This window comes from Sulfitobacter sp. R86518 (assembly GCF_042466275.1).
GTDB classification, from domain to species: Bacteria; Pseudomonadota; Alphaproteobacteria; order Rhodobacterales; family Rhodobacteraceae; genus Sulfitobacter; species Sulfitobacter pontiacus.
On record NZ_JAXHCA010000005.1, the window covers coordinates 1,528,646 to 1,641,038 of the forward strand.

General features: G+C 60.6%; 114 protein-coding genes, 2 tRNA genes, 1 other RNA gene and 3 pseudogenes (2 of these 120 cut by a window edge). 60 read left to right on the forward strand and 60 right to left on the reverse strand.

The annotated features are described in order from the left end of the window. On the forward strand, positions 1-2,053 hold the 3' portion of the coding sequence (gene mfd / locus SJY36_RS08370; RefSeq protein ID WP_386174240.1) for a transcription-repair coupling factor. Its footprint begins 1,436 nt before the window's first position; 2,053 of the gene's 3,489 nt are visible here — the last part of the coding sequence; the start codon falls outside the window, past its left edge; it ends in the stop codon at positions 2,051-2,053. Between the two features lie 51 nt (positions 2,054-2,104). On the opposite strand, the gene SJY36_RS08375 is transcribed toward mfd, so the two are convergent. The 5 genes from SJY36_RS08375 to mazG all read right to left on the reverse strand — a co-directional run bounded on the left by SJY36_RS08375 (position 2,105) and on the right by mazG (position 6,807). Then, complete coding sequence (locus SJY36_RS08375; protein WP_005853518.1) at positions 2,105-2,926, reverse strand: DUF533 domain-containing protein; 822 nt, start codon at positions 2,924-2,926, stop codon at positions 2,105-2,107. Positions 2,927-3,067: 141 nt separating this feature from the next. After that, positions 3,068-4,480, reverse strand: coding sequence for a YdiU family protein (locus tag SJY36_RS08380; protein ID WP_386174243.1), 1,413 nt, complete (start codon positions 4,478-4,480; stop codon positions 3,068-3,070). 42 nt (positions 4,481-4,522) lie between these two features. Next, on the reverse strand, positions 4,523-4,972 hold the full coding sequence (locus SJY36_RS08385; RefSeq protein ID WP_005853523.1) for an N-acetyltransferase: 450 nt from the start codon (positions 4,970-4,972) through the stop codon (positions 4,523-4,525). Then, the gene (locus SJY36_RS08390) at positions 4,969-5,910 is read right to left on the reverse strand and encodes a nucleoside hydrolase (RefSeq protein ID WP_386174246.1); all 942 of its coding nucleotides are present in this window, start codon (positions 5,908-5,910) and stop codon (positions 4,969-4,971) included. The genes SJY36_RS08385 and SJY36_RS08390 overlap by 4 nt, the downstream gene beginning before the upstream one ends. A gap of 72 nt (positions 5,911-5,982) precedes the next feature. Next, complete coding sequence (gene mazG, locus SJY36_RS08395; protein ID WP_037966320.1) at positions 5,983-6,807, reverse strand: nucleoside triphosphate pyrophosphohydrolase; 825 nt, start codon at positions 6,805-6,807, stop codon at positions 5,983-5,985. A 62-nt stretch (positions 6,808-6,869) separates the two neighbouring features. Between mazG and SJY36_RS08400 the strand changes: the two genes are divergently transcribed. From SJY36_RS08400 to SJY36_RS08410, 3 genes are all read left to right on the forward strand, one after another. Next, complete coding sequence (locus SJY36_RS08400) at positions 6,870-8,039, forward strand: M20 aminoacylase family protein (RefSeq protein ID WP_005853528.1); 1,170 nt, start codon at positions 6,870-6,872, stop codon at positions 8,037-8,039. A 1-nt stretch (position 8,040) separates the two neighbouring features. Then, positions 8,041-9,018 carry an agmatinase gene (gene speB, locus SJY36_RS08405; RefSeq protein ID WP_289079751.1) on the forward strand — a complete coding sequence of 326 codons (978 nt, stop codon included), beginning with the start codon at positions 8,041-8,043 and terminating at the stop codon, positions 9,016-9,018. 72 nt (positions 9,019-9,090) lie between these two features. After that, complete coding sequence (locus SJY36_RS08410) at positions 9,091-9,522, forward strand: DUF1499 domain-containing protein (RefSeq protein ID WP_386174251.1); 432 nt, start codon at positions 9,091-9,093, stop codon at positions 9,520-9,522. Here SJY36_RS08410 and SJY36_RS08415 read toward each other — a convergent pair. Further along, complete coding sequence (locus SJY36_RS08415) at positions 9,463-9,768, reverse strand: hypothetical protein (protein ID WP_386174254.1); 306 nt, start codon at positions 9,766-9,768, stop codon at positions 9,463-9,465. The genes SJY36_RS08410 and SJY36_RS08415 overlap by 60 nt on opposite strands. Before the next feature lie 62 nt (positions 9,769-9,830). Between SJY36_RS08415 and prfA the strand changes: the two genes are divergently transcribed. The 3 genes from prfA (at position 9,831) to SJY36_RS08430 (ending at position 12,625) form a co-directional block, all read left to right on the forward strand. Then, the gene (gene prfA / locus SJY36_RS08420) at positions 9,831-10,886 is read left to right on the forward strand and encodes a peptide chain release factor 1 (protein WP_005853534.1); all 1,056 of its coding nucleotides are present in this window, start codon (positions 9,831-9,833) and stop codon (positions 10,884-10,886) included. After that, positions 10,883-11,725 (forward strand): peptide chain release factor N(5)-glutamine methyltransferase, encoded by an 843-nt coding sequence (gene prmC, locus SJY36_RS08425; RefSeq protein WP_386174258.1) that lies wholly within the window; start codon positions 10,883-10,885, stop codon positions 11,723-11,725. The genes prfA and prmC overlap by 4 nt, the downstream gene beginning before the upstream one ends. Positions 11,726-11,941: 216 nt before the next feature. Beyond that, positions 11,942-12,625 carry a DUF4167 domain-containing protein gene (locus SJY36_RS08430; RefSeq protein WP_386174261.1) on the forward strand — a complete coding sequence of 228 codons (684 nt, stop codon included), beginning with the start codon at positions 11,942-11,944 and terminating at the stop codon, positions 12,623-12,625. 77 nt (positions 12,626-12,702) lie between these two features. Here SJY36_RS08430 and rsmA read toward each other — a convergent pair whose 3' ends face one another. The 6 genes and pseudogenes from rsmA to lptF all read right to left on the reverse strand — a co-directional run bounded on the left by rsmA (position 12,703) and on the right by lptF (position 20,135). Next, positions 12,703-13,545, reverse strand: a complete 843-nt coding sequence (rsmA, locus tag SJY36_RS08435; protein ID WP_386174264.1) for a 16S rRNA (adenine(1518)-N(6)/adenine(1519)-N(6))-dimethyltransferase RsmA — start codon at positions 13,543-13,545, stop codon at positions 12,703-12,705. Between the two features lie 40 nt (positions 13,546-13,585). Then, positions 13,586-14,573: pseudogene (gene pdxA, locus SJY36_RS08440) on the reverse strand (4-hydroxythreonine-4-phosphate dehydrogenase PdxA). Continuing rightward, entirely contained in the window at positions 14,570-15,787 is a 1,218-nt protein-coding gene (locus tag SJY36_RS08445; protein ID WP_386176478.1) for a peptidylprolyl isomerase, read from the reverse strand. The pseudogene pdxA and the gene SJY36_RS08445 overlap by 4 nt, the downstream one beginning before the upstream one ends. Positions 15,788-15,792: 5 nt before the next feature. Beyond that, complete coding sequence (locus tag SJY36_RS08450) at positions 15,793-17,907, reverse strand: LPS-assembly protein LptD (protein ID WP_289091353.1); 2,115 nt, start codon at positions 17,905-17,907, stop codon at positions 15,793-15,795. Continuing rightward, positions 17,889-19,008: pseudogene (gene lptG / locus SJY36_RS08455) on the reverse strand (LPS export ABC transporter permease LptG). The gene SJY36_RS08450 and the pseudogene lptG overlap by 19 nt, the downstream one beginning before the upstream one ends. Next, positions 19,005-20,135: an LPS export ABC transporter permease LptF gene (lptF, locus tag SJY36_RS08460; protein ID WP_386174268.1), complete on the reverse strand. Its 1,131-nt coding sequence runs from the start codon at positions 20,133-20,135 to the stop codon at positions 19,005-19,007. The pseudogene lptG and the gene lptF overlap by 4 nt, the downstream one beginning before the upstream one ends. Positions 20,136-20,274: 139 nt before the next feature. Here lptF and SJY36_RS08465 point away from each other — a divergent pair, with 139 nt between their 5' ends. Both SJY36_RS08465 and SJY36_RS08470 read left to right on the forward strand, forming a co-directional pair. Beyond that, complete coding sequence (locus tag SJY36_RS08465; RefSeq protein ID WP_037966295.1) at positions 20,275-21,747, forward strand: leucyl aminopeptidase; 1,473 nt, start codon at positions 20,275-20,277, stop codon at positions 21,745-21,747. 5 nt (positions 21,748-21,752) lie between these two features. After that, on the forward strand, positions 21,753-22,211 hold the full coding sequence (locus SJY36_RS08470) for a DNA polymerase III subunit chi (protein ID WP_009824619.1): 459 nt from the start codon (positions 21,753-21,755) through the stop codon (positions 22,209-22,211). Between the two features lie 17 nt (positions 22,212-22,228). Here SJY36_RS08470 and SJY36_RS08475 read toward each other — a convergent pair whose 3' ends face one another. The 3 genes and pseudogenes from SJY36_RS08475 to SJY36_RS08485 form a co-directional block, all read right to left on the reverse strand. Beyond that, a complete protein-coding gene (locus SJY36_RS08475; protein WP_009824620.1) occupies positions 22,229-22,813 on the reverse strand; it encodes a TIGR02281 family clan AA aspartic protease in 585 nt (194 codons plus the stop codon). A 51-nt stretch (positions 22,814-22,864) separates the two neighbouring features. Continuing rightward, positions 22,865-23,500: a MarC family protein gene (locus tag SJY36_RS08480; RefSeq protein WP_009824621.1), complete on the reverse strand. Its 636-nt coding sequence runs from the start codon at positions 23,498-23,500 to the stop codon at positions 22,865-22,867. Between the two features lie 53 nt (positions 23,501-23,553). Next, positions 23,554-25,417 (reverse strand): annotated as a pseudogene (locus SJY36_RS08485) (ABC-F family ATP-binding cassette domain-containing protein). A gap of 104 nt (positions 25,418-25,521) precedes the next feature. On the opposite strand from SJY36_RS08485, the gene ndk reads away from it, so the two are divergent. Then, the gene (ndk, locus tag SJY36_RS08490; RefSeq protein WP_005853549.1) at positions 25,522-25,944 is read left to right on the forward strand and encodes a nucleoside-diphosphate kinase; all 423 of its coding nucleotides are present in this window, start codon (positions 25,522-25,524) and stop codon (positions 25,942-25,944) included. Between the two features lie 91 nt (positions 25,945-26,035). On the opposite strand, the gene SJY36_RS08495 is transcribed toward ndk, so the two are convergent. Next, positions 26,036-26,452, reverse strand: coding sequence for a DUF4112 domain-containing protein (locus SJY36_RS08495; protein ID WP_184582077.1), 417 nt, complete (start codon positions 26,450-26,452; stop codon positions 26,036-26,038). A 93-nt stretch (positions 26,453-26,545) separates the two neighbouring features. Further along, positions 26,546-26,872, reverse strand: a complete 327-nt coding sequence (locus SJY36_RS08500; RefSeq protein WP_005853551.1) for a TfoX/Sxy family protein — start codon at positions 26,870-26,872, stop codon at positions 26,546-26,548. A 377-nt stretch (positions 26,873-27,249) separates the two neighbouring features. Here SJY36_RS08500 and SJY36_RS08505 point away from each other — a divergent pair, with 377 nt between their 5' ends. The 5 genes from SJY36_RS08505 to SJY36_RS08525 all read left to right on the forward strand — a co-directional run bounded on the left by SJY36_RS08505 (position 27,250) and on the right by SJY36_RS08525 (position 30,253). Continuing rightward, positions 27,250-27,417, forward strand: coding sequence for an RSP_7527 family protein (locus SJY36_RS08505; RefSeq protein ID WP_235183784.1), 168 nt, complete (start codon positions 27,250-27,252; stop codon positions 27,415-27,417). A gap of 83 nt (positions 27,418-27,500) precedes the next feature. Continuing rightward, the gene (locus SJY36_RS08510; protein ID WP_009824624.1) at positions 27,501-27,719 is read left to right on the forward strand and encodes a DUF1127 domain-containing protein; all 219 of its coding nucleotides are present in this window, start codon (positions 27,501-27,503) and stop codon (positions 27,717-27,719) included. Between the two features lie 321 nt (positions 27,720-28,040). After that, positions 28,041-28,793 carry an amino acid ABC transporter substrate-binding protein gene (locus SJY36_RS08515; RefSeq protein WP_386174272.1) on the forward strand — a complete coding sequence of 251 codons (753 nt, stop codon included), beginning with the start codon at positions 28,041-28,043 and terminating at the stop codon, positions 28,791-28,793. A gap of 6 nt (positions 28,794-28,799) precedes the next feature. After that, positions 28,800-29,474, forward strand: a complete 675-nt coding sequence (locus SJY36_RS08520) for an amino acid ABC transporter permease (RefSeq protein ID WP_005853555.1) — start codon at positions 28,800-28,802, stop codon at positions 29,472-29,474. Continuing rightward, the gene (locus SJY36_RS08525) at positions 29,471-30,253 is read left to right on the forward strand and encodes an amino acid ABC transporter ATP-binding protein (RefSeq protein ID WP_386174274.1); all 783 of its coding nucleotides are present in this window, start codon (positions 29,471-29,473) and stop codon (positions 30,251-30,253) included. Before SJY36_RS08520 ends, SJY36_RS08525 begins: the two co-directional genes overlap by 4 nt. A 3-nt stretch (positions 30,254-30,256) precedes the next feature. Here SJY36_RS08525 and SJY36_RS08530 read toward each other — a convergent pair whose 3' ends face one another. Next, positions 30,257-31,024 (reverse strand): DeoR/GlpR family DNA-binding transcription regulator, encoded by a 768-nt coding sequence (locus tag SJY36_RS08530; protein ID WP_278426334.1) that lies wholly within the window; start codon positions 31,022-31,024, stop codon positions 30,257-30,259. Between the two features lie 169 nt (positions 31,025-31,193). On the opposite strand from SJY36_RS08530, the gene SJY36_RS08535 reads away from it, so the two are divergent. The 6 genes from SJY36_RS08535 to SJY36_RS08560 are packed head-to-tail and all read left to right on the forward strand — an operon-like array spanning position 31,194 to position 36,970. Further along, positions 31,194-32,162, forward strand: a complete 969-nt coding sequence (locus tag SJY36_RS08535; protein WP_132996591.1) for an ABC transporter substrate-binding protein — start codon at positions 31,194-31,196, stop codon at positions 32,160-32,162. Next, on the forward strand, positions 32,162-33,865 hold the full coding sequence (locus SJY36_RS08540) for an ABC transporter permease (protein ID WP_386174278.1): 1,704 nt from the start codon (positions 32,162-32,164) through the stop codon (positions 33,863-33,865). Before SJY36_RS08535 ends, SJY36_RS08540 begins: the two co-directional genes overlap by 1 nt. Further along, positions 33,853-34,896 carry an ABC transporter ATP-binding protein gene (locus SJY36_RS08545; protein ID WP_386174281.1) on the forward strand — a complete coding sequence of 348 codons (1,044 nt, stop codon included), beginning with the start codon at positions 33,853-33,855 and terminating at the stop codon, positions 34,894-34,896. The genes SJY36_RS08540 and SJY36_RS08545 overlap by 13 nt, the downstream gene beginning before the upstream one ends. A gap of 51 nt (positions 34,897-34,947) precedes the next feature. Continuing rightward, positions 34,948-35,964, forward strand: a complete 1,017-nt coding sequence (locus tag SJY36_RS08550) for an MBL fold metallo-hydrolase (RefSeq protein ID WP_009824630.1) — start codon at positions 34,948-34,950, stop codon at positions 35,962-35,964. After that, positions 35,961-36,509 (forward strand): histidine phosphatase family protein, encoded by a 549-nt coding sequence (locus SJY36_RS08555; protein WP_386174285.1) that lies wholly within the window; start codon positions 35,961-35,963, stop codon positions 36,507-36,509. Before SJY36_RS08550 ends, SJY36_RS08555 begins: the two co-directional genes overlap by 4 nt. Then, positions 36,506-36,970: an HAD family acid phosphatase gene (locus SJY36_RS08560; protein ID WP_286759122.1), complete on the forward strand. Its 465-nt coding sequence runs from the start codon at positions 36,506-36,508 to the stop codon at positions 36,968-36,970. Before SJY36_RS08555 ends, SJY36_RS08560 begins: the two co-directional genes overlap by 4 nt. Before the next feature lie 123 nt (positions 36,971-37,093). Here the strand turns inward: SJY36_RS08560 and SJY36_RS08565 are convergent. Continuing rightward, positions 37,094-37,183, reverse strand: a tRNA-Ser gene (locus SJY36_RS08565). A 147-nt stretch (positions 37,184-37,330) separates the two neighbouring features. Between SJY36_RS08565 and SJY36_RS08570 the strand changes: the two genes are divergently transcribed. From SJY36_RS08570 to SJY36_RS08615, 10 genes are all read left to right on the forward strand, one after another. Further along, positions 37,331-38,173: a DUF2059 domain-containing protein gene (locus SJY36_RS08570; protein WP_340243720.1), complete on the forward strand. Its 843-nt coding sequence runs from the start codon at positions 37,331-37,333 to the stop codon at positions 38,171-38,173. Positions 38,174-38,175: 2 nt separating this feature from the next. Next, positions 38,176-38,985 (forward strand): hypothetical protein, encoded by an 810-nt coding sequence (locus SJY36_RS08575; RefSeq protein ID WP_386174290.1) that lies wholly within the window; start codon positions 38,176-38,178, stop codon positions 38,983-38,985. A 223-nt stretch (positions 38,986-39,208) separates the two neighbouring features. After that, positions 39,209-39,922: a 50S ribosomal protein L21 gene (locus SJY36_RS08580; protein WP_005853569.1), complete on the forward strand. Its 714-nt coding sequence runs from the start codon at positions 39,209-39,211 to the stop codon at positions 39,920-39,922. Positions 39,923-39,934: 12 nt separating this feature from the next. Continuing rightward, positions 39,935-40,204, forward strand: a complete 270-nt coding sequence (gene rpmA / locus SJY36_RS08585) for a 50S ribosomal protein L27 (RefSeq protein WP_005853571.1) — start codon at positions 39,935-39,937, stop codon at positions 40,202-40,204. 98 nt (positions 40,205-40,302) lie between these two features. Beyond that, entirely contained in the window at positions 40,303-40,899 is a 597-nt protein-coding gene (locus tag SJY36_RS08590) for a GNAT family N-acetyltransferase (RefSeq protein WP_386174294.1), read from the forward strand. Beyond that, positions 40,896-41,498, forward strand: a complete 603-nt coding sequence (locus tag SJY36_RS08595; RefSeq protein WP_386174297.1) for a LysE family translocator — start codon at positions 40,896-40,898, stop codon at positions 41,496-41,498. The genes SJY36_RS08590 and SJY36_RS08595 overlap by 4 nt, the downstream gene beginning before the upstream one ends. 2 nt (positions 41,499-41,500) lie before the next feature. Beyond that, a complete protein-coding gene (locus tag SJY36_RS08600) occupies positions 41,501-42,037 on the forward strand; it encodes a GNAT family N-acetyltransferase (protein WP_005853576.1) in 537 nt (178 codons plus the stop codon). Between the two features lie 27 nt (positions 42,038-42,064). After that, the gene (gene obgE, locus SJY36_RS08605; RefSeq protein WP_289081094.1) at positions 42,065-43,102 is read left to right on the forward strand and encodes a GTPase ObgE; all 1,038 of its coding nucleotides are present in this window, start codon (positions 42,065-42,067) and stop codon (positions 43,100-43,102) included. Next, the gene (proB, locus tag SJY36_RS08610) at positions 43,090-44,199 is read left to right on the forward strand and encodes a glutamate 5-kinase (RefSeq protein WP_386174300.1); all 1,110 of its coding nucleotides are present in this window, start codon (positions 43,090-43,092) and stop codon (positions 44,197-44,199) included. Before obgE ends, proB begins: the two co-directional genes overlap by 13 nt. 79 nt (positions 44,200-44,278) lie before the next feature. After that, on the forward strand, positions 44,279-45,556 hold the full coding sequence (locus SJY36_RS08615) for a glutamate-5-semialdehyde dehydrogenase (protein WP_386174303.1): 1,278 nt from the start codon (positions 44,279-44,281) through the stop codon (positions 45,554-45,556). On the opposite strand, the gene SJY36_RS08620 is transcribed toward SJY36_RS08615, so the two are convergent. Continuing rightward, entirely contained in the window at positions 45,553-46,155 is a 603-nt protein-coding gene (locus SJY36_RS08620) for a histidine phosphotransferase family protein (RefSeq protein WP_386174305.1), read from the reverse strand. The genes SJY36_RS08615 and SJY36_RS08620 overlap by 4 nt on opposite strands. 81 nt (positions 46,156-46,236) lie before the next feature. Here SJY36_RS08620 and SJY36_RS08625 point away from each other — a divergent pair, with 81 nt between their 5' ends. The 5 genes from SJY36_RS08625 (at position 46,237) to tsf (ending at position 50,215) form a co-directional block, all read left to right on the forward strand. Continuing rightward, positions 46,237-46,440 carry a DUF3553 domain-containing protein gene (locus SJY36_RS08625; RefSeq protein ID WP_005853586.1) on the forward strand — a complete coding sequence of 68 codons (204 nt, stop codon included), beginning with the start codon at positions 46,237-46,239 and terminating at the stop codon, positions 46,438-46,440. 99 nt (positions 46,441-46,539) lie between these two features. Then, complete coding sequence (locus SJY36_RS08630; RefSeq protein ID WP_184582049.1) at positions 46,540-47,304, forward strand: GNAT family N-acetyltransferase; 765 nt, start codon at positions 46,540-46,542, stop codon at positions 47,302-47,304. Then, positions 47,301-48,155: a lysophospholipid acyltransferase family protein gene (locus SJY36_RS08635; protein ID WP_386174309.1), complete on the forward strand. Its 855-nt coding sequence runs from the start codon at positions 47,301-47,303 to the stop codon at positions 48,153-48,155. The genes SJY36_RS08630 and SJY36_RS08635 overlap by 4 nt, the downstream gene beginning before the upstream one ends. 188 nt (positions 48,156-48,343) lie before the next feature. Further along, positions 48,344-49,213 (forward strand): 30S ribosomal protein S2, encoded by an 870-nt coding sequence (gene rpsB, locus SJY36_RS08640; RefSeq protein WP_005853591.1) that lies wholly within the window; start codon positions 48,344-48,346, stop codon positions 49,211-49,213. A gap of 126 nt (positions 49,214-49,339) precedes the next feature. Further along, positions 49,340-50,215 carry a translation elongation factor Ts gene (tsf, locus tag SJY36_RS08645; protein ID WP_386174312.1) on the forward strand — a complete coding sequence of 292 codons (876 nt, stop codon included), beginning with the start codon at positions 49,340-49,342 and terminating at the stop codon, positions 50,213-50,215. Between the two features lie 88 nt (positions 50,216-50,303). Here tsf and aroQ read toward each other — a convergent pair whose 3' ends face one another. Next, positions 50,304-50,741, reverse strand: coding sequence for a type II 3-dehydroquinate dehydratase (gene aroQ, locus SJY36_RS08650; protein ID WP_386174315.1), 438 nt, complete (start codon positions 50,739-50,741; stop codon positions 50,304-50,306). Positions 50,742-50,801: 60 nt separating this feature from the next. Further along, the gene (locus SJY36_RS08655; protein ID WP_386174318.1) at positions 50,802-51,200 is read right to left on the reverse strand and encodes a rhodanese-like domain-containing protein; all 399 of its coding nucleotides are present in this window, start codon (positions 51,198-51,200) and stop codon (positions 50,802-50,804) included. Between the two features lie 286 nt (positions 51,201-51,486). Between SJY36_RS08655 and SJY36_RS08660 the strand changes: the two genes are divergently transcribed. Further along, complete coding sequence (locus tag SJY36_RS08660) at positions 51,487-52,326, forward strand: fumarylacetoacetate hydrolase family protein (RefSeq protein WP_386174321.1); 840 nt, start codon at positions 51,487-51,489, stop codon at positions 52,324-52,326. 5 nt (positions 52,327-52,331) lie between these two features. On the opposite strand, the gene phoB is transcribed toward SJY36_RS08660, so the two are convergent. The 10 genes from phoB to SJY36_RS08710 form a co-directional block, all read right to left on the reverse strand. Further along, complete coding sequence (phoB, locus tag SJY36_RS08665; protein WP_005853599.1) at positions 52,332-53,021, reverse strand: phosphate regulon transcriptional regulator PhoB; 690 nt, start codon at positions 53,019-53,021, stop codon at positions 52,332-52,334. Between the two features lie 4 nt (positions 53,022-53,025). Continuing rightward, on the reverse strand, positions 53,026-53,733 hold the full coding sequence (phoU, locus tag SJY36_RS08670) for a phosphate signaling complex protein PhoU (RefSeq protein WP_009824650.1): 708 nt from the start codon (positions 53,731-53,733) through the stop codon (positions 53,026-53,028). 5 nt (positions 53,734-53,738) lie between these two features. Beyond that, on the reverse strand, positions 53,739-54,536 hold the full coding sequence (gene pstB / locus SJY36_RS08675; RefSeq protein WP_005853603.1) for a phosphate ABC transporter ATP-binding protein PstB: 798 nt from the start codon (positions 54,534-54,536) through the stop codon (positions 53,739-53,741). 17 nt (positions 54,537-54,553) lie between these two features. Beyond that, positions 54,554-55,894 (reverse strand): phosphate ABC transporter permease PstA, encoded by a 1,341-nt coding sequence (gene pstA / locus SJY36_RS08680; protein ID WP_260002520.1) that lies wholly within the window; start codon positions 55,892-55,894, stop codon positions 54,554-54,556. Continuing rightward, positions 55,891-57,390, reverse strand: coding sequence for a phosphate ABC transporter permease subunit PstC (gene pstC / locus SJY36_RS08685; protein WP_050766209.1), 1,500 nt, complete (start codon positions 57,388-57,390; stop codon positions 55,891-55,893). The genes pstA and pstC overlap by 4 nt, the downstream gene beginning before the upstream one ends. 108 nt (positions 57,391-57,498) lie before the next feature. Then, complete coding sequence (locus tag SJY36_RS08690; RefSeq protein WP_005853609.1) at positions 57,499-58,539, reverse strand: substrate-binding domain-containing protein; 1,041 nt, start codon at positions 58,537-58,539, stop codon at positions 57,499-57,501. Between the two features lie 152 nt (positions 58,540-58,691). Continuing rightward, the gene (locus tag SJY36_RS08695; RefSeq protein WP_386174327.1) at positions 58,692-59,735 is read right to left on the reverse strand and encodes a sensor histidine kinase; all 1,044 of its coding nucleotides are present in this window, start codon (positions 59,733-59,735) and stop codon (positions 58,692-58,694) included. A gap of 2 nt (positions 59,736-59,737) precedes the next feature. After that, positions 59,738-60,259 (reverse strand): gamma carbonic anhydrase family protein, encoded by a 522-nt coding sequence (locus SJY36_RS08700; protein ID WP_386174330.1) that lies wholly within the window; start codon positions 60,257-60,259, stop codon positions 59,738-59,740. Next, complete coding sequence (gene gmk, locus SJY36_RS08705) at positions 60,256-60,897, reverse strand: guanylate kinase (RefSeq protein ID WP_005853615.1); 642 nt, start codon at positions 60,895-60,897, stop codon at positions 60,256-60,258. The genes SJY36_RS08700 and gmk overlap by 4 nt, the downstream gene beginning before the upstream one ends. A gap of 3 nt (positions 60,898-60,900) precedes the next feature. Then, positions 60,901-61,791, reverse strand: a complete 891-nt coding sequence (locus SJY36_RS08710; RefSeq protein ID WP_386174333.1) for a YicC/YloC family endoribonuclease — start codon at positions 61,789-61,791, stop codon at positions 60,901-60,903. A 228-nt stretch (positions 61,792-62,019) separates the two neighbouring features. Here SJY36_RS08710 and SJY36_RS08715 point away from each other — a divergent pair, with 228 nt between their 5' ends. Next, positions 62,020-62,700, forward strand: coding sequence for a PAS domain-containing protein (locus tag SJY36_RS08715; RefSeq protein WP_386174336.1), 681 nt, complete (start codon positions 62,020-62,022; stop codon positions 62,698-62,700). Positions 62,701-62,777: 77 nt separating this feature from the next. Here SJY36_RS08715 and SJY36_RS08720 read toward each other — a convergent pair whose 3' ends face one another. Continuing rightward, entirely contained in the window at positions 62,778-64,148 is a 1,371-nt protein-coding gene (locus SJY36_RS08720; protein ID WP_386174339.1) for a class II 3-deoxy-7-phosphoheptulonate synthase, read from the reverse strand. 204 nt (positions 64,149-64,352) lie between these two features. Between SJY36_RS08720 and SJY36_RS08725 the strand changes: the two genes are divergently transcribed. After that, positions 64,353-65,357 carry a GlxA family transcriptional regulator gene (locus tag SJY36_RS08725; protein ID WP_180827738.1) on the forward strand — a complete coding sequence of 335 codons (1,005 nt, stop codon included), beginning with the start codon at positions 64,353-64,355 and terminating at the stop codon, positions 65,355-65,357. Here SJY36_RS08725 and SJY36_RS08730 read toward each other — a convergent pair. Then, positions 65,354-66,463, reverse strand: a complete 1,110-nt coding sequence (locus SJY36_RS08730; RefSeq protein ID WP_386174342.1) for a PQQ-dependent sugar dehydrogenase — start codon at positions 66,461-66,463, stop codon at positions 65,354-65,356. The two genes, SJY36_RS08725 and SJY36_RS08730, sit on opposite strands and share 4 nt — an antisense overlap. 159 nt (positions 66,464-66,622) lie before the next feature. Between SJY36_RS08730 and SJY36_RS08735 the strand changes: the two genes are divergently transcribed. The 7 genes from SJY36_RS08735 (at position 66,623) to SJY36_RS08765 (ending at position 72,840) form a co-directional block, all read left to right on the forward strand. Next, on the forward strand, positions 66,623-67,813 hold the full coding sequence (locus tag SJY36_RS08735; protein ID WP_005853628.1) for an ABC transporter substrate-binding protein: 1,191 nt from the start codon (positions 66,623-66,625) through the stop codon (positions 67,811-67,813). Between the two features lie 90 nt (positions 67,814-67,903). Further along, positions 67,904-68,683 carry an ABC transporter ATP-binding protein gene (locus SJY36_RS08740; protein ID WP_005853630.1) on the forward strand — a complete coding sequence of 260 codons (780 nt, stop codon included), beginning with the start codon at positions 67,904-67,906 and terminating at the stop codon, positions 68,681-68,683. Further along, the gene (locus SJY36_RS08745; RefSeq protein WP_051577590.1) at positions 68,680-69,246 is read left to right on the forward strand and encodes a hypothetical protein; all 567 of its coding nucleotides are present in this window, start codon (positions 68,680-68,682) and stop codon (positions 69,244-69,246) included. Before SJY36_RS08740 ends, SJY36_RS08745 begins: the two co-directional genes overlap by 4 nt. Positions 69,247-69,257: 11 nt before the next feature. Then, on the forward strand, positions 69,258-70,079 hold the full coding sequence (locus tag SJY36_RS08750; protein ID WP_081781256.1) for an ABC transporter ATP-binding protein: 822 nt from the start codon (positions 69,258-69,260) through the stop codon (positions 70,077-70,079). A 21-nt stretch (positions 70,080-70,100) separates the two neighbouring features. Next, positions 70,101-70,529 carry a hypothetical protein gene (locus SJY36_RS08755; RefSeq protein ID WP_168592054.1) on the forward strand — a complete coding sequence of 143 codons (429 nt, stop codon included), beginning with the start codon at positions 70,101-70,103 and terminating at the stop codon, positions 70,527-70,529. Next, on the forward strand, positions 70,529-71,539 hold the full coding sequence (locus SJY36_RS08760; protein ID WP_005853635.1) for a branched-chain amino acid ABC transporter permease: 1,011 nt from the start codon (positions 70,529-70,531) through the stop codon (positions 71,537-71,539). The genes SJY36_RS08755 and SJY36_RS08760 overlap by 1 nt, the downstream gene beginning before the upstream one ends. Next, positions 71,536-72,840, forward strand: coding sequence for a branched-chain amino acid ABC transporter permease (locus tag SJY36_RS08765; RefSeq protein WP_386174347.1), 1,305 nt, complete (start codon positions 71,536-71,538; stop codon positions 72,838-72,840). The genes SJY36_RS08760 and SJY36_RS08765 overlap by 4 nt, the downstream gene beginning before the upstream one ends. Positions 72,841-72,911: 71 nt before the next feature. Here SJY36_RS08765 and SJY36_RS08770 read toward each other — a convergent pair whose 3' ends face one another. Continuing rightward, positions 72,912-74,462: a helicase HerA-like domain-containing protein gene (locus tag SJY36_RS08770; RefSeq protein WP_386174350.1), complete on the reverse strand. Its 1,551-nt coding sequence runs from the start codon at positions 74,460-74,462 to the stop codon at positions 72,912-72,914. Between the two features lie 511 nt (positions 74,463-74,973). Here SJY36_RS08770 and SJY36_RS08775 point away from each other — a divergent pair. Continuing rightward, positions 74,974-75,624: an invasion associated locus B family protein gene (locus SJY36_RS08775; RefSeq protein WP_081781255.1), complete on the forward strand. Its 651-nt coding sequence runs from the start codon at positions 74,974-74,976 to the stop codon at positions 75,622-75,624. 88 nt (positions 75,625-75,712) lie between these two features. On the opposite strand, the gene SJY36_RS08780 is transcribed toward SJY36_RS08775, so the two are convergent. From SJY36_RS08780 to SJY36_RS08795, 4 genes are read right to left on the reverse strand one after another with little or no spacing between them, the layout of a single operon-like run. Beyond that, on the reverse strand, positions 75,713-76,921 hold the full coding sequence (locus SJY36_RS08780; RefSeq protein ID WP_005853643.1) for a beta-ketoacyl synthase: 1,209 nt from the start codon (positions 76,919-76,921) through the stop codon (positions 75,713-75,715). 3 nt (positions 76,922-76,924) lie between these two features. Beyond that, positions 76,925-77,182 carry an acyl carrier protein gene (locus SJY36_RS08785; RefSeq protein WP_009824672.1) on the reverse strand — a complete coding sequence of 86 codons (258 nt, stop codon included), beginning with the start codon at positions 77,180-77,182 and terminating at the stop codon, positions 76,925-76,927. Positions 77,183-77,217: 35 nt separating this feature from the next. After that, positions 77,218-78,315 carry a UDP-3-O-(3-hydroxymyristoyl)glucosamine N-acyltransferase gene (gene lpxD, locus SJY36_RS08790; protein WP_386174354.1) on the reverse strand — a complete coding sequence of 366 codons (1,098 nt, stop codon included), beginning with the start codon at positions 78,313-78,315 and terminating at the stop codon, positions 77,218-77,220. A 27-nt stretch (positions 78,316-78,342) separates the two neighbouring features. After that, complete coding sequence (locus SJY36_RS08795) at positions 78,343-79,929, reverse strand: murein L,D-transpeptidase (protein ID WP_005853649.1); 1,587 nt, start codon at positions 79,927-79,929, stop codon at positions 78,343-78,345. Positions 79,930-80,308: 379 nt separating this feature from the next. Between SJY36_RS08795 and SJY36_RS08800 the strand changes: the two genes are divergently transcribed. Next, positions 80,309-80,854, forward strand: a complete 546-nt coding sequence (locus SJY36_RS08800; RefSeq protein ID WP_005853653.1) for a DUF882 domain-containing protein — start codon at positions 80,309-80,311, stop codon at positions 80,852-80,854. Between the two features lie 82 nt (positions 80,855-80,936). On the opposite strand, the gene SJY36_RS08805 is transcribed toward SJY36_RS08800, so the two are convergent. The 10 genes from SJY36_RS08805 to acuI form a co-directional block, all read right to left on the reverse strand. Then, positions 80,937-81,392: a YqaA family protein gene (locus tag SJY36_RS08805; protein WP_386174357.1), complete on the reverse strand. Its 456-nt coding sequence runs from the start codon at positions 81,390-81,392 to the stop codon at positions 80,937-80,939. A 65-nt stretch (positions 81,393-81,457) separates the two neighbouring features. Continuing rightward, positions 81,458-81,547, reverse strand: a tRNA-Ser gene (locus SJY36_RS08810). An 82-nt stretch (positions 81,548-81,629) separates the two neighbouring features. Further along, on the reverse strand, positions 81,630-82,349 hold the full coding sequence (locus SJY36_RS08815) for an alanyl-tRNA editing protein (protein ID WP_386174360.1): 720 nt from the start codon (positions 82,347-82,349) through the stop codon (positions 81,630-81,632). After that, the gene (locus SJY36_RS08820) at positions 82,346-84,688 is read right to left on the reverse strand and encodes a DUF3772 domain-containing protein (protein ID WP_386174363.1); all 2,343 of its coding nucleotides are present in this window, start codon (positions 84,686-84,688) and stop codon (positions 82,346-82,348) included. Before SJY36_RS08820 ends, SJY36_RS08815 begins: the two co-directional genes overlap by 4 nt. After that, positions 84,685-85,719, reverse strand: a complete 1,035-nt coding sequence (locus SJY36_RS08825) for a cysteine synthase A (RefSeq protein ID WP_386174366.1) — start codon at positions 85,717-85,719, stop codon at positions 84,685-84,687. The genes SJY36_RS08820 and SJY36_RS08825 overlap by 4 nt, the downstream gene beginning before the upstream one ends. 14 nt (positions 85,720-85,733) lie before the next feature. Further along, on the reverse strand, positions 85,734-86,867 hold the full coding sequence (locus tag SJY36_RS08830; protein ID WP_386174370.1) for an NUDIX domain-containing protein: 1,134 nt from the start codon (positions 86,865-86,867) through the stop codon (positions 85,734-85,736). Between the two features lie 4 nt (positions 86,868-86,871). After that, on the reverse strand, positions 86,872-87,312 hold the full coding sequence (locus tag SJY36_RS08835) for a TrgA family protein (protein WP_005853664.1): 441 nt from the start codon (positions 87,310-87,312) through the stop codon (positions 86,872-86,874). 32 nt (positions 87,313-87,344) lie between these two features. Continuing rightward, a complete protein-coding gene (locus tag SJY36_RS08840; protein WP_386174373.1) occupies positions 87,345-88,553 on the reverse strand; it encodes a class I SAM-dependent methyltransferase in 1,209 nt (402 codons plus the stop codon). Positions 88,554-88,630: 77 nt separating this feature from the next. After that, entirely contained in the window at positions 88,631-90,052 is a 1,422-nt protein-coding gene (locus SJY36_RS08845) for a cryptochrome/photolyase family protein (RefSeq protein WP_386174376.1), read from the reverse strand. 134 nt (positions 90,053-90,186) lie between these two features. After that, on the reverse strand, positions 90,187-91,179 hold the full coding sequence (gene acuI, locus SJY36_RS08850; protein WP_386174379.1) for an acryloyl-CoA reductase: 993 nt from the start codon (positions 91,177-91,179) through the stop codon (positions 90,187-90,189). A 189-nt stretch (positions 91,180-91,368) separates the two neighbouring features. Here acuI and SJY36_RS08855 point away from each other — a divergent pair, with 189 nt between their 5' ends. From SJY36_RS08855 to SJY36_RS08895, 9 genes are all read left to right on the forward strand, one after another. After that, the gene (locus SJY36_RS08855) at positions 91,369-92,112 is read left to right on the forward strand and encodes a FadR/GntR family transcriptional regulator (RefSeq protein WP_386174381.1); all 744 of its coding nucleotides are present in this window, start codon (positions 91,369-91,371) and stop codon (positions 92,110-92,112) included. A gap of 30 nt (positions 92,113-92,142) precedes the next feature. Further along, positions 92,143-92,489: a transfer-messenger RNA gene (ssrA, locus tag SJY36_RS08860) on the forward strand. Between the two features lie 262 nt (positions 92,490-92,751). Beyond that, complete coding sequence (locus SJY36_RS08865; RefSeq protein ID WP_386174384.1) at positions 92,752-93,570, forward strand: glycosyltransferase; 819 nt, start codon at positions 92,752-92,754, stop codon at positions 93,568-93,570. Positions 93,571-93,723: 153 nt separating this feature from the next. After that, positions 93,724-94,980, forward strand: coding sequence for a chromate efflux transporter (chrA, locus tag SJY36_RS08870; protein ID WP_386174387.1), 1,257 nt, complete (start codon positions 93,724-93,726; stop codon positions 94,978-94,980). A gap of 72 nt (positions 94,981-95,052) precedes the next feature. Next, positions 95,053-95,523, forward strand: a complete 471-nt coding sequence (locus SJY36_RS08875; RefSeq protein ID WP_005853671.1) for an SspB family protein — start codon at positions 95,053-95,055, stop codon at positions 95,521-95,523. Positions 95,524-95,635: 112 nt separating this feature from the next. After that, the gene (gene fumC / locus SJY36_RS08880) at positions 95,636-97,030 is read left to right on the forward strand and encodes a class II fumarate hydratase (RefSeq protein ID WP_386174389.1); all 1,395 of its coding nucleotides are present in this window, start codon (positions 95,636-95,638) and stop codon (positions 97,028-97,030) included. Beyond that, positions 97,027-97,203: a DUF4169 family protein gene (locus SJY36_RS08885; protein WP_005853675.1), complete on the forward strand. Its 177-nt coding sequence runs from the start codon at positions 97,027-97,029 to the stop codon at positions 97,201-97,203. Before fumC ends, SJY36_RS08885 begins: the two co-directional genes overlap by 4 nt. Next, positions 97,200-97,433 carry a ribbon-helix-helix domain-containing protein gene (locus SJY36_RS08890; protein WP_386174392.1) on the forward strand — a complete coding sequence of 78 codons (234 nt, stop codon included), beginning with the start codon at positions 97,200-97,202 and terminating at the stop codon, positions 97,431-97,433. Before SJY36_RS08885 ends, SJY36_RS08890 begins: the two co-directional genes overlap by 4 nt. A 9-nt stretch (positions 97,434-97,442) precedes the next feature. Further along, positions 97,443-97,676 (forward strand): hypothetical protein, encoded by a 234-nt coding sequence (locus SJY36_RS08895; RefSeq protein WP_009824689.1) that lies wholly within the window; start codon positions 97,443-97,445, stop codon positions 97,674-97,676. Positions 97,677-97,724: 48 nt separating this feature from the next. Here the strand turns inward: SJY36_RS08895 and SJY36_RS08900 are convergent, their stop codons facing one another. The 4 genes from SJY36_RS08900 to SJY36_RS08915 all read right to left on the reverse strand — a co-directional run bounded on the left by SJY36_RS08900 (position 97,725) and on the right by SJY36_RS08915 (position 102,072). Next, on the reverse strand, positions 97,725-98,618 hold the full coding sequence (locus SJY36_RS08900) for a fructose bisphosphate aldolase (RefSeq protein ID WP_009824690.1): 894 nt from the start codon (positions 98,616-98,618) through the stop codon (positions 97,725-97,727). A gap of 69 nt (positions 98,619-98,687) precedes the next feature. Continuing rightward, entirely contained in the window at positions 98,688-100,040 is a 1,353-nt protein-coding gene (locus SJY36_RS08905; RefSeq protein ID WP_386174396.1) for a cytochrome P450, read from the reverse strand. Continuing rightward, the gene (locus SJY36_RS08910; protein ID WP_386174399.1) at positions 100,037-101,263 is read right to left on the reverse strand and encodes a hypothetical protein; all 1,227 of its coding nucleotides are present in this window, start codon (positions 101,261-101,263) and stop codon (positions 100,037-100,039) included. Before SJY36_RS08910 ends, SJY36_RS08905 begins: the two co-directional genes overlap by 4 nt. A 56-nt stretch (positions 101,264-101,319) precedes the next feature. Continuing rightward, positions 101,320-102,072, reverse strand: a complete 753-nt coding sequence (locus SJY36_RS08915; RefSeq protein WP_037945030.1) for a cytochrome c biogenesis CcdA family protein — start codon at positions 102,070-102,072, stop codon at positions 101,320-101,322. A 104-nt stretch (positions 102,073-102,176) separates the two neighbouring features. Between SJY36_RS08915 and SJY36_RS08920 the strand changes: the two genes are divergently transcribed. Beyond that, on the forward strand, positions 102,177-102,404 hold the full coding sequence (locus SJY36_RS08920) for a sulfurtransferase TusA family protein (RefSeq protein ID WP_037945031.1): 228 nt from the start codon (positions 102,177-102,179) through the stop codon (positions 102,402-102,404). A gap of 99 nt (positions 102,405-102,503) precedes the next feature. Here the strand turns inward: SJY36_RS08920 and SJY36_RS08925 are convergent, their stop codons facing one another. Further along, positions 102,504-105,419 carry an Rne/Rng family ribonuclease gene (locus SJY36_RS08925; protein ID WP_386174402.1) on the reverse strand — a complete coding sequence of 972 codons (2,916 nt, stop codon included), beginning with the start codon at positions 105,417-105,419 and terminating at the stop codon, positions 102,504-102,506. Positions 105,420-105,998: 579 nt separating this feature from the next. Here SJY36_RS08925 and SJY36_RS08930 point away from each other — a divergent pair. Next, entirely contained in the window at positions 105,999-106,283 is a 285-nt protein-coding gene (locus tag SJY36_RS08930) for a hypothetical protein (RefSeq protein ID WP_037944345.1), read from the forward strand. A gap of 22 nt (positions 106,284-106,305) precedes the next feature. Here the strand turns inward: SJY36_RS08930 and SJY36_RS08935 are convergent, their stop codons facing one another. From SJY36_RS08935 to purC, 5 genes are read right to left on the reverse strand one after another with little or no spacing between them, the layout of a single operon-like run. Then, positions 106,306-107,640 carry a sigma-54 dependent transcriptional regulator gene (locus SJY36_RS08935; protein WP_009824697.1) on the reverse strand — a complete coding sequence of 445 codons (1,335 nt, stop codon included), beginning with the start codon at positions 107,638-107,640 and terminating at the stop codon, positions 106,306-106,308. Positions 107,641-107,644: 4 nt separating this feature from the next. Then, positions 107,645-109,405 (reverse strand): ATP-binding protein, encoded by a 1,761-nt coding sequence (locus SJY36_RS08940; RefSeq protein WP_005853695.1) that lies wholly within the window; start codon positions 109,403-109,405, stop codon positions 107,645-107,647. A gap of 36 nt (positions 109,406-109,441) precedes the next feature. Beyond that, on the reverse strand, positions 109,442-110,110 hold the full coding sequence (purQ, locus tag SJY36_RS08945; protein ID WP_386174406.1) for a phosphoribosylformylglycinamidine synthase subunit PurQ: 669 nt from the start codon (positions 110,108-110,110) through the stop codon (positions 109,442-109,444). Continuing rightward, positions 110,110-110,340 carry a phosphoribosylformylglycinamidine synthase subunit PurS gene (purS, locus tag SJY36_RS08950; protein WP_009824700.1) on the reverse strand — a complete coding sequence of 77 codons (231 nt, stop codon included), beginning with the start codon at positions 110,338-110,340 and terminating at the stop codon, positions 110,110-110,112. Before purS ends, purQ begins: the two co-directional genes overlap by 1 nt. Before the next feature lie 51 nt (positions 110,341-110,391). After that, the gene (purC, locus tag SJY36_RS08955) at positions 110,392-111,153 is read right to left on the reverse strand and encodes a phosphoribosylaminoimidazolesuccinocarboxamide synthase (RefSeq protein WP_005853701.1); all 762 of its coding nucleotides are present in this window, start codon (positions 111,151-111,153) and stop codon (positions 110,392-110,394) included. A gap of 224 nt (positions 111,154-111,377) precedes the next feature. On the opposite strand from purC, the gene bmt reads away from it, so the two are divergent. Then, a complete protein-coding gene (bmt, locus tag SJY36_RS08960; protein ID WP_005853702.1) occupies positions 111,378-112,391 on the forward strand; it encodes a betaine--homocysteine S-methyltransferase in 1,014 nt (337 codons plus the stop codon). On the opposite strand, the gene SJY36_RS08965 is transcribed toward bmt, so the two are convergent. Continuing rightward, positions 112,388-112,393, reverse strand: partial view of a PA0069 family radical SAM protein gene (locus SJY36_RS08965; protein ID WP_386174411.1) — the 3' portion only. The gene runs 1,080 nt beyond the window's last position; only the last 6 of its 1,086 coding nucleotides appear in the window; the start codon falls outside the window, past its right edge; its stop codon occupies positions 112,388-112,390. The two genes, bmt and SJY36_RS08965, sit on opposite strands and share 4 nt — an antisense overlap.

Genomic DNA, 112,393 nt, shown 5'->3' on the forward strand with positions numbered 1-112,393 from the left:
CGAGACACAATCGCTGAGCCCCGGCGATCTGGTCGTGCATGTGGATCACGGTGTCGGCCGCTATCTGGGGATGGAGGTGGTGACCGCCGCCGGTGCCGCCCATGAATGTCTGCTGCTGGAATACGCCGAAAGCTCGAAGCTCTATCTGCCGGTCGAGAATATCGAACTGCTGTCACGCTATGGCCATGACGAGGGGCTGCTTGACAAGCTGGGCGGTGGCGCGTGGCAGTCCAAGAAAGCCAAGCTCAAGGAACGCATCCGCGAGATGGCCGACAAGCTGATCCGCATCGCCGCCGAACGTGCGCTGCGCAAAGCGCCTGTCATGGATCCGCCCCCCGGCATGTGGGACGCGTTTGCCGCGCGCTTCCCCTATACCGAGACCGACGACCAGTTGAATGCCATCTCGGATGTGCTGGACGATCTGACCAGCGGCAACCCGATGGACCGGCTGGTCTGCGGCGACGTAGGCTTTGGCAAGACCGAGGTCGCCATGCGCGCCGCCTTTGTCGCGGCGATGTCAGGGCTGCAGGTGGCGATTGTTGCGCCGACGACCCTGCTGGCACGTCAACACTATAAATCCTTCGCCGAACGCTTCCGAGGCTTCCCGCTTGAAGTGCGTCAACTGTCGCGTTTTGTCACCGCGAAAGAGTCCACAGCCACCCGCGACGGCATCAATCGCGGCACTGTCGATGTGGTGGTCGGCACCCATGCGCTGCTGGCAAAGACGGTCAAGTTCAAGAACCTCGGCCTGCTGATTATTGATGAAGAACAACACTTTGGCGTGGGTCACAAGGAACGGCTGAAGGCGATGCGCACGGATATTCACGTGCTGACCCTGACCGCCACGCCGATCCCGCGCACCCTGCAGCTTAGCCTGACCGGCGTGCGCGACCTGTCGATCATCGGCACGCCCCCTGTCGACCGTCTGGCGATCCGCACCTATGTCAGCGAATTTGACGCCGTCACCCTGCGCGAGGCGCTGTTGCGCGAACATTATCGCGGTGGGCAGTCCTTCTATGTGGTTCCCCGCATCACCGATCTGCCCGAAATCGAAGCGTTCCTGAAAGAGCAACTACCCGAGCTGACGTATCTTGTTGCCCACGGGCAGATGGCCGCCGGAGAGCTCGACGACCGGATGAACGCCTTTTACGACGGGAAATATGACATCCTGCTGGCCACGACGATTGTGGAATCCGGTCTGGATATCCCGACCGCCAATACGATGATCGTGCACCGTGCCGATATGTTCGGTCTGGCGCAGCTCTACCAGATCAGGGGCAGGGTGGGCCGATCAAAAACCCGCGCCTATGCCTATCTGACAACCAAACCCCGTGCCAAGCTGACGGCCACCGCAGAGAAGCGTTTGCGGGTGTTGGGCAGCCTCGACACGCTTGGCGCAGGCTTTACGCTGGCGTCGCAGGATCTTGATATTCGGGGGGCGGGCAACCTGCTGGGCGAGGAACAATCCGGCCAGATGCGCGACGTGGGGTTCGAGCTTTATCAATCCATGCTGGAAGACGCGATTGCCAAGATCAAGTCGGGCGAGCTGGAAGGCGTGATCGACGACGATGGGCAGTGGGCACCACAGATCAATCTGGGTGTGCCGGTGCTGATCCCCGAGGATTACGTGCCTGATCTGGATGTGCGCCTTGGGCTCTACCGTCGCCTGTCCGAACTGACCACCAAGGTCGAGCTGGAAGGCTTTGCCGCCGAGCTGATCGACCGTTTCGGCAAGCTGCCGAAAGAGGTGAATACGCTGATGCTGGTCGTGCGGATCAAGGCGATGTGCAAACGCGCCGGTATTGCCAAGATGGATGGCGGGCCCAAGGGCGTCACGATCCAGTTCCACAACGACAAATTCGCCTCGCCCGAGGGGTTGGTCACCTTCATTCAGGACCAACGCGGACTGGCAAAGGTCAAAGAGAACAAGATCGTCGTCAAGCGCGACTGGAAAACCGATGCCGACAAGATCAAAGGGGCCTTTGCCATCGCCCGTGATCTGGCAGAGCATGTGATCGCCAAGGAAAAGAAGGCCAAGAAAGCAAAAGCCTGACCCGTTGCCGGATCAGGCTTTCACAACCGTCTGTGGTCAGGCCGCGCCGCTTTAGGTGTAAAGCGACGGCACCCCCATCTGGGCGTGGATCTCGTTCACCGCGGCGGGCTGCATCCCATAGGCGCTGGCCAGCTTGTGCAGATATTGCGCCTCTTCCTGCGTATCCAGATCAATCGCCAGCAGCGACATCGCATAGATTTGCGGGCCCATGCCGTCGGGGGTCTGGGCGACCAGCGCGTCGACATCCACAGGGGCTTCCATCTGGCCTTGCACGAATGCGGCCTCGTCTGCGTCCACGTCGCCCAGATGGTTCAGCAGCTTTTCACGCTCGGACTCATCAAATGTGCCGTCGGATTTCGCGGCCTGGATCATTGCGGCGATCATCAGCGCGGCGGTGGCCTCCTGATCGCGCGAGGGGGTGATTTCGGGGGCAGGGTTGCTATCGAATTGCGAGTTCAGCACCGCGCCAAAGTCTGCCTCTGGCCGTTCGGGGGCTTTTTGGCTGGCACCGCCCAGACTGGACAGCAGACCGCCCGCACCGGCGGCACCGGCAAGCCCACCCAGCAGCCCGCCAAGGCCGCCCGAGCTGCCAGACGTGCTGGTGCCTGTGCCGCCGCCAAGCTGGTTCAGCAAACCGCCCAAGCCGCCGCTGCTGGCACCGGAGGATCCGCCCATCAAACCACCCAGCATATCCTGCAGGTTACCGCCCGAGCCGCCCGTGCTGCCGCCAGTCAGACCGCCCAGCAATCCGCCCAGTCCGCCGCCGCTGCTGGCGCTGCCGGTTGTGGATTTATTCTTGTTCATCATGGCGCTGGCCCCTTTGGCCACAGCCACGCCGATCGCCACTTTGGCCAATGTTTTCATCAAGCTCATTATCGATAATCCTTTTGGGTCAAATCGCCTGCAAGTCTGTTGCAGTTTACTGTGCAAAACAACCAAAAGATCGCGGGGGTTCCCGCTTGTCGACGTGCTTGACGGTGGGACAACGGGTGGCACCTGCCACCCGCTGGCCGCTCAGGTGCCGCAGAAGGTGGCCGGCACGATTTCCTGCGTCGTCGGCGCGCGGTGAAGATCGGCGTCGGTTTCGCGGTACGGGCGGGCAAGCGCTGTCATCAGCCGGTGGAACGGGTCCATATCACCAGCGACGGCGGCGTTGATCATCGCCTCTATCCGGTGGTTGCGCGGGATCACGGCCGGGTTGGCGGCATCCATGACCGATTTAGGGTCAGGCTCGGCCGCGATGCGCTGCTGCCACGCGTCGTGCCAGTTGGCAAAGGCCGCGCGGTCGGTGAATTGGCCGGCGGCATCATCCCCTGACAAAGCGCGGAAAGCATTGGTAAAATCCGCGCCATCCGTTTGCATCAGCGACAACAGGGCGTCGATCAGCGCAGTATCCTCAGCCTTGGGCGTCGTGATCCCGATCTTGGCGGCAAAGCGTCTCAGCCAGGCTTGCTCGATCAACGCGGGCATGGCGTGCACGATCTCTGTCGCCTCGGCCACGCCGCTTTCGGGATCATCAAGCTGCTGCAACAACGAGGTTGCAAGCTGCGCCATATTCCACACGACGATCTGCGGCTGATTGGCATAGGCATAGCGCCCCTGCCGGTCGATGGAACTGAACACACGGTTGGGGTGGAACGTATCCATGAAGGCGCAGGGGCCGTAATCAATCGTCTCGCCCGAGATGGCGCAGTTATCGGTGTTCATCACCCCGTGAATAAAGCCCACAGACATCCACGCCGCGACAAGATCCGCCTGTGCTGCGCAGACCGCGCGCAGCAGGCCCAAGGGCCCGTCCGCCTGCGGGTAGTGCCGCTGGATCGCATAGTCGGTGAGGCGGCGCAGGTTTTCGACCTCGCCCCGATGGGCAAAGACCTGAAACGTCCCCACACGCAGATGGCTTGCGGCGACGCGGGTCAGCACGGCACCGGGCAGGGCGGTTTCGCGAAATACATCCTCGCCACTTTGCACAGCGGCCAAGGCGCGGGTGGTGGGGATGCCAAGGGCGTGCATCGCCTCGGACACCACATATTCGCGCAAGACCGGCCCAAGCCAGGCGCGCCCGTCGCCACCACGGGAATAGGGCGTGCGCCCCGATCCTTTCAGCTGGATATCGCGGCGCTGGCCCTTTGCATCCAGCACCTCGCCCAAGAGGATCGCGCGGCCATCGCCAAGCTGCGGGTTGTAATTCCCGAACTGATGCCCCGCATAAAGCTGCGCCAGCGGGTCGGCACCGACGGGCAGTTCGTTCCCGCTGAAGTTAAAGGCCAGATCCTCGGTCGATCCGTGGGTGATCCCCAGCGTCTTGGCCAGCGGCGCGTTGAAAGCCAGCAGTTTGGGGTCGGCCACCGGCGTAGGCGTGGTGCGGGTGAAAAAGCCATCGGGCAAGGCCGCGTAGCTGTTATCGAAGGGGGCTGATACTGTCATAGGGCAGATATAGGGGCCGCGGCCCCACCTTGCCAGTCCGCGTCAGAATTTGCGCGACATGAACATGTAGTTTTCGCGGGGGCGAAAGCCTGCACGGTGGTAAAGCTTCTGCGCGATCTCGTTGCTACGCTCTACCTCAAGATGGATCGCGCGCAGACCGCCGCCCGCCAGCGCATTCGGGACGGCCAGCAATGCCTCTGTCGCGATGCCACGGCCACGCACGCCGGGTCGCACGTAGATTTCATCGATGATCGCGTCCAGACCGCCGAATTCAACCGACCAGCCGAAGGTGATGATGATATAGCCGATGGGCGCACGGGCAGGGCCAATCAGATAGGCCACCCCATAGGGCGTGCCTTCGAGCAGCGGTGCCAGCCCGTTGCGGCGGTCGTCATCCGTTTGCTCGATCCCCGTCTCGGCGTGAAAGCTGCCCACGAGGGCAACGAGACGGTCCAGATGCTCTGGCTTGGCAAGGGTGAAGGCTGCGCTCATAGACGGGCCAACCGTTCGGTCAGCAGGGCAAAGAAACCATCAGAATCCAGATCGCCCATAAAGGTCGCATTGGGGGCGCGGTCGGTCACGCCCCACCAATCGGCGACGGTCATGCCCATGGTCAGCTCTGACTTTGTCTCGATCTCGACGTTGATGTGGCGGCCTTTGAACAGATCGGGGTTGATCAGATAGGCGGTAACGCAAGGGTCATGCAGCGGCGCGCCGTCAGAGCCGTATTTCTCTTTGTCGAACCGTTCGAAGAAATCGGTCATTTCCGCCACGGCGATGCCCACAGGCGTGCCAAGGGCGCGGAAAGCGTCGTTGCGCGCTTTGGTCACCAGCGCCTTGTGGGTGACGTCCAGCGGCATCACGACGATAGGAGCGCCGGATTTAAACACGACATCAGCGGCTTGCGGGTCGACGTAGATGTTAAACTCCGCCGTTGGGGTGATGTTACCCCCTTCGAAATAGCCGCCGCCCATGAGCACGATCTTGGCGATGCGATCGGCGATATCGGGTGCTTTTTGCAACGCGGTGGCGATATTGGTCAGCGGCCCCAGCGGGCATAGCGTGACGGTTCCCGGTGCGTTATCGCGCAGCGTGTCGATGATGAAATCCACCGCATGGCCTTCGGCCATCGGCATGGTAGGTTCGGGCAGATCGGGGCCGTCCAGCCCGGTCTTGCCGTGCACATGCTCTGCCGTGACCAGCGCGCGGCCCAAGGGGCGGTCGCATCCGGCAAAGACTTTGACATCCCGTTTGCCTGCCAATTCGCACACGATCCGCGCGTTGCGCGAGGTGAGGTCCAACGGCACATTGCCCGCGACGCAGGTGATCCCCAGAACATCAAGCTCTTCGGGGCTGGCCAAAGCGACAAGGATCGCTACGGCGTCATCCTGACCGGGGTCCGTGTCGATAATGATCTTGCGCGGTGTCATGGGCTCTCCTGTCTTGGCTGTGCCAGAGCCTTGCCGCAAGTGCCGCGACTTGTCCAGCAGGCACGGGCGGTCCTAGCTGCGTTCCGCGCGTTTTACATCCTCCCACAAGGCATCCATCTCGGCGAGATCACTATCCGAGGGGGATTTACCTCGTGCGGCCAACCGTGCCTCTACGCCGTTGAAGCGGCGGATGAATTTGGCGTTGGCAGCGCGCAGGGCGGCTTCGGGTTCGACCCCAAGATGCCGGCCCAGATTGGCCATGACGAACATCAGGTCCCCGTATTCCTCGGTCACCTCGGCCTGGGTCAGCGTATCGCGCGCCTCGACCAGTTCGGTCGCTTCCTCGGTGATCTTGGCGATCACATCATCGACCTGCGGCCAATCAAACCCGACACGGGCCGCGCGTTTTTGCAGCTTGTAGGCGCGCAGCAGCGCGGGCAGGCCAACGGCCACGCCGTCAAGCGTTCCCCCCTGGGCCTTGCCCGCGCGTTCTGCCGCCTTGATCTTTTCCCAATCCGCGGTCTGCTGCTCGGCTGATTTATCGCGGCTTTCATCGCCGAAAACATGCGGGTGCCGCGCGACCATCTTGTCCGAGATATTGCGCACCACCGTCTGAAAGCTGAACCGCCCGTCCTCTTCTCCCATGGCCGTGTGATACACGGTCTGGAGCAGCAGATCGCCCAACTCTCCCTCGAGCTCGGGCCAGTCGCGACGCTCGATCGCATCGGCGACTTCATACGCTTCTTCAATGGTATAGGGGGCAATGCTGTCGAAATCCTGTTCGATATCCCAAGGGCATCCGGTTTGCGGGTCACGCAGGCGGCGCATGATTTCCAGCAAGCGTTCGATCCCGGCGTCGCGATCGTGGATCAACGCATCATTTCTTGTCTCGGCCATTGCAGCCCCCATGTGTCTGATGTCAGATGCAACCTGACCAACATCCCCACAGGAGTCCAGTAATGCCCGTCGTGAACCGTATCGCGGATTATGCCCCCCAGATGACAGAATGGCGCAGATATCTGCACACGATCCCGGAACTGGGGAACGACTGCTTCAAGACCGCGGCTTTCGTGGCGGAACGCCTGCGGGACTTCGGCGTGGACGAGCTGCACGAAGGTTTTGCCACCACGGGTATCGTCGCCATTATCAACGGTCAGGCCGAGGGGCCGACCATCGGGTTGCGCGCCGATATGGATGCGCTGCCGATCCCCGAGGAAACCGGGCTGGACTATGCCAGCACCCACGCAGGCAAGATGCACGCCTGCGGGCATGACGGGCATACCACGATGCTGCTGGGGGCGGCGAAATATCTGGCGGAAACGCGCAATTTCGCGGGCCGCGTGGCGCTGATCTTCCAACCCGCTGAAGAAACCGGCGGTGGGGCCGAAGTGATGGTCGAGGAAGGAATCCTTGATCGCTTCGACATCGGTCAGGTCTATGCGCTGCACAATGCGCCCGGCTTTGAGAAAGGGGGGTTTTACACATCCCCCGGCGCGATGATGGCGGCGGTTGATGAATTTCACATCCACATCAAGGGCTTGGGTGGCCATGGTGCCACGCCGCATCTGACCCGCGATCCGGTCGTTGCCGCCTGTGGCATTGCGACAGCATTGCAAACCATCGTCAGCCGCAACCACTATGCGCAGGATGATCTTGTCGTCTCGGTCACGCAGATCCACACGGGCACGACCGACAACGTAATCCCCGAAACGGCCTATATCAACGGCACGGTACGCAGCTTTGACAAAGAGGTGCAGGCCATGGTGATCCGCCGGATGGAGCAGATCGTCGCCGGGCAGGCCGCCAGCTATGATGTCAGCGCGACACTGGAATACGAAAAGGGCTATCCCGCCACGGTGAACACCCCAGAGGAGGCCGGATTTGCCGCCGCCGTTGCTACCGAGATTGCGGGCGAGGACCGCGTGATTGCCGATAATGGCCGCGAGATGGGGGCAGAGGATTTCAGCTATATGCTGGAAAAACGCCCCGGTGCCTATTTGTTCATCGGGCAGGGTGACACCGCAGGGCTGCACCACGCCGCCTATAACTTCGACGATGAGATCGCGCCCGTGGGTGCATCCTTTTTTGCCCGCATCGTCGAGCGGGCCCAACCATTAGGAGCCAAGTAACATGGGTTTGGAAGACGCGAAAAATCAGGTTGATCAAGCCTTTACCCGCGATGATCTAAAAGGGCCGAGCTTCGAGAACGCCTTTGGCGGGGCCACGTCCTTTCTGCGGCGGCGCTATACCAAAGACCTGCGCGGCGTGGACATCGCCGTGACCGGCGTGCCCTTTGATCAGGCCGTGACCAACCGTACCGGCACCCGTCTGGGCCCACGTGCGATCCGCGAAGCGTCTTCCTTACAGCCCTACGATCCGCCCTATGGCTGGGATTTCGACGTACTCAGCGAGTTTGCCATCGCCGACTATGGCGATCTGGCGTTCGACTATGGTCACACAAGCCAGTTTCCCGCCGCTTTAACAAGCCATATCAAAGGGATATTGGACGCAGGTGCAGCAAGTGTGACCCTGGGCGGAGACCACTACATCAGTTTCCCGATCCTCAAGGCCTATGCCGAAAAATACGGTCCTATCAGTCTGTTACAGTTCGATGCGCATTCGGATACATGGCCCGACGATGATATGGACCGGATCGACCACGGCACCATGTTCTACAAGGCGGTGAAATCGGGCATCGTTGATCCGAAAACCTCGGTTCAGGTGGGCATCCGCACGACCAACCCCGATACGCTTGGCGTGACAACCATCGACGCGCGCGAGGTCCACGAGAAGGGGGCGCAGGCAGCCGTTGCCAAAATAAAACAGGTACTTGGCGACCGTCCTTGCTATCTTACATTCGATATCGACGCGCTTGATCCGGCCTTTGCGCCGGGCACAGGCACGCCTGTATGGGGCGGGCTCACGTCGGCGCAGGCGGCGATCATGATGCGGGATCTGGCGGGGATCAACATCGTGGGCGGCGACATCGTTGAAGTCTCTCCGCCTTTTGACACGACCGGTGCGACAGCGATCGCGGGGGCCCATGTGGCGACCGAGATCCTGTGCCTGCTGGGGTGGAATATGCGGCAGACCAAAGCCCGCGCATAACCACCGGCGGTGCAGATTGCGACGGCAGGACGCTCCGCGGGGAGTTTATTTGGCAAAATGAAGGTAAAGATAATGATGGCATTTTTCTGGATCGCACTGGCGATTTTCGTCGCCTTGCAGGCGTACATCCGTCTTGCACCCGCCCCCGCGGCCCGCTGGGAATTGGGCGCGGTCGACAAGGCCCCCGGCGATTATCCGTCGGAGGGGGGCTTTATGGCCGTGCGTGAGGTTGAAGGCGATGGCACGGCGTTCTTGAACCGGTTTGAGGATGCAATGCTGTCGTTGCCCCGAACCCGGCGGATCGACAGCAATGCAGGTCAGGCGCTTTATGTCACACGCTCGGGCTTCTGGGGCTTTCCCGATTACACCAGCGTCGCGGTCACCCCCGTTGACGGGAAGGATCAGAGCCGCGCGGTCGTCTATGGGCGGCTGCGCTTTGGCCGGTCAGATATGGGTGTGAACGGCAAGCGTTTGAAGCGGGTTCTGGCCCAGGCCGGGGTCTAGGCGCTGTGCGAGGCCGGGGCAGGCCTCGTCGATATCGCGCCACATGGGCACATTCAGCGACATCTGGCATTGCGCGGCAAAGCGGCGACCGTTGACATCGAGGCAGATCGTTTGCCCCAGCTCGACCCGCTGGCCGTCGCGGTCGGTGCAATAGCACTCCACCGTTTTGCGCCCCGAGGGCGCAGGGTCCGCCGCAAGCGACGGGGCAAGGCAGATCAGACTGAAAACCAGCGAAATGCGTTTCATAGGGGCATCATAGCACAGGCTGGGTCTTGACCATAGCCGCTTCATCAGCGACATCCAGCGGTATGATCCCCATGGACCGCCTTGCCCAAATCACCCAACGTTTCCAGTTTCTGGAGGCGTCGATGTCTGCTGGCTCTGACGGGGCGGATTTTGCCAAGCTGGCCAAGGAATACGCCGATCTGCGCCCCGTAGTCGAACAGATCGACGCCTATCGCCAGTTGCTGCAAGACATGGACGACGCCCGCGCCATGCTGAAAGACCCCGAGATGGCGGAGCTGGCCGAGGAAGAGCTGCCGCGCCTGAAGGCCGCCTTGCCACAAGCGGAGGCTGATTTGCAGCTCGCGCTGCTGCCGCGGGACGAGGCCGACAAAAAGCCTGCGATGCTGGAGATCCGCCCCGGCACCGGCGGGGATGAGGCAGCACTTTTCGCCGCCGATCTGCTGCGCATGTATCAACGCTATGCCGAGGCGCGGGGCTGGAAGGTCGAGCTGATCGAGCAACAGTTCACCGAGCTTGGCGGCGTCAAAGAGGTCGTGGCCCATATCAAGGGCGAGAATGTCTTTGCCCGTTTGAAATACGAATCCGGTGTGCACCGCGTGCAGCGTGTGCCCTCTACCGAAAGCGGCGGGCGCATCCATACTTCTGCCGCGACTGTCGCGGTTCTGCCAGAGGCAGAGGATGTGGATATTCACATCGACGCCAATGATCTGCGGATCGATACGATGCGCAGTTCAGGGGCGGGCGGGCAACACGTCAACACCACCGATTCTGCCGTGCGCATCACCCACCTGCCGACGGGGCTGGTGGTGACGTCTTCGGAGAAGTCGCAGCACCGCAACCGCGAGATCGCGATGCAGGTGCTGAAAGCGCGGCTTTATGATATGGAGCGTCAGCGGGTGGACAGTGAACGATCGGCCAGCCGTGCGGCGCAGGTGGGGTCGGGGGACCGGTCTGAACGGATCCGGACCTATAACTTCCCGCAAGGGCGCCTGACCGACCACCGGATCAACCTCACCCTCTACCGGCTTGAAGCCGTGATGCAGGGCGATCTGGACGAGATTGTCGATGCGTTGACCGCGGATGCGCAGGCGCAGCTTCTGGCCGAGATGGGGCAGTGACCGCGCCAACCGCCGCGCAAGCCATGGTCGCCGCCACAGCGCGATTGCGCGCAGCGGGCGTGCCTGACCCTGCACGGGATGCGCGGATCTTGCTGGCGCATGCGGCCTCGGTCGATGCGGCGCGGGTGACGTTGATCGCGCCCGAGGAAATCGCGCCGGATATTGCCGAACGCTACGAAAAGCTGATCGCCTTGCGGGCGGTGCGCGTGCCGGTCTCGCATCTCGTGGGGCAGCGGGCGTTCTACGGGCGCGACTTCAAGGTCAGCCGCGATGTGCTGGACCCGCGGCCCGAGACCGAATCCCTTATTGAATTGGCGCTGTCCGAGCCCTTTGAACGGGTGCTTGATCTGGGCACGGGATCGGGCTGTATTCTGGTGACGCTTCTGGCCGAACAGCAAGACGCACGCGGCGTGGGACTTGATCTGTCCGAAGCTGCCTGTCTGCAGGCCAGCGCCAATGCGGTGTTGCACGGGGTGCAGGCGCGCGCGGAGATCACGCAATCGGATTGGTTCAGTGCGGCCGAAGGACGGTTCGATCTGATCGTCTCCAACCCGCCATATCTGGCACAAAGCGAGATGGCGGATGTCTCGCCCGAACTGCGCTTGCATGAACCCGAGATGGCATTGACCGACGGGCAGGACGGGTTGAGTGTGTACCGTATCATCGCGGCGCAGGCGCAGGGATATCTGACGCCCACAGGTCGCGTTCTGGCAGAAATCGGCTGGCAACAGGGTGCCGATGTGAAAGCGATCTTCGAGGCGGCCGGTTGGGGCCGGGTGCGCATCTTGCCCGATCTGGGCGGGCGCGACCGTGTCCTTTGGGCCGATACGCCAGCATAAACACGCCAAAACTTGTCATTTGGGGGTGTTTTTCGCCAATTTCCACTTGCTCCAAATCATTTGCCGTGCTTATTCAAGGATGTTGCAGCGGTGGATGCCTTTTGGGCGGTCCCGCGCGGCGTTAAGCCCAACAGAGCGTAAAGCTAGCTTTTCAGGGACGCGACTGCGTCCGGCAGCTTATTCCGAAGCCCAGCATAACAAGGCTGAACTGATTACATGAAATCTTCCAGATCACGGTCCCGGTCCAAGAATAATCGCAACCGTCAGCCGCAAGGTGGCAACGTCGTTAACCGCGTTTTCGACAGTTCTGGCCCCGAAGGCAAGGTCCGCGGCACGCCGCAGCAGATTATCGAGAAATACAACCAGTTGGCGCGTGATGCCCAGCTGAGCAACGACCGCGTGGCGGCAGAGAACTTCCAGCAGCACGCCGAACATTACCTGCGGATGCTGTCCGAAGCACAACGCGAGATTGACCAGCGTCGCGATCAGCAAGAACGCGAGAACCGCGAACGTCAGGCAGAGCGGGACCGCGAGCGGGTAGAGCGTCAGGAACGCGAAGCCGCTCAAGCCGGTCAGAACACTGCGGATCAACCTGCCACGGAAGCAGACACGGGCGACAAACCCGACGCGCCCCAGCAGGACAACGCCAAGGGCGATGCCCCCAAGCGCCGCCGCAGCCGCAGCAACAACCACAATGATAATGCCCCTAAGTCGGACAGCGCGCCCAAGTCGGATGGCGATGATACGCAAGACGGCAGTGCGGCAGAGGACAATCTGGTCGACACGCCCGAGAACAAGCCCAAGCCCCGACGCGCGCCGCGCCGCAAACCTGCCCCCAAGGCAGAGACGAGCGAACCGGCCAAGGACAACAGTGGCGACCAGCCCGAAGCGGCTGAATAATCGCTTTGACATCGTAACAAAGGCCCCGCGATTGCGGGGCCTTTTGCGTTTCGGACGGTGAGTGTGTTGTGGTGGCCTTAGCCCTTAGCGATTTCGCGGGCCAGCGCGCAGAAACCTTCCAGCGGCACCTGTTCGGCGCGCTCCGTCGGTTTCAATCCGGCCGCACGCAAACGATCCTCTATATCCGGTGCGGTTCCTTTGAGGGCAGAGCGTAGCATTTTGCGCCGCTGATTAAAGGCGGCCGCCACAACGCGGTTCAACACATCAGGGTCCGCCGGAAAGCGGGGTTCGGGCAGGGCCGTCAGATGCACCACAGCGGAGGAGACTTTGGGCGGCGGGGTAAACGCCTCGGGTGGGAGGTTCAGCACGATACGCGCATCGGCCCGCCACTGTGCAAGCAGCGCCAGACGGCCATAGGCCTTGGAGCCGGGCTTGGCCACGATCCGCTCGGCCACTTCGCGCTGGAACATCAACGTCAGGCTTTGCCAGAACGGTGGCCATTCCTGCGGGGTCAGCCACCGCACCAGCAGCTCTGTCCCCACGTTATAGGGCAGGTTCGCCGCGATACGGATCGGTGGGGTCAGATGGGCCAGCGGGTCGATTTCAAGGGCGTCGCCTTCGATCACCGTCAGACGGTCGGGATAGGCCTCGGCGATCTCGGCCAAAGCGGGCAGGCAGCGTTTGTCTTTCTCGATCGCCAGCACGCGGCGCGCGCCTTCGGACAGCAACCCGCGCGTCAATCCCCCGGGGCCCGGCCCGATTTCAAGCACATCATATTCGGTCATATCGCCCGCTTGTCGCGCGATCTTGGCTGTGAGGTTCAGGTCGAGCAGAAAGTTCTGGCCCAGCGATTTGCGCGCCTTCAGGTCATGGGTATTGATCACCTCGCGCAGGGGCGGCAGGTTGTCGATTGTGCTCATTCTTGGACCTGTGAAGCAGAAGGGTTCTGGGGGCGCGGGGTCATGATTGCGCCATGCGATAGGCCATGCGCAGCGCCTCGACCATGCTGGTGGGGTTGGCGATGCCCTGACCCGCGATGTCAAAGGCGGTGCCGTGATCGGGAGAGGTGCGGATGAACGGCAGACCGAGCGTCACATTGACGCCGCGGTCGAAATCCAGCGTCTTGATCGGGATCAGTGCCTGATCGTGATACATGGCAATCGCCGCGTCATAGCGCGCCCGTGCGGCGGCGTGGAACATCGTATCGGCAGGGTGCGGGCCGCTCAGGTCATAGCCTTCGCCCTTCATCCGGGTGACCAGCGCCGTCATCCAATCTGCTTCCTGACGACCCATCGTACCGCCTTCGCCCGCATGGGGGTTCAGACCTGCGATGGCTATTCTAGGTGCCTTGATCCCGAATTGAGAGCGAAGCCCCGCCGCCGTAATCTCTATCACGCGGCGCAGATGGGCAGGGGTCAGCACATTGGGGACCTGATCCAGCGCGATATGGATTGTGGCCGGCACCACCCGCAGTTGGTCAGAGGCGAGCATCATCACCACATCGCTTCCCCCCGCCAGCGCGGCAAGGTATTCGGTGTGGCCCGGATAGGCGAAACCGGCCCCGTCTTTCAGCGCCTTTTTGTGAATGGGCGCAGTGGTCAGCGCAGATGCGGCCCCGCTGCGCACCAGGTCAACACCACGCGCGATCACGTCGATCACCCCCTGCGCATTGGCGGGGTCCGGCTTGCCCGCAACGGCACCGGCGGCAAAGTCGTGGCGCAGCACGGGCAAAGCGTCACTGCCCGCGGCAAGCGCGTCCGACGGGCTGTCGATAATGCAATGGGGAATGTCTTGGGGCAGGTGGCGCGGATCACCGATCCAGGCGAGCGGCACTTCGCCTGCCAGCATCGCCCAGGCCCGTGCGGCGACCTCTGGCCCGATGCCAGAAGGGTTCGCCGCAAGAGATCACAACCGGCTTGTCCGCCAAGCCCGTCTTGGCTTGGGTCATTTGCGAACGATGCGCGCGTCGGCCCGCAATTGCTCCAGCAGCTGTTCGGCATAGCCGGTCAGCCGTTCCTGGCGCAGCGCGTTGGTCACATCCTCGCGCGAGGCGGAGGCATTGGCGGCGGCGGTACGCCCACACATCATCAGCAGCATCAGCGTCTGACCATTGGCGCGGGTCAGCGTGGTCGAAACCTCGCCCGTGTCGAGCTTGGACAGCTCAATCGCCACGTCCTGCGGAATGTCCGAGGGGGCTTTTTTCACACGCTCCAACACTTCGGCGGGCTGGCCTTTCGCGATGCCGTAAAGGTCATCGCAGGTATCGATGCGGCCACGGATCTGCGCCGCCTGAGCCAGCGCGGGTTCTGTGCGGCCACCGGGGATGTAATAGGCTGCGTATTCAATCTCGGAGTAGGTCGGCGCGGCGACGCTGGTTTCCTCGATGTCGCGCAGCTGGAACAGCGCCACGGCGTTGGGGATGGGCAGCGGGTCGGTAACCTCGCCCGGGGCGAGGTTCAGGATCAGCGGCTGCAGGCTTGGCGGCAGGTCGGTTAGGTTCTGCCACGGCAGACGCCCGCCGCGCCCGCGCGATGCGGTCGCGGAATAGCGGCTGGCGTAGTTCGAAAACTCTGCCGTTGATTTGGATTGCGAGATTTGTTCAGCCAGCGCGTTCACCCGTGCAGCTTGCTGGGGCGGGGCGGGAATGATAATCTCGGACACGAGCACGCGCACACCGCTGCCTTGTGTTTCGCCCAAAGCGCGGTTGATTTCAGCGTCGGTGATCTGCACGCGGCTGGCATAGCGGGCACGCACCAGTTCACGCCACCCGACCGAGTTTACAACGAAATCGCGAAACGTCTCGCGCGAGACGCCGGATTGACCAAGGGCCTGGGTAAATTCTTCGGTGCTCAGATCCGCGCGCGAGGCGAATTCTGCAAGGCTGTCTTCGATGCCCTGCGGCGTCAGTTCGATGCCCGCTTCGGCCACGGCCTCGTTGCGCAGGCGTTCGTCGATCAGCGAGGTCAGCGCCCCGTCGCGTGTCGCCCCCGGTGCGTTCAACACCTCGAGAAAGCGCTGGCGCTGCTGGACTTCGAATTCGGTTACAACGGATTCATTCACCTTGGCGACGGGCGCAAAGAGGTTCTGCGCCGAAACGGGGGCGGCGGTCATCAGACCCAGCCCAAGGACGGCGATGCTTCGTGTCAGACGGTTCAGGTTCATCTTACTTATTTCCCACATGATCGCTCATATCTTTCTGTTCCGTTGGAGGCCGAGAAGCCCCGCAGGCCGATGTTAAACCCGATATCGGTAGAGGGCTCAACACTTGTTGAGGAGGTATAGCGGCGGCGCACCGAAAGGTCGACGCTCACACATTCATTATTGTAGGTCAGGCCAAGCCCCGCCGTCGCCGCTGTACTGTTTTGCACGTCATAGCGCACGTCGGCGCTGGCGGACCATTGCTTGTTGATGTCGTAGCTGCCGTCAAGCGACACCTCGGAAATCGCTTCGGTCCGGTCTTCGGCAGTATCCGCCTCAAGCCAGACATAGGTGCCTTCGACGGTGGTTTTGCCAAAGCTCCACCCGCCGCGCAGTTCCGCCTTGGAGATGTCGAAATCGGAGTCGACCAAGGTCCGCGCGGTCAGCGAAAGACCGGCGTTATTCTTGATCTGCCCCGCCAGCAGCACATCAGAGCGCACGCCCGACAGGCCCGACGTATCGGTAAAGGCAGGGTCGCTGATGCTGCGGAACACCTGACCAACCGCGACATAGGTGTCCCAGCCATTGGGGTCAAAGCGCGACCAGTTCACCGCCACCGCTGCCGTTGTGCCGCGTTCGCGCCGGTCGGGGCGCGGAAAGCGCGAGAGTGACAGGATGTTGCCCTGATCGAATTCCACGCGGGTGCTTTCCTCGTTCGGAATGTCGAGCCGGCTGCCATCGGTCCACCCCAGTTGCACCACGGGCGTCAGAACCTGCGACGCACCACCAGCCTCGCGGCGTGCCATCGGGTAGCTTAGACCGACCGCTGCGAAAGGCGCGATGTCGCTGTGGTTCTGCGCAAAAGTATCGTCTTGGGTGATGTCAAAGAAATTGAACGTCGTGCCGACCTGCGCATCGGTGACCAAGCCGGAGCGGTGGGTGAAGCGACGCAGATATTTCAGCGACCCGTTGATCCGCGATACATCGCGGCCAATCACATCCACATCGGAAGATCGCCAATGGCTATGCGCCTCCAGCCCGAACCGCAGTTCGCCCCCCCATGCCTTGGGGAAAAAGCGCCGTTCGAATTCGCCGTCGATCACGACTGTGGGCAGGGTGCTGTTCAACTCTCCGGGGCGCAGGGTTTCGAAGTTGTAAAGGCTGGTACGCACAAAGCTGTCTCGCCGCGCGCGTGAAAGTGTGAGGTCACTACGCAAACGGTCTTCGTCCGAATAGCCGTATTCGGTAAAGTAAGAGCTGTCGCTGACGGCCTCGATCGTGAAGCTCAGCTTGTAGCCGCGCTCAAGCTCAAAGCTGCCTTCACCGAACAGATAGCCGCGGGTCTCATCTGGCAGCTGGTCATCGCGGGTATAGGCCCCGTCAAACTCGATATCACCGTTGGTAAACGCCTGCCGATAGCGGAATTCAAGCGTGCGGGTCGAGGACGACAGATAGGGCGTCAGGGTCAGGTCGCGGCTTTCGCCCAAGGTGATGAAATAGGGCAGCTTCAGCCCCGTGCCCAACAGCGACGTGGTGCGAATGGATGGGGCCAAAAACCCGTCCGCGCGGTCCAGCGTCGGGTCGGGCAGCCGCAAACGGGGCAGGTAGAACACCGGCACCGACCGGATATGAAAAGTCGCATCATCGAAATACAGTTGCTGCGCCACGGTATCATGCACCACGCGGCGCGCGCGGATCTGCCAGAGGGGCAGTTCGCCGTCATTGCAGGTTTTGCATGAGGTCACGGCGGTCTTGTACAGCTGGCTATAGCGCCCCTCGACACGGTCGATCTGGACGGCGGCCATCTGCACCTGCTGGTTCAGCACCATACGTGCGCCGCGCAGCAGACCGTTCTGCAACCCCTGATCCAGCTCTGCCGCATCCGCGAGAATGACGGTGCCATCACCATCGTTCAGCACAATCGGCCCTTCGATCACCAAGGCACCGGTTTCATCATTGTAGCGGATCGCAGAGGCACGGATGCGGGTCGTGCCTTGAAACGCCTCTACGTTGCCTTGGGCGACCAGTTCCCGGTCACGGGTGATGAACAGGTCATCGGCCACCAGAACAGCAGGACGCTCGCTGTCTTGAGCGGCAGCGGGCAGACCAAGGGCGACGAGAAGGGTCAGGAGCAAACGGCGCATGTCAGCCATCCTTCTGAATGAAGTAGAAGACCAAGCGCCAGAAGAATGGACGCGACAGGCGGAGCCCAGGCCGCAAGAAGAACCGGAATTTGCCCGTTCTCCCCCAGAATTTGCGCAAAACTGCGAATAAAATACAAGCCGAACCCCATCAGAACAGAGGCCAGCACCGCGACGCCCGTGCCTCCGAACCTCGTATGGCGCATGGTAAACGCGCTCGCAACCAGAACCATCGCAACCAGAAAGAACGGGCGCGCCAGTTCGGTCTGCAGCCAGACCTTGTGGCGACGCGGGCTGAAGCCTGCCAGTTCAAGCTGCTTGATGTAATCAGGCAGATCATAGATCGAGACGGCACCGGGATCGGTGATGCTGTCGCGGATGCGGTCCAGCGTCAGGGTCGAGGGCAGGGTGAGCGTGTCAAATGTCTCTGCCGCGCCTTCGGCGTTCACGCCCACTTCAAGCGGCCATGACTTCGCATCGGTCAACGTCCAGATACCATCTTCCAGCGCGGCGCTGTCCGCTTCGATCCGCCGTGCGGGACCGCCCTCGGGCGCGTAGCTGAGGAATGTGACATCATAAAGCACCGAGGCGTCCTTGTTTGACCGCCATGCGCGGATCACGGTCTGCCCCTCGTCACTGCCTTGGCGCAGCCACAGCCCTTCGTCGCTGACCGACAGGACAGAAGGTCCCGCCCGCGCGAATGCTGTCGCTGAGTTGAATGTATCGTTTCGCGGTCGCCGCAACGATGGGGTTCAACATGCCCACAGCCATCACGCCAATAATGAACGCCACCCAAATCGGGGCCTGCAACGCGCTGAGCGCTGACCGGCCGGCGGCACGGGTCACCACCAGTTCTGACGAGCGTGCCAGCGACAAAAACAACACCACAGTCGCAAGGATCATGATCAACGGCAGGATCAGGTTCATGGTTTCGGGCGTGTTCAGCAACGTCATCCCGAAGAGCCGCAGCCAGCCGATATCGTAGCTGCTGAACCGGCGCGCCTGATCGACCATATCCACCAACACGAGCAGAGAGAACAGCACAGCGGAAATGAGGATAAACCCCATAATAAAGCGGCGCGCGAAATAGAGATGCAGGATCATGCGACGCCCCTTTGCTTGCCCATCCGTTTGGTCCAGCCCGGATGGGCCGTTTGCCAGATCATCCCGATCACAATCACAGCGCCAATCAGGCTGGGCAGGAACAGCAGCGGCCAGCGGCTGGCATCGTCGCGCACCGTTTCGACCAAAGTGCCGCGCAACCCGTCAATCGCGATGAGCAGACCAAAGGCGATCACGATCTCGCGCCAGACTCCGAAGCGTGAAAACCCTCCGAGCACCAGTGTCGCATAGCCGATCATCGCGGCGATCATGCAAAACGCTGCCGAGGCAAAGCGCGCCGTCAGCTCTTCTGCGATCTCGCCCGCGCTGGATTTGGTGATCGTCTCAAGCTGATCCCACTGGGCAAACATCTCTGCCGTGGTCATGGCGTCGATGGATTGGGTGCGGGGTTTGTCGCTGCTCACCAATGCCGAGATATCGAACGAGAAATCGCGGAACTTGGCGGTCGACAGGCGTTTGCCGGCCATCTCAAGCCGTTGCGCCATGCCATCGACCATGATCAGCGTCGTGCCATCGCCATTGCGGATCAGATAGGCTTCGGACGCGGTATAGATCACGCCTTCGTCGGGGTTGCGCCGGTCCGAGAGAAACACATCGCGCAACACCCCGTCGGCGTCGATCACGCGGGTATAGAACGTGACCTTAGAGGTCGGATGCAGGAATGTGCCTTCGGTCAGCAGCCGTGCGGTGACATTCTGCGAAATCTCGGCCTCGCGTTCAGACAGCTGTCCGTTAGACAGGGGCAACAGCAGATGGGTCAGCACCGACATCATGATCGCGACGCATAGGCCATAGGCGAACACGGGCCGCGCCAGACGCCAAGGGCTGGTGCCCGTCGCCTGCAGCACCGTCAGCTCGGATTCGCTGGTCATCCGGTTGATCACATAGACCGACCCCGCAAAGGTCGCGATCGGCAGGACGGTGGTGATCAGCTTGGGCAGCCCCAGTACGGTAAATTCAAGAAACACCAGCGCCGTCTGGCCGTCGCCAATCAGCCGGTCAAACAGCACCACGGCGCGATTGATCCAGAAAATCGCCACCAGGATCAACGCGAAGAAACTGAACAAAATCAGGAACTGGGACAACATATAGCGGTCGAACTTGGCCAATCTGCATCCCTTGGGTATCAACACGGGTGAACTTTCGCCCGACGATAAAGTAAATTTCCGCCCACGAAAACTGCTATCTGGCCTTAACGGCGCACGCAGGATACGTCTAAGCAAAATTCAGACAAAAGGGGTTCACCTGATGACCGCATTGACGCCAATGACATTTACCGAAACCGATATTGACCAGATCGCGGGTCACACGGGCCGTGTGGCTGTGACTGTGGGCGCGGATGGCAAGCTCAACCCCTCCGCGCGGCGCATCAACAAGCTGACCAAGGGCGCGCTGGAACGTCTGGTGGCCAGCGACAGCTTCACGAAATTGTCAGCGGGCGATGCGGTCAGCCTCGGTTTTCCCACCGGCATGGCGGCCGAGGCCGTGGATGTGGTGCAATTGGCGAATAACGCCGATCAGGAAGCCCTGCGCGCAGCCGGTGCGGCGCTTGCGAAACGGCGCGGCGATGCGGATCTGCTGGTGTTGACGGGCGGCTTGCGCAAAGCGGCCGAGCTTTGCTTTGGACTGGCCATGCGCGACTACACGTTCGAGGATCGCAAAAGCAACGGCAAGCCACGCAAGGGGCAGGTCGTGATCATGAATTCCAAACCCGAAGAGGTCGAAGCCGCTGCGGCGCCCCTGCTGGCGATCGCCGACGGCGCCTTTATGACCCGCGACCTGACGAACGAGCCTGCGAATATCCTGACCACTACCGAATTCGCCGACCGTCTGGCCGAGATGGAGTCAATCGGCCTTGAGGTCGAAGTGCTGGACGAAGCCAAGTTGGAAGAACTAGGGATGCGCACCTTGCTCAGCGTCGGGCAGGGGTCGGCCAGCCCGTCTTACGTCGTGGTGATGAAATGGAACGGCGGCGAGAAAGACGCGGCCCCGCTGGCGTTGGTCGGCAAGGGCGTGGTGTTCGACACCGGCGGCATCAGCCTGAAACCGGGCGCGGGCATGGAAGACATGACCATGGATATGGGCGGCGCGGGCGTTGTCTCGGGCGTGATGCGCAGCCTTGCCCTGCGTAAGGCCAAGGCCAATGTCGTTGGGCTGGTCGGTATCGTAGAGAACATGCCATCCAGCACGGCAACCCGCCCCGGTGACGTGATCAAGACGATGAAGGGCGACACGGTCGAGGTGATCAATACCGACGCCGAAGGCCGTTTGGTGCTTTGTGATGTGCTCTGGTATGCGCAAGAACGGTTCAACCCCGCGGGCGTGATCGATTTGGCCACACTGACGGGCGCGATTATCATCGGCCTGGGTCATGACAATGCGGGCGTTTTCTCGAACGACGATACGCTGTGCAACGCCTTCCTCAAGGCCGCGCAAACCGAGGGCGAAGGCGCGTGGCGGATGCCCCTGGGCGCGGGGTATGACAAGCTGTTGAAAAGCCGCATCGCCGACATGAAAAACATCGGCGGGCGGCCTGCCGGGTCGATCACGGCGGCGCAATTCCTGCAACGGTTCATCAAGGACGGCACGCCGTGGATTCACCTTGATATCGCCGGTGTGGCCTCCGTCAAATCCGAGACAGCGCTGGCGCCCGTCGGGGCCACGGGCTGGGGCGTTGCCGCGTTGAACCGATTGATTTCAAACCTCTACGAGACAGAGTAAATCTGATGGGTGCCGCGTATTTCTACCATCTGACCCAGCGACCGCTGGTCGAAACGCTGACGATGCTTTTGGGCAAGGCCCAAGGCGCGGGCTGGCGTGTGGCGGTACGCGGCACCGATCAATCCTTGCTGGAACAGCTTGACGTCGCCCTGTGGCGCGGGCCCGAGGATGGCTTTCTGCCTCATGGTTTGGCCGGCGGGCCGCATGATGCCGAACAGCCGGTTTTGTTGACCACGGACACCCACGCGCCGAATAACGCAAGCTGCGTGTTCTCGATCCACGGTGCGGCTGTATCGGCACAGGAAGTCGCGGCGCTGGATCGGGTGTGCATCCTGTTCGACGGGCTGGACGACCACGCCTTGAACGTCGCGCGGGACCAGTGGAAATCGCTGAAAGCCGCAGGAGCCTCTGCGCAATACTGGTCCGAGGAATCGGGTCGTTGGGAGAAAAAGGCAGAGACCTGAGGGCGTTACGCCGCGCTCTACCGGGTGAGGATCAACTCTCCGTTGGTGATCTCGATCCGACCCCAGCGTTGCAGATAGCCCATCCCCAGCAAAGATTGCCGCATCTCGCCTTCGTTCACGACCGCGGGTACATCGGTATCGCGCACCCCGCCCAGTTCAACCTCGTCCAGCCGCACATAGGCGGTGCGCACTTCGCCGTTGGCGGTGCTGGCACGGCCAAGATAGTTCAGGCTATCGGGCGAAAGCCCTGCGGCTTCGGCATCGGCGCGGGTCAGCACCATATCCGTCGCGCCGGTGTCCACCACAAAGCGGAGCGGCGTGCCATTGATCGTCGCCGTCAGATAATAATGCCCGTCGCGGGCGCGCGGCAGGGTGACGCTGCCGCTGCTGGCCTCATAGGCTTGGCGCGGGATGTCGCCTTGCCGGTTGATATCCTCCCACAGGCCGTAGCCCGCGGCGACACCGGTAAAGATCATGGCCCAGACCGCGACCTGTTGCAGCGTCTTGTTCCAGCCCTGACGGCTTTGCATAAAGAACCAGCCCGCGACCATCGCCATGAGCACGATCAGATAGATCAAACGTCCTGTTTCAATGTCCGGCATCGTATATCCTTTGGCAATTCTCCAAAGATATGGGGGCAGGGCGCGGAAAAGTCAGCCCGGACCCGGCCCGAAACCAAAGGCGCTGAGCCCGTCGAGCACAAATTGCACCGACAGCGCGGCAAGCAGCATACCCAAAAGCCGCGTGATCACATTGATCCCGACCTTTCCCAAAGCGTTTTCAAGGTAACCGCTGGCCTGCATCGTGATGCCCATGATGATCAGGACGGCGAAAGTGATCGCGACGACGGTCACCAGCCCTTCAAGGCCCGGTTTCTCGCCCGTCAGCAGGATCACCGACGCGATAGAGCCGGGGCCCGCGATCAAGGGAATGGCCAGCGGAAATACCGATGGGTCGTCGTGATCGTCATCCGCCTCGGCATGGCCCTCGCGGCGTTTCGTGCGGCGGTCGAAAAGCATATCAAGCGCGGTTAGAAACAGCAGCACGCCCCCCGCGACACGGAAGGCGGGCATGGAGATGCCGATAAAGCCGAGCACAGCCTCGCCAAAGGCGGCAAAGACCAGCAGCAGCAGCCCCGCGATGACCACAGACCGCCACGCAATCAACCGGCGCTGGCGCGGAGTCATACCGGGGGTCAGAGCCAGAAACATCGGGCCAATCGCAAAGGGGTCAATGATCACGATCATCGTCGCAAACGCGGTGATCATGAATGCCAGATCAAGTGCCATCATAAACCGTCACCGGGGCCAGCCCCGTCCTTATCCCTTGCGCCGCGCTGGCATTACGCCGACGCGGTTTCCAGTTTTTCCAACGCGCCCATCCAGATCGCTTCCGCCCGTTCAAGCGCGGCCATGACTTCGGCGTATTTCTTGTTCCAGACCTCAAGTTCGCCGACTTTGTCCTTTTCGTAAAGGGCAGGGTCCGCGAGCTTTTTCGCAAGCTTGTCGCGCATGTCGTTGATCTTGGTCACCCGCGCCTCGGCCGTGCGCACTTCGGCGCGCAGGGCAAGGATGTCTTCGCGGTTGGCGCGTTTGGGTTTTGGCGCTTCTTTGACCGGTTTGGGGTTTTTGCTGACGGGCTTTTCCACGGTCAACAGCATCTTGCGATAGGCTTCGAGGTCATCCTCATAGGGTTTGACCGTGCCGTTCGACACCAGCCACAGACGGTCCGCAACCATCGACAAAAGGTGCATATCGTGGCTGACAAGGATCACAGCACCCGAATAGCGCGTCAACGCCTCGACCAGCGCTTCGCGCGATTCGATATCAAGGTGGTTGGTCGGCTCATCAAGGATCAGCAGATGCGGAGCGTCCAATGTGGCGAGCAGCAGCGACAGACGCGCCTTTTGTCCCCCCGACAGACGCCCCACTTCGGTATCGGCCTGATCCGGCCCCAGACCGAACCCCGCCAGCTGTGCGCGCAGCTTGGATTGCATCACACCGGGGCGCGCGCTGATCATATGCTGCAGCGGCGTTTCATGGACGATCAATTCATCCACCTGATGCTGTGCAAAGAACCCGATGCGCAGTTTGCTGGAGTTGATCGCCTTGCCCTCGAACAACACCAAACGGTTGGAGAGCAGCTTTGACAGGGTAGATTTACCCTGACCGTTTTTGCCCAACAGCGCGATGCGGTCGTCTTGGTCGATCCGCAGGTTCAGGCGCGACAGGACGGGCTGGCCCTCGGTATAGCCGGTCGATCCGCCTTCGATGCTGATGATGGGCGGCGAAAGCTCATCGGGTTGCGGGAAGGTAAAGACCTTGCGCGCGGCTTCCTCCGGCGGCGTGATGGTCACCATCTTCTCGATGGCCTTCATCCGCGACTGCGCCTGTTTCGCCTTAGAGGCCTTGGCCTTAAAGCGATCAACGAACGCCTGCATATGCGCCTTATGCGCTTGCTGCTTTTTCGCCTGTGCCGTCAGCTGCGCACGCTTTTCGGCCCGCATTTTCGCGAATTGGTCGTAATTACCCTGATAATACGTGAGCTTACGGTCTTCGAGATGCAGGATACCACCGACGGCACGGTTCAACAGACCACGGTCGTGGCTGATGATGATCACCGTATGCGGGTATTTCGATAGGTAGTTTTCCAGCCACAACGCGCCTTCAAGATCAAGGTAGTTGGTCGGTTCGTCCAACAGCAGCAAATCTGGCTGCGCGAACAGAACGCCCGCCAGCGCCACGCGCATCCGCCACCCGCCCGAATAGGCCGAACAGGGCTGCTGCTGATCATGGTCATCAAAGCCGAGCCCCTTGAGGATCGCGGCGGCACGGCCTTCGGCGGACCAGGCGTCGATATCGGCAAGGCGGGTCTGCACCTCGGCGATGCGCGCGGGATCATCCGTTGTCTCTGCCTCGTGCATCAAGGCGGCGCGTTCGACATCGGCGGCCAGCACCGTATCGATCAGCGACACGTCAGAAGGACGGGACCTCTTGGGCGATGCCCCCGATCTTGGCGCGCGAGGGCAGGCTGATGTCGCCCGCGTCCAGCGACAGCTCTCCGCGAATGATTTTGAACAGCGTGGTTTTACCCGCACCGTTTTGCCCGACCAGACCCACTTTGTGGCCTTCGGGGATGACCGCGCTGGCTTCCTCGAACAAGGGACGGCCTTCGACGGAATAGTTGATTTCTGAAATGCTTAACATGGACGCGGTGTGAACCATGTCTGGCCCCGCGTCAATCGCGGCTTTTCACGGGGCATGACCCATGCTAGGGAGCGGCCAAATCAACCCCACCTAGGAGAGCTATCATGGCCCTTGAGCGCACATTCTCGATCATCAAACCAGACGCAACACGCCGCAACCTGACCGGCAAAATCAACGCCAAATTCGAAGAAGCCGGCCTGCGCATCGTCGCACAAAAGCGTATTCACATGACAAAGGCACAAGCCGGCGTTTTCTATGCCGTGCACGCCGAGCGTCCTTTCTATGACGAACTGTGCGAATTCATGGCGTCCGAGCCTGTTGTTGTTCAGGTTCTCGAAGGCGAAGGTGCCATCGCGAAAAACCGTGAAGTGATGGGCGCAACCAACCCAGCAGACGCAGCCGAAGGCACGATCCGCGCAGAATTCGCCGAATCCGTTGGCGAAAACTCCGTTCACGGGTCCGACGCGCCTGAAACAGCCGCCGTCGAAATCGCTTATTTCTTCTCCGGTCTGGAACTGGTTGGCTAAGCCTTCACAGGTTTGGACAGATGAAAAGGGTCGCAGGCAACTGCGGCCCTTTTTTCATGCAACGGGGATCATATAACGGCGGCCGATCTGTTCAGCCCTTCAGGGTCGGATGGTGCGACGACAGCTCACCGTCCACAGGGCTCACGGTTTTCATCGGTGCCGTTTGTTCAAGATGACGGTGCAACAGATCGACGTTGCGGATGTTTGCCTTCCAGCCCACGTCAAAGATGTCACCGATCAGGGGGATCGCACCGATCGCAAGGTCGATGCCCACATTCGCCCCCATACGCGCGAGGACCGAGCGGCTTGCGCCCATGCGATGCGCTTCCTTCAAGATATAGCCGGCCGGTGCCAAAGCCAGAACGTCGCCAACGCCGGGTATCAGGCCAAGGATGCTGTCCCAGCCCAGCCGAATGCCCAGAACAGGCACCCGTAGGGCGCTATCCATCGTACGGGCAAGGCCACGCAGCCGGTCAAGGTCGTGTTGAACATCGGGGGAATGTGGCATGGGGCAGGGTGTCCTGTTGGGGCTACGTTAGCGACCCAACGCCTATGGGCGCAGTGCCGTTCCGCTGCCGCCTTCAGGTTTCGCAGAGACGCGTTACGCCTCGCGCACACCAATCAGGTTCATCATGCGTTCGAATTCAGAGCGTCCGGTATCATGGGCACGGGCCTTGATCGCGTCGAACTTGACCCGCAGGGCTTTCTTCTCTTCCCCCTTGCAGTCGTTCCACGGGCGCCCCTGAAGCCCCATCACCAGAACATAGTACCCGATGAAGTGGGGGCGCTGACCATTTTGCAGCAACCGCTCGTAGGCTGCATCGGCACCAAGATCGCGCAGCTCTTGCGCAGAGTGGATGCCAGCACGGGCGCAGCTTTCCTCGAACGCGGGGCCAAGATTGCGGATGGAAGAAACAGGGTCAGTCATACCGGGCTGTTTATACCGCAGCGTGCCGCCTGTCACTTTCAGATGCTGGCGTAATCCGTAAATATCACCGGCTGGGGTTTTTCCGGCGCGGGTTTGGGTGGGGCGGATTGTTGCTGCTGCGGCGATTGCTTGGTCATGGGTCTTCTCCGGCTTGTGTTGGTCTCTCCGTTTCAGGGGCTACCAACGTTCGGGCGGCCCTTTCGTTCACGGTGAAATCGAAAACTGCCGGTTTAGGGGCCGGATATGGGCGGTTTTGGGGCAAAACTGTGCCATTTAAGCCATGCGTTTTCCGCATATCCACTATGGTTTGCACCTTTGCTGCACCGCGCACATATGACGGTCACGGGCATTGAAGCCCTGAAATGGAAAGCTGGAAAATGAAAACCGAAGCTACATACAAAACCGCCACTCCGGTCGAAGTCGACCGTCTTCTTGCCGAAGCCAACGCGCTGCGCAGTGCCTATATCTCTGCCGCTGTTGCCAAAGCATCGCGCAAGTTTACCGGCCTGTTCCGCACCGCACCCCGCGGCACGGCAGCAGCCTAAACCGCCAGCGCTTCGCTGACGGAACATACCAAACCGAATGCGGTGGATAGGCCGCCGCATAGACGTGAAAGAGAGAATAAGAAATGAGCTATACATCCACATATACCGCCGCACCTGTTGCGGGTCTGATGCCCAAGCTGCGCCAGTCGCTTGATGCATTCCGTGCCTACAGCGCTGACCAACGCGCCAAACGCCAGACCTTCCGCGAGCTGTCGGCGATGAATGACCGGGATCTGGCAGATATCGGTGTTGCACGTGGCGAGATCCGCCATATTGCCTCGCAAGCGGTTGCCCTGCGCTAACCACGACGCCTAAAGCCACAAGAATTTCCCCGCCGCAAAGTCCTCCCACTTTGCGGCGGTTTTATTTTGTCTGATCAGATGCTTATGCGGTGCAATCCGGCGTTGGTGATTCCCCCAATCAGGTGCTGCATCGCTTGATATCTTCCCCCAAAGCCCCTTCCGCCGCTGCGGCCCCCGAAACAGCGTTTCGCGATCAAAGCCCTTGCCAGAATTTTATTCCTGACCAAGGATGAATGACACCACCGCGGACTTGCTTGACGCTGCGCCATTGAAGCGCGGCTGCGTCATGTTACCTCCCCCTTAGACGTAACGGAGAATATCATGATCAAACACGCCACACTTACCGCAATCGCCCTTGCTACCGGCGTCAGTGCTGCTCAGGCAGAGACGCTGAATGTCGGCATGTCGGGCGGGTACTTTCCCTTTACCTTCGTAAAGCTTGACGAGCTTCAAGGGTTCGAGGTCGATTTCATCAACGCCGTCGCCAAGGAAACCGGCGACGAAGTTAACTTTGTCACCATGTCCTTTTCCGGCCTGATCGGCGCGCTGGAATCTGGCCGCATCGACACGATCGCCAACCAGATCACCATCACCCCCGAACGCGAGGCGAAATTCGCCTTTTCGCAGCCCTATGTCTTTGACGGGGCGCAGGTCGTGGTGAAAGAGGGCAACGAAGACACCATCGGCAGTGTCGAGGATCTGAGCGGGAAGACCGTTGCGGTCAACCTCGGCTCCAACTTCGAGGAACTGCTGAACGAGCTGCCGAACGCGGGCGAGATCGACATTCGCACCTATGAAAGCAATATTGCGCAAGACACGGCCCTTGGTCGCGTGGATGCCTTTGTGATGGACCGCGTTTCCTCGGCCCAGCTGATCGCGGAAAGCCCGCTGCCGCTGGCGCTTGCGGGCAAACCCTTTAGCGAAATCCGCAACGCGCTGCCCTTCCGCAATGATGACGAAGGTCAGGCCCTGCGTGACCGGTTCGACGCCGCGATCACCAAGCTGAAAGAAGACGGCACCCTGACCGAGATTTCGGAAAAATGGTTCGGCTCTGACATCATAACAGCCGAGTAACACAAGATGCGGGGACTGGATTTCGAATATATGTGGGGCCTGCTGCCCGTGTTGCTGGGCTATGTCCCGCTGACGCTGTTCATGGCGTTTGTGGGCATGGTCTGCGCATTGGTGCTGGCCTCTGTGCTCGCTGTTGAACGGGTGTTTCGGGTTCCGGTCCTCGACGTTTTTGTGCGGCTGTTCATCAGCTTCTTTCGCGGCACGCCGTTGTTGGTGCAGTTGTTCCTGTTCTACTATGGCCTGCCGCAAGTCCTGAGCTTTCTGGGCAAGATCGACGGCGTCACCGCGACCATCATGGGGCTGACGCTGCATTTCTCGGCCTATATGGCGGAAAGCATCCGCGCCGCCATTCTGGGTGTGGACCGCAGCCAGTGGGAGGCCGCGCAGGCCGTTGGCATGACCCAAGGCCAGATGATGCGCCAGATTATTCTGCCACAGGCCTCGCGGGTCGCGGCACCGACTTTAGTGAACTACTTTATCGATATGATCAAAGGCACCTCGCTGGCCTTTACCCTTGGCGTGACCGAACTGATGGGGGCGACCCAGAAAGAGGCGGCGGGCAGCTTCCTCTACTTCGAAGCCTTTCTCGTCGTCGCCGCAATCTATTGGGTCATGGTAGAGACATTGGCCTTCGCACAGCGTCACCTAGAGGTCTATCTGAACAAGGCACATGCGCGATGACCAATACACAAAGCAATCCAGCGACGGGCAGGGCGATGGGGGACGGGATCACCATATCCGGCGTGACCAAATCCTTTGGCAGCACCGCCGTGCTGAAAGACATCTCGCTTGATATCGCCCAAGGCGAACGGGTGGTGATCATCGGGCCGTCGGGCACGGGGAAGTCCACCTTGCTGCGCTGCCTGAACTTTCTTGATGCGCCTGACGCGGGCATCATCCGCATTGGCGATATGTCTATCGATGCAGCTACGGCGAAGCGCGCCGATATTCTGGCGCTGCGGCGGCGCACGTCCTTCGTGTTCCAGAACTACGCGCTGTTCGCCAACAAGACCGCTCGCGAGAATATCACTCAGGCGCTGATCACCGTTCAGGGCTATAGCAAGGCCGAGGCCAACGCCCGTGCCGATGCGACGCTGCGCGAAACCGGTCTGTTCGAAAAAGCCGACAGCTACCCCGCTGCACTGTCGGGCGGCCAGCAGCAAAGGGTGGGCATCGGCCGCGCGATGGCGCTGGATGCGGATCTGATGCTGTTTGACGAACCGACCTCGGCGCTGGACCCCGAATGGGTGGGAGAGGTGCTCGACCTCATGCGGCGCGTGGCCGAGAAACGACAGACCATGCTGATCGTTACGCACGAGATCCAGTTCGCGCGCGAGATTGCGGATCGGATCGTCTTTATGGACGAGGGACGGATTGTCGAACAGGGCCCACCGGCAGAACTGCTTGATGCGCCCAAAGACCCGCGCACGCAATCCTTCTTACGGCGTGTCACGGGCTAGGGGCTAGACCTTGATCACCGTGCACCCATGGGCGGCGGCGCGGGACAGCAGATCGGGCGACAGCACGGCCCCTGTGACAAGGTAATCATAGGCCCAGATCTCCCCGTGCTGGCAGGCAAGGTCCAAATCCGCCTTGCCCTGATCGGCCACCAGGATCGTTGTCTTGGCGCAGCCCGCAATCGCCTTGCGCGCGAGCACCTCGTCCGAGTTATAGTCCATCACCGCGCCCGACCCTGACAGTCCGCCACAGCTGAACACCGCGTAATCCATGCGGTAACCCGCAAAAAACGCCAGCGCTGCAGCGCCGATCAGATCCAGATCGCGCATCCGTACATTGCCGCCCGCCAGCTCCACCATCACGCCCGCGGCATTCTGCAGGGCGCACACCGCGTGGATGCTATTGGTCGCGACGAATAGGTCTTTGTGCGACGACAGAAACCGCGCGCAATGCTCAACCGTGGTCCCCGTCCCAAGCGCCACCCGTGCGCCATCAGGGATCAGGTTCTTGACCGCCAAGGCGATGCGCTGCTTTTCCTGTCGCGCGATGGTTTCGCGGGGCAGGTAGCCGATATTCTCGCTTTGCTGGCGCAGCTGCACCTTTCCCTTGCGGCGCTGCACCAGCGCCGCGTCATCAAGGTCGCGCAGGTCGGCGCGGATGGTCTGCACCGAAACGTCCAGATGCTGCGATAGTTCGGCGGGGGACAAAGCGTCGTTCTGCGACAGCAGCGCAATGATCCTGTCGCGCCGGTCGGTCAGAGTAGGTCGCGCCATCTATTTTCCTTCGAAAACAACCCAAGGTTAGCCGGACCCTAGAGCGACCCCGTCCACGGCGCAATATAATTAAATCTGTTACGCGAATGTCATGAATCTGTAGCGTAAGGTGGGAATAAGGCGAGCGTGAAATGCTTTCGTACGAAAGCTACCTTTTCAGGAGAGCCCCATGAAAACCATCCTCACCACCACCGCTTTTGCCCTGATGGCCAGCACGGCCCTTGCAGATACAATCACACTTTACACCTCGCAGCCCAATGCAGATGCGCAGCAGACTGTGGACGCCTTCAAAGCCGCCAACCCCGATACCGATGTCGAATGGGTCCGCGACGGCACGACCAAACTGATGGCCCGTCTGCGCGCCGAGATCGAGGCAGGCAACCCGCAGCCCGACGTGCTGCTGATCGCCGACACCGTGACGCTGGAGGGCATGGCCCAAGACGGTCTGCTGACCGCCTACCAATCCCCGGAGGCTGCCAATTATGACAGCGCGCTGTATTCTGCCGACGGCTTCTATCACTCGACCAAGCTAATCACGACAGGCATCGTCTATAACACTGGCGTCGAGACGGCTCCGACATCGTGGAACGACCTGAGCGATGCGGCTCTGAAAGGGCAGGTGGCCATGCCATCCCCGCTGTATTCCGGTGCGGCACTGATCCATCTGGCAACCCTGACCGGCGATGACAGCCTTGGCTGGGGCTATTACGAACGACTGGCGGAAAACGATGCCCGCGCCCAAGGCGGCAACGGCGGCACGTTCAAGGCCGTGGCCTCGGGCGAGAAACCTTATGGCATGGTCGTCGACTTCCTCGCGATCCGCAACAAGGCCGAAGGGTCGCCTGTCGAATTCGTCTTCCCCACCGAAGGCGTATCCTATGTGACCGAGCCTGTGGCGATCATGTCGACCGCCAAGAACGTCGAAGGCGCACAGAAGTTCGTCGATTTCCTGCTCAGCGCGGAAGGTCAGGATGTGGTGCTTGAGATGGGCTATATCCCCGCACGCGACGGCATGGGCGTGCCCGCCGGTTTCCCTGCGCGCGAAGACATCAAACTGATGGATTTCGATCCCGCGACCGCGTTGAAGGACGCCGAAGCCAACAAGGCCAAATTCACAGAGCTGTTTGGCGCCGAGTAATGGGCGTTCTGACAAAAAACGGGGGCAGCCGGTCCGAGGGGTGGCTGCTCTCTACCATTTTGATTGTGGCGATCAGCCTGACCCTTGCGCCGGTGCTGCGCCTGTTTGTCGAAGGCGTGACGGATCAGGGCGCGGTTGGCCTGTCGCTCGCGGGCGAGGTGCTGCGCCAGCCATCGACGCTGAGCGCGCTGAAACATTCGCTGGTGACCGCAGGGTTTGGCACTTTGGTCTCGGTGGTTCTGGGGTCTGCCTTCGCGTTTCTGGTGGCGCTGACCGATCTGCGCGCCAAGGCGGCGCTGGTGTTCTGCCTGATGATCCCGATGATGATCCCGCCCCAGATCACCGCGCTGTCATGGACCCAGATCATGGGGCCGTCGTCTGTGTTGCTCAAGACCTTGGGGCTGGCGCCGCCATTGGGGTCGCCGCAGCCGCTTTATTCGGCGCAAGGCATCATTCTGTTGCTGGGCATCCAGCATATGTCGATTATTTTCCTGACCCTGCGTGCAGGTCTGCGCGCCATCCCGCAAGAGGTGGTAGAGGCGGCGCGCATCAGTGGCGCGCGGGGGCTGCGCACGTGGTGGCAGGTGGTCATGCCCCTGACCCTGCCCAGTTTGGCGGCAGGAACGGCGATCACCTTTGTCACCGCCCTTGGCAACTTTGGCATTCCCGCGATGCTGGGTATTCCGGCGGGCTATGCGACCCTGCCGACACTGGTTTACCAAAAGCTGGCGGGCATGGGCACCGGCGTGCTGGCCGAGGTATCGATCCTCGCCATGTTGATCGGTGCGGTGGCTGTCACGGGCATCCTGACGCAACAATTCTTCCAATCACGCCAACGGGTCTATCTGGTGGGGGCCACCTCGCGCCCCTTGGCGATCCCGCTTGGGGCGGCGCGTCTGCCGGTCGAGGTGTTGCTATGGGCCGTGGTCTGCACGATCCTTGTGCTGCCCATGTTCGGCCTGCTGGCGACGTCGCTGGTGCCTGCCTATGGCGTGCCACTGCGGCTTGACACCGTAACCCTTCAGGCGTGGACCGAGGTCCTGCTGCGCCAGCCGGTCACGACGCGGGCCTTTGCGAACTCCTTTGGTCTGGCGATCGGCGCGGCCGTTGTGCTCATGCTGCTCTGCCTGCCGCTGGCGTGGTTGATGGAGCGGAACCCGACGCGGCTGTCGCGGCTGTTTGATAGCCTGCTGGATCTGCCCTATGCCTTGCCCGGAGTGGTGTTGTCGATTGCGATGATCCTGCTGCTGATCAAGCTCCCGTTCACCGATGCGACGCTGTACGGCACGATCTGGATCATCTTCTTGGCCTATCTGGCGCGGTTCTTTGCGGTGATGTTCCGCCCCGTGCAAGCGAGCCTCAAGCAGTTGGATCCTGCCATGGGCGAAGCCGCGCAATCGGTGGGGGCATCGCTGTTCCAGCGGCTGCGCGATGTGATCGTGCCGCTCTCGGCTCCGGCGGCGGCGGCAGGGGCGATCCTTGTGTTTCTCACCGCGTTTAACGAGCTCACGGTTTCCGCGCTGCTCTGGTCCTCGGGGACCGAGACGTTGGGCGTGGTCATTTTCAATCTGGACGACAGTGGCGAGACCGCAATGGCCAGCGCGCTGGCGATGACCATCGTGTTGGTGGTTATGGCGCTGATGGTGCTGGTGCAGCTGATGTCCCGACGTTTCCCCAAAGGAGTAGTCCCATGGCAGACATAAGCCTGTCCGCGCTTGGCAAATCATTCGCCGGCGCCCCCGCACTGCATGACATCACCACCACGTTCAAGGATGGCGAATTCGTCGCCCTGCTGGGGCCGTCGGGCTGCGGCAAGACCACGCTGCTGCGCCTGCTTGCGGGGTTCGAGATGCCGACGACGGGGCGGATTTCCATCGGCCCGCGCGAGGTCGCGCATGTGGCTGGCAACCGCATGGTCCCGCCCGAGGACCGTAACATCGGTTTCGTGTTCCAGTCCTACGCGCTTTGGCCCCATATGAACGTGCGGCGCAATGTGTCCTATCCGCTGGAGATCCGGCGTTTTTCCAAGGCCGAGATCACCGCGCAGACCGATCAGGCGTTACAGGCGACGGGGCTGACGGACTATGCCGACCGGATGCCCTCCGAACTGTCGGGCGGGCAGCGTCAGCGGGTCGCTTTGGCGCGCTGTCTGGTGTCGCACCCCGATGCGGTGCTGCTGGACGAACCGCTGGCCAACCTTGATGTGGCGCTGCGGGCATCGATGCAGACGGTGTTCACCGATTTCCACAAGCGCACCGGCGCGACGATGGTCTATGTCACCCACGATCAATCAGAGGCGATGGCCATGGCCGACCGGATCGCCGTGATGGACAAGGGCCGCATCCAGCAGTTCGATACGCCCCAAACGCTGTATGAACGCCCCAAAAACCGCTTTGTCGCCGAATTCGTCGGGCGCGGCACGGTGGTGCCCATGCGCGGGGTCGAAAAGAGCGATAGCGCCCTGCACGGCCATGTTCTGGGGACGCGGATCGCCGTGCAAAGCGGGGATGACCTGCCAAGCCATGTCTGCCTGCGCCCCGAAAACCTGACCATCAGCGAAACCGGCGACCTGCGCGCCAAAGTGGCGCGGGTGACCTATCTGGGCGGCAAATACCTTCTGGAAACCGTTGCGGACTGCGGCACGCGTCTGCTGGCTGAAACACGGGCACGGTTTGATGTCGGCATGCAGCTTGGCCTGACGATCACCACCCCATGGGCATTCTCCGAGGATTAAATGCAAAGCGTAAGAGTACTTTCCGGCATCGGGGACAAAGGCCCCGCATGCATGCAATTGAACACGGGCAATCGGCGCTGGCTGCTGGACTGCGGCTTTGGCCCCGAGGCCCACGCCCATTTTGATCCGCGCTGGCTGAAGGGCGCGGATGCGGTCTTTATCACCCACGACCATATCGACCACATCGGCGGGGCGATCTATGCGGTAGAGGCGGGGCTGCCGATCTATGCCACTGCGCAAACCGCCAAGGCGCTGCCCCCTGCCGCCAAGGTCAACCTGCTGCCCGAACAGGGGGTATCTGTGATCGATGGCGTGCAGCTGACCACGGGGCGCAACGGGCACGCCATGGGCGGTGTCTGGATGCATTTCGCCTTGGGCGAGGGGCTGTTCTACTCGGGCGATTGGTCCGAGGAATCCGACTGGTTCCCGCTGGACCTTCCACCACCCGCGGCGACGGCGATCCTGGACTGTTCCTACCAGCTTGACGATGTACCCCAGACCGAAAGATTTGCCGCGCTTGACGCCTTGCTGGACAGGCTTGAGGGGCAGGTGCTTTTGCCAGTGCCGCCATCGGGCAGGGCGGGCGAAATGGCCCTGCACCTGATCCGGCGCTATGGTCACGCCAGCGTCATGCTGGACCCTGAATGTCAGGCGGTGCTGGCGACGGGTCTGCGCAGCGGCACGCTTGGCGTGGATGCGGCCAAGATCGCCCCGCTGCTGGCGCGCGGCCCGCTGGACGAGGCGCGCTTTCTGGTCTGCGACACCCCCAATGCCGATGGCGGTGCCGCCTGGGGCTATGTGCGCGCCTGGCATGAAAGCGGCCGTTTGGGGCGCGACGCGCATGTGGTCTTTACCGGCCATATGACCGCCCATGCTCGCGGGATCTGCAGCGTGCCGGGGGGATATTTCCAACGCTGGAACGTACACCCGCCGCTGCGCGATCAGGTGCGCATGCTGGAACGGCTTGGCGCGAAACGCTTTGCGCCAGCCTTCTGCACACAGCCAGAAGACTATTTGATCGAGGATCTGGGCGTCGAGGTTTTCATGCATGATCCGGTGCGCCTGTGAGGGGGGCCGCGCTTCCGCCCTCGGACTTTTGCCTGATCCGCCACGGGGAGACGACCGCCAATGCGCAAAGCATCATCGCAGGGGTGACCGATGTCGCGCTGACCGCCCATGGCCGCGATCAGGCGCGCGCGCTGGCCCGTCGTCGCTGGCCGCAGCCGGTCACGCTTTTCGCCAGCCCCGCCGCACGGGCGCGAGAAACCTGCAAGCGCGCCTTTCCGCAGCGCGATTTCACCGTGATTTCCGCGTTGCGCGAACGCGATTGGGGGGCGTTCGAGGGGCAGCCGCTGTCGCAGCAACCCATACGCGAAGACACCCCCGAAGGCGGCGAAAGCTGGCCCGCCATGCTTGATCGTGTCGCAGGCGCGATCCACGCGGCCTGTGCCGCCACACCCGCCGGCCACTTGCCGGTGCTGGTCTGCCATTCCGGTATCATCCGCGCCGCGCGCGTGCTGTGGACACCCCATGACGTGGGCCCACGCCCGCCAAACGCCATCCCGATCCTGTTTCAGCGGTCGGGCACATTTCTTGAGGAGAAAGAGCTATGACATCCGCCCCCCTGAAACCTTGCGTGGTATTCGACGTCGACGGCACTCTGGCCGAGTTCGACGCGGCAAAGCTGGGTCATCTGGTGCATGGCGTCGAGAAGCAATGGGATGCGTTCCACATGGCGATGGCCGACGCCCCGCTGATTGCCCCCATCGCCAAACTGATGCGCCGCCTGAAGCAAAGCGGCGAGACGATCGTCATCTGCTCGGGCCGCCCTGACGGTTGGGCGGAACACACGATCGCCTGGCTGCACAAACACGATCTGCCCTTCGACGGCGTTTACCTGCGCGCCAAGGATCAGGACGCCGCAAGCGATCCCGACGTCAAACGCCAAGCGCTGGCGCAAATGCAAGCGGACGGGCTGGCCCCCTGGCTGGTCATCGATGATCGCAGTTCGGTCGTTGACGCATGGCGTGCCGAGGGGCTCGCCTGCCTGCAATGCGCGCCGGGGGATTTTTGACGCGGGCGGGAGCAGCATCACGCCCCTGATCGCGGATTTTGACAGCGCACCGCGCCACAGGGGCGTGCGACCAAGGCGACGGCTTGTCCCGCAAGGGATGGACCTAAACTGTCAGGGGGATAGTGGCGGAGAGACAGGGATTCGAACCCTGGGAACCCGTGAAGGCTCAACGGTTTTCGAGACCGCCCCGTTCGACCACTCCGGCACCTCTCCGCATCGGTGTGGTGCGTCCGTTTAGGATGGATTTTGCGGGGTGGCAAGGGGGGCTAGGCCAGTTTTCGCGGACACGGGGAATTTCATTGCTGACAGATGGATTTCGCCTAAGCTCTTGGGGTGGATCAACTTGAAAGGAATGCCCTGATGCGCCGACTGTCCCGTTTGCCGTTAACTTTATGTTTTGGATTGGCGGTCATGGTGTCGCTGATTGCACCGATGGCGCGGGCCGCCGACAGAGAAAGGGTCGATGCATTTCTGGAAGTCACGGGGTTTGATGTCGCCCTTGAAAGCATCCGGCTGTCTGCTGATTCCGCGCCGGAAATGCTGGGGATTGATGCGGATGCCTTCGGCTCTGAATGGTCGCGTCTGGTGCGCGAGGTATTCGAGACGGATTTGATGCTGGACATGGGTGCCGGTATTCTGGCGCAGGCGCTCAGCGATGATGCGCTGGAACATGCCTCGGATTTCTACGCCAGCGATCTGGGCCGACGCTTGGTGGCCGCTGAAAACGCGTCGCATATGGAGGAAGACGATGCCGCGAAGGCAGAGGCGGGCGATGCGATCCTGAACGGGCTGCGCGGGATCGATTCTCCGCGTGTGGATCTGTTGGCGCGTCTGAACGGGGCGAGCGATGTCGAGGATAGCTCGATCAAGGCGCTGCAAGAGGTGCAGATCCGGTTCCTGATGGCAGCGGCGGGCGCGGGTGTGATCGAATTACAGATGGAAGAGCCCGACCTGCGCGAAGCGATGCGCGCGCAAGAGCCCGAGATGCGCGCCTCTATCAAAGAGAACGCGCTGGCGGGGGCGGCCTATACCTATCAGGCGTTTTCCGATGAAGAAGTGCTGGTCTATGCCAAGGCGCTGGAAGATCCGCAGATGCAGGAGGTCTACGCGCTGATGAACGCCGTGCAGTTCGAGATCATGGCGAACCGGTTTGAAGAGGTCGCACAGCGGCTTGGCACCATGCAACCCAGTCAGGACCTGTAACCATGCGCGCCTTTGTTCTTGCTGCTGGCCTGTGGATGCTGGCGCTGCCGCTTTGGGCCGACGCGCGGTCAACCGTGCTGGTGGATGTCCTGCGTCTTGGCGAGCTGGCCGAGATTTTGCAGCGCGAGGGGTTGGAGAACGCGGAAACGCTTGATCGCGATATGCTGGGCGGGCAGGGTGGCGCGGGGTGGGCGCTGCAGGTGCGTGCCATCTACAACCCCGAACGGATCGTCGAAACCCTGCGCGGGGCATTGGATGCGGGCTTGCAAGGGCAGGCCCGCGAGGATGTCATTGCCTTTTTCGCGCAAGACACGGGCGCAAGGATCATCACGCTCGAGAACGAGGCCCGCGCCGCTATCACCGACCCCGAGGTGGAAGACGCCGCCCGCGCAGGGTTCCATGACCTTGAGGGCAGCGACGACCCACGTCTGGGGCAGATCACAACATTGATCGACAGTGGCGACATGATCGACCGCAATGTCACCGCCGCGATGAATTCCAACTTTCAATTCATGCGCGGGATGGCAGATGGCAACGCGCTGCAGATGACAGAGGCCGAGATGCTGGCCGACGTGGCGCAGCAGCAAGAAGAGATCGCGCAAGACACGCGCGGCTGGCTTTATGGCTATCTGCTGCTGGCGTATTCTCCGCTGGAGGATGCAGAGCTCGACCGCTATATCGCCTTTGCGCAAAGCGATGCGGGGCGCAGCCTGAACACAGCGCTGTTCGAAGGCTTTGGCGCCGCGTACGAAGACGTGTCCTATGCCCTTGGTCGCGCAGTTGCGTTGAACATGGTGGCCGAGGAATTATAGCCAGCCGCACCGCCTTTGCGATAAGTCCCGCGAGGCCCGTGCTGGCCCTTGACATCAGGGGGGCGGTGCATCATACGGCAAGCCTCAACCTAAGGGTGCCCGTTTCGGGTGCCTTTGTTATTTCATGAACATCCCAAAACGGGATGCGCTGTCCGAGGTGGGCCAAAGCCCGACAAACTCCCGAACGGGGACCACAGGATGCGGAAACAGTAAAGGAAGACGCATGTTTGCGGTCATCAAGACAGGCGGCAAGCAGTACAAAGTTCAATCCGGCGATATGCTGCGGGTAGAACGTTTGGCTGCTGACGCGGGCGAAACAGTCCAATTCAACGAAGTTCTCATGCTGGGCGGCGATTCCCCCAAGCTGGGTGCTCCTTTGGTCGCAGGGGCCGGCGTTCAAGCCGAGGTCGTCGATCAGATCAAGGGCGAGAAAGTCATTCACTTCGTCAAGCGCCGCCGGAAGCACTCTTCCAAGCGTACCAAAGGCCACCGTCAAAAGCTGACACTGGTCAAGATCGGTGAGATCCTGTCGTCCGGCGCGGATAAATCCGACGTCAAAGCGGCCATCGGCACCGGTTCCGTCAGCGCTGCTGCCGTGACAGCCATGGAAGAGCGTTATGCGCTGAACAAAACCGATCAGGCCGAAATGGCCAAGCGCGTGAAGAACAACCAGGCCGAAGAGAAATCGGCCAAGCCTGCCAAGGCGAAGAAGGCTAAAGCTGCACCCGCAGCCGAAGGTGCCGACGATCTGAGCAAGATCTCCGGTGTTGGCCCCGTCATCGTTGGCAAGCTGAACGGTGAAGGCATCACAACCTTCGCACAGATCGCTGCTTGGACAGACGCTGACGTCGAAGCTATCGAAGAGAAACTGTCGTTCAAAGGTCGCGTCGGTCGTGAAGACTGGATCGCACAGGCCAAAGAACTCGCAAAAGGCTAAGGAGAGACACCAATGGCACATAAAAAAGCAGGCGGCTCATCCCGTAACGGCCGCGACTCAGCAGGTCGTCGTCTTGGCGTGAAAAAATATGGCGGCGAAGCTGTCATTCCCGGCAACATTCTGGTGCGTCAGCGCGGTACAAAGTACTGGCCCGCTGAAGGCGTTGGCATGGGCAAGGATCACACGATCTTCGCAACCGTTGACGGCAAGGTCCAGTTCCACAAGGGGCTGAAGAACCGTACGTTTATCTCGGTCCTGCCAGCGGCAGAAGCCGCAGAATAAGCCGCACCCGAGAGGTTTGAAAATTTAGGGATCGGCGGAAACGCCGGTCCCTTTTCCATTTTATCGCCCAGTGTTCACCCAGGAAGGGAGGGGCCGTTATGTCACGATCAAACCGCCCCGAGCTGAGCGATGGCACCATCCGTCTGCGCGCGCCCGAACACCGTGACATCGACGCCCGGTTCAAGCTTGGAAACACGCCCGAAATCCACCACATGTTCGGGGCAGAGCTGAACGCCGTGCCGGTGATGACCAAGGCGCTGGCCGAACGTTGGTATGAAACGCAACAGGTTGAACCGCTGGCCTGGGTCATCGAACATCGCGGCAAGATGATCGGTGCGCTGCGCCTGCACAGTCTTCGTCCGTGGGATGCCAGCGCCGATGTCGCGATCGGCATTCTCGCCCCCAAGAAACTGGGCAAGGGGTTGGGGACACGCGCGCTGCATCTGCTTGCGGCCCACGCCTTTGGCCCGCTGGCGCTGCACCGCCTTTCTGCCCGCGTGCTCGACATCAACGAACGCGCTGCGGCCTGTTTCACCAAAGTCGGCTTTGCCGCCGAAGGGCGTGCGCGGCAGTCGTCTTTTCTGGGGGGCGAATGGCACGACAACCTGTTGTTCGGGCTGATCAAACCCGATTACGTTCCGCCCGTCTATGACGCCAAGCCGCGGCAAAAACGCAAGAAGAAGAGCCAGTCATGAGCGTCGCCCTGACATCCTTTATCGTCTTTGCTGCAAGCCAGATCGGCACACCCGGACCGGCGAATATGGCGTTGATGGCCACTGGCGCGCGCTTCGGCTTTCGCGCGGCAGTGCCTTTTGTCGCGGGCGTGGCCCTTGGCAAACAGCTGGTGATCTGGCCAGTGGGTTTCGGGTTGATGCAACTGGCCGACCGCGCGCCGGGGGTTTTCGTCGCGCTGAAATTCGCCTCTGCCGCCTATATCATCTGGCTGGCATGGAAGGTTGCGAACCTGCGGTTGGGGCAGGACGCACGAACCGAGGCCGCGCCGGGCTTTCTGGCCGGGCTGATCGTTCACCCGCTGAACCCCAAGGCCTGGGCGATGATCGTGGGCAGCTTCACGGCCTTCATCGCGCCCGGAACGCCTGCGCTGGCGGCGACGGCCACGGTGGCCGCCGTGCTGCTGGGATGCCAGATCGTGCTGCACCCCTTGTGGACGCTGGCCGGTGCGGGGATCGCGAAGACGGTCGCCGGCAGCGTTTGGGAGAAATATTTGATGTGGACCTTGGCCGCTTTAACGGTGGCCTCTGTCTTGTTCGTGCTGTTCGGAGGAGGGACATAACGATGGAAGATTTAACAGTGTCGCAACAGCAAGTGATTGAAACAGAACGGTTTGATCTGCGCCCTGTGCGCATGTCAGATCGTGGGATGATCGAACATTATGCCAGCGATCCACGGGTGGCGATGCGCACCGCATCCATTCCGCACCCGCTACCGCCCGGCGTGATCGAAAGCTTCATCACCCGCGCCACCAGCACCCCGCGGACAGAGGATGTCTGGGTCATGGACGGGCTGAAAACCGGCGGCTCCGAGGTGATGGGCGTGATTTCCCTCATCCGGATGGACCGCGATCAATCCGAAGTCGGCTATTGGGTCGCCCCTGCGTTCTGGAACACGCATCTCGCGTCCGAGGCGGTACAGGCGCTGGTGCAGGCCAATCCGCTGCGCAACAAAAATATGTTCGCCTCGGTGTTTCGCGACAACCCTGCCTCTGCCAAAGTGTTGACAAATGCGGGCTTCCGCTATCTTGGCAATGCGGAAACCTATTGTCTGGCGCGCGAGACCTGCGTACCAACCTGGACGTATAGCCATAAACTATGACCACACGTGCCCCGAAAGGCCCTTTTGATGAAGTTTCTTGACCTGTGCAAAGTCTATATCCGCTCTGGCGCAGGCGGGGGCGGTTGCGTGTCTTTCCGGCGCGAAAAATACATTGAATACGGTGGTCCCGATGGCGGAGACGGCGGGTCGGGCGGATCGGTCTGGGCCGAAGCCGTCGACGGGCTGAACACGCTGATTGACTTCCGCTACCAGCAGCACTTCTTTGCCAAGAACGGCCAGCCTGGCATGGGCAAGCAGCGCACCGGCAAGGATGGCGATGACATCATCCTGCGCGTCCCCGTGGGCACCGAGATCCTTGATGAGGATCAGGAAACCGTGCTGGCGGATATGACAGAGCTTGGTCAGCGGGTCGAACTGGCGCGGGGCGGCAACGGCGGCTGGGGGAACCTGCATTTTAAATCCGCGACGAACCAGGCACCGCGCCGTGCCAATCCCGGACAGGAAGGCGTGGACCGCACGCTGTGGCTGCGTCTCAAGCTGATCGCGGATGTGGGTCTGCTCGGCCTGCCGAACGCGGGCAAATCGACTTTCCTCGCCGCGACATCGAACGCGCGGCCAAAGATTGCCGATTACCCGTTTACCACACTGCACCCCAATCTGGGCGTTGTGGGGGTGGATAATACCGAATTCGTCGTCGCCGATATCCCCGGCCTGATCGAAGGCGCGTCCGAAGGGCGCGGTCTGGGCGATCTGTTTCTGGGCCATGTCGAACGCTGCGCCGTGCTGCTCCACCTGGTTGATGGCACGTCGAACACCATTGCCGAAGATTACCAGACCATCATCAACGAACTCGAAGCCTACGGCGGCGAGCTGGCGGATAAACCGCGGATCACCGTGCTGAATAAAATTGATGCACTGGATGAAGATGATCGCGTAACCGCCCGCGAGGAATTGGAAAAAGCCTGCGGCGCAGAGGTCATGATGATGTCTGGCGTCGCCCGCGAAGGCGTCACCGAGGTGCTGCGGGCTTTGCGTGGCCAGATTGACGACGACCGGCTGCGTTTCCGCTCCGAAGATGAAGAAGAGGCACCTTGGCAACCCTAAGCGACGGCACCCGTATCGTTGTAAAAATCGGCTCGGCGCTGCTCGTCGATCGGGCCACCGGCCAACTGCGCCGCGATTGGCTGCAAAGTCTCGCGCAGGATGTGGCGTGGCTCAAGGGGCAGGGCAAGGATGTGGTACTGGTGTCTTCGGGCTCCATCGCTTTGGGGCGTGGTGTGCTTGGGCTGCCGCCAACCACGCTTGCGCTGGAACAATCCCAAGCCGCGGCGGCGGTGGGGCAAATCCGTCTCGCCCGCGCCTATGAAGAGGCGCTGGAACCCTACGGGATCACCGCCGCGCAGGTGCTTGTCACCCTGGAAGACAGCGCGGATCGTCGGCGGTATCTCAACAGCCGCGCCACGATGGAACAGCTGTTGTCCATGGGGGCGGTACCCATCGTCAACGAGAATGACACCGTTGCCACGGACGAGATTCGCTTTGGCGACAATGACCGGCTCGCGGCGCAGATCGCCGTGACCGTGGCAGCCGATCGGTTGATCCTGCTGTCGGATGTGGATGGTTTCTATTCTGCCAACCCCAATGACGACCCCGATGCCATCCGCTATGAGGTGATCGACACGATCACCCCAGAGATCGAGGCGCAGGCGGGCGATGCGGGCTCTGGTCTGTCCAAGGGCGGCATGAAGACAAAGCTGATGGCCGCGAAAACCGCGACCGCCGCGGGCTGCGCCATGGCCATCTCCGAAGGATCACCGTTGCGGCCTTTGCTGACCCTCGAAAACGGGGCCAACGCCACCTGGTTCACCGCGCAATCCGACCCCCAAACCGCGCGCAAACAATGGATTACGGCACTCAAACCGCGCGGTAGCGTCACATTGGATGCCGGTGCAGTGGCTGCCATGTCCAAGGGCAAGTCGCTTTTGCCCGCCGGTGTCACCGCTGTTTCCGGTCCCTTCGGGCGCGGCGACTCCGTCGCGCTGCTGGCCCCAGATGGGCGCCCCATCGGGCACGGGCTGACACGCTATACCTCCGCAGAGGCAGAGCTGATCAAAGGTCGTCAATCCTCTGAGATCGAGGCCATTCTGGGCGCGCCGGGGCGTGCTGCTTTGATCCATCGGGACGATCTTGCGCTTTCCTGACATCCAAATGGTTTAAAATCCTCGCCGAAGGCTTTAGGTAGAGGGCAACCCGAAATGACAAAAAAGCAGTAATTAGGTTATGACCTTGGATATGACACAGACAGACGACATTCCCGCGTTGATGGCGGATATTGGCGCGCGCGCCAAAGCCGCCGCCGCGACATTGGGCTTTGCCAGTGCCGACCAAAAGCAGACCGCGCTTGAAAAAGCCGCCGACGCGCTGATGGCCAGCAGCGCCGATATTCTGGACGCGAACGCCAAAGATCTGGAGTTTGGCCGCGACAAGGGTCTCTCTGACGCGATGATGGACCGGCTGTTGCTGGATGATGCGCGCATCAGCGCCATCGCCGACAGCCTGCGCAGCATCGCCGCACAGGATGATCCCGTGGGGCAGGTGCTGACCGAATGGGATCAGCCGACGGGCCTGAACATCCAGCGCGTGCGCACGCCTTTGGGTGTCATCGGCGTGATCTATGAATCGCGCCCGAATGTGACAGCGGATGCCGGTGCGCTTTGCCTCAAGGCGGGCAATGCCGTGATCTTGCGGGGCGGCTCCGAAAGCTTCCATTCCTCGCGCGCGATCCATGCCGCCTTACAAGAGGGGCTCGAAGCCGCTGATCTGCCTGCGGATTTAATCCAGCTGGTGCCCACGCGCGACCGCGCCGCAGTGAGCGAGATGCTGACCATGACCGACACGATTGATGTGATCGTCCCGCGCGGCGGCAAGGGGCTGGTCGGTCTGGTGCAGCGCGAAGCGCGGGTGCCGGTCTTTGCCCACCTCGAAGGCATCGTGCACATCTATATCGATGAAAACGCCGACCCCGAGAAGGTTTTGAAAGTCGTGCTGAACGCCAAGACCCGCCGCACCGGCATTTGCGGGTCGGCTGAATGCCTGCTAATCCATGAAAAAGTGGCGCGGACGATTGGCAAGGGTGTGATCAAGGCGCTGCTGGACGCTGGCGTCGAAGTGCGCGCCGATGGCGCGCTGACCGAGATCGAAGGCACCGTGCCGGCCACGGCGGATGATTGGGGGCACGAATACCTTGATATGATCATCGCGGCGAAAACCGTGGACAGTATCGACGATGCGATCACCCATATCCGCACCTACGGCTCGAACCACACCGATTGCATCATTACCGAAGACGATGCGGCGGCGACCAAATTCATGACGCGGCTGGATTCTGCGATCCTGATGCACAATGCTTCCACCCAATTCGCCGATGGTGGAGTGTTTGGCATGGGTGCCGAAATCGGGATCGCCACCGGCAAAATGCACGCGCGCGGGCCCGTCGGTGCCGAGCAGCTGACCAGCTTCAAGTATCTGGTGCGTGGCGATGGGGCCGTACGCAGCTAAGCCGTGATCCCAAGGGTGATGGTCGTTTCTGTCACGATGGATGTTAACTGTTGCCCGCTGTCTTTCACGATGGCGGGCAACAGCCCGAACTGGACCTGCGAAGCTGTTAGACGCTCTGCCCGGGACTGCCCCGCCAGCACGCCCCAAAGCGCGGCATTGATGCTTAGCCGGTCAGCCGTGCCGGTGATGTCCCATCCCGCGTCGTGGTGATCTATGGTGATCTGCCCACCGTAGGGCATCCCCGTTTCCAGACACAGCAGGCTCAGGAACACCATCCGCAGCGCATTGCGCGGCGCGGCAACGCCGTCGGGCCAGGATACCTGCCATTTGGACTGGGCATATAGATCACGCAGGATACCGCTTGTTTCTTGGGCAGGGACAGGCTGCGCGTCGCCCTCGCCGAAAGCCACGCGAAAGAACCGTAGCCGCGCACTGGCGTTGCGCACGCTTTCATCGATCAGCGCGACTTCGGGGCTCATATTCATGCCCGACATCAAAAGCAGCTCAAGCCCATTGTTGATTGCGCCCACCGGCGATATCAAGTCATGACAGATGCGGCTGCCGATCAAGGCGGCAAGATCAGTGTCGGTTTCTACCATGGGACGCCCCCTAATTAGCTGGCCTAAATTGCTGGCCCTAAATAGCTGCCCCCCACACCGCGCCGCAGAAAGGACGCACGCTTGGAAGACCTGAATGCGATACTGACACCCGGAATGCTTGTACGCCACCCCGCACATCCCGATTGGGGCGTGGGGCAGGTGCAAAGCAATATCAGCGGCAAGGTCACGGTAAACTTCCGCAGCGAGGGCAAGATCGTGGTCGATAGTCATCGGGTGATGCTCACCCCCGTCTTTGATGAAGGCTCTTCGTTAGCAAATCGTTAATTTTTCGCCGAAAACCACCGCGACGTGGGGCAAGCATTGCGCAACGGGCGGCAACTGCCTATTTATCCGCGTGATTGCGACCGGAGACGAAACCAGCCCATGATCATTGCAAAAGCGGCAGAGTTCGAAGTCCGTCTGGCGCGCACCCAAGCGGATCTTCATGCGGCGCAGCGGCTGCGGTATGACGTTTTTGTCACCGAGCTGGGGGCGGGTGGGCCTTTGGTGGATCACGAAAACCGGCTAGAGGTCGATCAATACGACGATTTCGTGGACCATCTGCTGCTTATTGATCGCAAAACCCAGCAAACCGTTGGCGTGTACCGGCTGATCCGCCGCGATATGGCGGATCGGGCAGGCGGGTTCTATTCGGAAAACGAATATGATCTGACCGCGCTCAAATCCTCTGGCCGCGAGATACTCGAGCTGGGGCGGTCCTGTTTGCATCCGTCCTATCGCGGGGGCATCGCGATGCACCAGCTTTGGGCGGGGCTTGCCTCTTATGTGGCGGAACACGGGATAGAGATCCTTTTTGGCGTCGCGAGCTTTCATGGCACCCAGGCCGAGGCATTGGCGCAGCCCTTGTCGCTGCTGCATCACACCTACCTCGCGCCGCCCGATCTGCGGGTCACCGCCTTGCCAAAGGCACGCCAAGAGATGAACCTGATCCCCGCCGACATCTTGAACCGGCGTCAGGCGATGGTGCAGATGCCCAGCCTGATCAAAGCCTATCTGCGGCTTGGCGGATGTGTGGGCGAGGGGGCCTTTATCGACCATGACTTCAACACGACGGATGTGCTTTTGATGCTCGACACCGCCCGGCTTAGCGAGCGGCAGGCCAAGATCTACAGCGGACAGCAAGGATGAGCGCGGCTTGGGACAGCGCCGACCACCCGACACCGGTATCCGTCGGGCCCCTTGGCTGGGTGCTGATGCTGCTGCGTGGGATGACGCTGGCGACGGTGGTTCTTGTGGGGCTGGTGATCCTGCTCGCGATCCGCCTGATAGAGCGCCCGCTATATGGGCAGGGTCGCCCCGTGACCCCGCATATCACCCAGATCGTCTGCAAAACCGCATTCTTGATCATGGGGTTACGCCGCGCGGTTATCGGCACCCCGATGCGCCACAGGGGCGCTGTCGTCGCCAATCACACCAGCTGGCTTGATATCTTCAGCTTGAACGCGGCGCAGCGGATATACTTTGTGTCCAAGTCCGAAGTCGCCAGCTGGCCCGGCATTGGCTGGCTCGCCAAGGCGACCGGCACGTTGTTTATTGAACGCAACCCGAAACACGCGCGCAAACAGACCGAGGTGTTCCAACAGCGCTTGCTCGACAACCACCGGCTGTTGTTCTTCCCCGAAGGCACCAGCACCGATGGCCTGCAGGTCTTGCCGTTCAAAACCACGCTCTTCCAGTCCTTCTTCGCGCCCGAACTGCGCGACGTGATCTGGGTGCAGCCTGTGACCGTGCTCTATACCGCTCCCGATGGGACCGACCCACGGTTTTATGGCTGGTGGGGCGACATGAGCTTTGGCGGCCATCTGCTGCGGACCTTGGCGTCCCTGCGGCAGGGGCAGGTGACAACGATCTATCACACGCCGCTGGCCGTCGCCGATTTCGAGAACCGCAAAGCCCTGGCCCAAGCCTGTGAAGCGCAGGTGCGCGCGGCCCATCCCTCGGCGGGGCTTGCAGCCCCAAACCCCACTGAATTGCGCTGATATAAGGCCCCAATGGCTAAAACATGCGCCTTGGACCTTGCGAAGCGTGAAAATCCGGACTATACGCGCGTCACTTAAACCCGCAGTCGGGGTTGGGCCTTTGAGGGAGAAATCCTTGAACGTCCGCCGGTTGGTCCCATTCCGGGATCGAGACCCCCGACGAGGCAAAACCGGAAAGGTATAAAGACATGGCTCTTCCTGAGTTCTCCATGCGCCAACTGCTTGAAGCAGGCGTACACTTTGGTCACCAAACACAGCGCTGGAACCCACGCATGGGTCCGTTCATCTACGGCGCGCGTAACGGCATCCACATCATGGACCTGACACAGACTGTTCCAATGCTGGACCAGGCGCTGCAAGTCATCCGTGACACCGTCGCCAAAGGCGGCAGCATTCTTTTCGTTGGCACCAAGCGTCAGGCGGCACAGCCGATCGCAGAAGCCGCAGAGAAATGCGCACAATACTACATGAACCACCGTTGGTTGGGCGGCACGCTGACAAACTGGCAGACCGTTTCCAAATCCATCCAGCGTCTGAAGTCCATCGACGAACAGTCCGAGCGTGGCTTCTCCGGCCTGACCAAGAAAGAGCGTCTTGGCATGGAACGTGACCAAGCGAAGCTGGAAGCATCGCTGGGTGGTATCCGTGAAATGGGCGGTCGCCCTGACCTGATCTTCGTCATCGACGTGAAAAAAGAAGCACTGGCCGTGGCCGAAGCGAACAAACTGGGCATCCCGGTAATCGCTGTTGTCGACACCAACTGCTCCCCCGACGGGATCGACTACATCATCCCGGGCAACGACGACGCCGCCCGCGCGATCCACATGTATTGCGATCTGGCCGCACGTGCCGCGCTTGACGGTATGTCCGCGCAGCTGGGTGCCGCAGGTGTTGATATCGGTGCGATGGAAGAAGCGCCCGAAGAAGAAGCCCTGATCGACGGTGGTGTCGAAGTTGGCAACGCTTCGGAAGAAACCGTTTCGAACGACGCAATGGCAAAAGACGCACCTCTGGATATCGAATCCAAGAAGGAAACGCTGGCCGACGCCAAGTCGTAAGCGACGCGAAAGAGACGGGCAGGGGGCATGTTTCCCTCTGCCTGTCACAAAACCATTACATGATTGAGACAGTGGTGCAGGACGCTCTGCCCCTCAATTTATCCCAATTCAAGGAGAACCAAAGCGATGGCAATCACAGCATCCATGGTCAAAGAACTGCGCGACACAACCGGTGCCGGCATGATGGACGCGAAAAAAGCGTTGACTGAAACAGATGGCGACATGGAAGCAGCCGTTGACTGGCTGCGCACCAAGGGTCTGGCGAAAGCAGCCAAGAAATCCGGCCGCACCGCGGCCGAGGGCCTTGTTGCCGTTAAAGTCGAAGGCGGCCACGGTGTTGCTGTCGAAGTGAACTCCGAAACCGACTTCGTTGGCAAAAACGCTGACTTCCAGAAAATGGTGTCCGGTATCGCAGATGTTGCTACCGGTGTGTCCGACGTTGACGCGCTGAACGCGGCTGACATGGGCGGCAAGCCCGTTTCGACCGTGATCACCGACGCCATTGCGAAAATCGGCGAGAACATGTCGGTGCGCCGCATGCAGTCCATCGATGGGGATCAGGTCGTGTCCTATGTGCACAACGCTGTAGCACCCGGCATGGGCAAAATCGGTGTTCTGGTCGCAATGACCGGCGGCAACGAAGAGCTGGGCAAACAGATCGCGATGCACATCGCCGCTGTGAACCCTGCGTCCTTGTCCGAAGCGGATCTGGACCCGGCTGTTGTTGAAAAAGAAAAGCAGGTTCAAATGGACATCGCACGCGAGTTCGGCAAGCCGGAAGCTGTGATCGAGAAAATGATCATTGGCCGTATGCAGAAATACATGTCCGAAGTGACACTGCTGAACCAGGCATTCGTTGTGAACCCTGACCTGACCGTCGGCAAAGCCGCAGAAGAAGCTGGCGCGACCATCACCGGTTTCGTCCGTCTTGAAGTTGGCGAAGGCATCGAAGTCGTTAAAGAAGACTTCGCAGCAGAAGTTGCAAAAGCCGCCAAAGGCTAAGCTGTCACACAGCAGATGAGAGAAAGGGCGAGGGCGCATCGGCACCTTCGCCCTTTTTTATTATAAATCAGTTACTAAGCGATGAATTCTAATCCTTTAGGTGAGCTTTCAGCGCGTCCAAGGCCATCAGATAACCTTGCGCACCAAACCCACAGATCTGACCCAGAGCCACAGGCGCGATGTAAGACCGGTGCCGGAATTCCTCGCGCGCGTGGATGTTGCTCAGGTGCACCTCGACAACCGGCAGCTCGACCGAGGCGATCGCATCCATCAGCGCAATCGACGTATGGGTATAGGCACCGGCATTCAGCACGATCCCGGCATGTTTGCCTTTGGCCGCGTGGATCAGATCGATCAGCGCGCCTTCGTGGTTGGACTGCTCAAACGCCACATCAAACCCGAGCATCTTCGCTTTCTCGCGGCACAGCGCCTCGACATCGGCCAAAGTCGTCTTGCCATAGACCTCGGGCTGGCGCGTGCCCAGCAGGTTCAGGTTCGGACCGTTCAGGATCAGAATGGATGTCATAGAGATGGCCTTGTTGTTGCTGTGTGGTGGCGCAGACGTAGCACAGGCGCCTCGGCGTCGTTAGTCTTTCTTTTCAGGGTATTCGACCGGACCACCGTGCTTTTCCCATGTCGAAAAACCTTCACGCAGATGCGCCGCGTCAAAGCCCATGTCTTGCAGCGTCGCCGTGGTGATCGCCGATCGCCAGCCAGAGGCACAGTGAAAGACAAAGGTTTTGTCCTGACCGAAGATCTCTTTGAAGTACGGGCTGTCAGGGTCGACCCAGAATTCGATCATGCCGCGCGGTGCGTGAAAGCTGCCAGGTATATAGCCGCTGCGCTGGCGTTCACGGATATCGCGCAGGTCAACGACAACAACATCCGGATCCGCCTGCATGGCCATCAGATCAGGCGTTTCGATCTCGCGGATACGCGCACGGGCAGCGGCGACCATATCCGCCGAAGACATCTTGAGCGTCATATTCTTCCTTTCGTTCAGCAGCCGCCAAAGCGCCGATCGCTTACAGTTGCATCGGCTTGGCGCATGTGGATTATGGCACGCAGAACAACGGGGTAAAGCAAGAAGCCGCGCGGATGGGTGAATGAATAAATTGGATGAAGAAGCGACTTTTTATAATACTTTTCAGTGCTTTATGAGGCACTTTAACAGCAAAACATCACCCAAGGCATACCAATTATTTACATAATACTGATTATGAGATTCAGGTTAGGCCCATACGCACCCCTCACAAACACAGGATTAGCTAATGAAACTCTGCCGTATCGAAACCCCTGACGGGATAAAACCTGCGATGATTGACGCAGATGGTGCCGCGCGCGATCTGACGCAGCATCTGACGGATATCGAGCTTGTGACAATGGCACCCGCAGCGCTGGACCAGCTGCGCGATGTGGACGTTTCGGCCTTGCCTGTCATCACGGGCCGGTTTGCCCCTGTGATCAATGACATACGTCGTATTCTGTGTATCGGGCTGAATTACTCCGACCACGCGGCAGAAGCTGGCATGGATGTGCCCGATCACCCGATACTGTTTAGCAAACTCTGCGCGGCCACCGGTGCCAACGACCCGATCATCATCCCCAAGGATTCCGAGAAAACCGATTGGGAAGTTGAACTTGCGGTCGTTATCGGCACCAAGGCGCAGCATGTGTCCGAGGCCGACGCGCTGTCCCATGTGGCGGGTTATGCGACTTTCAACGACGTGTCAGAGCGCGCCTTTCAGATCGAATTCGGCGGTCAGTGGGTCAAGGGCAAGTCCTGCGACAGCTTCGCGCCCATCGGCCCGTATCTGGTGACCGCAGACGAGGTGCCGGACCCGCAGAACCTTGATCTATGGCTTGATGTGAACGGCACCCGTCGCCAGACGGGCAATACCCGCACGATGGTCTTCTCGGTGGCCGAGATTATCTCTTTTCTCAGCCGTTTCATGACCTTGCTGCCCGGAGACGTGATCGCCACCGGCACACCGCCCGGCGTTGGCATGGGCTTTAAGCCGCCGGTGTACCTGCAACCGGGCGACGTCGTTGAACTGGGCATCGAAGGCTTGGCGGATCAACGCCAAGAAGTAATACAATTCAACGGGTAAGCGCCCTACCCTAATGCATAACCTGCACCGCGCACCGTGCGGATCGGGTCATCGCCACCGTGAGATGTCAGCGCCTTGCGCAGCCGCGCGATGTGCACATCCACGGTGCGCGTGTCGACATAGATATCGCGGCCCCAGACGTGATCCAGCAGCTGATCGCGGCTAAACACACGGCCCGGACGCTCTAACAGGGTGACCAGCAGCCGGTATTCTGTCGGGCCCAGTTTCAGCTCGTTCGCGGCGCGGTTCACGCGGTGGCGTTCCGTGTCCAGCGTGATATCGGCATAGCTGAGCGCCGCGCCCGACGATGCCGGGCGCACACGGCGCAATTGGGTGCGCACACGGGCCATGAGCTCGCGCATGGAATAGGGTTTGACCACGTAATCATCCGCCCCCGTCTCTAGCCCGCGCACGGTGTCCACCTCTTCTGACCGTGCCGAGAGCATGATCACGGGGATATTACGCGTATCTTCGCGGGTCTTGAGCTGCCGGCACACCTCGATCCCGCTGAGCAGCGGCATCATCCAATCGAGAATAATCAGGTCCGGCAGCGCCTCTGCCACCAGCAGGATCGCTTCTTCGCCATTCTCGGCCCGCCTTACGTCAAACCCTTCGGATTCAAGGTTATACGCCAGAATTTCGCGCTGTGCGGGTTCGTCTTCCACCAACAGGATCTGGGGCTGCGCCGCCGACATGGTTCTACCCCTTCAGCTTGGTGGAGGTGTTATCCGCCTTTGGGCGGTCCTCGTCCGGATGGGTGCCGGTCACCAGATAGACGACCTGTTCCGCGATCGATGTCACCAGATCGCCCATGCGTTCCACGTTTTTCGCGATGAAATGCAGGTGCATACACGATGTGATGTTGCGCGGGTCTTCCATCATGAAGGTGAGGAATTCACGGAACAGCGCGTTGTACATCTGATCGACGTCTTCATCGCGTGCGATTACGTCCATCGCCAGTTCTGCGTCGCGCTGCACATAGGAATCCAGCGCGTCCTTGAGCATGGATTCAACTGTTTTACACATGCGGCGGATGGCACCGGCGCTATCAGCAACTGCCGGAAGCTGCGCGAGCACTGAATTACGCTTGGCCATGTTTTTCGCATAGTCGCCAATACGTTCCAGGCTGGCGCTGATCTTGATCACGCTCAGGATCAGCCGCAGATCCACGGCTGTGGGCGCGCGCAGGGCGATGATGCGGGCGGCGCGTTCGTTGATCAGCTCTTCGAGCGCGTCAATCGCCTTGTCCCCGCCGCGGACCTGATCGGCCAGCTCTTCGTCGCGGGTTTCCAGCGATTGTGCGGCAAGGCGAATGGCATCTTCGACCATGCCACCCATTTTCATGATCTGTGCCTGAACGCTTTCGAGGTCACGGTCAAAGGCAGAGACAATATGTTGATCTTGCATGATACTTATCCAATCCGGCCAGTGATGTAGCTTTCCGTCCGAGGGTCTTCGGGCGACGTGAAAATCTTGTCGGTCTCGCCGAACTCCACCAGATTGCCAAGGTGGAAGAACGCTGTTTTCTGGCTCACCCGTGCGGCCTGCTGCATGGAGTGTGTGACGATCACGACCGAATAGTCCTGACGCAGCTCGTCGATCAGCTCTTCGACCTGCGCGGTGGCGATCGGGTCAAGTGCGGAACAGGGTTCGTCCATCAGCAGCACTTCGGGTTCGGTCGCAACGGCACGGGCGATGCACAGACGTTGCTGCTGCCCGCCAGAAAGGCCGGTGCCGGGCGCATGCAGACGGTCCTTGACCTCGTTCCAGATGGCACCGCGTTTCAGGGCGCGTTCAACGATATCGTCAAGCTCGGACTTGTTGCGGGCCAGACCGTGGATGCGAGGGCCGTAGGCCACGTTGTCATAGATCGATTTCGGGAACGGGTTCGGCTTCTGGAACACCATGCCGACCTTGGCGCGCAGCTGCACCGGATCGACCGCGCTGTCATAGATGTCTTCGCCGTCGATCAGGATATCGCCCTTGACGGTGCAGATATCAATCGTGTCGTTCATCCGGTTGATACACCGCAGGAAAGTCGATTTCCCGCAGCCCGATGGTCCGATAAAGGCGGTGACGGTTTTGTCTTGGATATCGACAGAGACATCCTTGATCGCGTGGGTGTCCCCGTAGAAAACCTGCACGTTGCGGGCGGCGATTTTTGTTTGGTTCGTTGTCACGTCCGTCTCCGAAATTACGTTGTCTTTCATAGCCTTGCCTTTCATTCTTACCAGCGCCGCTCGAACCGGCGCCGCAGCATTACGGCGATGGCGTTCATGGTGATCAAAAAGACCAGCAAGATGATGATACCGCCCCAGGCGCGTTCATAGAACGCGGGATCGGCGCGTTTGGCCCATTCGTAGATCTGCGCCGGCATGGCGGAGTTCGGATCCATCAGCCCCGATGCGATGCCGTCGGGCGGGTTCGAGGCGATGAAGCCCACCATCCCGATCAGCAGCAGCGGGGCCGTTTCACCAAGCGCCTGCGCCAGACCGATAATCGTGCCAGTGAGGATACCCGGAGCAGCCAAAGGCAGCACGTGGTGGAACACCGATTGCATCTTCGACGCCCCCACCCCCAGTGCCGCGTCACGGATGCTGGGCGGGACAGATTTCAGCGAGGCGCGGGTCGAGATGATGATCGTCGGCAGCGTCATCAGCGTCAGCACCAGCCCGCCCACCAGCGGGGCCGAGTTTGGCAGGTGCATATAGTTGATGAAAACCGCCAGACCCAGAATACCGAAGACAATCGACGGCACCGCGGCGAGGTTAGAAATATTCACCTCGATGATATCGGTCAGCAGGTTCTTGGGGGCGAATTCTTCAAGGTAGATCGACGCGGCGACCCCGATGGGCAGCGCCAGCGCCAGCACCACCAGCATCATAAAGAGCGAGCCAAGCATCGAGACCCCCATGCCCGCCGCCTCGGGTCGGGCATCAGACGCATCGGCACCTGTGATGAAATCGATGTTAAAGCGTTTTTCCAGCGCCCCATCTGCGACAAGGGCGTCCACCAGATCAAGCTGCTCTGCGCTGATGCTTTTGTCGTTGGCGATGCTGTCGCGGGTGACGCGGCCCTTCATATAGCCATCAACGCGGCTGTTGGTCAGGAATTCAAACTCGACCGCGGTGCCGATGAGCTCGGGGTTATCCAGCACAAAGTCACGCAGCTGTGCCGCCGCATCCTTGGACAGGATGCCCGCCATATCCTTGGGCTTTAGGTCCGTGGTAATCCCGGTCTCGGCCACCTTGGCCTCAAGCGCGGCGGCCATCAGCGGCGCGTAGCCGAAGGTCGATACCTTCTTGATCTCGTCCAGATTCCGGTTGCCGTTCTTGTCCAGCTTCTCCTCAAGCAGTTGCACGTTCAGCGTCAGGAACGTCTGCTGAAAGGCCCCTACGCCGCGACCAATGATTGTGGTCAGCAAGATCGCCAGCATCAGCAGGCCCACGGCGATGGCCGCGATACCGTAGGATTTGAAACGGGCCTCTGCACGGTTGCGTTTGACGGTGCGCGCGTCGGGCTTCAGCAGCGAATGGCGCGGCGTTGCGGTGTTGGGCATGTCGGTCATTCGTACTGCTCCCGGTATTTGCGCACGATATAAAGCGCCAGAACGTTCAGCCCCAGGGTCAGCACGAACAGCGTCAGACCAAGGGCAAAGGCGACCAGCGTTTCAGGGCTGGCAAAGTCGGTATCCCCGGTCAGCTGGCTGACGATACGGGTGGTGATGGTGGTCATCGCTTCCAGCGGGTTGCCCGAGATGCGGGCGATGGCCCCTGCCCCCAGAACAACGATCATCGTCTCGCCGATGGCCCGGCTCGCGGCGAGCAGCACAGCCCCCACGATCCCCGGCAAAGCGGCAGGCAACACGACCTGGCGAATGGTTTCGGAATGGGTCGCGCCCAGGCCAAACGACCCGTCGCGCATCGATTGCGGCACAGCGTTGATGATATCGTCGCTCAGCGAAGAAACGAAGGGGATCAGCATGATGCCCATGACCAGCCCCGCCGTCAGGACCGATGTCGCCCCGCTCATCCAGTCGACGCCCAGCAGACCATTCTCGCCGCGGCCAAAGATGTTCACAAGGAACGGCCCCACTGTCAGCAAGGCAAACAGACCGTACACAATGGTCGGGATACCGGCGAGGATCTCCAGCAAAGGCTTGGCGAAAGAGCGTACTTTGTTGTTGGCGTATTCCGACAGGTAGATCGCGGCAAAGAGGCCGATGGGCACGGCCACCAGCAGCGCGATGATCGAGATATAGAGCGTCCCCCAGAGCAGCGGCAGGATCGACAGGTCACTGTCCCCGCGGAAGTTCGGGGCCCATGTGGTGCCCAGAAAGAAATCCTGCCAGGGATGCAGGCGGAAGAAATTCAGCGTCTCGAACAACATCGACAGGACGATACCCACGGTGGTCAGGATCGCCAGCGACGCGGCGAGCACCAGCAACCCCAGCAGAAAACGTTCCACCGTATTGCGCGCGCGAAAATCGGCCCGTGCGGTGCGCATCGCGATGAACAGACCGGCCAGCGCCAAAACAGAGATCACCGCGATCATCAGCCAGCGGCCGGTGTATTCCATTGACCGGTAGCGCTGCGCGGCGGCCAGCACCTCTGGCGTCACGTCAGACCCTAGCGCCACGCCCGTGCCCGCCAGCAGTGCGCGCACATCGGTGCCGGTCACGTCTAGATCACGGGCGCTTTGCGCATCCAGCGCGCCCGATTGCACGGCCGCGTCCAGCCCGTTGGCCACGCGGCGCACGTCGCTCATCACCAGATTGACCGAAGAGCCTTCGTTCACAGCGCTTTGCGGGATCATGTCGATGACCGCGTTCTGGATCAGCATCGGCTGGACCAGCATCCAGATCGCCAGCACAAACAGCGCCGGAATGGCGGTGAGCATGGCGGCATTATAGCCGTAGTAATTCGGAAGGGAGTGCAGCTTGCGCGCATCGCCCGAGACGGACGACATGGCCCGGCTGCGCACCAGACCATAGGCAAGGACTGTTAATATCAAAACAACGGCAACTAAGAGCGTGGTAGATCCCACATTGAAAATATCGCGCATGGTGGCCCCCGGTCGCAGCCTATTTCAGGCTATCATTGTTTGGAAAGTATCAGTCGGCAGCAAAAATCCGGAGGCACCTCGCAGCGCCTCCGGATCGTCAGACAGGGTTTAGGAACCGCTGCCCATTACAGTTTCTTCAGCAACAACCGACTGTGTTTTCGCCAGTTCTGGGTCGGAGACCAGACCGTATTCAGCCAAAGGACCGTCGGGGCCAGCAATCTCGTCTGCCACGAAGAACTCGGCATATTCTTTCAAGCCGGGGATCACGCCGATGTGCGCTTTCTTGACGTAGAAGAACAGCGGGCGGGATACGGGGTAGTCGCCGCTCGAGATGGTTTCAACGGTGGGCTCAACGCCGCTCATGTTGGCGACGGTCAGCTTGTCGGTGTTGTTCTCGTAGAAGGCCAGACCGAAGACGCCGATGCCGTCTTTGTTGCTTTCGATGCGCGCCAGCGTTTCGGTGTAGTCACCGTCGATGTCCACGGACACACCATCGGTGCGCAGCGCGATACATGCTTTTTCAGCGGCTTTCTTGTCGTCGCCATTGGCGGCTTTGAACGCTTCGAAGTCGCCGGTGGCTTCACAGCCTGCCAGGATCACTTTTTCTTCGAAAACTTCACGTGTGCCGTGCTTGGTGCCGGGGATGTAGGCCTGGATTGGCTGCTCGGGGAAGCTGGCGTTCACATCGGACCACATTTTGTTGGGGTTCGCCACGATCTCGCCGTCGACAACGACTTCGGCGGACAGGGCTTTGTACCAGTCTTCGGGGGTGAATTCGAATGTGTTGCCATTGATGTCAGACGCAAACACGATGCCGTCATAGCCGATCTGAACTTCGATGATGTCGGTCACACCGTTCGCGGCGCAGGCTTCGACTTCGGAGCTTTTGATCTGGCGCGAGGCGTTTGCCACGTCGATTGTGTTCTCGCCAACACCTTCACAAAAACGCTTCAGACCCGCCGAGGACCCACCGGATTCAACAACAGGTGTCGGGAAATCGAAGTTTTCGCCAAAGGCTTCGGCAACGATGGACGCATAGGGCAAAACAGTGGAGGAACCGGCAACCTGTACCTGATCACGCGCGGCAGCGGCGGTTGCGGATACGGCGGCAATGGCCAGCGCGGAAGTGGTGAGTTTAACGAGCGACATGATGTCTCCTGTCAGCTTAGATTTGTCTGACCACCCCCATGGTGATCTTGCCGCACCAATAGGCGGGCGACACTGAGCTTTTGTGACAGTCATGTTACAGTTTTATGACACGGACGGAAATTGTAATTTCTTTTTGACCAAAATGCGCCCGATCACGCCACATCCATAGGCAAGATCACCGTGAATCGCGCCCCATCTCCCAGATCAGAGGTGATTTTCAGCCGTCCGCGGTGCCGGTTCAGGATATGTTTTACAATCGCCAGCCCCAGCCCCGTCCCGCCAAGCGCGCGGCTGCGGTGGCTGTCGGCGCGGTAGAAGCGTTCGGTCAGGCGTGGCAGGTGCACAGGGTCGATCCCTGGCCCGTGGTCGCGGATGGTGACCCGCACCGCAGGCCCGCGCAAGGAGGGGTCGCGCAAGGTCGTTTCGACCGAAATTTCAACGTCTTTACCCACGCCACCATATTTGATGCCGTTTTCAATAAGGTTCGTGAACACCTGCAACAGCTGGTCCGTATCCCCCATCAGGGGCAGCGGATCGTCCCCCATAGTCGCGACCAACGTCACATTCGCCTCTACGGCCAAGGGGTTGAGGTTGCGCATGGTCGATTGGAGCACATAGCGCAGATCGACCTTATCCGTCGGGCGCACCCGTTCGTCCAATTCGACGCGGGACAGCGACAGCAGATCGCCCACCAGCCGGTTCATGCGCTCGGCCTCTCCGGTCATGATCCCCAGAAACCGGTCCCGTGCGGGGGCATCGTCACGCGCAGGGCCGCGCAAGGTTTCGATGAACCCCATCATCGCCGTCAGCGGGGTGCGCAGCTCGTGGCTGACGTTGGCGACGAAATCGCGGCGCATCTGGCTGGCGTTGGTGACCTGTGTGATGTCTTGAAAGCTCAGCAAGACGTAATCCATGCCGGTCACCTTTCGGACGTGCACCCGAAAGGTCGTGTCATTGCCGTTGTCGCTGGCCAGATATTGCGCCTCGCGCGGGGTATCATCCTGTTGGCATTGTTCGACCGCATCGACCACCGCAGGCTGGCGCAAGACGTTGATATAATGGCGGTCCAATGCGCCACGGCCCAGCAGGGCTTGGGCCGGCGCATTCATCGCGACGATACGTTCAGCCCGATCAACGGCAAGCGTAGGCAAAGGCAGCGCTGCCAGCAGATCCGGCAGATGCGGGCGCAGCACCATGCTCAGACGGGTTTAAGCTGGCTGGCAAAGCGCCGCGCGTTGTCTTGGTAGTGTTTCGCGCTGGCCGTCAGCCCGGCAATCGCCGCCGCGTCCAGCTCGCGCACGACCTTGCCCGGTGCGCCCATCACAAGCGACCCGTCAGGGATCACCTTGTTTTCAGTGATCAACGCCCCTGCCCCGATCAGGCAATTCTTGCCGATCTTGGCCCCGTTCAGGATCGTCGCCCCCATCCCGACCAGCGAGTTATCCCCGATGGTGCAGCCGTGCAGCATGACTTTGTGACCGATTGTACAGTTCTCCCCCACGATCAGCGGGCAGCCCGGGTCCGTGTGAAAGACGCAGTTTTCCTGCACATTACTGCCCTTGCCCACGAGGATCAGTTCGTTATCGCCGCGCAGCGTACAGCCGAACCAGACAGAGGCATCTGCCTCGAGCGTCACATTCCCAATGACATTGGCATCGGGGGCAACCCATGCATCCGCGTGAACCTGCGGGGTGATATCGGCCAGAGCGTAAAGCGTCATTTCGTGTCCTCGAATTCTGATTGCAGCGCGCGCACATGATCCACCAGTTTCGGCTGCTGCGAAAGGCGCAATCTTTCGGCGGTGATGATCGACTTCAGCTTGGCCTCTGTTTCGGTCAGGTCGTCATTGACCAGCACGTAGTCGTAGCCGTCCCAATGGCTGATCTCGTCCCAGCTTTTCTCCATTCGCAGCGCGATGGTATCGGGGGCGTCCTGACCACGGGTCTCCAGACGCCGCCGCAGCTCTTTGATCGAGGGCGGCAGGATGAAGATCGACAGCACGTGCTGCTTCAGCGTCGAGTTGCTGATCTGCTGCGCGCCCTGCCAATCCACGTCGAACAGCACATCGCGGCCACTGTCGATCGCCTTTTGCACCGGCCCCTTGGGCGAGCCGTAATAGTTGTTGAAGACGCGAGCGTGCTCAAGCATATCGCCATCGTTCACCATGGCGCGGAAATCATCCTCGGCGGTGAAAAAATAGTCCTTGCCGTCTTCCTCGCCGACACGCGGTGCGCGGGTGGTGGCCGAGACAGAGAATTCAAGCGAGGTATCCCAATCGCGCAGCTTGCGGGCCAGCGTCGATTTACCCGCCCCCGAGGGCGAGCTGAGGATGATCAATAGGCCGCGTCGGTCGCTCATGTCTTACTCCACATTTTGCACTTGTTCGCGCATCTGGTCTATCACCGCCTTCAAGGCCAGCCCGATCTGGGTCAGCGCGGTGCTTTGTGCCTTGGCGCACAGTGTATTGGCCTCGCGGTTGAACTCCTGCATCAGGAAATCCAGCTTGCGCCCCACGGCCCCGTCCTGCGCCAGCAAGGCGCGGGCGGCATCCACATGGGCGTGCAGGCGGTCGATCTCTTCCGTGATGTCGGATTTGACGGCGATCAGCGCCAGTTCCTGCGCCAGCCGGTCAGCGTCCACGCCTTCGGCATTGTCCAGCACCCGCGAAAGATTGCGTTGCAACGTCTGTGCCATCTCGTCCTTGCGCGTCTCGGCCAGCGCGGCGGCCTGTGTCGTCAGCTCTGCCACCTGCGTCAGCTGCGCCTCAAGAACCTGCGCCAAGGCAGCCCCTTCGCGGGCGCGCATGTCGTTGAAATCGGCAAGCACCGTGGGGAATTCCGCCAACAGTGTCGCGCAAAGGGCGGCCACATCATCCACCGTCGTCGCCTGTTCAAGAACGCCGCGCATGGTGACGATATCGGTCGCCTTGGAGGGCGCAAGCGAGATACCCGCGTCCATCGCGCGCGCTTCGATCTGGTGCAGCGCGTCCAGCACGACCTCAAGCTGATCCGCGTTCACCGTCAATGCGCCAGAACCATCCTCGCGGGTGATCCTCAGGTTGCAGGTGACATTGCCGCGGGTGATGGCAGCGCCGAGCGTCTTGCGCAGGCCGGCTTCCAGCCCGTCGATCCAGTCGGGCACACGCAGGCGCAGGTCGAGCCCCTTGCCGTTGACCGATCGCAATTCCCACCCCCAACTGTGCGGGCCGGACGCACCACTGGCCGAGGCGAAACCCGTCATTGAACGTATCATGGCATGGTCCTTGTCGATTGCGATTGTTGCGCGCCTTAAAAGGGAAAGTCGCAAATGGGGCAAGTAAAAAGCCATTCTGCCGCACGAGGTCTCCCCTTAACGGTCTGTTAACCAAGTTTGCTGTTATATCTACAAATTACTGCTCATTTGACTAAACTCAGGCAATACATCGCGGCCCCGCTGCCGCCCCCCGTCCTGCTCTTGTCCCGACCGCAATAAGGCTGCCCGATGAAACATCTTCCCCCTCTGGATGACATGCCCCAGACCGGCTCTCGCCGCGTGATGCCGCCGCCGACACCCGCGATGGTTGACGTGCGGGCCTATTGGCAGGGGCTGTGCCGGGGTCAGCCGGTCCCGTTCCGGTCGCAGATCGATCCTGCACAGATCACCTCCGTGCTGGATCGCGCCTTCGTTCTGGAACGCAGACGGTCTGAACTGGCGCGGTTTCGCGTCGCCGGATCGCAGCTGTGCACTGCCATGGGGATGGACCTGCGCGGGATGCCGATGATCTCTCTGTTCGACCCGTCCGAGCGTCGCCGCTGCAGTGATTGGCTGGATCACATTCTGTCACAGCCCGCCACCGGAGAGATGACGCTCACCGCGGGGGATGCGACCGTTCAGGCGCGCATGCTGGTGCTGCCGCTGCGCAGTGACATGGGGCAGATCGACCGGATGCTTGGCTGTCTGGAGATCACATCCAATGGCATCGATCATCCGGGCTTGTATCGGATCGGCGATCTTGCCACGACACCGATCCCGCGCCCGCCACGGGCGGACGTGGCAGAAGGATATGCGCGCGCCCTGTCCCGAAGGTTTCGCCGATCTCGCCGCGCGTTTTGCCGCGCGGCGAGATCGCAACCGGCCAGCCTATCTACGGGTCGTGAAGTAAACGGGGTATCCCCGATGTGACGCACCGCGATGCAGCAAAAGAAAAAGGCCGCGCATGATGATATGCGCGGCCTTTCTTATTGCATGAGCTGTGGCAGTTAGCCGACGGCTTTGACCTGTTGGTTCGCCCGGCGTGCCGACAGTTCCTCTGCCACGAGGAAGGCAAGCTCCAGCGACTGGCTGGCGTTCAAACGCGGGTCACAGGCAGTGTGGTAGCGGTCTGACAGGTCTTCGTCCTGAACGGCGCGGACACCACCAGTACATTCTGTCACATCTTGGCCGGTCATCTCAAAGTGGACACCACCGGGCACGGTGCCCTCGGCCCCATGTACCGCAAAGAATTCACGCACTTCACGCAGCACGGAATCGAAGGGCCGCGTTTTATAGCCGCTTGAGGATTTGATCGTGTTGCCGTGCATGGGGTCACAGGTCCAGACGACATTCGCGCCCTCTTCCTGCACGGTCTTGATCAGACGCGGCAGGTGTTCACCGACATTGCCGGCCCCGAAACGCGCGATCAGGGTCAGGCGACCCTCTTCGTTTTCGGGGTTCAGCTTGTGCATCAACAGCTTGAGGTCATCGCTGGTCATCGTCGGGCCGCACTTCAGACCGATGGGGTTCTGAACGCCGCGGGCAAATTCCACATGCGCGCCATCGGGCTGACGTGTCCGGTCGCCGATCCAGATCATATGACCCGAGCCCGCCAGCCATTTGCCGGTCTGGCTGTCCTGACGGCACAGTGCCTCTTCGTATTCCAGCAGCAGCAATTCGTGGCTTGTATAATATTCCACCGATTGCAGCGTATGCGCCGTCTCGGACGTGACACCAGCCGCCGCCATGAAATCAAGCGTGTCTGAAATGCGGTTCGCGATCTCGCGGTATTTTTCCGCCTTTTCGCTTTCGGTAAAGCCCAAAGTCCAGCCGTGCACCTGATGCACATCGGCATAGCCGCCGGTCGAGAACGCCCGGATCAGGTTCAGGGTCGCGGCGGCCTGTGTGTAGGCGCGCAACATCTTTTTAGGGTCGGGAATACGGGCGTCGGCGGTAAAGGCCAGCTCGTTGATGATGTCACCGCGGTAGCTTGGCAGTTCCACCCCATCCACGGTTTCAGTCGGCGCTGAACGCGGCTTGGCGAACTGACCCGCCATGCGGCCCAGCTTGATCACCGGCACTTTGGCACCGTGGGTCAGCACGATGGCCATCTGCAACATCACCTTGAAGGTGTCGCGGATCATATCGCTGCTGAATTGTTCGAAGCTTTCGGCGCAATCGCCACCCTGAAGCAAGAACGCCTCGCCACGGCCCGCCGCCGCCAGATGCTTTTTCAGCCGCCGCGCTTCACCCGCAAAGACCAACAATGGATAACGGGACAATTCAGCTTCGACCGCGCGCAGCGCGTCCTGATCAGGATAGTCGGGCATCTGGATCCGCGGTTTGTCGCGCCAGCTTGATTTTGTCCAATCGGTCATCATTTTTCTCCGAAGTCCGCAGCGCCCGAAGTGTCAGGCGCAAACATTGTGAAATTGTGGTATATAAAGGTCTGACCCAAGTGACCAGAACCGAAATTCACCCTATTGACCTTCGCCCCCGCCCGTGGGCAAGGTTTTCGGCAGGTTTTTGAGGGCAGCGCCCACTTTGCCCCAACGTATAACGCAAACCTGAAAGGCGACGTGATGAGCGACACCCGTCTGGCCAACCGCATTCTTCCTGACGCTGAAAAGACACGCCGCTTTGTCTTTGTGCTGCTGGAAAACTTTACCATGCTAAGCTTTGCCTCGGCGGTGGAATGTCTGCGCATCGCCAACCGCATGGCGGGTCGCCCGGCCTATGACTGGCGTCTGATCGGCGAGGATGGCGGGCGCGTGCGCTGTTCGGCTGGGGCAGAATTCACGCTGGACGGCGATCTTGACGATCTGGGCCGCGACGACACGCTGGTGGTGTGCAGCGGCATCGACGTGCAGGCGGCGACGACAAAGAAGCTGCTGGGATGGCTGCGCCGGGAGGCCCGCAAGGGCATGATGGTCGGCGGTCTGTGCACTGCCGCCTTTACGCTGGCCAAGGCCGGATTGCTGGACGGGAAGAAAGCCACGATCCACTGGGAAAATCAGGATAGTTTCAGCGAAGATTTCGAGGACGTCACCCTGACAAAATCGGTCTTTGTGGTGGACGGCAATCGGATGACGACAGCGGGCGGGACATCCTCGATCGATCTGATGCTCAAGCTGATTGCCGACGATCTGGGGGAGGATCTGGCAAATGCCGTTGCCGACCAGCTGATCTATAGCTCTATCCGCACGGATCAGGACACACAGCGTCTGTCGGTGCCCACCCGTATCGGCGTGCGGCATCCCAAGCTGGGTCAGGTCATCCAGATGATGGAGGCCAATATCGAAGAGCCGATCAGCCCGTCCTCATTGGCACGCGATGTCGGCATGTCCACGCGGCAGCTTGAACGGCTGTTCCGCCGCTACCTCAACCGCAGTCCCAAACGCTATTACATGGAACTGCGTCTGCAAAAGGCGCGTAACCTGCTGATGCAAACGGATATGAGCGTGATCAACGTGGCGCTGGCCTGTGGCTTTGCCTCGCCGTCGCATTTTTCCAAATGCTACCGAGCGCATTATAACACCACGCCTTACCGCGAACGCGGGTCGCATGCGGCCAAGCCTGTCGCCTAGTCGGTACTGATCCGGTACACCGCCCCGTTCCCGACCGAGATAAACCAGATCGCGCCGTCCGGTGCCTCTATGATGTCGCGCACCCGTGCCGTGGCGGGGGTAGAGATTTGCGCCACCTCGGCCAGCGGGTCGCTCTTTAGCCGCGCGATATAATTGAACTTGAGCGAGCCGACGAAGATATCGCCCCGCCAGTCGGGAAACATCTTGCCCGAATAGACCAGCAACCCCGAGGGCGCGATAGACGGGTCCCAGTAGAAGGCGGGCTGCTCCATCCCCTCTTTCGCGGTGCCTTCGCCGATCTTGGCACCGGAGTAGTGACGCCCGTAGGATATCACCGGCCATCCGTAATTCGCGCCCTTGCGGACCGCGTTAACCTCGTCTCCGCCGCGCGCCCCATGTTCTGACACCCAAAGGTTGCCCTCCAGATCAAGCGCTGCCCCTTGCGGGTTGCGATGCCCGTAGGACCAGATTTCCGGCAGCACGTCGTCGCGCCCGACAAACGGGTTATCGGCGGGCACAGTACCGTCACGGTTCACCCGCACGACGGAGCCGTTGTGCTGCCCCAGATCCTGCGCCGCGGGGCGGTCGCCGCGCTCTCCGACGGTGACGAAAAGCGTGCCATCGCGCGCCTCGACCACGCGGCTGCCAAAGTGCTGACCGGCGGCAGACCCGCGTGACATGGTAAAGAGATCGCGTAGATTTTCGAGCCGCGCACCATCCTGCGACAGCTCTGCCGCGGCAAGCGCGGTACCGGCCCCGCCCTCAAGCGCCTTGGCATAGGTCAGGAATACGGTGCGCGATCTGTCGAAATCCCGTGCCAGCGTGATGTCCAGCAAGCCGCCCTGCCCTGCGTCAACGACCTGCGGGGTACCCGCGACCTCGTGGCTGGTCCCCTCGCGGACCCGCAGCAAGCGGCCGTCACGTTCGGTGACCAGCACGTCCCCATTCGGCAAAATCGCCAGCGCCCAAGGCGTCTCCAGTCCTGACACCTGCTGGGTGATCCGCAGCTCTTGCGCGCCAAGGCCCGACGCGCCCATGACCGATCCGGCTATGACCAACGCCCCGATGGCCCGTGCGGCCTGATGTATCATCCCCCCGAGAAACATGGCTTTCCCCCTTCATACAACCTATCCCTGCAAACCTAGCGCAGACAAAGCGTCGATCCACATCATCTTGCGCCACTTTACCTAGGGATAACGCTTTTCTTTTCCAAAATCGCCGCATAGGCTCTGGCGCAGAACACCATGTTCAACAGGGAGAGAAACATGAAAAAGATGCTTATGGCCACAACGGCTGCAGCATTGCTGGCCACCAATGCCTATGCCGACGCGCATAGCAAGGACGTGAAGCTCGGCGTGATCTTTGGCTACACCGGCCCGATTGAATCGCTGACCGGCATCATGGCATCCAGCGCCGAGCTGGCCATGAAAGAAGTCACCGACAGCGGCATGCTGATGGACGGGGCGACAGTCACCGCCTCGCGCGCTGACACGGGCTGCGTCGATAACGCGCTTGCGGTATCCAGTGCGGAACGCCTGATCGCCGAAGGGATCAACGGCATTGTGGGCGCGGCCTGCTCTGGCGTGAGCGGCGCGATCTTGCAGAACGCGGCACTGCCCAACGGCATGGTGATGATTTCGCCATCCTCCACATCCCCCGGCCTGAGCACGATGGAAGACGATGGTCTGTTCTTCCGCACTGCCCCCTCCGACGCCCGTCAGGGCGAGGTCATGGCAGAGGTGCTGATGGAAGAAGGCATCAAGGAAGTCGCGGTCACCTATACCAACAACGACTACGGCAAGGGTTTGGCGGACGCGTTCCAGCAGGCCTATGAAGCCGCGGGCGGGACAATTACCATCTCTGCCGCACATGAAGACGGCAAGGCCGATTACTCTGCCGAGGTTGGCGCGCTGGCCTCTGCCGGTGGCGACCGTCTGGTGGTTGCGGGCTACGTCGATCAGGGTGGATCGGGCGTTGTGCGTGCGGCGATTGATTCAGGCGCGTTTGACACGTTCCACTTCCCCGACGGGATGATCGCGGCGAACCTTGAAAACAACTTCGGCTCCGAGCTGGACGGCTCCACCGGTCAGCACCCCGGCACCGATAGCCCCGGCGCTGACAAGTTCACCGCGCTGGTCGACGGTGCCTTCGACACCACGTCGCCCTTCGCACCGGAAAGCTATGACGCAGCGGCGCTGCTGATGCTGGCGATGCAGGCCGCAGGGTCTTCCGATCCGCAGGTCTATAAGGATCAGGTCATGTCGGTTGCGAACGCCCCCGGCGAAAAGATCTATCCGGGTGAGCTGGCCAAAGCGCTGCAAATCCTCAAGGACGGCGGCGAAGTCGACTATGAAGGCGCAACCGCGGTTGAACTGATCGGCCCCGGTGAATCCGCTGGCAGCTACCGTCAGATCAAGATCGAAGACGGCAAGATCACGACGGTTCAATACCGCTAACATCACATGACGTGACAGAAAACAGCCCGGTGCATTGCGACCGGGCTGTTTTTGCAACGGGGCTTCGGCACCGCACGGGGAGACTACAAAATGATCGTCGTAGACGACATCCATAAACATTTCGGCGGGTTCCACGCCGTGGACGGGGCCAATCTGACCATCGGCAAAGGCACGATCACCGGTTTGATCGGCCCGAACGGTGCTGGCAAAACGACGCTGTTCAACGTGATCGCGGGGGTGCTGAAGCCGACCTCGGGGCGCGTGACGATGGACGGCGAGGATATCACCGGCCTGCCCCCCCATACGCTGTTTCACAAAGGGCTGCTGCGGACCTTCCAGATCGCGCATGAATTCTCGTCGATGACCTGCCGCGAGAACCTGATGATGGTGCCCGGCGATCAGGCGGGCGAGACGCTATGGAACACGTGGTTCGGGCGCAAGCGCATCGCCGATCAGGAACGCGCCTTGCGCGCCAAAGCCGACGAGGTGCTTGAGTTTCTGACGGTGGAGCATCTGGCCGAGCAGAAAGCGGGTCAGATTTCCGGCGGTCAGAAAAAGCTGCTGGAACTGGGGCGGACCATGATGGTCGACGCCAAGATCGTGTTCCTTGACGAGGTCGGGGCCGGTGTGAACCGCACGCTGCTCAATACCATCGGTGACGCGATCATCCGTCTGAACAAGGAACGCGGCTATACCTTTGTCGTGATCGAACACGACATGGATTTCATCGGCCGTCTGTGTGATCCGGTGATCTGTATGGCCGAGGGCAAGGTTCTCGCGCAAGGCACCCTGCCCGAGATCAAGGCCAACGAACAGGTGATCGAGGCCTATCTGGGCACCGGGCTCAAGAACAAGGCCGTGTCTGCATGAGACGGATGGCCACCGCATTGACGCTCTGCGCGGGATTTGCCCTGCCGCAGGCCGCTGCGGCCTGTGCGCAGCTTTCGGCGCAGGTCTGGATGTGCGATCGGGGCACCCCGTGGGAAGAAGCAACCTGGGACACGGTCGGCGACGGCTCCACCCGCTATCTGGGCGAGGTGATCCTGAACTTCACCCAAGAATGGCCCGGGTACGACATCGCCGACGGCACCTCGACGCTGGAAGAGCAATACGAGACCTATAGCGCCTGGATCGCGGCGGATGGCGGCCCTGCCCCCGAGGTGCTGAAGGTCGACCGGATCGACACCCCGATGGGCACGACCCTGCGCCACCTGCAATATGACGAGATCGAAGGCGACCGCACCATGAGCGCGGTCATGTTGTCGGATGTCGGATCAGCGCGGATTATGCTGTATCTCGATACCACCGACACAATGCCTTTGGATGAAATGGACAAGATGTCCTTTGAGGTGGCCATGATGCTGCGCGACACATGTGCGGATGAGATATCCTGCGCCGCGCCCATCCCTGCGGCAGCCCTGGACACCGAATGAAAGAGACTGACATGAGCAACCCATACGGCGACCGGGGCAATAAGGACCTGTCGATCGCGAACCCCAAAGGGCAAGGCACCGCGCAGCCGGTCAAAGGGGGCGGCAAAAGCCACCCCGCGCCGGGGGGCCCCTTCCTGATCGGCGACACGATGACGGGCGGTTATGGCAAGGGCCCCGATATCCTGCACGGCTGCACCATCGCCGTCGAAAAGGGTGAGATCGCCGTCATCGTCGGCCCCAATGGCGCGGGCAAGTCCACGGCGATGAAGGCGGTCTTTGGCATGCTCGACGTGCGCCAGGGCCATGTGCGGCTGGACGGCGAAGACATCACCTCGCTGTCGCCGCAAGACCGTGTGGCCAAGGGGATGGGGTTCGTGCCGCAGACCTCGAACATCTTTACCTCGATGACGGTGGAAGAAAACCTCGAGATGGGGGCGTTCATCCGCCGCGATGATTTCCGTGATACGATGGCGCAGGTCTATGACCTTTTTCCGATCCTCAAGGAAAAGCGCTATCAGGCCGCGGGCGAGCTGTCGGGCGGGCAACGCCAGCAGGTCGCTGTGGGCCGCGCGTTGATGACGCAGCCGAAGGTGCTGATGCTGGACGAACCCACCGCTGGCGTATCCCCCATTGTGATGGACGAACTGTTCGACCGCATCATCGAGGTCGCGCGGACCGGTATTCCGATCCTGATGGTGGAACAGAACGCCCGCCAAGCGCTAGAGATTGCGGATAAGGGCTATGTTCTGGTGCAAGGGGCCAATGCCTTTACCGGCACAGGCAAAGAGCTTTTGGAAGACCCCGAAGTTCGCAAGTCCTTTCTGGGGGGTTAAGCGATGCGATGGACCCTTCCGATGGCCCTATTGGCAACCACGGCGCCAGCCTTGGCGCAGGACAGCGTTGCCACGACCGCTGCAACAGCCCCGACCGCCGCAGCCGCTACGGCCCCCGCAGAGCCCTTCCAGCAGACGATTGCGATCGCCTGCCGCTTTACGTGGGAATGTGTGGAGAACGAGCCCTGCACCGAGACAGAGTTCACCCCCGACATCACCGGTAACGCAGGCGGAGCCTCTGCCGATGCGCTGACGGTTCAATCACAAATGGTCAGCGACGCCGAAACCGTCGACATGACCGGCACGAAACAGGTCAAGGCGCTGTCCCTGACGGGGGGTGGGTTTGATGCCCGCCACCTGCTGAGCATCGCCACCGACGGGGCCTCCCGTTATACCGTGCATTACGCTGATGGGCCGATTGTCATCAGCTATCTAGGGACATGCAAATAATGGATTTACTCAACGCTTTCATCGCCTTGGCCAACTATGTGCTGGTTCCGGGCATCGCCTACGGGTCGCAGCTGGCGCTTGGTGCGCTTGGGGTGACGCTGGTCTATGGCATCTTGCGGTTCTCGAACTTTGCCCATGGCGACACGATGGCGCTTGGCGCGATGTCCGCCGTGCTGATCACCTGGGGTTTCCAGTCGCTGGGGCTGAGCCTGGGCGTCCTGCCGACCGCCTTGCTGGCGCTGCCATTCGCGATCATCATCACCATCGGGCTGCTGCTTGGCACAGACAAGCTGGTCTATAGTTTCTACCGCGAAAAGAAGGCCAAGCCGGTGATCTTTGTCATCGTCTCGCTGGGGGTGACATTCGTCTATAACGGCATCACCCGCTTTATCATCGGCGCAGAGGATCAACGGTTTCTGGATGGCGAACGCTTCATCATCTCGGCCCGCGACTTCAAAGAGATGACGGGGCTTGAGGAAGGTCTGGCGATCAAAACGACCCAAGGGCTGACCGTGGTGACGGCTGTCATCGTGGTTGCCGCACTGTTCTGGTTTCTGAACAAGACACGCTCGGGCAAATCCATGCGCGCCTACTCTGACAACGAGGATCTGGCGCTGCTGTCGGGCATCAATCCTGAACGCGTGGTCATGATCACCTGGATCATTGTGGCCTGTCTGGCGACCACCGCAGGCGTGCTGTATGGCTTGGATAAGTCCTTTAAACCTTTCACCTATTTCCAACTGCTGCTGCCGATCTTTGCCGCCGCGATCGTGGGCGGTCTTGGTAGCCCGATCGGTGCCATCGCGGGGGGCTTTGTTATCGCGTTCTCCGAGGTGACGATCACCTATGCGTGGAAAAAGGTCTTTGGCTACCTCGCACCCGAGGGGATGGCCCCCGACGGCTTGGTGCAGCTTTTGTCCACCGACTATAAATTCGCCGTCAGCTTCGTGATCTTGTTGATCGTGCTGCTGTTCAAACCCACAGGTCTGTTCAAGGGGCAATCGGTATGAACGAGACACTGAAAAACACCGCTCTTTTCGCCATTGTCGCGCTGCTGATCGTACTGACCGGGCTTGCGCAAAGCTGGAACGCGGCGCTGCTGATCATTGCGATGGGGCTGATCTCCAGCATCATGGCACTTGGCGTGAACCTGCAATGGGGCTTTGCGGGGCTGTTCAACGTGGGCATCATGGGGTTTGTCGCCCTTGGCGGTCTGGCCGCTGTGCTGATCGGCATGCCCCCCACGCAAGACGCATGGTCCGCGGGGGGCTGGGGGATCCTCACAGCCCTGCTGATGGGGGCCGCGACGATCATTCTGGCGGTTCAGGTGATGAAACGCATGGCCAAGGGATGGCTGCGCACGCTGGTCGTTCTGGTGGTGTTGGTGGCGGGGTTCTTTATCTTCCGCGCCCTGCTCGACCCATCCGTGAGCGCGGTCGAGGCCGTGAACCCCGCGACGACCGGCTATCTTGGCGGGCTTGGCCTGCCGGTGATCATTGCCTGGCCCGTAGGCGGGCTGTTTGCAGCCGGAGCGGCGTGGCTGATCGGGAAAACCGCGCTTGGGCTGCGGTCGGATTACCTAGCGATCGCGACCCTGGGCATCGCCGAGATCATCATCGCCGTGCTCAAGAACGAAGACTGGCTGTCGCGGGGCGTCAAGAACGTCATTGGCATCCCGCGCCCCGTCCCCTATGAGATCGACCTGCAAAATAACGCGGGCTTTGTCGAACAGGCGGCCGGCTTTGGGCTGAACCCGGTAGAGGCATCGACGCTTTGGGTGAAGTTCCTGTATGTGTGTCTGTTCGCCGTCGTACTCTTGGTGCTGATGTGGCTAAGCCAGCGGGCGCTGAATTCGCCCTGGGGCCGCATGCTGCGCGCGATCCGCGACAATGAGGTCGCAGCCGAAGCCATGGGCAAGGACGTGACCGCACGGCACTTGCAGGTGTTCATTCTCGGCTCTGCCATCTGCGGGATTGCCGGCGCGATGATGACCACGCTGGACAGCCAGTTGACGCCCGGATCCTACCAGCCGCTGCGCTTCACCTTCCTGATCTGGGTCATGGTGATCGTTGGCGGGTCCGGCAACAATCTAGGGGCCGTGCTGGGGGGCTTTCTGATGTGGTACCTTTGGGTGATGGTTGAACCCATGGGGCTGTGGCTGATGCAATTGGTCACCGCGGGCATGTCCGACGGCTATTGGCTGAAAGACCACCTGATCGAGTCCGCTGCGCATATGCGGTTGATGACGATGGGGGCGGTCTTGCTGCTGGTATTGCGGTTCAGCCCGCGCGGGTTGATCCCCGAGAAGTAAAAGAAAAGGCCTTATCCCTTGCGGGATAAGGCCAGCCTTCGGCGAGGATTTATTGCCATTTGGAAGCGCGTTCAGCGTCCTTTGAACAACCCGCCCAAGATTCCGCGCACGATGCGCCGGCCGGTTGTGCCTTTCAACTCCTTGATCACCACACTCGCGATGGCACCGCCAAAGCTGTCGTCGCTTTTGGTCGTGCGTTTCGAGGTAGAGCGCGTGACCCGTTTGCCTGCATAGCGCCGCGCTGCGTTGAATTCGCGCAAGGCGGGGGATGTGTCTTCGGCCTCGGCTTGTTCCTCGGCCTGTGCTGCCTCTTTCGCGGCGTCTTCGGCGCGTTTGGCCAGCATTTCGAACGCGGAGGCGCGATCAAGGCGGGTGTCGTATTTCCCCGCCATCGGGCTTTGCGCCATCAGGGCCGCGCGGGTGGCCGGATCGATCGGACCAAGCTGCGAGGATGGTGGCCGGATCAGGGTGCGTTCCACGATGCCGGGGATCCCTTTTTTCTGCAGCATGGAGGTCACGGCCTCGCCCACGCCCACATCGCGGATCGCGTCTTCGGTCTCAAACCGCGGGTTCCCGCGGTAGGTTTCGGCGGCAAGGCGCAGCGCCTTGCGATCACGCGCGGTGAAGGCGCGCAAGGCGTGCTGGATGCGGTTGCCCAATTGGCCAAGGATATCTTCGGGCACGTCTGCGGGGTTCTGTGTGATGAAATACACGCCCACGCCCTTGGAGCGGATCAGCCGCGCCACCTGTTCAACCTTGTCGACCAGCGCTTTGGGGGCGTCATCAAACAGCAGATGCGCCTCGTCGAAGAAGAACACCAGTTTGGGTTTATCGGGGTCGCCGACCTCTGGTAGTTCCTCGAAGAGTTCTGACAGCAACCACAGCAGGAAGGTCGCGTAGAGCTTGGGCGAGTGCATCAGCTGGTCGGCCGCGAGGATATTGATAAAACCGCGCCCGTCCGTGTCTGTGCGCATCAGGTCGGTCAGGGCCAGCGCGGGTTCCCCAAAGAGATCAGCCGCGCCTTGGTTTTCCAGCACCAGCAAGCGCCGCTGGATCGCCCCGACCGAGGCCGACGACACATTGCCGTAGCGCAGCGCCAGGGTCGAAGCGTTTTCCCCGATCCAGACCAGCAGCGCCTGCAGATCCTTGAGATCCAGCAGCGGAAGCCCGTCTTCGTCAGCAACGCGGAACGCGATGTTGAGGATACCTTCTTGGGCCTCCGTCAGATCGAGAAGCTGCGCCAGCAGCAAGGGCCCCATTTCCGAGATTGTCGTCCGCACCGGATGCCCCTGTTTGCCGAACATATCCCAGAAGGTGACCGGAAAGGCGCTGTAGTCGAAATCGTCAAAGCCGATGGTCTGGGCGCGCTCTGAAAAGGGGGTGTGCAGCTTGTGGCTGGCAGAGCCTGCCTGCGCCAGCCCTGACAGATCGCCTTTGACGTCGGACAGAAACACCGGAACCCCTGCGGCGGAAAACCCTTCGGCCAGGATTTGCAGCGTGACGGTTTTGCCTGTGCCCGTGGCCCCCGCGACCAATCCATGACGGTTGGCATAGCCGATGTTGAGAAACTGTTTCGTCGCGTAGTCTTCGCCACCGCCGCCGATGAAGATATCATTTGTCACGTATTTAATTCCTTTTGGGCCAATAACCTGCAGCCAAAGTGCAGAGCGAGCATACAAACTTAACCTTTTCACACCATAGTGATTTTGTCGTCGGTCGTGATGTCCTTTTCGTGCTGGCGGCACTTCCTCCCTGTCAGACTTGGCCGCGCCTTCGGGTGCGGCCCTTTTTACGTTGGAGGTCCGTTTTACGCGCTTGAAACCGCTGTGATATTTTATGTTGACGGTGCCCGAATGCTTTCGTAACGTGCTTTCAATAAGTCGGCCAAGTCCGATGGGGAGAACGAAGAACAGGGAAAAGGACGCATCGCGTCCTTTTTTCTATTTCAGCCCCCCGCGCCCGGCCTCTTCCCCGTGAAAACCTGATGAAATAGGCAATATTTTGCCTTAAATCACGATGGTTTCAGCGCTATCGTCCTGACATTGGCATTGGCGCATGGTAGATGGCGTCGAATTTAACTGATTTGGAACGAGCATGAAAAAGTATATCACACTTCTCCCTCTCTGCGCGGCGATGGCTCTGACTATGCCCGTTTCCGGTTACGCACAGACTGCAGCCACGGAAACACCCGCAGCAACAGACGCCCCGGAAACGGCGGAGCCGACCGCTGAAGCGGCACCCGCGACGGAAGAAAACACCACCACCGGCAGCAGCACCGACGTACAGTCGCAGCTGAGCCTTGGTGAAGATGCCGACGGGGAGCCGACCCTGGGCAAGCCCTACACCAAAGAGGTGATCGGTGCCTGGGAGATGCGCTGTATCAAGACCGAAGAAGAGGTCGACCCCTGCCAGATGTACCAGTTGATGGATGATGGCCAAGGCGCGCCTGTCGCCGAATTCTCGCTGTTCCGCTTGCCAGCGGGCGGTAAGGCGACAGCCGGTGCCACTGTGGTTGTGCCGTTGGAAACGGCCCTGCCCTCGCAGCTGACGCTGACCGTCGATGGTGGCAAGGCGCGCCGCTATCCTTTCGCTTTCTGTAACCCCGTTGGTTGCTACGTCCGCATGGGCCTGACCGAAGCCGATGTCGCCGCGTTCAAACGCGGGAAAGAGGCCGTGATCACCATCGTGCCCGCGCTGGCGCCTGACCAGAAGGTAGAACTGTCGCTGTCGCTGGACGGGTTCACCGCAAGCTTCGACAAATCCTCGGTTGTTGAAGACCGGTAAGCAAATGTTTGGCCCTCGGGCCGTTAAGACGACAAAGCCGCCCCGTTTGACGCGGGCGGCTTTTTCATGGGCGGTGTCGCTGGTAAGATCAGATCGCGCGCAGCGCCAGTACCGCGTTCATGCCGCCAAAGGCAAAGGCGTTGGACAGCGCCACCGTGACCCGCGCATCGCGGGCCACATTGGGCACAACATCCAAGGCGCAGTCGGGGTCGGGCTCTTCGTAGCCGATGGTGGGGGCGATAACCCCGTCGCGCAGGGCCATGATGCAGGCCAAAAGCTCTACCGCGCCGGTGCCGCCGATCAGATGCCCATGCATCGATTTGGTCGAGCTGATCATCAGCCTGTCTGCATGGGTGCCGAACACATCTGCCACCGCCGCACATTCGGTTTTATCATTGGCTGCCGTGCCCGTGCCATGGGCGTTGATATAGCCCACCTCGTCCGGATTGATCCGGGCGTCGTCCAACGCGCCTTTGATCGCGCGAGCAGCACCCGCCTTGGACGGCATCACAATGTCCGACGCGTCAGAGGACATGGCAAAGCCCGATACTTCGCACAGGATATCAGCCCCGCGGGCGCGGGCGTGGTCATATTCCTCGAACACGAAAATGCCTGCGCCTTCGCCCTGCACCATACCATTGCGATTGGCCGAGAACGGGCGGCAGGCGTCGCGCGACATCACGCGCAGCCCTTCCCACGCCTTGACCCCGCCAAAGCACATCATCGATTCAGATCCGCCCGTGACCATCGCCGGTGCCATCCCGCTGCGGATCATCGAAAATGCCTGCGCCATCGCGTGGTTCGAGGAAGCGCAGGCAGTTGAAACGGTGAAGGATGGCCCCTTGAGGTGATGCTCCATGCTCACATGGCTGGCGGCGGCGTTGTTCATCAGGCGCGGCACCACAAAGGGATGCACGCGGTTCTTCCCTTCGGCATAGACCGCACGGTAGTTATCGTCCCATGTGCTGACCCCGCCGCCCGCCGTGCCAAGCACCACGCCGGATTTTGCCGAGAGCTCTCCCTTGAACTCAAGTCCCGATTGGCGGATCGCCTCCGCCGCGGCGGCAAGGGTGAACTGGGTGAACCGGTCATAAAGCGCGATCTTCTGGCGGTTATACTGGCTTTCGCCGTCAAACCCGTGGACCTGACCGCCGATCTTGATCGACAGCCGATCCACGTCGCGGAAATCAAGCGGCCCGATTCCGCACACTCCGTTGCGCATGGCCGCAAGCGTATCGGGCACGTTCAATCCCAGCGGATTGACCGTGCCCGCCCCCGTAATCACGACACGTTTCACGCGTCAGGCCTGCTCGGCGCGCAGCCGTTCCACCCCTGCGACAATGCTGGCCACGCTAGAGATATCGAACCCCGTGGCGTCCGGCTGGTTCGCGTTGAACGGCACCGATACGTCGAATGTCTCTTCAATCGCGAAGATGCTTTCGACGATGCCCATGCTGTCGATGCCAAGGCTTTCGAGCGTGCTGTTCATGGTGACATCCGATGGCGTCAGAAACGCTTGATCGGCGATAATGCTGATGACCTGATCTTTGATGTTCATCCTAAGTCTCCGTCAGAACGGGCCATGCCTTGGCCCTAGCTTGTCTCACTGTCTTTGGAGGTGCCCATCTGGGATTTTAACGCCGCCACATCGCGAAGCAAGCGCGGCAAACGGCGCAGCGCTTTGTAGCCTTCAATCTGCTTGCCCATTTCCGTCGCGGGATAGCCCAGCAACGACCGGCCCGCGGGCGCGTTGGACAAGATCTTGGTGCCGCCGCCCGCGATCACCCCGTCGCCGATGGTGATATTGTCGCTGACGCCCACCTGACCCCCCAGCACCACGTTGTCGCCGATGGTCACGGAACCGGCGATACCGACCTGCCCGCACAGCAGACAGTTTTTGCCGACCACAACGTTATGCCCCAGATGCACGAGGTTATCGAGCTTGCTGCCGTCGCCAATCGCGGTGTTGCGAATGGTGCCGCTGTCAACCGTGCAGTTCATCCCGCATTCCACGTCGTTCCCGATGGTCACACTTCCAAGGGTGTGAATACGGGTCCATTGTTGCGCTTTTGTGTCGCCGCGATCACCAAGGGTCTTGCGTGTCTGTTCCACGGTGCTGGGCTCAGCCGTCACGAACGAAAACCCGTCGCCACCGATCCGCGCGCCCGGTTGTGCGATGAAATCATCGCCGATGCGCACCCGCGCGCCGATGCTGACGTGATCGCGCAGATAGGCGTTCTTACCCAGAACCGCGTCTGTCCCAATGTAGCACTGCGGCCCGATGACAGAACCAGCACCGATTTTCGCGCCCGCCGCCACAATCGCCAATGGCCCGACAGAGACGTCCTCGGCCAGTTCGGCGGTCTCATCAATAACGGCAGAGGGGTGGATGCCAGCCCCGAACCCCTGCCCCGGATCCATCATGCGGGTCAGTCCCGACATGGCAAAGCGCGGACGGTCCGGCAGGATGGCGGCCTTCAACCCCATCTCTTGCCAATCGGCATCGGGCCAGAGCATGGCCGCGCGGGCCGATCCGTCAGACAGCGATAGTGCGTATTTGGGGCTCATGGCGAGCGCGAGATCGTCGGGGCCCGCGTCTGCCGGCTCTGCCAGTTTGGCAATCGAAATGGAGGTATCGCCGACCGCTGGCAAGCCAAGCGCGTCGGCGATCTGTTGGATGGTGTAGGTCATGTGCGGTCTCCCCTTGTCAGGGACGAGTTAACCCTGAACCGCGCCCAATGCCACCCCCGCCTTGCTCAGCGCATCCCAGATACGGCCATCGCGACCATAGATATCGGCGCGATACTGCGTATGGCCGCGCGGTGTGGTGAAGGCGGTGCGGTAGATGATGTGGACCGGCACTTCGGTATCCAGATGGACGAAAGTCTCGCGGCCTGTGGCCAGTTGCCGTTTGAAATAGGCGACAGGATCAGCCGCTTGCGGGGCCAGCAGCGTATAGGCGAAATCAAACGGATCGGCGAGCCGCACGCAGCCGTGGCTAAAGGCACGAACGTCGCGGTCAAACAGGCTCTTGGAGGGCGTGTCGTGCAGGTAGATGTTGTATTTGTTGGGGAAAATGAACTTCACCAACCCAAGCGCATTGGTCCGTCCCGGCTTTTGGCGCATGCCATAGGGGAAGGTGCGCGCTGTATAGCGGCTAAAGTTTACAGACCCACGGCTGATGATCCGGCCGCGATTATCGATCAGATCAATATGACCAGCTGCATTGGGGTTGCGCTGCATCGACGGCAGATATTCCTTGGTCACGATCGACCGCGGCACCGTCCACGTCGGGTTGATGACGATATATTCCATCACATCCGAGAATTCAGGCGTCAGGCGGTCCGATTGGTTCGCCCCCACGACCGAGCGTGTCTCGAAGGTGACCTGCCCGTTGTCGACGACGGACGCAGTGAAGGCGGGGATATTGACCAGCACGTGACGTGCGCCGCGTTCCTTGTTCAACCAGCGTTCACGCTCCATCGCGACGATGACGGACTGCAGCCGCGTCTCGACGCTCTTGTTGATCTCGGCCATGGTGCCGGAGCCAGCGACGCCGTCCTCATTCAGCCCGTGATCTTTTTGAAAGCTGCGCACCGCCTCTTGCAACGTGGCGTCATAGGTCATCACGTTGGACCGTTTCAGATACCCCATCGACATCAACCGGTTGCGCAGCGCGACCACTTGCGTGCCTTGCGCCCCGGGCTTGAGCGAGGATGCAGGCACCGCGGGCCCCCAACCGCCTTGGGTCAGCAAATGCTCCATCCGCAGCTTTTCACGCATCAGGGCGTTATACTCCATCGTCCGCGGGCGCAGATTACGCAGGAACGGCGTCGGATCAGAAGAAATGAAATCGGTGATATAGGTCTGACGGTCCCGGTATGGCACTTCGCGCACGATGGACGGATCAATGCGCGACGGCACCAGCACGCCGGTTTGCAGATCACGGGCGTATTGCAGGAAAACGCGCGTCATCTCGACCTCGGCCAGCCCGCGATCCCGCGGGGTCTGCGCGTTTTTGAGCTTTTCCATCAGCCCTTGAGGGTCATAGCGTGCGACGGGTAGCCCGTGCAAATCAGCCGCGCGGATCGCTGACATAAGTGCGGCACGTCGGGCGCGCTGTGTCTCTGTCGCTTCGGTCCAGATCGGAGCATAGCCGTGGGTCCGGTAGTAGGCGGCGATATCCTCATCCCGCGCGGCGGCTTCGGCAACGGCCTGTTTGAACGCGGTCACCTGCGCAAAAGCGGGTTGCGGCGCGGTAAAGAGTGTCAGAGCTGTGGCAGCAGCCCCCAGAAAACCTGCCATGCGGCGAAATTTCCGCGATTGAATGCTTAAAATACGAGTTATTGATTCCCCCGAAATCGGTGAGCTTTGGATTTCCTAGATAGGCAGGGAACCCTATGCTCTTGTCCAATAACAATGCCCGTGAACTGAAAACTAAGGATAAATTGATGCTTATCGGCATCGCCCCTGTGGCAAAAATGAACAACCAACTAAGGGTTGCGCAAAAATTCGCCTAAATTTGTTGATGGATGGAACCTTTTCGATTCAGCACTTGGTTCAAGAATCGCGCTATGCCATAAATTGTTGCATCTGGGGATCGATGGAAAACTCCGTGTAACATCATGGAACCAAAGGCAGAAGACGGGACATACAATCAATGACTGGTAAGAGCACTTCGGGCATGACCCGGCGCTCCGTATTGGGCGCATTCGCAGCGACAGCCGTAGCAGCGGCACCGACCTTCGCAAACGCAGCAGGATTTTTGCGTGGGGCCGGCGATATTCGTCGCATCAAGATGTATTCCGGCCGGACCGGCGAACGCATCGACATGATCTATTGGATCGAAGGCAACTACATCAAAGATGCCGTATCCGAGCTGAACTATTTCATGCGTGACTGGCGTACAGATGGCGTCAAATCGATGGACCTGCGTACCGTGGACATCATGGCCGCGTCGCATAACCTTCTGGATGTGTCCGAGCCCTATATGCTTCTATCCGGCTACCGCAGCCCGCAGACCAACGCGATGCTGCGTTCCAGATCGCGCGGTGTGGCCAAGAACTCTCTCCATATGCGTGGTCAGGCGGCTGACCTGCGTCTGGCATCGCGTTCGGTGAACCAGATGGCACGTGCGGCAATTGCCTGTAACGGTGGCGGCGTTGGTCGCTATTCCGGCTCTAACTTCGTGCATATGGATTGCGGTCAGGTGCGTAACTGGGGCGGCTAAGCAGCTAAGGACGACCACGGAAACAAAGCGCCCTCGGGCGCTTTTTTCGTTTCAAGACAACGCGCTATTCGGTCTCTTTCGCTCAGCCGATCCACACAAGCGTCACCCAGGCCAGCACCCCATAGCGCAATGCTTTGCCGATGCCGACGATTGCGACGAAGGACCACAGCGGCTCTCTTAGCACCCCTGCGGTGACGGTCAGCGCATCGCCGACAACCGGAAACCAGCTTACCAGCAGCGACCAGCGGCCATAGCGTGCATACCACGTCTCGGCCCGCGCCATTTGCGACGGGGATGCAGGAAACCAGCGCTTGTGCTGGAACCGCAGCACCGCGTGCCCCAGCCCCCAATTCACCACCGACCCCAAGACATTGCCCACCGTGGCAACCGCCAGCAACCCCAGAACCCCGTGCTGGTCATGGATCATCAGCCCGACCAGCAACGCTTCGGATTGCATCGGTAGAATCGTCGCTGCAAGAAAGGCGACCGCGAAAAGGCTCAGGTAACCCGTCATCGACCCGCCCGAACCAACGGGCATCTGGCGACCCGTTCGGGGCGTCGGAACCGATCACCGTACAGGCGGAATATATCGTAAGGGGGGTATGGCGGACAGACAGGGATTCGAACCCTGGAGACGGTCTCCCGCCTACACACTTTCCAGGCGTGCGCCTTCGACCACTCGGCCACCTGTCCATTGAGGGGGTGTTTAACGTGACCTGCAGGCGGGGTGCAAGGGGTAAAACGCGCGAAATTCAACAAGATTTCAATGCGCCGTTCAGCTGTCGAGATGGACATAGATCCGGCGGGTGCCGCGCCCCTTTTTCTCAATCTTGCCAAGGCGTACCGCGCCAATCTCTCCGGTGCGGGCAACATGGGTGCCACCGCAAGGCTGCAGGTCGATCCATGCGTCACCCTCTCCGATTTGCACCAGACGCACGTTGGCCGCCGTGACCGGCGGTGCGACGGATAACGTCTTGACCAGCTCAGGCGCGGCTTGCAGTTCCTCTTGGGTGATCCTGTGATCCGTAATCGGCAAATCCTGCGCGATATAGGACGCCAACGCGTCCTCGATGCCGTCGCGATCCTCTGGCGCATCGGCAAGGTCAAAGTCGAGCCGCCCATGCGTGGCCGAGATTTGCCCTCCCACCACGGGGAACGGCACGACCACGGACAACAGATGCAGCAGGCTGTGCACCCGCATATGCCGGTGCCGGCGGTCCCAATCCAGCTTCTGCGTGACATGGGTGCCCGGCAGGGGGATTTCCTCGGGCTCGGCCGGAACCAGAATGATGGACCCGTCCAGCCCCTTGACCGTTGTCGCGATCGGCATGCGCTGCTTGTCCCAGTTCAGCCAACCGCTGTCCCCCGGTTGCCCGCCGCCCGTGGGATAGAACACCGTCCGGTCCAGCACGATCCCGCCCTCGTCGGTGATGGCGATGACTTTGGCGGCGCTGTCGCGGGCATAGGCGTCGGTGAGGTAGATCGGCTCGTTCAACTGTCCTCTCCATCCGGCTTAGAGGGTTTTTCGCCCGCGCGGGTGCGCAGCCATACGTCCCGCTGGGGAAAGGGCACCTCGATGTTTTCGGCGGCAAAGCGTTCGACGATGGCGTGGTTGATATCGCTTTTGACCGACATCATCCAATTCACGTCCCGCAGGAAGGCACGGATCTCGAACTCCAGCGCGTCGGCCCCGAAACGCACCAGCAGCACATTCGGCGCGGGGTTCGCAAGCACCAGCGGCTGGTCCTCTGCGATCTCGCGCAAGATCGCTTCGACGCGGCGGGTATCGGTGCCATAGGCCACCCCGACCGAGATAATGACCCGCCCCACGGTATTGCCACGGGTAAAGTTGGTCACCGTACCGCTGACAAGATCGGCGTTCGGGACAATCACATCGGTGCGGTCAAAGGTTTCGATCCGCGTGGACCGTACCGAAATATCGCGCACATAGCCGGACTTGCCACCGACCTCGATCCAGTCGCCTTCGGAAATGGGGCGTTCGATCAGCAGGATGATCCCCGACACGAAGTTGCTGACGATGTTCTGCAGACCGAAACCGATACCGACCGACAGCGCACCGGCAACGATGGCAAGCGAGCTAAGGTCAATGCCCGCCCCCGTGATCGCGGCCAGCGCGGCCAGAAAGATCCCAACATAGCCCAGCCCCGACAGCAGCGCGTTCTGCCCGCCGATGTCGATCTTGGTCTTGGGCAGGACATTGCTGCGCAGCGCCCCTTGCAGCAGCCGCGTGAGCAGATAGCCGATCGCAAAGATCACCGCGAAGGCCAGCAGGTTCGACGGCGAGATCTGGCTTTCCCCGATGGTGAACCCGCGCGAGAATGCGGCCCATAACTCGGTCAGGTCCGCGACCCGTGCGCCCCAGACCAGCGCAAGCACGGGCATCGCCAACAACAGCAAAATCAGACCGAAGAACAGCGGCATCAGCGCTTCGCGTGCGGCAACGCCCTGCCCCGTGATCGCGCCATAGACATCCGCAGAAAAGCGCTGCAGCGCCATGACCAGCCCCAGCACGGCTAGTGTCGTCACATAAGGGCGCAGGATCGCATCCGACAGATCTTGATAGCCAAAGGCATACAGCAGCGGTGCCACCACAGAGACCGCAATAGCCCCCAGCCCGGCACCGCGTACAACCCGCGCATGGGACGATGCTTTGGTCATGCCATCCGCGTTTGGCGTATCCTCTTCGGGTTCACGGTAGCTGCGCAGGATACGACCGATCTGGAACAGCGCGAGACTGGTCAGCACCGCCAGCGGGAATTGCACCACCGCGCGTGTCGCCAAGCTGGGGTCGCCGATTTCAAGCACCGTCAGCGCCACGATAGACAGGATCATCACGAAGGTGATCGCGTTCACGTAGAGCCGTGCGGATTTACGTTGCTGTGCAGACAGCGGCAAAAGCGCTTCGTCTTCTTCGCGGGCAAAGACCCGTTCGGACACCCAGCGGAACCCGAAGATAAGCAGGCCAATCAGCGGCAGCAATTCAACGACCTGTGTCGCGCGTGTGCCCAGAAAACCCGATTGCCGTGCCGCGATTGTCAGCAGGTAGAGCCCCACTAGCGGGAACAGGATGCGCAACAAGGAGACGACAAAGCGCCAGATCCCCATGCCGCGCGCCTGATGAACGCGCAGGGTATGCGCAATCTTCATCGCCCAGACACGGCCGCGGAACAGCAAAAGCAAGCCGGCAATACCTGCGAAGAAAACGGTCGGCAGGTTGTTTTCCAACGTGTTCAGCGCGCTGTCCGTATCCTGTTCAGCACTTTCCTGCCAGAAAGCGGCAAAGGCATCCTGCATCTCGACCAGCGCGGGCCCCCAATAGACGGGGTTCAGCGGCGACGGCGTGGTGCGGAGCAGCCGTTCGGTCTGGCGTTCGCGGATAATCTTGTCGATCTCGCGCACCAGTCCGTCTGCGCGCAGAAACTCGCGCTCTGCGATCTGAACGGGGGCCAGCAGGGTGTTCAGCTGCTGGTTGATGTCTGCGCGGGTCTTGGCCACCTCTGGCGCTTCGGGTTCGGCATTTTCGCCCTCGGGCGCTGTGCCCAAGGCGGCAAGCTGGTCACGCAGCGCGGCGATACGTTCAGCGTTCAGCGTGCGCGCGGCCTCGAACTCGGACCGGTAGTTGACGATACGCCCGCGCAGGCTGTCGAGTTCGGAAGTCGGTGTGTCGGCCTCTTCAACCGATTGTTCCGCCTTGACCGCAACACTATCCCATTGCTCCGCCGTTTCTTCGACGTCGGTCTGCGCGAAAGCCGCGGTCGTCAGGCAAAGCGCCAGAAGACCGCAGGCCAGAAGCCCCCTGAGCGTCGCGATCATTGGTCTTCGAAGACGCCGGGAATGGATTGTGGGGCGCGGTCCAGCCAAGCGGGCACGGGCAGATCCTTTTCGCGCAGGAAGTCGGGGTTGAACAGTTTCGACTGATAGCGCGTGCCAAAGTCGCACAGGATCGTCACGATTGTATGCCCCGGCCCCATATCCTTGGCCAGACGCACCGCACCGGCGACGTTCACACCCGACGACGCCCCAAGGCAAAGCCCTTCGTGTTGCAACAGGTCAAAGACATAGGGAAGCGCCTCGGCGTCCGAGACGTTGTAGCTGAAATCGGGCGTGAACCCTTCGAGGTTCTTGGTGATGCGAACCTGACCGATACCTTCAGCGATTGATCCGCCTTCAGCGACCAGTTCACCCTTGGTGTAATAGTTATGCAGCGCGGCCCCGTCCGGGTCGGCAATCGCGATCTTCACGCCCTTGGGCTGCAACGCCATGCCGATCCCGGCCAGCGTGCCGCCAGATCCTACCGCACAGCAGAATCCGTCAACCTTGCCGCCGGTCTGCTCCCAGATCTCGGGGCCGGTGGTTTCGATATGCGCCTGACGGTTGGCGACGTTGTCGAACTGGTTGGCCCAGATCACACCTTCGTTCGTGGTGCGCGCCAGTTCATTCGCGAGCCGTTCCGAGTAGCGCACAAAGTTGTTGGGGTTGCGGTAGGGTGCCGCGGGCACCTGCACCAGCTCGGCCCCGGCAAGGCGCAGCATGTCTTTCTTTTCCTGACTTTGCGTTTCAGGAATGACGATCACGGTTTTGAACCCCATCGATGCACCGACCAGTGCCAGCCCGATACCGGTGTTCCCTGCCGTGCCTTCGACAATCGTGCCGCCGGGTTTCAGCGCACCCTTGACGATGGCATCCTGAATGATGAACAGCGCAGCACGGTCCTTGACCGACTGGCCGGGGTTCATGAATTCTGCCTTGCCGTATATCTCGCAGCCGGTTTCCTCGCTCGCCTTGCGCAGACGAATAAGAGGGGTGTTGCCAATGGCCTGCGCCAGATCAGATGCGACGTGCATGGGATGCTCCTAAATCAAGTTACCTCCGGTGTAGCGGCGGGCGCTTCCAACCTCAAGCGTTCCCGATGCCGCGCAAGCCAGTAAGCGGCAATCACCAGCGGCGCATTGGCAGCTTCAAGCTGGTCCACCATGGTCATCAGCGCATCAAAGCCGATGAGATGGGACCGGATATCCTCGTTTTCGGCCTCAAGCCCGTTCACGCCGGTGCTATCATCGGGCAAATCGGCAAGGCCCAGATAGATATAGAAAAATTCCGTAGAATCCCCCGGGGAGGCATAGACTTCCGCGATTTTTTCAAGCTTGCGCAGGGTCAGACCCGCTTCTTCCTGCGCCTCGCGGTGCGCGGCGTCTTCGGGGCTTTCGCCCGGATCAACACGGCCCGCGATGGGTTCAAGCTGCCACTGCGCGCGATCCCCCCGCGCCACCGGCCCCATGCGCAGCTGCTCTACCAGCATCACCCGATCCCGCACCGGATCATAGGGCAGCACCAGCGCGGCATCGGTTGCGACGAAGACCGCACGCTCCAGCACATCGGTCATCGTGCCGTCGAAACGCTCGTGGGCGAGGTGATATTCGTTCAGCGCGAAATAATTGGTATAGGCGCGGTCAATCCGGTCGATCCGGACCTTGCCGTCCAGCGTCCCTGCCCCGTGTTTCGACCGAAGCGCATTCACCTGCGCCGCTGCCCGTGACCGGATCATCGGGAACATCTGCGCCACGCGGTCGGCAGTATAGACGCCGAAATAGTCCATCACCTCGCGCGCGGCAAAGCAGCTGAGCGCACCCCAGTCTGCCTGCCACTGCGTCAGCGACCACGGGTCACGTGTCGTCCATTGATCGGGCCGCGCGAAATAGCCCAAAGCCTTTGCGCCGCTTTCCAACGTGATTTCCTGCAGGTCGTAGGCAAAGCTGCCCTCGTAGAAATTCAACCGGTCCAGATCGTTCTGCCCCAGCCCGCGCAGCAACACCCCTTCGGCGGATTGGCCCGGTGCCGCCACGATGCAGGGGAACGGCCCCTCGACCACGGACAAGGCGATGTGATCTGGCAAACGGTCCGGCGAGATGTCAAGCCGGTCCGCCGCGCGCCCCATCACAATTTCAAGCAGGGGCACATGCCGCAACGACCCATAGAGGAAAAGATCTGTCATCGGCTTAAGGGAACTTGCTGTCGATAAGGTTTGTGATCACGCCACTGACGGCACCGCCAATCAACACGACCGCGATGATCGGCACTGTCGCCATAATCAGGAAGTATTCGGCACCGATACCGATCATGCCCACCAGCGCCTCTCCGACACCGCCATAGCGGTGCATCATCGCGTTCTCGATCATCTCGCGGCCTGCCTGGATGAACAGCCCCCAGAACACCAGAACCACGGCACCGGTCAGCCCGATGGTGATCCCTTCGGAAACGCCACCGCCCGCACGTGCCCCCATGACCCGCCACCCGACCGCGAGCCCGAGGGCAATATTGGTGGGAATGAAATACCCGAACTGGGTGGATTCAGGCATCAGGGGCATGATCATGCGCGAAAGGGCAAAGCCCATCAGCGCCAGGCAAAAAGCGGCTGTCAGGCGGGCAGCGGTCGGCATCGGGATTTCCTTAGACTACAAGCAATGCGCCCTCAGGCCGGACGCTTCACGGTAATCTGTGTCACATCGCAATTGCCGCTGTCAAAGGTAGACGCGCAAGAGGTGAGGTAGAAATCCCACATCCGCTTGAAGCGTTCGTCAAAGCCCATGCGCGCGATCTCTTCCCACTTCTCATTAAAGGTCGTATGCCAGCGGCGCAGCGTGACATCGTAGCTTTTTCCAAATTCGATAGACTTTTCAACGGCTAGTCCGGCATTCTCAACCTGTTGCTTCAACACCGTAGGGCTTGGCAGCATACCCCCCGGAAAGATATATTTCTGAATGAAATCAACGCCTCGCTTGTAAACCTTCCAGCGACGATCCGGCACGGTGATGATTTGCAAGGTCGCTTGACATCCAGGTTTAAGACAGTCGTGCAACGTATTGAAATACGACGGCCAATACTGTTCCCCAACGGCTTCGAACATCTCGATGCTGGCAATGCCATCGTAGGTGCCACGCTCGTCACGGTAATCTTGAAGTTTGAATTGAACGACATCTGCCAAGCCCGCGTTTTCAATACGTTCTTTGGCGTAGTTAAACTGCTCTTTGCTGATCGTGAGGCACGTCACCTTGAGCCCACGTTCCTTCGCTGCATATTCAGCGAAACCGCCCCAGCCGCAGCCGATTTCCAGCACATGGTCCCCAGCCGAGACCCCCATTTGATCCACCATAGAGGCATATTTCGCAGTCTGCGCCGCCTCTAGCGATTGTTGAAAGCCGTCCTCGAAAAGCGCGCTTGAATAGGTCATCGTGTCATCAAGCCACAATTTGTAGAAATCATTCCCCAAATCATAGTGATAGCTGATGTTCTTACGCGCTTGCTTCTTGCTGTTGCGCTGCAACCAGAAGCGCAGGGATTCAAATTTGCGGATCAACCCCATGCCGGGGAATGAATTGTAGATATCCTCATTCGCATGGGCCACGTCCATAAAGGCCTGCAGATCCGGTGTGCTCCACCATTCGTCAAGGTAGGCATCGCTGAAACCAAGATCACCCTCCCTGATAAGACGCGCAAACAAGTCATTGTTATGGATACGGATTTCCGCAACGGGCAGCGGGTTCTTTCCGGTTGCGCGAAAGCACCGCCCGTCGGGCAAAACAAAGTCGACCTGCCCGTTTTGCATTTCCTGCGCCATCGCAAAAACACGCGAGAAATATCGTGGAAGGGCAGTCTGCCCCTCGGTGCTGGTCAAAATCATTCGCTCTCCTGTATGCGCTTGGACGCGTATCTTATTGGTTTATGGGTGTTACGTGGGAGATCCACGTTTCATAAAGGTTAAAAGTTTCGCCCCTTATAGGTTTCAAGGGCCCGTTCGCGCCCTTCGTCCAGCGCGATGATCTTTTCGGGATAGTCATCATCCGCCGACAAGGGCCAACTGCGCGGGATCGCATCAAAGAATGCAAGTGCGTCCTTATGCGGATTGGCGCACCCCTCGGCGATCCAGCGACTGGCGTAGTCTCTATTCTTATCAAATTTATCCAGCTGTGTCTCGGGGTTAAACACGCGGAAATACGGAGACGCATCCGGCCCCGACCCCGCCGCCCATTGCCACCCCATCGCATTGCTCGCGGGGTCCCAGTCGATTAGGCAATGTTCAAACCACTTCTGCCCGATGTGCCAGTGACACATCAGATGTTTCGTCAGATAGCTCGCGACGATCATGCGGCCCCGGTTATGCATGCGGCCGGTGACATAGAGCTCGCGCATGGCGGCATCGACAAAGGGTTCGCCCGTGCGCCCCTGCTTCCAGGCCTTCACCTCGGCACGGCGTTCATCCTCGTTCCAGGGGAAGGCATCCCATTCCTCGCGCCAGTTATCGGTTAGCATCCGTGGCGTGTGATGCATCAAGTGATAGGCAAACTCGCGCCACACCAGCTCTTTCAGAAAGGTCTCCGCCCCCTGTTTGCCGTCGTGCAAGGCGCGCTGTGCGGCGTGCCAGCATTGATGCGGGCTGATCTCACCCAGCGACAGGTTCTCCGACAGGTTCGACGTGCCATCGGTGCCGGGAATGTCGCGGGTCTGCTTATAGTCGGCTACCCCATGCGCCATGAAGGCCCCCAGCCGCGACTGCGCGGCTTTTTCGCCCAGACAGACAAACGGGCGCACCACATCGGCACCACGGTCCATCGCAGCCCCCAAGCCCCACCCGTCCAGCGCATCACTGTCGGGCCAGCTTTCCGGCGCGAGCAGGTCCGAAGGTGCGGCCAGCGGGGGCTCAACATCGCGGGATTTGACGTTGTTCCAGAACGGCGTGTAGACCTTATAGCAGTCGCCCGCCTTGGTCTCGACCGTCCAGGGTTCGAACATAACGTGCCCCCCAAAGGATTTCGCCTCTATCCCGTCGTTGCACAGGATCTCTTTGATCTTGCTGTCGCGCTGCACGCTGTCCGGATCATAAAGCCGCGACCAATAGACGGTGCCCGCGCCCGTCTCCTTGATCAGAGCCTGTAATACCTCAAGCGCATCGCCTTCACGCAAGATCAGCCTGCTCGACACCCCCTCAAGACTGTCCGCCAGCGCCCCGATCCCCAAACCAAGACGCCATTTCGGTGCCGCGCCAAGGGCGTCGACACTCTTGTCCTTGATAAAGACGGGTATCACGGGCCGCCCCGCGTTTGCAGCGGCAGATAGGGCCGGATGATCGCTAAGCCGCAGATCGCGGCGATACCAAAGAAGGATGGGGCTTTTGTCGGACATGTCACACTTTGCGTTAAGGTGATGCAAAGCTAGTGCTGACCCCGCAAGGTCAAGGCCGTACCAGTCCCTAAATACGCCAAACGGCGACCCCAAGGGGCCGCCGCCAGACAAATCGTAGCCGTAGCGCCGGTGGTTTAGCCGTTCACATCAACCACAACACGGCCCCGCACCTGACCGTTCAGGATGTCTGCCCCCAGCTTGGGCAGATCGCTCAGCGTTGCAGGCACGACCATATCCTCAAGCTTGGACAGTGGCAGGTCTTTCCCGATCCGCTGCCATGCGCGCAGACGGTTGTCATAGGGTTGCATGACGGAATCGATCCCCAGCAGGTTCACACCGCGCAGCAGGAAGGGGATCACCGTGGCCGGCAACCCTGCCCCGCCCGCAAGCCCAACAGCTGCGACCGAACCGCCGTATTTCATCTGCCCCAAGACCCGCGCCAGCATCTCGCCGCCCACGGCATCAATGCAACCGGCCCAGGTTTCGGATTCCAGCGGACGTTTAACGGTTTCATTCAACTCTTCCCGTGCGACGATCTGCGTGGCACCGAGCGATTTTAGATAATCCGCCGTATCCGGGCGGCCCGTCACACCGGCGACCTCGTGACCCAATGCAGCAAGGATGGCGACCGCGACCGACCCCACGCCACCGGCGGCACCCGTCACCAGTACCGGCCCGTTGCCCGGCACCAGCCCGTGATCCTCCAGCGCCATGACAGACAGCATCGCGGTAAAGCCCGCCGTGCCCACGGCCATGGCTTGGCGGGTATCCAGCCCCTCGGGCAGCGGCACCAGCCAGTCTGCCTTCACACGCGCCTTTTGCGCATAGCCGCCCCAATGGGCCTCGCCCACACGCCAGCCGGTCAGCACGACCTTATCGCCGGGTTTGTAACGATCATCGTCCGATGCCTCCACGGTGCCTGCGAAATCAATACCGGGAATATGGGGATACTTGCGCACCAAGCCGCCGCCCGGTCCGATGCACAGCCCGTCTTTGTAGTTCACGGTCGAATATTCGACAGCAATGGTCACATCCCCCTCGGGCAAACGGTCAAGGTCGATCTGGGTAACCTCGGCATGGGTCTTGCCGGATTCCTCATCCTTATTCACCATCAACGCATCAAACATCATTTCTCCTGTCTCGGACCGCTGTTCAGGGCCCGCTTCATTTTGCCAGTAAACTCCGGGGAGCCCGAGGGGCTGGCCCCTCGGTTCCATGGGTTCAAGCTGCGCGCCAGTGGGGGTGCCCGCCGACTCACATCTTGCAAAATTAATGTCAGACAATTAAAGTTTTTCCAAACCATAAATGTAAGACATATGAATTCCACGCCAGAAACCGCCTCTGATCTGTCCAGCCATATTGCCGCGAACATCCGTGATGCCATCATCAAGGGTGTGCTGATCGTGGACGAACGCCTCCCCTCCGAGGCGGAGCTGTCGGCGCAGTTCAACGTCTCGCGCGCGACGGTGCGCGAGGCGCTCAAGCGGTTGGCGGCACAATCGTTGATCCGCACGCAACGGGGGGCAACGGGCGGCGCTTTCGTCAATCGCATCAGCTTTGAAGCCGCCCAAGCGCAGCAGATCACCACCTCTACCCTGCTTTTGTCGATGAACGACGTGAGCTTCGAAACCGCTTGCGAGGCCCGCTTCGCGCTAGAGCGCGCCTGCGCCCCCCTATCGGCGGCACGCAGGCAGAATCATCATCTGGACGCGATGCAAAACGCGCTTGCCGCGCAATCTGCCCCCGATCTGTCGGACGCGGGCTTTTGCGCGGCTGATGTCGCGTTTCACCGCGCGCTGGTCGATGGGGCGTGCAATCCGGTGCTGTCCTATCAACTCGCCGGTGCGGTCGAAGCGATGCAGCCGCTGATGAACATGATCACCTTCACCGCATGGTCCCGCGACGCCATCGTCGCGCGCCATCGTGACATCGCCACCGCCATCGCCGCCCGCGACGCCGGTGCCGCCGCCCAAGGGCTGACCCTGCTTGAGGAAGAGACCCAGGCCCTCGCCCGCACGGTCTTTGCCCGCCGCAGCAAACAGAGTGACGCGGCCCGGTAGCCGCGGGTCAGCTTTCGTTTTCAAAGCTTTCCCCTTGCAAAGCAAATCACGCCCCTTATATCTGGGGTGTCCTTCGGGACTATGGGTATAAACGCGCATGTAATAAGCGGTTCGGACCCGGGGGCGGTACCCGGCGACTCCACCAAACATCCGTCATTTGCGGATCATGGGGTCGAAATAGGATCGACGAACGTCTAAAGATGTTGCTTTATCTCGGCTGACTGCCACCGTTATCGGCGTAAAATGTACAATTGCAAATGACAATCGTGCTCCAATGGCGATGGCCGCGTAAGCGACCGGAACTATTGAAACTTAAGTCCTTACGTTTAGCGACCTAAGGCGGGGTTCGCAGGTACCTGGCAACAGAAACCTGCACTTACCCCCCCCCCTTAAATTCCCACCTTCAAGCGCATGATATGCAGTTTTCACCTGCTTATGTTCAGGCGGGTCATCGCCTGTGCTGCAATCGAAGGGCAGCTTGCATAAGCACTTCGTCCGCTTCAGAATAAAGGGCAGAACACCCAAGCCCCTTGAACCCTGACTTTCAACGCGCACTTCGGGTTTGTTTGACTTGCGGTCAAAAAGTCCATAATTTTTAATAAGATACATTAACCGCCTACAAAGCAGAGAAGCCGCTCAATGTCCCAATCGACTGAAATCCTCGTCTCAACTCGGTTCTCGTTTCTAGGGGCGTCAGGATGGCAAAGCGACTTTTCCAAAGATGCGGCGATGCTGTTCGATAAAAACAGGCTGTTGAGGCGGCTATGGCTGTTCAACAATATCGCATTGGCGAGCCTCGCGTCGCAAACGGACGATAACTTTCACCATTTCATCCTTTCCAGCGATCAGATGCCCGATTGGGCAAAATCAGAGCTGACCGATATGTGTAAAGACCGTTTAGGGGCTGGTAAGTTCACGATACAATTCGCGCCGCAGGGCCCGGCGAGGAAGTTTCAGCGCCACGCAATCGCAAAATTCGCAGGGAGCGATCCGGTAGCGCAAGTCGTCCTTGATGATGATGACGGGCTATCTTCGGATTTCATCGCAACGCTCAGAGCGCATCTAGCGCAAGCCGAGCCGCTCGAAGCGGAGGGCACGCCCCATTTTTACACCTTTCCAAAGGGCTACGCATTGGGCCTGCGTGACGACGAGGTTCAGTTATGGGCACATCGCTTCAAATTCATTAATTTGGGTCTGACGATGGTTGGCAGGAAAGACCATAAAAACATATTCGGCATCGGCCATATGGATGCACCGAAACGGTTCGGCTACACCAGCGACACTCGGAAACTCATGTATATCCGCACGTTGAGCGACGTGAACGACTCGCGTGTCAGCGTCGGTGAAAGATGGAAAGAGGTCGAGAATTGGCGCGACGACGAGGACTTTAAATCAAGGTTCCCTTGGATGCTGGACGTGCCGTTCAAAGAGTTCAACGATTTCGATAGTTTGGCGTAATAGCAACCCGCCCACTAACCTGACAATCTGCATCCTTTGAAAACCGCCGCGCGTATGTGCGGGCAGTGCCAATCGGTGCCCCACCGGCGCTTGACCTCGGGGGCCGGTACTGCGACCTCTGACGCGGGGCATCGTGAGAGGCATATGCGAGATATGAGTGTACCGGAATGGGGCCTGCTGGCGCGTGTGTTCGGGCGGATCGGGGTGCTGTCCTTTGGGGGGCCAGCGGCACAGATCGCCCTGATGCACAAAGAGTTGGTCGAGCGTCATCGCTGGCTTTCGGAAGACGGTTTTTTGCGCGCTCTGTCCTTGTGCATGTTATTGCCCGGGCCAGAGGCGATGCAGTTGGCGACCTATGCCGGATGGCGGCTGCGCGGCACCCTTGGCGGGCTGTTGGCGGGGCTATTGTTTGTGCTCCCCGGGGCTGCGGTCATTCTGGCGCTGGCCTTTGGCTATGCCTATTTCGGCCAACTTCCCTTGGTTCAAGCCGCGTTCATGGGGATCAAGGCGGCGGTCATTGTCGTGGTCTTTCAAGCCTTGCGCAATCTGGGACGGAAGGCGTTGCACGGGCGCGCGGGTTGGGTGCTGGCTGCGCTGGCTTTTGTAGCTCTGTTCGTCTTTGGCCTGCCCTTCCCGCTGATCATTCTGGGTGCGGGCCTTTGGGGCGCTTTTGGTGCCACCGGGCACGGCAGCGTGGTCGAGAGTGAGGGGCTACATCACCGCCCTGCCCGCCCCTTCGGCGTCATCGGGCTTTGGGTCGCGCTATGGGCGTCGCCGCTGCTGTTTGTCTGGGGTGTGGGGAATGAATTCCTGCTCAAGATCGGGCTCTTCTTCTCGAAACTCGCGGTGGTGACCTTTGGCGGTGCCTATGCGGTGCTGGCCTATATGGCGCAGACCGTGGTGCAGGATCACGGGTGGATCACCACCGAACAGATGATCGACGCCCTGGGGCTGGCCGAGACGACGCCGGGCCCTCTTATTCTGGTGACGGAGTTTGTCGCCCTGCTGGCCGGTTTTGCCCAATCGGGGCCATGGGGCGCGGTCTCGGCCGGGGCTCTGGCGCTTTGGGTGACGTTTACGCCCTGTTTTCTATGGATATTCCTTGCCGGCCCGTATCTGGAGGCGATCTCGGCGCAGCCGCGGCTGGCGGGGGCCTTGCGCGCGATTACCGCCGCCGTCGTCGGCGTGATTGCCAACCTATCGGTCTGGTTCGCGCTGCATGTGATGTTTGAACGCGTGCTGCCTATGGCGCATCTGGCAGTGCCGCTCCCTGATTGGAGCAGCTTTGATCCCGTGGCCGCTGTGCTGACCGGTGTGGCGGGAGTGTTGATGCTGGGGCTGCGGTTCGGCTTTGTCCTGACGATGACGATAAGCGCTGCATTGGCCCTTTGCTGGCGCCTGTTGCTATAAATTTTTGCGCCCCCTTTTCACTGGTGCGAAATGCCGTATGCTATCGCCATCAACCAAGGCCGGAGAGAAGTAATGAGCCGAAGCATTGAGTATGGCAATCTGATGCACGATGCCATGCGCGGGTTAATTCGTCAGGTATTACTTGACGTTGCAGCCAATGGACTGCCCGGCAACCATCACTTCTTTATCACGTTCGACACCTCTCATCCGGATGCGGAACTGGCCGATTGGCTGTCCGACCGCTATCCCGGCGAGATGACCGTCGTCATGCAGCATTGGTACGACAAGCTTGAGGTCACCGAGGAAGGATTCTCGGTCACGTTGAACTTTGGCGATGCGCCCGAACCCATGTATATCCCCTATGACGCGATACGCACCTTTGTGGACCCGTCGGTGGAATTCGGCCTGAAGTTCGAACAGCAAGAACCCGGCCAACAGGACGAGGACGAAGACCTGCCCCAGCAGGACGAAAGCGAGCTTGAGGTCGAGGAAGAAGCCCCCAAAGCCGCCGAAATTGTCTCGCTGGACAGCTTCCGCAAGTAATCGACCGGTCAGCGCGCCTTGTCGCCAAGGTTAGCGCCATCGGCTCATTGCACCGCTGCGGCCCGCGGGGTAAACCCTGATCAGACATAAGCCCAAGATCAGGAGCCTTTTCATGGCCGATACCCGTACAGAAACCGACAGCTTTGGCCCATTGGAAGTGGCGTCCGATAAATACTGGGGCGCGCAGACCCAGCGGTCGATCATCAACTTCCCCATCGGGTGGGAAAAACAGCCCGTGCCGATCATCCGCGCCCTTGGCGTCGTGAAAAAAGCCTGTGCGATGGAAAACCTGAACCAGGGCAATCTGGACCAGAAGCTGGCCAATGCAATCACCGCCGCCGCGACCGAGGTGATCGAGGGTAAGTTCGACGACAACTTCCCGCTGGTCGTCTGGCAGACCGGCTCCGGCACCCAGTCGAACATGAACGCGAACGAGGTGATCTCGAACCGCGCGATCGAGATGCTGGGCGGCGAGATGGGGTCGAAAGATCCGGTCCACCCCAACGACCACTGCAACATGGGACAGTCGTCCAACGATACCTTCCCTACCGCGATGCATGTGGCCATCGGCATGCAGGCCCGCGATGTACTGCTGCCCGGTCTGCAAAAACTGCACGATGCCTTGGTCGCGAAGTCCGAAGAGTTCAAGGACATCATCAAGATCGGCCGGACCCATACCCAGGATGCGACACCGCTGACCTTGGGTCAGGAATTCTCGGGCTATGCGCATCAGGTGAAAAAGGGGATCGAACGGGTCAACGCCTGCCTGCCCGACATCTATGAACTGGCCCAAGGCGGTACTGCCGTTGGCACCGGTCTGAACACCAAAAAAGGCTGGGCCGAAGCCGTGGCCGCGCATATGGCCGAGATCACCGGCCTGCCCTTTGTCACCGCGCCGAACAAGTTTGAATCGCTGGCCGCCCATGACGCGATGGTCATGTTCTCGGGTGCGCTGAAAACCGTGGCGGGATCGCTGTTCAAGATCGCCAATGACATGCGCTTGCTGGGGTCCGGCCCGCGTTCAGGTCTGGGCGAGTTGATCCTGCCCGAGAACGAGCCCGGGTCTTCGATCATGCCGGGCAAGGTGAACCCGACGCAGGCCGAAGCGCTGACGATGGTCTGTGCCCATGTCATGGGTAACGATGCCGCCGTCGGCTTTGCCGGCTCGCAAGGGCATTTCGAACTTAACGTCTACAACCCGATGATGAGCTATAACGTCCTGCAATCCATGCAGCTTTTGGGCGACAGCGCCTCGGCCTTCACGGACAATATGGTTGTCGGCACGCAGGCCAATGTCGAACGTATCGACAAGTTGATGAAAGAAAGCCTGATGCTGGTCACAGCGCTGGCCCCCACGATTGGCTATGACAACGCGACCAAAGTCGCGAAGACGGCCCACAAGAACGGCACGACGCTCAAGGAAGAAGCAATCGCCTTGGGCTTTGTCGATGCCGAAACATTCGACCGCGTGGTGCGGCCGGAGCAAATGATCGGACCCAAAGAATGAGCGCCCCCATCAACCTCAACAAGGTCAAGAAAGAGCGCAACCGCGCCTCGCGCAAGGCCCGTGCCGATGAAAACGCGGTACAGTTCGGCCAGAGCAAGGACCAGAAAGAGGTTTTGAAAGCCCGTCTGGCGCAAATCTCGCGCAATCTGGAAGCCCATAAGCGCGACACATGAGCGCCCGACCGGTGAAACATTCGGTGACCCTTCGGGGTCACCGTACGTCGATCTCGCTGGAGGATGAATTCTGGCAGGAATTGCGCGACCTTGCGCAAGAGATGGACATGCCGATCAATGCGCTGGTGGCGCAGATCGATGCAGAACGCGGCGTTGAAGCGGGGCTGGCCTCTGCGATCCGCGTGTATGTGCTGCGTGCATTAAAGGAACGTTTACCTTCGCGGGTGTAAGTTTCCCCCATGGTCAAACAACAGTATTCTCCATTGTCGCCCGAGGGCTGGATGCTCGCCCTATTCAGTTCGAAGGCTGCCCGCAGCGGGTGTGTCGTGCGGCGGAATGTCAGGGATGTCGAAAGATATGTGGGCCGCCACGCGTTCGAGCAAGAACTGCTACGCCGCGGTTATCACGCTGTAGAGAATGCGGGCCAGCTCGTGATCTTTTGCAATCAGGAACCGATCCGCATTATTGTTTAGGGGTTTTCTTCCCAAGAAAACCCCCGCGGAATTTAGGAAAATTCCAATTTAGGCGACAGAGGCGTCGTAGATCTTGCTGATGTTCTGCCCCAGTGCCGTGTTGAACTCGGCATCCGACATCTTGACGTTCAGCCCTTCGGTCAGCGCACGCGAGAAACTGGCGATCATCTTGGGGTTTTGCGTCAAACGCGCGCAGGCGTCTTCGGTGGAATAGCCGCCCGATAGCGCCACGACCCGCAGCACATTGGGGTGATCCGCAAGGCTGTCATAAAGCCCCGCGCGTTCTGGCAAGGTCACCTTGAGCATCACCAGTTCCTCCGCGGACAGCGCGGCGAGGTGTTTCTCGAGCTCGGATTTCAGGATGTCTTCAGCTTCCGCCTTGCTCTCGGAATGGATGTTCACCTCTGGCTCGATGATCGGGACCAGACCGGCGGCACAGACAGTTTTAGCAACGGCGAATTGCTGCGCCACGACCGACGCGATCCCTTCGGCGTTGGCGGATTGGATGACCGACCGTTCCTTGGTGCCAAAGATTCCGGCGGCTTTCGCGCGTTTCAGCAGATCGTCCAGCTCGGGCATGGGTTTGAGCAGCTGCACGCCGTTTGCTTCGTCTTCCAGACCTTTGTCGATCTTCAGGAAAGGCACGACGCCGCGATCCTCCCAAAGCAGTTGGGCCACAGGTTTGCCGTTAATCGTGTTGTCCATCGTGCGTTCGAACAGGATCGCGCCCAGAACTTTGTCAGAGGTGAAATCATCGGCCAGAATGATCCGCGCGCGCATGTCGTGCATGGCTTGAAACATCTCGGCATCGCCCGAGTAATCAGAGGGTTCAACGCCATAAAGGCTCAGAGCCTTGGGGGTCGATCCGCCCGACTGGTCCAATGCGGCCACAAACCCCTGCCCTGTTTCCATTTGTGTGCGCTGTGCGTCTGTCGTGGTCATGATGATCCTGGCCCTTATTGATTCCGTCGAATGTTCGTTTAACGCATCTATTCCCGCGATGATATATCGTTAGCGCCGGACAAAGCGCAGCAAAATGCCGTCTTTTGAACGAACTGTCAGATGCGCCACGGGAACAGGTGGCTTTTCGCCGACAACCTCTATGCGGTAATCGCGTAAGATACGTGACAGGATCAACGGGCCTTCGACCATGGCAAAGCCCGCCCCCGGGCAGACCCGCGCACCGGCGCTGAACGGCAGATAGGCCTCGCGCTGGCATTTCTTGCCGTTCTCGCTGTGCCATCGCGCCGGATCAAACCCGTCGGGGTTGTCCCACAGGCGTTCGTGACGATGCAGATGCCACGGGCTGATCACCACCTGTGCCCCACGCGCCACGGTCCGGTCGCGGAACGTCGCGGGGCAGCTCGCTTCGCGCACCATCATCGGCACGGGGGGATAAAGCCGCAGCGCTTCGCGGAAGACATCGCGGCTTTGTTTGAGCTTGCCCATGACCGCAAAATCGCACTGGTCGATCGCCTGCGCCTCTTCGGCCAGACGGTCCTGCCAGTCGGGATGGGTCGCCACCAGATACATCGCCCATGCCAGCGCCGAGGCGCTCGTCTCGTGGCCCGCAAGAAAGAAGATCGCGACCTGATCGACCATTTCATCGGTGGTAAAGGTAGAGCCGTCTTCGGGGTCGGGTGTGGTCATGATCTTGGTCGCCAGATCGTCTGGTGCGGCGCCCGCCTTGATCGTCTCCATCCGCTCGGCCGTCAGCGCGGTGATCAGCTGCCGGATCTTGGCTGCGCTGCGTTTGGTGTCGCGGCGGAACAGCCGTGGCAGCCAGCGGGGCAAGGGTACAAAGGCCGCGATGTTCAGGATCGGCTGGCTGCGCTGATAGGTTTTGAATTCGTCAAAGACCTCGCGCGCCATGTGGTGTTCGATGGGAATCGAAAACAACGTGCGAAAGATCACATCCGCCGCCGCGTGGCTGGTCTGCGCCTCCACCTCTAGCGGCGCGCCATCGTGAGGGGCAAGCCGTGCCGCTGCTGCCTCTGCCGCGTCCCAGATGGCGGGGAAGGTTTCGCGCAAGCGGCCCCCTTCAAACGCGGGGTCGATGATGCGCCGCTGCCGTTTCCATATCGCCCCGTTGGTCAGGAAGACCGAATTGCCAAGCAGCGGGCGCAATCCTTCGCCGATCCGGTCGGACTTGGGATAATCGTCGGGGCGCGTTTTGAGCACGGTCTGGATCAGATCGGGTTGGTTGATCAGATAACTGCGGAAGAACGGCGTCTTGAACTCTGCCATCCAGGCCCGATACAGGCGTGCGGGCTGCGCCGACAGGATGTCCTGGCGGAAGAGCCGCGCATAGCGCCAAAGCGACACTTTCGCGGGGCGGCTCTCGGGTTTGGGGGGAAGCGTCATGGCGCGGTAGAGGTGAATTTATTCACCGGTTTGACAATGCGCGACCGGGATGCAGGCCGTCCGGCGTAGCGTTCGGCCAAACTATGCGGACCGGCGGTGATCTGGAAATAGTCATAATCCTTGGGCGCATCAAAGGCGCAGAGGTATTGGAAATGCAGCCGGAAAAACCGCCAGCGCAGCTCTTTCCAGCGGGCGGGGGTCAGCGATTGGGTGAAGGCCGCGGAAAACACCAGCGGCCAGCGTTTATCCTCGGGGGCAACGCCCGACACCGCTACCGGATCGCAAAGCGCAAAGGCACAGCCGTCGCCGGGGGCCGTCACATCGACCCATGTCAGACCCTCGCATTGCGACAGAAAGCGCAAATCGGCGCGCAGACGGTGGGCATCGCGCAGGAAGGACACCATCGGCACCACCTGCCCCAAGGTCATAAAGGCCAGCGCAGGCCCGTCAGCAGGGACACGGCCCGCCCGGATCAGATCGGCAAGGATCGACACCCCCAGATGCGCGCCCGATGAATGGCCCACGACCAGCACCTCGTCCACATCAGACCTCAGCGCCTGCGCGATGGCATCCCCGAATTCGGTCATGCGCGTTTCAAGCGCGGGCGGGTTCGCCCCGTGCGTCGCTGCCCCGAAAGCGTAATCATGCATCAAGTAATAGGCGAAAAGCTTGCCGTCGTGTTTCTTGAACCAGCGCAGCACCTGCCAGCCCAGCCCCACGCCAGCGGCGGCGACGATCCCCTTGAACCACGCAGGCCCGCCAAAGAAGGTCAGCCCCGCGTAAAGCAGCTTGCCCGCGAGGGCAGCGATCAACAGTTGCAGCAACAACATCCCCACCGGATAAAGCGCCGCAATCACTGGCCCCTTGCGCAGCTTCATCAACCGCCAAAGCGCACCCGACGCGATATAGACCCAAGCCGTCTGCACCAACTGCCCATAGGTTGCGAGGATCGAATTGCTCATGGAGATGCGGACGATGTCGGACCAGACGAGCACGTCGACCTGAGCCTCTACATCAACGCCATCGATATGCGCGGCGACGTTCCAGCCGTAGTTCCCGCCGCCCTTCTTGGGCGACAGCGCGATCTGATAGTCCGAGATCCGCGCCTGTGCGCTGCCTTCCTTGCGGTAAAGCTCGCGGTAGCGGCGCGGATGAATGGGGTCATAGCCCGGGATATAGAAAACCCGTCGCGTCCTGACTGTCTGCTCTATGTTCTCGGCCATCGTTCACCCTGTATTTCGCCGGAGCTTAAACAGGTTTTCCGGCAAGAGTAAGGCGCCTAACCCAAGGAACCCAATGCAGGAAATGTTTCCAGCAACCAGAAAGAGAAGGTCGTAAACGCCCCCGTCAGCAGCGCCAGACCGACGACCACCAGCAAGATCCCCATGCCGCGTTCGATCAGCTTCATATAGGGCTTGATCCGGTTCATGACGTGGGTGGCGCGGGTGATGAACATCGCCGCCAGCAAGAAGGGAATACCCAAGCCCGCCGCATAGACCCCCAGCAAAAGCGTGCCGCGCGTGACCGAGGCTTCGGACGCTGCGAGCGACAGGATCGCGCCAAGCTGCGGCCCGATGCAGGGTGTCCAGCCAAAGGCGAAGGCCAGCCCAAGGATATAGGCCCCAAAGGACGTGCCGCCCTTGTCGCCCGCATCCAGACGCGCTTCTTGATCCAGAAAAGGAATGCGGAAGACGCCCAGAAAATGCAGGCCAAAGATGATCACCACAATGCCCGATAGCCGCGCGAAGAGCACCTGATTTTGCAGGAAGAACGCCCCGAAGACCGAGGCCGTGAACCCCAGAATCAGAAACACCGTACTAAGCCCCATAACAAAGAACAGCGCCGCGATGACAGCCTTGCGGCGCGCGGCGGCGACCGATGACATGTCGTTCAGGGTTACCCCGCTCATATAGGCGAGGTACGGGGGGACGATGGGCAGGACGCAGGGGCTCAGGAAGCTGATGATCCCGGCGGTCAGCGCGATGAGTATGGCGGGCAGTAGTCCCGCGTCGATCAGGTCAAATCCAAACATGACATCAGCCATAATCTGCTTTGTCCGGCGCGTCACCTGCTGTTGCGCGTGATCCCCGTCACAAGGTTGTGGACGCGTTGAAACATGTGGCTTATCTGAGGATCATGACAGATAAAAACTTTCTCGACGCGACGGGGCTTTTGTGCCCCCTGCCCGTGCTCAAAGCCCGTAAACGCCTGCAATCATTGGCCTCTGGCGATCTTCTGACCGTGCATGCGGATGATCCCGCCGCGATCATCGACATCCCGCATTTCTGTGCCGAGGCCGGTCACAGCCTTGAAAGCGCCGCGATGGACGAAACGCCGCAGGCCTATGTGATCCGCAAAAAGTAACGGTCCCGCCGCCCCACGTGCCGCGGATACCGCAGATAAAAAAGGCAGACGCGAAGGTCTGCCTTTTTTCGTTTCCATATGTCGGCGCAGGGGCGCTGCTTAGCCGCCCAAGGACCACCAGCCGCGCCGCTTGGGCTTGGCGGGTTTTTCAGGCTCCGCCTGCGGGGTCGCCTCGGGCTGCGGTACTTCGGTGACCGGTGGCTCCGGCTGGATTTCCTGCGCGGGCGGCATTTCCGTCGGGGTGCTATCGGGCACCTCGGTCGGTGCCGGTGTTTGCTCCACCTCGGCGGGCTGGGACGGCTGCGCGGGCGTGGGTTCCGGCGTAGGGATCGGCGTCGGCTCCTTTGCGGGCTCGGGCGTCGGCGCGTCTGGTGTCACCTCTGGCTCGGGCTTGGGCTCGGGGGTTGGCTGCTCTTTTGGCGCAGGTGTTTCCTCGGACTTGGGTGTCTCTTCGACAGCCTCAACCGGCGCGGCCTTGGGCTTGCGCGTGCGGGTCCGCTTGGGTTTTGACTTGGGCGCGTCTTCGGCGGCGTCCGCGTCGGCAGGGGCCGTCTCCGCAGGTTTCGCGTCCTCGGAGGTCTTGGCGTCCGCGTCTACGGTCGCTTCTGCCGCGGCATCTGCCTTGGGTTTGCGGGTCCGGCTACGGGTGCGCTTGGGTTTGTCCTGCGGTTTCGCGTCATCAGAAGCGGCGTCTGCAGTCGCATCCGTTTTCGCGTCATCCTTGGCACCAGCAGTATCCGCCTCGGTTTGCGCGGGCGCGTCGCTATCGCCGTTGTCACTGTTGGTGTTGCTATCGCCGTTGTTTTCACCGTTGGCAGCATCATCCCCGTTGGATTTGCCACCCCGACGCCGCCGGCGACGACGACGACGCTTGGGTTTCCCTTCGCCATCATTGTCATCGTCAGAGCCATTGTGCTGGTTCTGCCCGCCATTGCCGTTGCCGGTAGGTTCATTGTCAGCATTGTCCGCATCTGCTTCCGCATCGACATCCAGATCGTCGACCTCGTCCATGATGGAGGTATCAACCGACACCACATGTTCGATCGGCGTGACAACGCGTGTCGCGGTCTTGAACTTTTCAAGCGAGAAATCGGGGCTGACCAAAGCGGGGTCGCCTTCGATGCGCACGGCCATGCCATAGCGGCCTTCGATATGGGCAATATGTTCGCGCTTCTGGTTCATCAGGAAGTTAGCGATGCCGACGGGCGCGGTGATCAATACCTCGCGCGACCGTTTGCGGGTGCCCTCTTCCTCGATCTGGCGCAGGATCGACAGCGCAAGGTTGTCGTCCGACCGGATCAGGCCGGTGCCGTGGCAGGCGTGGCACGGCTGTGTCGTCGCCTCGATCATGCCGGGACGCAAACGCTGGCGCGACATTTCCATCAGGCCAAAGCCGGAAATACGGCCCACCTGAATACGCGCACGGTCGGTTTTCAGCTTTTCCTTCATCAGCTTTTCAACGGCGGCGTTATTGCGACGCTCGTCCATGTCGATAAAGTCGATGACGATCAGACCGGCCAGATCGCGCAGACGCAGCTGGCGGGCGACTTCGGCGGCGGCTTCCAGATTGGTCTTGGTCGCGGTCTGTTCGATGGAGCCTTCCTTGGTGGCCCGGCCCGAGTTCACGTCGATCGCAACTAGCGCTTCGGTGACACCGATCACGATATAGCCACCCGAAGGCAGCTGCACCGTGGGGTTGAACATGCCCGAGAGGTAGCTTTCGACCTGATAGCGCGCGAACAAGGGCAGTGTTTCGCTATAGAGCTTCACGTTCTTGGCGTGGGACGGCATGATCATCTTCATGAAGTCCTTGGCGATGCGGTAACCGCGTTCACCTTCGACAAACACCTCGTCAATCTCGCGGTTATAAAGGTCGCGGATCGAGCGTTTGATCAGGTCGCCTTCTTCATAGATCTTGGCAGGCGCGATGGATTTCAGCGTCAGCTCGCGGATCTGTTCCCACAGGCGTTGCAGGTATTCGTAGTCGCGCTTGATTTCGGCCTTGGTGCGTTGTGCACCGGCGGTGCGCACGATCAGACCGGCACCTTTTGGCACCTGAATTTCGTTTGCGATCTCTTTCAGCTTCTTACGGTCCGCGGCATTGGTGATCTTGCGGCTGATGCCGCCCCCACGCGCGGTGTTGGGCATGAGCACACAATAGCGGCCGGCCAGCGACAGATAGGTTGTCAGCGCGGCACCCTTGTTGCCACGTTCCTCTTTAACGACCTGCACCAGCAGGATCTGACGCACCTTGACGACTTCCTGGATTTTATAGCGCTTGGGCCGCGGCTTGCGCGCGGTGCGCAGATCGTCGTGGTCATCGTCATCCGCCACGGATTCGATGCTGTCATCCTTGGAGGACGCATCTTTAGCCTTGGGGCTATCGTCGCTGTCATCCGCGTCGTCGCTGTCGTCCTGATCATCGGCATCAGGTTTCGCGGCGTCTTTCGCATCTGCATTGGCGGCCTTGGGCGTGTCACCCTCTGCCTTGCTATCATCGCCGTCTGGCTCTTCGACAGGCGTTTCGGCAACCCGCTCCATCGGAGAGGAGCCTTCTTCATCGTCCAGATCGACGGTCTGCATGCCGTTGATCTGGTCGCTGTCGGTCGCATCCGCGTCTTTGCTGACCGTCGCGTCATCGGACACGGTGTCTTCGGCCTTGGACTTGCTGCGGCTGCGCGAGCGTGTCCGGCGTTTGGGCTTTTCGTCTTCGTCTTCCTTGGCGGCCTGCGCTTCGGCATAGGCACGCTCTTCCTCCATCAGCGCCAGACGGTCAGCGACGGGGATCTGGTAGTAGTCGGGGTGAATTTCCGAAAAGGCGAGGAAACCATGACGGTTGCCGCCATAATCCACAAACGCGGCCTGCAACGAAGGTTCGACCCGCGTGACTTTCGCGAGGTAGATATTGCCAGCTAGCTGGCGTTTATTCTCTGATTCAAAGTCAAATTCTTCGACCTTGTTTCCATCAACCACAACAACGCGAGTTTCCTCAGCGTGGGTGGCATCGATAAGCATTTTCTTAGGCATAAATCCATTTTGCACAGCTGCGCAAACAGCAGCCCCGGTGGGGCGCTGCGAGGCAGGGTATGTCTTGTCAGGGCGATGGGTGACGCGGCTAAAACAGGGCCCAAAAGGCCGCCTGTCTGTCTGCTCTTGGCGTCTGCGCGCGTCATCGCGGTTCTTCTCCGACATGGGTGGTGCGTACCGCGCCCCCATATCCATTAATTTACTGCGGTTGTCCGGCCAAAGGCACGGCGCAATCGTCAGCGGTTCTTGAGCCTTTTTTAAGGGCCTAATCGGTCTGCCTGGTCACCACATGCCGGGGAACCGAGGCATCGAAACTGTCTGGGGTCTGGTTTGCCATCCAAAGAGGCAAACAGCCCTATCTACAATTAACGGCAGAAGGCACCAAATGACAATGGGAAATCGCGTTTAGCGGCTTTACAGATACGGGGGCCGATAGCGGTATCACGCCCCCCGCCGCCTTGCTTGACAAGCGTCGGTGCTATGGGAAAAGCTTTGCCGGCGGGTTTATGCCCGTGCCGCAGCCCTGTGACGGGATGCACAAAAATAAGACAGATAAGGATGATACGAATGCATATTTCCCTGCGCGCAGCCCTGTGCCTGCCGTTTCTGGCGCTTGCCGCCTGCGAAGACATGAGCACGACCGGTGGCAGCGACCCCGAGGGCCCGTCCAAGCGCAGTTGCATCCGTGCCGTGGAAAAACACACCGGCAAATCGGGCGGTACGCTCAACACGACCATCCCTATCGTCGAGACTGGCCAGTATATTGTCGATATACCCGGCGGCCCGTCGTGGACCTGCTACACCGATGAGACCGGTGCAGCACGCGAGCTGATCGAGACGCGGCTCGGCTGAGCCTGTCTGCAAAATGCGGCGCTCAGAGGTAATCCGAGCGCTGCAAACCGTATTTCGCCATCTTCTCGTTCAGCGTCCGGCGCGGCAGGCACAACTCCTCCATCACACTGGCGATAGACCCTTTGTGCCGGCGCATGGTATTGTCGATCAGCATACGCTCGAAGGCTTCTACATATTCTTTCAACGGCTTGCCGTCGGTGGTCATCACCGGCTGCATCTCTTCGTGGTCCGACATCAGCAGCGATGCGATAGAACCGGACCCGCGACGCGACTGCAACACGGCACGTTCAGCCACATTGATCAATTGGCGCACGTTCCCGGGCCAGGGCGCTTGCAACAGTTGCGCGGCCTCTTGCGCGGAAACCTGCGGAGTCTCGCAGCCATATTCATCCGCGAATTCTTCGGACAAACGTGTGAACAACGTCAGAATATCCTCGCCCCGTTGGCGCAGCGGCGGCACGGTGATGCGCAGGGCGGCCAGACGATAGAATAGGTCAGAACGCAGCGCATCTTCGGAGGTGCGCCCCGCTTCTTGCAGGTTCGAAATTGCAACGATCCGCGTTTCCGCAGGCGTGCCTTGGTCGTTGATCGCACTCAGAAGACGGGCTTGCAGCGTCTCGCTGAGCGATTCAACACCTTCCAGCACCAAGGTACCGCCGCGGGCCTCCTCGATCGCGGGAAGCTGGGCGTCTTCAGGCATCATCGGACCAAACAAACGCTTGCTCAATGCGTCTTCCTCTAGCGCGCCGCAGCTGACCAGCACGAACTTCTTGCCCGCGCGCGATCCCACAGCATGCAGCGCATGCGCCACCAATGTCTTGCCCGTACCGGTTTCACCATCGATCAGCACGTGACCGTCGGCTTGACCAAGATCCAGAATATCCTCGCGCAGCCGCTCCATCACAGGTGAGCCGCCGATGAGCTTTTTCATCAACTGGCTGCCGTCAGACAGCTCCCGACGCAAGGCGCGGTTGTCCATGACCAGACGGCGCGCGTTGGTGGCCTTCTTGGCCAGTTCGCTCATCCGGTCGGGGTTAAAGGGCTTTTCAAGGAAGTCGAACGCGCCGACGCGCATCGCCTCGACCGCCATGGGCACATCGCCGTGGCCCGTGATCATGATCACGGGCAGCGCGCTGTCAGTGCCCATCAGCTTTTTCAGGAACTGCATCCCGCCCATGCCGGGCATCTTGATGTCGGAGATCACGATACCGGGGTAATCCGGCCCCAGTGTTTTCAACGCGTCCTCGGCGCTGCCGAACGTCTCTGTGTCATAGCCCGAAAGCGCCAGCCACTGGCTGATCGACTGACGCATGTCTTGTTCATCATCAACGATCGCGATTTTCATTGCCTGAGCCATTGGTTTACTCTGCCGCCTGTGTCTTCTCTGTGCTGTCCATAATGGGCAGCTGCATTTCAAAAACCGCACCGCCATGTTGGCCGTTGCGGGCTGTCAGCCTGCCCCCCAGATCGGATACAATACCCGACGAGATCGCAAGCCCCAGCCCGACACCATCGCCGGGCTGCTTGGTCGTGTAAAACGGCTCGAACAGGCTATCGAGATCTTCGATCCCGGGGCCATTGTCGCGCACGGTAAGCGTCGCCGTCTCACCCGCTGATAGTATAATCTCTACCGTCGGGTTTCGTTCCGATTTGGTGGCATCCAATGCGTTGCGCAAGAGATTGACCAATACTTGTTCGATCCGCATGCGGTCCCCCATCACCTGAACAGGCTCTGCGGGCAGGATCCGGTTGATCTGCACCTGACGCTGACGTAGCTGCGGCTCCATCATTGACAAGGCAGAGGCAAGCGCCTCCCCCATATCAAAGGGCGAAAACTGCTGCTGGCCCTTGCGCGCATAGCTTTTCAGCTGCCGCGTAATGGCCCCCATGCGTTCGATCAGATCGTCAATGCGCCCGAATGACGCCAGCGCTTCCTCCAGCCGGTTGCGCTGCATCAACAGACGCGCGCCCGCCAGATAGGTTTTCATCGCGGCCAACGGCTGGTTCAGCTCGTGGCTGACGGCGGCGGACATTTCGCCCAAGGCAGCGAGCTTGCTGGATTGTTCCAACGTCTGCTCGGCCACGGCCAAAGTCTGCTGCACCCGTTTGCGTTCCGCCACCTCGCGCTGAAGGGCGGCGTTCAGCGCGCGCAGCTCGGCGGATTCACGCTGAAACAGCGCCGCGCGCCCCGCCGTCCGACGGCTGAGAGCATAAAACGTCAGCGCCAGAAGGATCGCAAAGCCCATCACCTCAAGCGCCAGCACCCCGTTCACCTTCTCGCGGACCGAGGCATAGGTGGTATAGCTCGTGATCCGCCAGCCCCGAAACGGTATCCGCGACGACAGACGCATCACCGCCTCGCCCTGCAGATAAGCATCCGCAGGCAATGCGGTCCAATCGGCGGTGGCCTTGATCGCGCGCTCGATGGCGCTTTGCGGGGTCTGGTTCGACAGAGCCTCGCTTTCCGTCAGACCGCGCCAGCGCGGTTCGGTCGCCATGATGATGTCACCCGTGCTGTCGGTGACGATCACCGCATCCGAGATCCCGGCCCAGGCCCGTTCAAACCGTTGCAGATCCACCTCGGCCGCGATCACCCCAAGGTTGGTGCCGCCTTCCTGAATACGACGCGAATAGAAGAACCGATAGCCGCCGGTATCGCGGGGTATAACGCTGAACACGGTCGAATTCGATCGCAGCGCGTCAACAAAATAAGCCTCTTGCCGGTGCGAAGCCCCCAACCGGTTGCGGTCGGTCGCTGCCACCGTGCGCCCATCGATATCATAAAGCATCAAGGACGCCGCGCCGATCTCCTCTACAAAAGAGATCAATCGCTGGGTCGACAGGGAATAATCAGATCGGGTCAGCGCCTCGATCAAGGCAGGATCGCGCGACAAAAGCTGTGGCACAATCGCGTTCTGGCGCAGCTCGGCCAGCAGGTTGCCGCTGTAGAGCGCGATCCGAAGCTCGGCCCGGTTACGTGTGCTTTCGGTAAAGCGATCCGTCAGCAGCTTGTTGGTGACCGAAATCGTGGCCACCGCAATGACCAAAAGCAAAGCAACCGCCAGCCGGACGCGCCAGCTGACAGATAAAGGGGCTTCACTAGAGGACGCAGACCGAAACATGGCGGCAATCTACGCGTCCTCACCGGTGCACTCAAGTCACGCTGTGACCAGAGACCACGCCAATGCGCGGAAGAGCGCCGCCCCGTCCGTGCCCCCATGCCCGGCATCCGCTGCGCGTTCGGGGTGTGGCATCATCCCCAGCACACGACGGTTCGACGAAAGGATTCCCGCGATGTCCGACTGCGACCCGTTGGGGTTATCGCCATAGGTAAAGGCAACACGATTCTCGCCATGCAGTTTGGCAATTGTATCGCCATCGGCAAAATAATTGCCATCGTGGTGTGCGATCGGGATGTCGATCATCGCACCGGCCTCGTAGCCCGATGTGTAATCGCTGTCCGTCGTGGCCACGCGCAGCGGCACGGTGCGACAGATGTATTTTAGCCCCGCATTGCGCAGCAGGGCACCGGGCAGCAAACCGGTTTCGGTCAGCACCTGAAAGCCGTTGCAGATCCCCATGACATAACCGCCACGTTCCGCATGGGCCGCCACTTCGCGACAGATCGGAGAGTTTGCCGCAATGGCACCGCAGCGCAGATAGTCGCCATAGGAAAAGCCGCCGGGTACACCCACAATATCGACGCCCTCGGGCAGGCTCGTGTCCTTGTGCCAGACCATCGACACTTTGGCACCGACCGCCTTGAACGCCACCGCCAGATCGCGGTCACAGTTAGAGCCGGGAAAAACGATGACCGCTGCGTGCATCAGCTCATCTCCACTGTGTAGGATTCGATCACCGTGTTCGCGAGCAGCTTTTCACACATCGCCTCGACGTCGGCCTTGGTTGCGCCGTCGTTCAGGTCCAGCTCGATCACCTTGCCCTGACGCACGCCATTGACGCCTTCAAAGCCCATGGCCCCAAGTGCGTGGCGCACGGCCTCGCCCTGCGGATCCAGAACACCGTTTTTCAACATCACATGCACCCGTGCTTTCATGACGCGTCCCCTATCTTCATTTTGCAAAATAAACTCATCTGCGACGCCAGCCTAGTTGATCAACGTCGGTTTCATCATCGGTGTCGACGTCTTGGGCATCACCCCCAAACGTCGGGCGACTTCGGTATAGGCATCCGTCAGCGACCCCAGATCGCGGCGGAACACATCCTTGTCCAGTTTCTGTCCGGTTTCGATATCCCACAGACGGCAGCTGTCGGGGCTAATCTCGTCGGCGACGATCAGACGCTGGAAATCGCCCTCGTAGATCCGGCCCACCTCAAGCTTGAAGTCCACCAGCCGGATGCCCACGGCCATCATCACGCCGGACATGAAATCATTGACCCGCAGCGACAGGCTCAGGATGTCTTCCATGTCCTGCTGACCGGCCCAGCCAAAGGCGGCGATATGTTCCTCGGTGACCAGCGGATCGCCAAGGTCATTGTTCTTGAAGTGATATTCCACAATCGGGCGCGGCAGTTGCATGCCCTCGTCAATGCCAAGCCGCGTGGACAGATCCCCCGCCGCATAGTTGCGCACAACGATCTCGAGCGGGATAATCTCTGCCTGACGGATCAGCTGTTCGCGCATGTTCAGACGTTTGATGAAATGCGTGGGCACGCCGATGTTGTTCAGACCGGTCATGAAGAATTCGGACAGGCGGTTGTTCAGCACGCCCTTGCCTTCAATCACCGCTTTTTTCTCGGCGTTAAAGGCGGTTGTGTCGTCTTTGAAGTGCTGGACAATGGTCCCCGGTTCCGGTCCTTCATACAGGATCTTCGCCGTACCTTCATAGATTTTCGTGCGACGGGCCATGCACATCCCTTCCAGACAACAGGCCGGTTGGAATACCCATCAGCCATTTCTAGCCTGTCACATAGTCCAAGCGCCCCTGCCACGCAAGCGCGCGCCCTGCCCTCATAGCGGTCATGCACGCAGAAACCATGGCGGCGGCTCATGACGATCATGAGAATAATGAAGTTGCGTCATCAGGGGCGTTGTGGGAAACGGCAAAATCACCCATTTAGCGGAGCGTTTTGATGTCCAACCCCCTCACCGATCTTCTGGCTGAAAAAGGCACGCTGCTGGCCGATGGTGCCACTGGCACGAACCTGTTCAATATGGGCCTGATGTCCGGTGACGCGCCAGAGATGTGGAACACGGAACAGCCGCAAAACATCATCAAGCTGTATCAGGGTGCCGTGCAGTCGGGCAGCGACATCTTCCTGACCAACTCCTTCGGCGCGAATGCCTCGCGCCTGAAACTACATAATGCCGAAAAACGCGCCCATGAGCTGAGCCGCGTGTCCGCCGAGCTCGCGCGCGAGGTCGCGGATAAGGCCGGTCGCAAGGTAATCGTAGCAGGCTCCGTCGGCCCCACGGGCGAGATCATGGAGCCGGTCGGCCCCCTCACCCACGCGCTGGCGGTCGAGATGTTCCACGAAACCGCAGACGGGCTGAAAGCCGGTGGTGCCGATGTGGGCTGGCTGGAGACGATCAGCGCCCCCGAGGAATACCGCGCCGCCGCCGAAGGCTTCAAGCTGGCAGGGCTCGACTGGGTCGGCACGATGAGCTTTGATACAGCAGGCCGCACAATGATGGGCATGACATCCGAGGCGATGGTCGACATGGTGCATGACCTCGATTATGGCCCGCTGGCCTATGGGGCCAACTGCGGCACCGGCGCGTCGGATGTGTTGCGCACGGTGTTGGGGTTCGCCTCCAAAGGCATGCCGACGCCGATTGTGTCCAAGGGCAACGCGGGCATCCCGAAATACGTCGAAGGCCACATCCATTATGACGGCACGCCCGAACTGATGGCCGATTACGCCGAGATGGCCCGCAACTGCGGCGCGTCGATCATCGGCGGCTGCTGTGGCACCATGCCGGAACATCTGGTGCATATGCGCGCCGCTCTCGACAGCCGGCCCAAGGGCGACGCCCCCACGCTGGAACAGATCGTCGAGGCACTTGGTCCGTTCTCTTCGGCCAGTGACGGCACCGATGGCGAAGGCCCCACCCGCGCACCACGCCGTGGCCGCCGCCGGGGTTAATC

Coding starts and splice junctions, on each gene's coding strand:
- SJY36_RS08375 (WP_005853518.1), bottom strand. CDS start 2,926: ATGAGCTTGATGAAAACATTGGCCAAAGTGGCGATCGGCGTGGCTGTG.
- SJY36_RS08380 (WP_386174243.1), bottom strand. CDS start 4,480: ATGACAGTATCAGCCCCCTTCGATAACAGCTACGCGGCCTTGCCCGAT.
- SJY36_RS08385 (WP_005853523.1), bottom strand. CDS start 4,972: ATGAGCGCAGCCTTCACCCTTGCCAAGCCAGAGCATCTGGACCGTCTC.
- SJY36_RS08390 (WP_386174246.1), bottom strand. CDS start 5,910: ATGACACCGCGCAAGATCATTATCGACACGGACCCCGGTCAGGATGAC.
- mazG (WP_037966320.1), bottom strand. CDS start 6,807: ATGGCCGAGACAAGAAATGATGCGTTGATCCACGATCGCGACGCCGGG.
- SJY36_RS08400 (WP_005853528.1), top strand. CDS start 6,870: ATGCCCGTCGTGAACCGTATCGCGGATTATGCCCCCCAGATGACAGAA.
- speB (WP_289079751.1), top strand. CDS start 8,041: ATGGGTTTGGAAGACGCGAAAAATCAGGTTGATCAAGCCTTTACCCGC.
- SJY36_RS08410 (WP_386174251.1), top strand. CDS start 9,091: ATGATGGCATTTTTCTGGATCGCACTGGCGATTTTCGTCGCCTTGCAG.
- SJY36_RS08415 (WP_386174254.1), bottom strand. CDS start 9,768: ATGAAACGCATTTCGCTGGTTTTCAGTCTGATCTGCCTTGCCCCGTCG.
- prfA (WP_005853534.1), top strand. CDS start 9,831: ATGATCCCCATGGACCGCCTTGCCCAAATCACCCAACGTTTCCAGTTT.
- SJY36_RS08430 (WP_386174261.1), top strand. CDS start 11,942: ATGAAATCTTCCAGATCACGGTCCCGGTCCAAGAATAATCGCAACCGT.
- rsmA (WP_386174264.1), bottom strand. CDS start 13,545: ATGAGCACAATCGACAACCTGCCGCCCCTGCGCGAGGTGATCAATACC.
- SJY36_RS08445 (WP_386176478.1), bottom strand. CDS start 15,787: ATGAACCTGAACCGTCTGACACGAAGCATCGCCGTCCTTGGGCTGGGT.
- SJY36_RS08450 (WP_289091353.1), bottom strand. CDS start 17,907: ATGCGCCGTTTGCTCCTGACCCTTCTCGTCGCCCTTGGTCTGCCCGCT.
- SJY36_RS08465 (WP_037966295.1), top strand. CDS start 20,275: ATGACCGCATTGACGCCAATGACATTTACCGAAACCGATATTGACCAG.
- SJY36_RS08470 (WP_009824619.1), top strand. CDS start 21,753: ATGGGTGCCGCGTATTTCTACCATCTGACCCAGCGACCGCTGGTCGAA.
- SJY36_RS08475 (WP_009824620.1), bottom strand. CDS start 22,813: ATGCCGGACATTGAAACAGGACGTTTGATCTATCTGATCGTGCTCATG.
- SJY36_RS08480 (WP_009824621.1), bottom strand. CDS start 23,500: ATGGCACTTGATCTGGCATTCATGATCACCGCGTTTGCGACGATGATC.
- ndk (WP_005853549.1), top strand. CDS start 25,522: ATGGCCCTTGAGCGCACATTCTCGATCATCAAACCAGACGCAACACGC.
- SJY36_RS08495 (WP_184582077.1), bottom strand. CDS start 26,452: ATGCCACATTCCCCCGATGTTCAACACGACCTTGACCGGCTGCGTGGC.
- SJY36_RS08500 (WP_005853551.1), bottom strand. CDS start 26,872: ATGACTGACCCTGTTTCTTCCATCCGCAATCTTGGCCCCGCGTTCGAG.
- SJY36_RS08505 (WP_235183784.1), top strand. CDS start 27,250: ATGAAAACCGAAGCTACATACAAAACCGCCACTCCGGTCGAAGTCGAC.
- SJY36_RS08510 (WP_009824624.1), top strand. CDS start 27,501: ATGAGCTATACATCCACATATACCGCCGCACCTGTTGCGGGTCTGATG.
- SJY36_RS08515 (WP_386174272.1), top strand. CDS start 28,041: ATGATCAAACACGCCACACTTACCGCAATCGCCCTTGCTACCGGCGTC.
- SJY36_RS08520 (WP_005853555.1), top strand. CDS start 28,800: ATGCGGGGACTGGATTTCGAATATATGTGGGGCCTGCTGCCCGTGTTG.
- SJY36_RS08525 (WP_386174274.1), top strand. CDS start 29,471: ATGACCAATACACAAAGCAATCCAGCGACGGGCAGGGCGATGGGGGAC.
- SJY36_RS08530 (WP_278426334.1), bottom strand. CDS start 31,024: ATGGCGCGACCTACTCTGACCGACCGGCGCGACAGGATCATTGCGCTG.
- SJY36_RS08535 (WP_132996591.1), top strand. CDS start 31,194: ATGAAAACCATCCTCACCACCACCGCTTTTGCCCTGATGGCCAGCACG.
- SJY36_RS08540 (WP_386174278.1), top strand. CDS start 32,162: ATGGGCGTTCTGACAAAAAACGGGGGCAGCCGGTCCGAGGGGTGGCTG.
- SJY36_RS08545 (WP_386174281.1), top strand. CDS start 33,853: ATGGCAGACATAAGCCTGTCCGCGCTTGGCAAATCATTCGCCGGCGCC.
- SJY36_RS08550 (WP_009824630.1), top strand. CDS start 34,948: ATGCAATTGAACACGGGCAATCGGCGCTGGCTGCTGGACTGCGGCTTT.
- SJY36_RS08560 (WP_286759122.1), top strand. CDS start 36,506: ATGACATCCGCCCCCCTGAAACCTTGCGTGGTATTCGACGTCGACGGC.
- SJY36_RS08570 (WP_340243720.1), top strand. CDS start 37,331: ATGCGCCGACTGTCCCGTTTGCCGTTAACTTTATGTTTTGGATTGGCG.
- SJY36_RS08575 (WP_386174290.1), top strand. CDS start 38,176: ATGCGCGCCTTTGTTCTTGCTGCTGGCCTGTGGATGCTGGCGCTGCCG.
- SJY36_RS08580 (WP_005853569.1), top strand. CDS start 39,209: ATGTTTGCGGTCATCAAGACAGGCGGCAAGCAGTACAAAGTTCAATCC.
- rpmA (WP_005853571.1), top strand. CDS start 39,935: ATGGCACATAAAAAAGCAGGCGGCTCATCCCGTAACGGCCGCGACTCA.
- SJY36_RS08590 (WP_386174294.1), top strand. CDS start 40,303: ATGTCACGATCAAACCGCCCCGAGCTGAGCGATGGCACCATCCGTCTG.
- SJY36_RS08595 (WP_386174297.1), top strand. CDS start 40,896: ATGAGCGTCGCCCTGACATCCTTTATCGTCTTTGCTGCAAGCCAGATC.
- SJY36_RS08600 (WP_005853576.1), top strand. CDS start 41,501: ATGGAAGATTTAACAGTGTCGCAACAGCAAGTGATTGAAACAGAACGG.
- obgE (WP_289081094.1), top strand. CDS start 42,065: ATGAAGTTTCTTGACCTGTGCAAAGTCTATATCCGCTCTGGCGCAGGC.
- SJY36_RS08615 (WP_386174303.1), top strand. CDS start 44,279: ATGACCTTGGATATGACACAGACAGACGACATTCCCGCGTTGATGGCG.
- SJY36_RS08620 (WP_386174305.1), bottom strand. CDS start 46,155: ATGGTAGAAACCGACACTGATCTTGCCGCCTTGATCGGCAGCCGCATC.
- SJY36_RS08630 (WP_184582049.1), top strand. CDS start 46,540: ATGATCATTGCAAAAGCGGCAGAGTTCGAAGTCCGTCTGGCGCGCACC.
- SJY36_RS08635 (WP_386174309.1), top strand. CDS start 47,301: ATGAGCGCGGCTTGGGACAGCGCCGACCACCCGACACCGGTATCCGTC.
- rpsB (WP_005853591.1), top strand. CDS start 48,344: ATGGCTCTTCCTGAGTTCTCCATGCGCCAACTGCTTGAAGCAGGCGTA.
- tsf (WP_386174312.1), top strand. CDS start 49,340: ATGGCAATCACAGCATCCATGGTCAAAGAACTGCGCGACACAACCGGT.
- aroQ (WP_386174315.1), bottom strand. CDS start 50,741: ATGACATCCATTCTGATCCTGAACGGTCCGAACCTGAACCTGCTGGGC.
- SJY36_RS08655 (WP_386174318.1), bottom strand. CDS start 51,200: ATGACGCTCAAGATGTCTTCGGCGGATATGGTCGCCGCTGCCCGTGCG.
- SJY36_RS08660 (WP_386174321.1), top strand. CDS start 51,487: ATGAAACTCTGCCGTATCGAAACCCCTGACGGGATAAAACCTGCGATG.
- phoB (WP_005853599.1), bottom strand. CDS start 53,021: ATGTCGGCGGCGCAGCCCCAGATCCTGTTGGTGGAAGACGAACCCGCA.
- phoU (WP_009824650.1), bottom strand. CDS start 53,733: ATGCAAGATCAACATATTGTCTCTGCCTTTGACCGTGACCTCGAAAGC.
- pstB (WP_005853603.1), bottom strand. CDS start 54,536: ATGAAAGACAACGTAATTTCGGAGACGGACGTGACAACGAACCAAACA.
- pstA (WP_260002520.1), bottom strand. CDS start 55,894: ATGACCGACATGCCCAACACCGCAACGCCGCGCCATTCGCTGCTGAAG.
- pstC (WP_050766209.1), bottom strand. CDS start 57,390: ATGCGCGATATTTTCAATGTGGGATCTACCACGCTCTTAGTTGCCGTT.
- SJY36_RS08690 (WP_005853609.1), bottom strand. CDS start 58,539: ATGTCGCTCGTTAAACTCACCACTTCCGCGCTGGCCATTGCCGCCGTA.
- SJY36_RS08695 (WP_386174327.1), bottom strand. CDS start 59,735: ATGGTGCTGCGCCCGCATCTGCCGGATCTGCTGGCAGCGCTGCCTTTG.
- SJY36_RS08700 (WP_386174330.1), bottom strand. CDS start 60,259: ATGACGCTTTACGCTCTGGCCGATATCACCCCGCAGGTTCACGCGGAT.
- gmk (WP_005853615.1), bottom strand. CDS start 60,897: ATGAGCGACCGACGCGGCCTATTGATCATCCTCAGCTCGCCCTCGGGG.
- SJY36_RS08710 (WP_386174333.1), bottom strand. CDS start 61,791: ATGATACGTTCAATGACGGGTTTCGCCTCGGCCAGTGGTGCGTCCGGC.
- SJY36_RS08715 (WP_386174336.1), top strand. CDS start 62,020: ATGAAACATCTTCCCCCTCTGGATGACATGCCCCAGACCGGCTCTCGC.
- SJY36_RS08720 (WP_386174339.1), bottom strand. CDS start 64,148: ATGACCGATTGGACAAAATCAAGCTGGCGCGACAAACCGCGGATCCAG.
- SJY36_RS08725 (WP_180827738.1), top strand. CDS start 64,353: ATGAGCGACACCCGTCTGGCCAACCGCATTCTTCCTGACGCTGAAAAG.
- SJY36_RS08730 (WP_386174342.1), bottom strand. CDS start 66,463: ATGTTTCTCGGGGGGATGATACATCAGGCCGCACGGGCCATCGGGGCG.
- SJY36_RS08735 (WP_005853628.1), top strand. CDS start 66,623: ATGAAAAAGATGCTTATGGCCACAACGGCTGCAGCATTGCTGGCCACC.
- SJY36_RS08740 (WP_005853630.1), top strand. CDS start 67,904: ATGATCGTCGTAGACGACATCCATAAACATTTCGGCGGGTTCCACGCC.
- SJY36_RS08745 (WP_051577590.1), top strand. CDS start 68,680: ATGAGACGGATGGCCACCGCATTGACGCTCTGCGCGGGATTTGCCCTG.
- SJY36_RS08750 (WP_081781256.1), top strand. CDS start 69,258: ATGAGCAACCCATACGGCGACCGGGGCAATAAGGACCTGTCGATCGCG.
- SJY36_RS08755 (WP_168592054.1), top strand. CDS start 70,101: ATGGCCCTATTGGCAACCACGGCGCCAGCCTTGGCGCAGGACAGCGTT.
- SJY36_RS08760 (WP_005853635.1), top strand. CDS start 70,529: ATGGATTTACTCAACGCTTTCATCGCCTTGGCCAACTATGTGCTGGTT.
- SJY36_RS08765 (WP_386174347.1), top strand. CDS start 71,536: ATGAACGAGACACTGAAAAACACCGCTCTTTTCGCCATTGTCGCGCTG.
- SJY36_RS08775 (WP_081781255.1), top strand. CDS start 74,974: ATGGCTCTGACTATGCCCGTTTCCGGTTACGCACAGACTGCAGCCACG.
- SJY36_RS08785 (WP_009824672.1), bottom strand. CDS start 77,182: ATGAACATCAAAGATCAGGTCATCAGCATTATCGCCGATCAAGCGTTT.
- lpxD (WP_386174354.1), bottom strand. CDS start 78,315: ATGACCTACACCATCCAACAGATCGCCGACGCGCTTGGCTTGCCAGCG.
- SJY36_RS08795 (WP_005853649.1), bottom strand. CDS start 79,929: ATGGCAGGTTTTCTGGGGGCTGCTGCCACAGCTCTGACACTCTTTACC.
- SJY36_RS08800 (WP_005853653.1), top strand. CDS start 80,309: ATGACCCGGCGCTCCGTATTGGGCGCATTCGCAGCGACAGCCGTAGCA.
- SJY36_RS08805 (WP_386174357.1), bottom strand. CDS start 81,392: ATGCCCGTTGGTTCGGGCGGGTCGATGACGGGTTACCTGAGCCTTTTC.
- SJY36_RS08820 (WP_386174363.1), bottom strand. CDS start 84,688: ATGATCGCGACGCTCAGGGGGCTTCTGGCCTGCGGTCTTCTGGCGCTT.
- SJY36_RS08825 (WP_386174366.1), bottom strand. CDS start 85,719: ATGCACGTCGCATCTGATCTGGCGCAGGCCATTGGCAACACCCCTCTT.
- SJY36_RS08830 (WP_386174370.1), bottom strand. CDS start 86,867: ATGACAGATCTTTTCCTCTATGGGTCGTTGCGGCATGTGCCCCTGCTT.
- SJY36_RS08835 (WP_005853664.1), bottom strand. CDS start 87,312: ATGCCGACCGCTGCCCGCCTGACAGCCGCTTTTTGCCTGGCGCTGATG.
- SJY36_RS08840 (WP_386174373.1), bottom strand. CDS start 88,553: ATGATTTTGACCAGCACCGAGGGGCAGACTGCCCTTCCACGATATTTC.
- SJY36_RS08845 (WP_386174376.1), bottom strand. CDS start 90,052: ATGTCCGACAAAAGCCCCATCCTTCTTTGGTATCGCCGCGATCTGCGG.
- acuI (WP_386174379.1), bottom strand. CDS start 91,179: ATGTTTGATGCGTTGATGGTGAATAAGGATGAGGAATCCGGCAAGACC.
- SJY36_RS08855 (WP_386174381.1), top strand. CDS start 91,369: ATGAATTCCACGCCAGAAACCGCCTCTGATCTGTCCAGCCATATTGCC.
- SJY36_RS08865 (WP_386174384.1), top strand. CDS start 92,752: ATGTCCCAATCGACTGAAATCCTCGTCTCAACTCGGTTCTCGTTTCTA.
- chrA (WP_386174387.1), top strand. CDS start 93,724: ATGAGTGTACCGGAATGGGGCCTGCTGGCGCGTGTGTTCGGGCGGATC.
- SJY36_RS08875 (WP_005853671.1), top strand. CDS start 95,053: ATGAGCCGAAGCATTGAGTATGGCAATCTGATGCACGATGCCATGCGC.
- fumC (WP_386174389.1), top strand. CDS start 95,636: ATGGCCGATACCCGTACAGAAACCGACAGCTTTGGCCCATTGGAAGTG.
- SJY36_RS08885 (WP_005853675.1), top strand. CDS start 97,027: ATGAGCGCCCCCATCAACCTCAACAAGGTCAAGAAAGAGCGCAACCGC.
- SJY36_RS08890 (WP_386174392.1), top strand. CDS start 97,200: ATGAGCGCCCGACCGGTGAAACATTCGGTGACCCTTCGGGGTCACCGT.
- SJY36_RS08895 (WP_009824689.1), top strand. CDS start 97,443: ATGGTCAAACAACAGTATTCTCCATTGTCGCCCGAGGGCTGGATGCTC.
- SJY36_RS08900 (WP_009824690.1), bottom strand. CDS start 98,618: ATGACCACGACAGACGCACAGCGCACACAAATGGAAACAGGGCAGGGG.
- SJY36_RS08905 (WP_386174396.1), bottom strand. CDS start 100,040: ATGACGCTTCCCCCCAAACCCGAGAGCCGCCCCGCGAAAGTGTCGCTT.
- SJY36_RS08910 (WP_386174399.1), bottom strand. CDS start 101,263: ATGGCCGAGAACATAGAGCAGACAGTCAGGACGCGACGGGTTTTCTAT.
- SJY36_RS08915 (WP_037945030.1), bottom strand. CDS start 102,072: ATGTTTGGATTTGACCTGATCGACGCGGGACTACTGCCCGCCATACTC.
- SJY36_RS08920 (WP_037945031.1), top strand. CDS start 102,177: ATGACAGATAAAAACTTTCTCGACGCGACGGGGCTTTTGTGCCCCCTG.
- SJY36_RS08925 (WP_386174402.1), bottom strand. CDS start 105,419: ATGCTTATCGATGCCACCCACGCTGAGGAAACTCGCGTTGTTGTGGTT.
- SJY36_RS08930 (WP_037944345.1), top strand. CDS start 105,999: ATGCATATTTCCCTGCGCGCAGCCCTGTGCCTGCCGTTTCTGGCGCTT.
- SJY36_RS08935 (WP_009824697.1), bottom strand. CDS start 107,640: ATGGCTCAGGCAATGAAAATCGCGATCGTTGATGATGAACAAGACATG.
- SJY36_RS08940 (WP_005853695.1), bottom strand. CDS start 109,405: ATGTTTCGGTCTGCGTCCTCTAGTGAAGCCCCTTTATCTGTCAGCTGG.
- purQ (WP_386174406.1), bottom strand. CDS start 110,110: ATGCACGCAGCGGTCATCGTTTTTCCCGGCTCTAACTGTGACCGCGAT.
- purS (WP_009824700.1), bottom strand. CDS start 110,340: ATGAAAGCACGGGTGCATGTGATGTTGAAAAACGGTGTTCTGGATCCG.
- purC (WP_005853701.1), bottom strand. CDS start 111,153: ATGGCCCGTCGCACGAAAATCTATGAAGGTACGGCGAAGATCCTGTAT.
- bmt (WP_005853702.1), top strand. CDS start 111,378: ATGTCCAACCCCCTCACCGATCTTCTGGCTGAAAAAGGCACGCTGCTG.